This window comes from Thermoanaerobacterium sp. CMT5567-10, assembly GCF_030534315.2.
Lineage (GTDB): Bacteria > Bacillota > Thermoanaerobacteria > Thermoanaerobacterales > Thermoanaerobacteraceae > Thermoanaerobacterium.
The window spans coordinates 230686-346028 of the sequence record NZ_CP130558.2 but is presented as its reverse complement, the minus strand read 5'-3'; the positions used below and the strand labels follow the sequence as shown (position 1 = coordinate 346028).

Here is a 115343-nt window from a genome sequence, read left to right as displayed (position 1 = left end):
CAACTCTTTGTACTGATGCGTTTATAGATGATAAAGGTAAAAGTTTTGGAGATCCGACAGAAGTTGCGATAGTATCTGTTTTTGAAAAGAATCTTTATAAAAAATCGGATTTGGAAAATAAATATCCTAGAGTAGCAGAAATCCCTTTTGATTCCGACAGAAAGATGATGACGACGATTCATAAAGCCCATGACAATAATTACAAAGTCATAACAAAAGGCGCCTTTGACAGTGTTATAGAAAGGTGTAAATACATATTAAAAGATGGGAAGATAGAAAATTTGACTGATGATGATAAATCAGAAATCAAACTAGAAAATGAGAAGATGGGAAATAATGCATTAAGGGTTTTGGCAATATCTTATAAAAATACTGATAATATTCCAGAAAAGCTAAGCAGTGATGATGTGGAGAAGGATTTGATATTTATTGGGTTGCTAGGTATGATAGATCCACCTAGAGAAGAAGTCAAAAAATCTGTTGATATCTGCAAGATGGCAGGAATTAAGCCTGTTATGATAACAGGTGACCACAAAATTACAGCTACGGCTATTGCAAAAGAATTGGGGATTTTAAATAAGGGTGATATGGCTGTAACAGGCCGAGAATTAGAAGCGATGACTGATGATGAGTTGTATAAAAAAGTAAAAGATATATCTGTATATGCCAGAGTTTCACCAGAACATAAGATGAGGATTGTTAAAGCGTGGCAGAGGAATAATGCAGTTGTAGCCATGACTGGTGATGGTGTAAATGATGCACCAGCATTAAAACAGGCAGACATAGGTGCTGCAATGGGAATAACAGGTACTGATGTAGCAAAAGATTCCGCAGATATGGTATTAACTGACGATAATTTTGCGACAATAGTTGCTGCGATAGAAGAAGGTAGGACTATATATGAAAATATAAAAAAGTCTATTCATTACCTTTTATCATGCAATATAGGCGAAATACTTGTTCTTTTAATTGCTACATTAGCAGGTATGCCAATGCCGCTTAAACCAATTCATATCTTATGGGTAAATCTTGTGACAGATAGTCTACCAGCGTTAGCGTTAGGTGTTGAGCCAGCTGATAAAGACATCATGACCAAAAAACCAAGGCCAAAAAATGAAAACATCTTTGCTGATGGACTTATGCTTAGAATACCTGTTGAAGGTATAATGATAGGATTAGTGTCATTTATAGCATTTTTATTTGGGTTAAGAGAAAATATTACTAACGCAAGAACGATGGCATTTGCTGTTTTAACTTTTTCGCAGCTTTCTCAAGCATTGAATGTAAGATCCAACAAGTCAATATTTAAAATTGGCCTATTTAAAAATAAATATATGGTATTGGCTTTAGCTGTTTCAATATTTCTTCAACTTGTGGTTATATTGACTCCGCTTAATGCTATATTTGGCATAAAAAATATAAACATATACGATTGGGATATTATAATTTTATTATCGCTTTTGCCTATTATAATTATGGAGATAGTAAAAGCTTTATTCTTCAAATCAAAATAAAATATTAAAACCACCTTATGTGATATGCCACATATCAGCAAGCAGTTATGTTTTTGCTGCCTACTATATGAGCATATCAGTTAATAAGGTGGTTTTTACGTTACAATATGTGGATATAAAATAGCAGAGATAACTTGTATTATTACTGTTGCTAATATCAGTATTAACCAATCAAAACCAATTTAGTTACGAGATTCATCTTATGGTTGATTTCACGCAACAGATATTCTAATGATTTTATTTCTGTATCCATTTAATCAGCCTCCCAAATAATTCGGAAACCGTACTTTATGATTATAGTATAAAATATCCTAAATGTCAAAAGTTTCATTTTCATTATGAGCAAAAATATTGATTGTTTGTATATTGTATTTATTGAATTATAACAATTGTATGGTATAATAATTTTAATTAAAAATGGGAGGTATGCATGTGAGAGAAAAAGACTTTAAACGACTCGTCTATATAGCTTTAATGACTGCACTTATTACTGTAGGTACTATGGTTATACAGATTCCTACACCTTATACAAAAGGATATATAAATATTGGAGATTCATTTATATTCTTATCAGCTTCAATATTAGGACCTTTTGGTGGATTCATTTCCGGCGGCGTTGGTTCGGCATTAGCTGATCTTTTGTCTGGATATGCTGTATGGGCGCCGTGGACTTTTGTCATAAAAGGGCTAGAAGGACTTATAGTTGCACTTTTACTAAGGAGGAAGAGTACGAAATATTTTATCCGAATTGCAGCTTTTATTTTAGCAGCGATATGGATGGTAGTCGGCTATTACATCGGTGGCGCCGTTATGTATGGTTTTAAAGCAGCTTTAGCTGATGTACCAGGAAATGTTATTCAAGGTATAGGCAGCGTAATTATCGGCTCCATTCTTGTTGAATCATTATCGAGAATAAAATATTTTAAAGACTTAAAGCAAGGTTAATGATAACTTGCTTTTTTCTTTACAAAAATGTATTATTTTATATAAGGATGGCCCAGGGGTGGTATAAATGATAGACACAGTGATGTTTGATTTAGATGGTACTCTATTGCCTGTAGATACTGATAAAATGATCATGGATTATTTTAAAGCTATATCGAAAAAAATATCTGCTCATTTTGAGCCGTTATTTTTTCAAAAAGCTCTTTTTACTGCCAGCATGGATATGATAAACAATTTAGATCCTGAGAAGACAAACGAAGAAGCATTTTTTGATTCATTTTTAAAAATAGTAAAATATCCAAAGGAAAAATTGATGAAAATTTTTAATGATTTTTATGAAAATGACTATAAAAATTTGGGATTAGATGTTTGTAAAAATGAGTATGTAAAGATGTCGGTAGAATTGCTGAAGAAAAAGGGCTATGATATTGTACTTGCTACAAACCCAATTTTCCCAGATACAGCAATAAAAGAAAGATTGAGATGGGCCGGTCTTGACCATACATATTTTAGTTTTATAACATCTTATGAGATAATGCACTATTGCAAGCCTTATATTGAATATTACAAAGAGATTGTTTATAAACTTAATAAAAATCCACAGAATTGTATCATGATAGGAAATGATGTTGATGAAGATATAGTGTCTTCCAGCATCGGATTTAAGACATTTCTAGTAGATGAATTCATGATAAATAGGTCATCAAAAGATATTTCAACTATAGATCGAGGGAATTACAGAGATATGTACGAGTATATTAAGAGATTACCTGTTATTAGATAGGAGATGATTTGTGTGAAACTTACAATTCTTGGTTTTCATGGACCGTATCCTGGAGTCGATGGTGCATGTTCAGGCTATTTACTGGAGGATAATGATTTAAATGTACTTATTGATTGTGGCAGTGGTGTTATAAGCAGATATCAGCGATTTCATGATTTGCAGGATTTAAAGTACATAATACTTACACATCTACATTCGGACCATATGTCAGACATGCTTGTATTAAGGTATGCTGTAGACATTATGATGAGAAAAGGTTATATAAAAGAGCCTATAAATGTGTTCTGCCCTAGTGAGCCTGTTAATGTTTTGGAAGAGTTAAATTTTAATGGGGTTTTTAAAATTAAAAATATAGATGAGGATTTAAAGCTAAATATTGGGAATTTGAATATATCATTTAAAAAAGTTGAGCATCCTGTTAGTACTTTTGCCGTTAAGTTTAATGATGGTCAAAGGACTTTTGTATTTAGCAGTGATACGGTATACTGTGATGACATTGTTTCCTTTGCTGAAAATTCTGATTTATTTTTATGCGATGGCAATTTATTAAATGGTGAGAAGGGACCGCATCTTACGACAAGGCAGGCAGCGGAAATTTCGAAAAAGGCTTTATGTAAAAAACTTATTATTACGCATCTTTGGCCACAACATGCTGTAGAAGACTATGTTAAAGAAGCATCTGAAGTGATACATGATGTAAATATAGCAAAACCTTTTGATGTATATTACATATGATAATTATGGATAAGCCGTTTTTACTTGTAGCTATTTTTTTATCTGTTGGCATTATTATAAGCAAATATCTAGAGATAAATATTGTTTTTTTATTTATCATGCTTTGTGTGAGTTTAATTTTAAGTATTTACACATATCTAGAAAGAAAAGATTCTACAATTTTGTTGCTTTTGGCAGTCGCGATTTTTGGTATGGTTATTGGTGCAAACGCATTGCATTCCAAAGGCATGTACGAGAATCTTAACAACAAATTAGTTTCTTTTAATGGGATTGTATCAGATGTAGTGGTCAAAGATGGGTTTTCAAAGTATGTATTAAAGCCCAAAAATAAAGAAAAAATCTTAATAACACAGTATGGAGGAGTATTTCCGAAAGATGGAGATTTGGTTGAATTACGTGGTATAATACAATTACCACAAGGTAAAAGAAATCCAGGTGGATTTGACTATAAATTGTATTTAAAGAAAAATGGTATAACTGCATTGATGAGTGTAAATGGATATTCAGTAAAGATTATTAAAAAAAATGCAGACAGTATCAACGAAAGAATTTTTAGGGACATAAAGAAACGGATAGTTGAAAATTATAGCGCATCGATGCCAAAAAATGATGCTGATTTTGTGTCGTCTGTTATATTAGGTGAATATAATGTGGAAGACGATATACTCAATTCTTTTAGAATTACAGGTATTTCACATATAATTGCAGTATCGGGTTTCAATTTTGGATTATTGACTGTTTTTATGATGTTTGTTTTAAATATATTTCATATAAGGAGATACTCTGCTCCTATTATAATTCCTTTGCTGATTATTTATACATTGATTACAGGTTCTCCACCATCTGCAGTAAGATCTGTTATAATGGCTTCCATGGCTTTAATTGCATCATCAATAGGCAGGAATAACAATCCAATCAATGCAGTATCATTTGCTGCAGCGATTATACTTTCTTTTAATCCATTGATGCTTTTTGATATAGGGTTTCAGTTATCATTTGTAGCAACATTGTCTATATTGCTTTTGTATAAGCCTGTTAAGGATATACTGAAAATAAAAAATGAAAAATTAAAAGAAGTTGTGTCTGTTACTGTTGCTGCGCAATTGGGTACAATACCGATTACAATATATTCGTTTCACAACATTTCCATTATTTCTCTTCTGCCTAATGTTATAATTGTTCCAATTGTGAGTATAACGATCATTTTAGGATTTTTATCTGCTTTAATTGGACTTATATTTTCGCCTTTGGCTGTTATTTTAAATATGATTAATACGCCTATAGTCGAATTAATATTATTTCTCACAAAAATTTTTGCAGAAATTCCGCATGCTTCGATAAATGTATCTGTGCCGCCATTTTATTTGGTAATATTTTATTATACAGTTTTGTTGATAATGATAAGCAGTTTAAGCAAAATAAATAAGTTAAAAGTCACATCGCTAATTTTGGTTACATCAATGACAATATTGCTTGTTAGCTCATCAATACCTAGAAATCTTGAAATAACTTTTCTTGATGTAGGACAAGGCGATAGTACATTTTTAAGGACTCCAGATGGTGAAAATATATTGATAGATGGTGGTGGAAGGCCTGAATACAATGGATCTTCTTTTGATGTAGGCCAAGATATACTTTTACCTTATTTACTGTATGAGAATGCAACATCATTAGATGCAATATTCATATCACACACAGATTCGGACCATATTGGAGGAATACTTTCAATTTTAGATGATGTAGATGTAAAGAGGATTTTTATCGGTCGTCAAGTACAGGAAGATGAAAATTACAAAAGACTTGTGTATATAGCAAATAAGAAGAAGATACCGATTTTTCAGTTGTCAAAAGGTGATACTATAACTATTGACGGAATAAGATATTACGTTTTGAGTCCTAGTTCTAATATTATTAATGAAAATCCAATAAACAATAATGCCTTAGTCTTTAAAATGGTATATAAGAATGTCAGTATCTTATTTACTGGCGATATAGAGAAAGAAGCTGAAAATGAATTGATAAATGATAATATATCGTCAGATATTTTGAAAGTTGCACATCATGGCTCAAATACGTCTTCACAAAGGAATTTTATTGATAAGGTAAATCCTAAAATTAGTGTTATAATGGTTGGAAAAAATAATTATGGACAACCAGATGGTGAAGTAGTAAAATATTTAAAAAGTAAATCACAACTTTTTAGAACAGACAAGGATGGCGCTGTAATTGTAGATACAAATGGTACATATATTCATATTAAAAAAATGGTCGGGGACTGATGAACTTGAATTATGCTGAATTTTTAGAAATTGTTAATAAAAGATTTTTACCTGCTTATGTGTTTTACGGTGAAGAGAGGTTTCTAATAGATGAAGCGGTTAAAAAGTTAAAGAACAAATTGCTAACTGATGGTACGGACATCATGAATTTGTCCATTATAGAGAATGTAGATGACAAAAATGTTATAGACAGCCTTGAAACGCTTCCGTTTATGTCTGATCATAGGCTTATTTTGATAAAGGATGATGAGTTTTTTAAAAAGTTAAATGATAGTACCGTAAATAACATTATAAAACATATAGAAAATGGTGATACAAATAATTGCATTGCATTTATATTTGGCGATAAAATTGATATGAGGAAAAAATTATTTAAAACAATAAGCAAAGTAGGTGCAATAGTAAATTTTGAACATTTGAAATATGAAGAAGCTGTTAATTATGTAGGGTTTTTTGTAAGAAAGTACGGCAAAGTCATTAAGAAACCTGTGGCTGAATACATTGTCAAAAATATAGGTGTAGATTTGTACAGGTTGTTAAATGAAGTAAAAAAGTTTGTGTCATACAGCAATGATAAAGAGATACTTCTAGATGATGTGAAATTTTTGATATCTTCGAATATAAGTGAAAGTGTGTTTAGATTGGTAAATGCTATTGGTTTAAAACAAGAAAGCACAGCTATATATGTTCTAAATAAGATGATTGCCAATGCTGAAAATCCTATAGGTATTTTAGCAATGATTGGAAGGCAATTCCGAATCTTACTTAAAGCTAAATATTTTGTGAAGCAAAATCTTAACAGAAAGGAATTACAGTCAAGACTTGGGATTCCATACTTTTCAATCAATGATATTATTGAGCAATCAAAAAGATTTGAAGAAAATGATTTGATGGATGCTTATGAATTGTGTTTAAAATGTGATAGAGAGTTAAAATTAAGCTATGATGGCAATGTCGTTCTAGAATCGCTTATAAGAAAATTATGCAATTAAAAAAGCGTACAACGTACGCTTTTTTAAGCATTTAATGCGTTAAACTTTGCATATAATCTTGATTTTTTTCTTGCAACTGTATTTTTATGCAATGTACCTTTTGAGTAAGCTTTGTCAAGCTCTCTAATTGCATTAATTAATGCAGCTTTCGTATTATCTATATTACCTTCTGCTAAATTCTTTTCGAATTTAGAAATAGCCGTTCTTACTTTTGATTTTACTATTTTATTTTCTAATGTTCTTCTTTTTGTTACAAGTATTCTTTTCTTAGCGGACTTTATGTTTGCCAAACCATTCACCTCCTCAAATCAATCAAATGTAATTTTACCACGAAAAAACATTTTTTGCAATATAATTATCAGGTAAGATGTGAATTAGTAGTTTTTTTGTGGCGAATAATATTTTTTAAATTGTCAATTATATTTGTAGGAGGTGATTTTATGTTAAAAGCGATAATAAGGTTTGTTGTGTCAGCAATTGTTTTAATGATAGTAGGTTACCTAGTTCCTGGTTTTAGTGTTGCGGGATTTTGGGGTGCTTTGATATCGGCAATAGTAATAGCGTTACTAGGCTATATAGTAGAAGCGTTGCTAGGTAAAAATATTTCACCCAGAAGTAGGGGTGTAGTTGGATTTGTAGTAGCGGCAATTGTAATATATGTATCGCAGTTTATAATTCCAACGATACATGCTACTATACTAGGATCTATAATAGCCGCATTTGTCATTGGGCTCGTTGACGCTTTTATCCCTACAGAATTGAGGTGAGATTATGTTCAGCATAAGGACAGATCTTGCTGTAGAAGCTCGTGAGCTATATAAAGATGGACATGCTGGAGAGATACCTGGAGTTTCAGTCGATGAAAAAGAAGAAGATGGCATTAAGACAGTCAAAGTAAGCATATTAAATGATGAAGGCGTTAAAGCAATGGGGAAACCAATAGGTGATTATATAACGATAGAGGCACCTGATTTGAGATATAGGGACATTGAGCTTGAAGACAAAGTTGCACAAAAACTTGCAGATGTTGTAAAGGAAATTTCAAATGTTAATGTAAATATTAAAACACTTGTCATTGGCCTTGGAAATTGGAATGTAACGCCAGATGCATTGGGACCTAAGGTTATAGAAAATATTGTTGTGACTCGTCATTTGAAGGAATTAGCTCCTCTGCAATTTGGCGATAATATATGTTCTGTAAGTGCAATGGCTCCAGGTGTATTAGGTATTACTGGTATAGAAACTGCAGAAATTGTAAAAAGCATAATTGATAATATAAAACCTGATTTAGTTATTACTATTGATGCTCTTGCATCTAGGCGGATTGAGAGATTGGCTACAACAATACAAATATCAAATACAGGTATTAGCCCCGGTTCTGGAATCGGAAACAAAAGATCAGCTATTAACATGGAAAGCTTAGGGGTACCTGTTATTGCTATAGGTGTACCTACTGTAGTGGATGCTGCTACTATTGCCAATGATGCTATAGATCATTTAGAAAGTGCATTAATAAAAAATACAAGCAGCAATAGTCCACTTTATAATGTATTAAAAAACATGGATAAGGAGGATAAATACGCTCTTATTAAAGAAGTATTGAGTCCTGATGAAAATCTCATAGTTACGCCTAAAGAAATTGACCTTCTCATAAAAAACATTTCATCCATACTGTCGCGGGTAATTAATTTAGCTTTGCAGCCTAATTTGACAGTAGATGAGATGAATCAACTTGTACATTAAAATTGTAATAAAGCACTTCTCTTGTGAATATTTTATAGTATAAAAACAAAAGAGAGGTGCTTTCATTGTACAGAAGTTCATTAAGGTATTATCGTATTAAAAAGATCTCTTTTCTTATTTTACTGCTTTTTAATATCTTGTTCTATAGATGGCTAATGACTGACGATATAAAAGCATCAAGTATAAATTTTGTTACGGAAGCATTTGCAGAGGAGTACAACAACATAGATGGTGTATTCATAACTGCTTTAAATTATACAATGCCTGCAGTTGATGTAAGCTACAAAACGCAAGGTTTTTATAATAGAGATTTAACTATTGCTTCAATGTTTAATCTCAGTCAAAACGATCCACTTAAAATTTTAAAATATCAAATTCCCATCATATCTCAAATAGATATTGATACAAATAAAAAGGCTTCTACAACACAACTTACAAGTAATCAAAAAGACACTGCTAATAAAAACACAGATAATAAAGTTACAGATATAGCCTCAAAAAATAACGTTAATACACCTGACAAACCAATTGTTAACGGTACTACGCCTGATAAACCCTTAATACTGCTTTATCATACACATACAATGGAATCGTATGTTGCAACTGAAAAAAACAAGTATGTAGCAAAATATGGCTATGATAGGACAAATGACCTTAATTACAATGTGGTCAGGGTTGGAGATAGTTTAGCAAATTACTTGATGAATGATTACGGGATAGCTGTACTGCACGATCGTGCCATACACGATTACAATTATGATCAGTCATATTATAATTCTTCTCTTTCTGTTAAAAAATACCTAGATGAATATCCATCGATAAAAGTCACGATAGATTTACATAGAGATGGATATGGAAGTGTTATGCAGCCTGGAGTTGATAGTATACCGGTTTTAAGCAATTTATCGAATCAAGCGTATAGAAAAAAATATATTATGGATATAAATGGGCAAACCGTAGCAAAAATCTTATTTATTATTGGTTCTAGGAGAACTGCTGAAATGAAAGAAGATTGGAAGAAAAATTATGAGTTTGCTAAACAAATTAGCGACAAGTTAAATGAATTATATCCTGGCATATCCTTAGGAATAGAAGTTCATCAATATGCTGAATATAACCAGCATTTTTCAGAAAAAGGTATATTGATTGAGTTGGGTAGCAATTACAATACTCTTGAAGAGGCTTTAAATACAACGCCATTTCTTGCAAAGGCTATACATGAAGTATCAAAGAATGATGGGCTTGTCAAATAATGAGGTCTTTACCTCATTATTTGCTCTTAAAGTATTTTTCTAGGCCATCTATTATGGCATCTGATAATTTTGATAAATATTCTTTGCTTTGTAGTAGGTTTTTGTCGTTAATATTTGTAATAAAGCCAAGTTCTACTAAAATACCCGTCTTTTTTGCATTTGTTAATAGAAAATAGTTTGCAATGTTTGGATTTCTATTTACGCCTGCAGCAACATTTAGAGACACTTGTATATATTCGGCTAATGATTTGCTATTTTCATTTGTATTTGAATAAAAGACCATAGGGCCCTTTACATATGGGGCATTTGAAACTGCATTAACATGAATGCTTAAATAAATATCTATTTTATTATCATTAATCATGTTTACTCTTGCTTTTAAATCTCGTCTATGCCTGTAGTCATTATCGTTACAAAGGTTCTCTAACGATACATCTTTATCTCTAGTCATAATTACTTTAGCACCATGACTTATTAGTTTTGATTTCAAAATCATTGATGCTTCTAAATTGATGTTTTTTTCTAATAGATTGCCTGAACTGGTACCTCCATCAATACCACCATGTCCTGGGTCTATGAGTATTGTTTTTCCTTTTAATTCATTTGTAGTTGAAAATGCAATCAAAGTATTGCTAATAAATAGCAGTATTGTGGATAAAAGTACCACAGATATGGTACAATATATATAATTAAATTTTTTAAATCTGTCAGAAGTAAATATTTTTTTCAATTTTAATGCCTCCAATCTAGTTTTATGTTAAGACGAAATGAGGCTTATTATACTGTATATAATTAAAATAATTGGATGAATTTACTATATGAGGAGGTTGCAATGAGAAAAAAGTCAGTGCTGTTTTTGATTTTGATACTTTTGTTCTTAAATATCTATTCTATTGGATACGCTAAAACAGATGTTAAAAGTAAAAAAGCAGTAGTATTTATATTGAATAGAGTTACGATTAAAGATTATTTAGAAAATGATTTAAAAAACATTAATAGAATGATTGATAATGGTACATATGGTCTTATGACTGTTAATGCAGATGGAGGCAGATCTGAAGAAAATGTGTTTATGACAATCGGCACAGGTACACGTGCTGTTGGCTCAAGTTTTGCTTCTTTAAATTTTAATTCATGGGAATCTGTTGAGGGCAATAAGGCATCAACTATTTTTCAAAGGAATACTGGTGTATCTCCTAAAGAAGGTCAGATTTTAAATTTAGATATAGCGCAAATTATTAGGAACAATTCTAAAAGAAATCATATTATAAGGCCGGGACTTTTAGGAGATGAACTAATGAAGGCAGGATATAGCATTGCTGTATTTGGCAACGAGGATACAGATACTGATTATAAAAGATATGTTCCTTTAATAGGCATGAATTACAGCGGTATCGTACCTTATGGAGATGTCAGCGAAGGAGTGTTAAAAAAGGATCCTTTAAGACCATACGGTATTTCTACAGATTACGACAGGATGTATGAAGAATATGTTGCTGTTAAAGATAACGTAGATTTGACTATTTTTGATTTAGGTGATACCGCAAGAGCGAATGATTATCAAAAAAATGGACTTGATAAAATAAACGCACAAAATAGAAAGAAAGCATTGCAAGATGCGGATAATTTCATTGGAAGGATACTATCTACTGATGACCAAAATACTTTATACATGATTGTGACACCACTACCTCCGTCGGCAGAAATGGGACAAAACGATTTTTTGGCACCTGTTGTAATGTACGGAAATGGTATTGAGACTAATAAGCTTATAACTTCTGAGACGACAAAAAGGATTGGCATTGTTACAAATACGGATGTATTGCCGACAATATTAAATTATTTTGATTTAGATGTACCAGCTTTTGTAACAGGGCATAAATTGTATTCGTCAGGTGTTGATGGCAGCCTAATACAACTTAATAATCTGGAAAAGCAGTTGACGTACAACTATACATATAGATCTCCTTTTTTAAAAACGTATGTTGTACTGCAGATTGTTATATTGATATTATCTATAGTTGCCTTAATATTTTTCAGAAAATACTCTGTTTATATGAAGCCTTTGCTGCTTTTAATACCTATCATGCCTTTAAGTTTTTTACTGCTGCCTATTTTTAATTATACAAGTGTACCTATTAGCATTTTAGGGATTGCTTCAATGACGCTGTTTTTTGCTTTAATTTTCTATAATATAAGCAGCAAAAGCAGTTTTCGATATTTTTCTATTGCTTTTTTAACAGCGGCTATTTTAATCATTGATATGTTAACTGGTTATAATCTTTTAAAAAATTCTTTCTTAAGCTATGATGCCATTGCGGGAGCAAGGTTTTATGGAATCGGCAACGAGTATATGGGAATCTTGATTGGGGCAACATTGTGCTTTAATCTTTTATCATTTGAGGTGTTTAATAAAGCAAATAAAAAATATTTAATATTTGCCAATGTACTAATATATATAGCTGCACTCTACTTTATAGCATCACCTTCTGTTGGGACAAATGTCGGTGGCAGTATAGCTGCGTTTGCTGCTTTTTCTGTGTCTACTATGTATTTATTTGGGAAAAGGTTGAATTTAAAAAATATTTCAATAGTTGCTATAAGCATAGTTGCTTTGCTGCTTTTAATGTTTTATGCCGATTCTTTGAGACCAGTTTCACAGCAGACCCATATAGGACAAACATTTAATCTGGTTAAAAATGATGGACTTTACCCGCTTTTTCAAATATTTATAAGAAAAATAAGCATGAATTTGAAGCTTTTTAGATATTCGCTTTGGAGTAAGGTATTGATTACTCTGATATTTGTGCTTTTTGTACTTTTTTATAAACCGATGGGATCCATGAAGAAAATATTAAACGAGCACAGATTTATTTATATATGCTTTTTTTCAACGATAGTTGGAAGCATTTTTGCCCTTATTTTCAATGATTCAGGTGTTGTTGCCGCTGCAACTATGATGGTTTATACAGGACCAATGCTTATTGATTTTATTATCGATGAGAATAGAGAGGTTGAATCTAGGAGCTGATATAAATGGGAAAAATAAAAGTCATGCATATAATAAGGGCGGCTGAAGGAGGAATGAAAAAGCATTTATTGTCTATACTGCTTGGCCTTGATAAAGAAAAGTATCAATTGGCAGTAGGATGTTCTTTTGACAAAAACACAAGTGATTATTTGCGTAAAAATGGAGTTTTAGTTTATCATGTTGATATTTGCGATGGATTAAATGTTTCAAAAGATGCAAATGCGATTATTAGAATTCGCAATATGATAAAAGATTTTAAGCCGGAAATAGTTCACTTTCACGGGGCAAAGGCGTCTCTTGTCGGAAGATTAGCATGTCTTGGATGTAACTCAAAGGTTGTTATGACAGTACACAATTTTCCAGAATATAGAAGGATGAATAAGATAAAGAAGAGACTTTATCTCGGTATGAATAAATGTTTAAACAAGAGGACAAATGCAATAATAACTGTATCAGAAGCATTGAAAAAAGCAATTGTAGATGAAGAAAATATAGATCCTGAAAAAGTCAATGTGATTTATAATTGCGTTGATTTATCTACATATCAAGATAATCCATTTCTCGATTTAAGAAAGGAATACAATTTAGAATCTGATACATTATTAATTGGCTGCATCTCAAGGCTGATACCATCGAAAGGTGTGCAAGATTTGATAAAAGCATTGGAAATACTTAAAGGTAGAGTAAAAGTCTTTGCGTTTGTGGCAGGTGATGGACCGTATCTTAATTATCTACAGGATATGGCAAAAGAAGCGAAACTTGAAAATATTCAGTTTTTAGGGTATAGAAATGATATAAAAGATTTTTTAAGGAATATAGATATCTTTGTTTTACCGTCACATAGTGAAGGCTTCGGCGTTTCAGTTGCTGAAGCGATGGCATTAGGTGTGCCAGTTATTGCAACAAATGTAGGTGGAATACCTGAGATAATAAAAAATAATGAAGATGGAATAATTGTGAATCCTGAAAGTCCAAATGATTTAGCGAATGCCATTGAAATTCTTGCAACAAATGCTGATTTGAGAAATAAATTTTCAAAAAAAGGCAGAGAATATATCGTAAATAATTTTTCAAAAGAAAAGATGTTAAATAAAATAGATACTTTGTATGAAAATCTTAGGAGGAAATGAAAAGTTTGAGCAGAGTTAAAGAAAGAAAGGAAAGATTAAGAAAAATAAGGCGTATATACTTTCTTTTATCAATTTATATAATCTTTATTGTGCTTTGCCTATTTCGAGTTGATTATACATTTAATACACTTACAACAGGGGAAGCTAAACAAAACTTATTTAAGATTAATATTGAAAGAAATTTCATTGATATAACACTTTTTGGTGAAAATAAGCAATTTTCACTAAAAGGTGTACTTGATATTTTCAAATCTCTTTATAACTAATTTTTTATGCTATAATATTAATATGTGTGAAGGAGGTTTGAAATGTCAAAGGTTAACAAGGAAAACATAAGAAATTTTTGCATTATTGCGCATATAGACCATGGGAAATCGACGCTGGCAGATAGATTGATTGAAAGAACGGGTGTATTGACGGAAAGAGAGATGGAAGAGCAGGTTTTAGACAGCATGGATCTTGAAAGAGAAAGGGGTATAACGATAAAACTACAGCCTGTCCGCCTTATATACAAAGCAAAAGACGGGGAGGAATACGAGTTAAATCTTATAGATACTCCTGGTCATGTTGATTTTACATATGAGGTATCCAGAAGTATTGCGGCTTGTGAAGGTGCTTTGCTTGTTGTAGATGCTACACAAGGAATTGAAGCACAAACACTGGCAAACTTGTATTTAGCATTAGAACATGATCTTGAGATTGTACCTGTTATAAATAAGATAGATCTTCCATCGGCAGATCCTGATTTTGTAAAGAAAGAGATAGAGGACGTGATAGGAATAGACGCAGAAGATTCACTTCTTATTTCGGCAAAAGAAGGGATAGGCATTGAAGAAGTGCTGGAAGCCATTGTAAAACGAATCCCAGCTCCATCTGGAGATCCGGATAAGCCTTTGAAGGCCTTAATATTTGATTCATTTTACGATAATTATAAAGGAGCTATTAGTTTTATAAGGATCTTTGATGGCACGTTAAAACAAGGTGATAAGATAAAGATGATGTCGACGGGGAAAGAATTTGAGGTGACAGAAGTAGGAATTTTCAGACCTAATTTAAGTCCTGTTGATTTCCTGTCTGCCGGTGATGTAGGGTATGTTGCAGCAAGTATAAAAAATGTAAGAGACACTCGAGTTGGCGATACTATAACAAATGCTGAATTTCCAGCATCAGAGCCATTGCCGGGATATAAAAAAGTCACACCGATGGTTTACTGTGGAATATATCCGGCAGAAGGGGAAGATTATGAGAATTTAAAAGATGCACTCTTAAAACTGCAATTAAATGATGCATCTCTAACATTTGAACCTGATACATCGGCGGCTCTTGGATTTGGCTTTAGGTGTGGGTTTTTAGGACTTTTGCATATGGACATAGTACAAGAAAGACTGGAAAGAGAATATAATCTGAATTTAGTGACCACAGCTCCAGGCGTAATTTACAAGGTATACAAGACAAACGGTGAAATAATTGAGCTTGACAATCCAGCAAATTTACCTGAGCCAACAGAAATAGACCATATAGAAGAGCCTATTATCACTGCGACGATAATGTCGCCGACAGATTACGTTGGCCCTATAATGGAACTGTGTCAAGATAGAAGGGGCATATATCAAGGTATGGATTATCTCGAGCCAACAAGAGTATTGATAAAATATGACATACCTTTAAACGAAATAATATATGATTTCTTTGATGCACTTAAGTCAAGGACAAAAGGTTATGCTTCTTTAGACTATGAGTTAAAAGGTTATAAGACGTCAGATCTTGTAAAGTTGGATATACTTATTAACGGTGAAATTGTAGATGCTTTGTCTATGATAGTTCACAAAGATAAGGCTTACGAAAGAGCCAGGAAGATGACTGAAAGGCTGAAAGAGAATATACCAAGGCATCTTTTTGAAATACCTATACAGGCAGCTATAGGATCAAAGATAATAGCTAGGGAAACTGTAAAAGCGCTAAGAAAAAATGTGCTGGCAAAATGCTATGGCGGGGATGTAACGAGGAAGAAAAAGTTACTAGAGAAACAAAAAGAAGGCAAAAAGAGAATGAGGCAAATAGGAAAAGTAGAAATTCCTCAAGAGGCTTTTATGTCAATTCTGAAGCTTGATGATGACAATGATTAGATCAGGTATTTATATTCATATTCCTTTCTGCAAAAGGAAATGCTATTATTGTGACTTTAACTCGTATGCCAATATGGAAGATAGTTTTAAGCCTTTTAAAGAAGCTATAATAAAGGAGATTAGAAACAGAAAAGATGAACTAAAAGATATATTTACATCTATATATATAGGTGGAGGTACGCCTAATGTCTTGCCTCCCTTTTATATAGAAAATATATTAGATGAAATTTACAAATATTATGATATTAGCAATGACGCAGAAATATCTATAGAATTAAATCCTGGATTGATTGACGATGAGAAACTTAAGACATATAAAAGAATAGGCATAAATAGAATAAGCATAGGTTTGCAGGCTTGGCAGGATAGGTTGCTAAAGAAAATAGGCAGAATTCATACGATACATGACTTCATAGAAAATTATGATATGATAACTAAATATTTTGATAATATAAATATTGATATTATGTACTCACTGCCAGATCAGACATTTGATGACTTTAAAGAAACATTGTCAAATGTAGTATCATTAAAGCCCACTCATGTTTCATGCTATGGATTGATTTTAGAAGAGGGAACAGTATTTTATAAATTGTATGAAGAAAATAAGTTCATACCGACAGATGATGAATTTGAAATGATGATGTATCATTATAGCATTGAATTTTTACAGAAAAGTGGTTTTAAACATTATGAAATATCAAATTATGCGATACCAGGTTATGAATGTCGTCACAATACACTCTATTGGAAGGATTTACAATATATAGGTTTTGGCCCTGGGGCTTATTCTTTTGTAGACAATAGACGATGTGGAAATGCAAAAGACATAAAAAAGTACATAGAAATGATAAACCGTACAGGATATGCGATTGAAGATATTGATGTGCTGGATGAGAAAGATAAAATGTCTGAATACATGTTTTTAGGACTTAGAATGATGGATGGTGTTTATGATAAAGATTTTAAGACTAGATTTGGAAAAAGCATGTTTTCGATATTTAAAAATGCTATTGATAAAAATATTGAATTAAATCTTTTAATCAGAGAAGGTGACAATATTAGGCTTACTCGGAGAGGAGTTGATGTATCAAATAATGTGTTTGAGGATTTTTTAATTTAGAGTATTGACAAATATCCACAATAGTGGTATTTTTAAATCGTGATTAGCACTCTCTAGCTAAGAGTGCTAATAAAAGAATTTGGGGTGGTGAATATGCCGTTAGATGATAGGAAGAAGAGGATATTAGAAGCAGTAATTAATGACTATATTTTGACGGCAGAGCCAATTGGATCTCGTACAATAGCAAAACGCTATGACCTTGGTGTAAGTTCTGCAACAATTAGAAATGAGATGGCTGACTTGGAAGAAATGGGTTATCTCGAACAGCCACATACATCGGCAGGTAGAATCCCATCAGATAAAGGATACAGGTTTTATGTTAATAATATATTAGAGCACTATTTAAATGAAACATATGATTATGAAAGTGACTCTGTTAATGAAGTGTTTGCAGAAATTGACGAGATTGTAAAAAAGTATGCAAAATTGTTATCAAGCATTACTAATCACACTATTGTAGTAAAAATGCCACGAATTGATGAAAACACGATTAAAAGAATACAGATATTACCTGTTGATTCCAACAAATTAATACTTCTTGTAATGACAGAATCAGGCATTATGAAAAATTATTTAATAAGCCTGAAAGACAATATTGATAGCAATTTATTTGAGTTTTTAAATAACCTCATTAATAATAAAATGATTGGAAAAAGAAAAAGAGAAGTTGATAAAACGTTAAGGGATGAAATTAAAAAAGAGTCTGGCAGCGCTATAGGTTTTATAGATAAAATTACAGATACAATTTTAAATGGTTTAAAGCAGATGGATGAAACAGATTTGTATTCGGAAGGAATTTCTAATATTCTTAATTTTCCTGAATACAAAGATCTTTTTAAAGCCAAGACGTTTTTTGATTTGATTGATAACAGGGATATCATGAATTCGGTATTGGAACCTGAGGATGACTCAATAGAAGTCACTATAGGTAGCGAAAGCAAATTTGAAGAAATGTGGGATTTAAGTATTATAAAATCTACCTACAAAATAAATGGTGAAATTGTTGGTACCTTTGGCATAATAGGGCCTACAAGAATGAATTACAAAAGGCTTATAAATGAGATAAATATGATGTCTAACGAACTATCAAAAGTTTTATCATATATATATCAAGGAAATAAGAGGTGAAACAATTGGATAAAGAAAAAGAAACGATAGAATATCAAACAAATGAAAAAGAAAATAATAATGGAAAAGAAGTTGCATATGATAATGAAAATTTAAACAGCGAAGATAGTGCTGACATTGATTCTTCTCATAATACCAGTAAAGATGAGAAAAATGTAGAAAGTGATAATTCAAATGAAGAAAAGAACAATGACGAAGGAGAAATTGAAGAATTGAAAAATAAGTTAAAACAAAAAGAGGAAGAAGCTAACGAGTATCTAGAAATGGCTCAAAGATTAAAAGCTGAATTTGAGAACTATAGAAGGCGAACAGAAAAAGAAAAAGCAGATCTCGTTGAATATGGTAAAGAACAGGTGATACTAGACATATTGCCTGTTATAGATAATTTTGAAAGAGCCCTTGAAACTCAATATGATGATAATGGCGAAAATGGGTCCTTCAAAGAAGGTATTAACTTAATTTATAAACAATTTAAAGGTATTTTAGAAAAAATGGGTGTGAAAGAAATAGAGTCTTTAGGAATGATGTTTGATCCATACAAACATCACGCTGTAATGCAGGAAGAGGCAGATGGCAAAAAAGAAAATGAAATAATTGAAGTATTTCAAAAGGGATATATGTTTAATAATAAAGTAATAAGACCAAGTATGGTCAAAGTAGCAAAATAAATATTTAAATAGGAGGAAAAGACGATGGGAAAAATTATAGGAATTGATCTTGGTACAACTTTTTCGTGTGTAGCTGTGATGGAAGGAGGACAACCAGTAGTTATACCAAATTCTGAAGGTGCTAGGACTACACCGTCAGTTGTTGCTTTTACAAAAGAAGGTGAAAGATTAGTAGGTCAGGTAGCAAAAAGGCAGGCTATAACAAATCCAGAGAGGACAGTAATGTCAATAAAAAGACATATGGGTTCAGATTATCGTGTTACGATTGATGGAAAAAGCTATACACCACAAGAAATATCAGCTATGATTTTACAGAAGTTAAAAGCAGATGCTGAAGCATATCTTGGCGAGAAAGTAACCGAAGCAGTAATAACTGTACCAGCATACTTTAATGATAGCCAAAGGCAGGCTACTAAAGATGCTGGTAGAATAGCAGGATTGGATGTAAAGAGAATTATCAACGAGCCAACGGCTGCATCATTGGCATATGGATTAGATAAACAAGGAAATCAAAAAATTATGGTGTATGACTTAGGTGGCGGTACATTTGATGTTTCCATTCTCGAGATAGGAGATGGAGTATTTGAGGTTCTAGCAACTAGTGGTAATAACCACTTAGGTGGTGACGATTTTGACCAGAGAATAATGGATTGGCTCGCAGACAACTTTAAGAAAGAATATGGAATTGATTTAAGAAATGATAAGATGGCAATGCAGAGATTAAAAGATGCTGCTGAAAAAGCAAAGATAGAGCTTTCTTCTGCTACGACAGCTAATATAAATTTACCATTTATAACAGCTGATGCTACAGGACCAAAACATATAGATGTTAACTTGACAAGAGCGAAATTTGAGGAACTTATAAATGATTTAGTACAATCTACAGTTGAACCAGTAAATCGTGCATTAAGCGATGCGAAGCTTAGTCCATCTGATATAGATAAAGTTATTTTAGTTGGTGGTTCAACAAGAATACCATTTGTTCAAGAGACAGTAAAAAGAATAATGGGGAAAGAGCCTCATAAAGGCATAAACCCAGATGAATGTGTTGCAATTGGAGCTGCAATTCAAGCTGGTGTATTAGGTGGCGAAGTAAAAGACGTCCTTTTGCTTGATGTTACTCCGCTTTCGCTTGGTATCGAAACACTTGGCGGTGTATTTACAAAGTTAATTGAGAGAAATACAACAATACCTACAAAGAAGAGCCAAATATTCTCTACCGCAGCAGATGGACAGACATCAGTTGAAATTCACGTGCTGCAAGGTGAGAGACCGATGGCCCGTGATAATAAAACACTTGGTAGATTTACGCTGACAGGGATTCCGCCAGCACCAAGAGGTGTGCCACAAATAGAAGTGACATTTGATATTGATGCTAATGGTATTGTCCATGTATCTGCAAAAGATTTAGGTACAGGGAAATCTCAGAATATAACAATTACATCCTCTTCCAATTTAAGTGAAGAAGAAATTAACAGAATGATGAATGAAGCAAAACAGCACGAAGAAGAAGATAGAAAGAGAAAAGAAGAGATTGAAGTCAGAAATAATGCAGATTCTCTGATTTATCAAGCTGAAAAAACCATGAAAGATTTAGCAGATAAGATGACACAACAGGAGAAAGATGATATAAATAAAGAGATAGAAAATGTTAGAAAAGCTCTTGAAGGCAGCGACATTGATGCCATAAAAAATGCATCAGAGAAATTGTCACAAGCATTTTATAATGTGTCATCTCGCATATATCAGCAAGCCGGTGGTGCTGGTCAGACAAATAATTATACTGGTAATAATGGAACATCTAATAAAGATAACGTATATGAAGCAGACTACAAGATGGAAGATGACAACAAAGATAATAAATAAGAACCAGGGCAATCCTGGTTCTCATTCGTGTTAAGAAGGGCAGGTGATAAAGATGGCGAAAGATTATTATGCTATATTAGGTCTTGACCGAAATGCCAGTGATGATGACATAAAAAAAGCCTACAGAACTCTTGCAAAAAAATATCATCCTGACTTAAATCCTGGCAATAAAGAGGCAGAGCAAAAGTTTAAGGAAATAAATGAAGCATATCAAATCTTATCTGACCCACAGAAAAAAGCACAATATGATCAGTTTGGAGATGCTGCATTTAACCAAGGTGGGTTCAATCAAGGAGATTTTAGTGGATTTGGTGGCTTCGACCACGGTGGATTTGACTTCGGTGGATTTGGTGATATTTTTGGCGATATTTTCGGTGATATGTTTGGAGGAAGTACTAGAAGGAGGACTGGACCGCAAAAGGGGAAAGACATCAGATTAAATTTAACATTGACGTTTGAAGAAGCTGCATTTGGAGTAGAAAAAGAGATTGAAGTAGAAAGATATGAAAAATGTGATAGATGCAATGGTACAGGTGCAAATCCTGGCACGAATCCGGAAGTATGTCCGGATTGCCATGGTACCGGCGAAGTTAGAATTATACAGAATACGCCGTTTGGAAGGATAGTAAATGTTAGAACATGTTCCAGATGTCATGGAGAAGGTAAAATAATTAAAAATCCATGTTCCAAGTGTCATGGCACAGGAAAGGTAAGAAAGACTAGAAAACTGAAAGTCAATATTCCTGCTGGAATTGATGAAGGACAAATGGTATCATTAAGAGGAGAAGGTGAGCCTGGGGAAAGAGGTGGAGCAAATGGCGATCTCTTTATAGTCATAAATATAAAACCTCATAAAATATTTAAACGTGACGGATTTAATGTATTGGTTAAGATGCCAATTAGTTTTGTAGATGCAGCACTTGGTGCAGAGATAGAGGTTCCAACTCTGGATGGCAAGGCTATATACAATATTCCACCTGGTACTCAGACAGGAACTGTATTCAGATTGAGAAATAAAGGTATACCTCATATTAATGGTAGAGGTCGTGGTGATGAATTCGTAGAAGTTTATATTGACGTTCCAAAAAAGCTGACAGAAAAGCAAAAAGAGCTATTGAGAGAATTTGATAAACTTAGCAATGATGGCGGTAGAAAATCTTTTTTTGAAAAAGTAAAAGATGCTTTTGGAGCATAAAAAAGGGTGATATGATTGAAATGGCTTGAGGTAAAAGTTACAACTTCAGTTGAAGCAGAAGAGGCTATAACGAATATTATGCATGAGGTTGGTGCTGGTGGTGTCGTTATTGAAGATCCTAATGATTTAAAAATGCTAAATGACAGTGAGTGGGATTATGTTGATCCTGATATGATTGTAAACAGTGATAAGGTTGTTATTTCAGCTTATTTTCCATTAATGCCAAATACAATAGACAAAGTTAGCATTATAAAAGACAGGATAATGGGGCTAAAGGAATATAATTTAGACATAGGTGATTTTACATTTGAAACATCGGAAGTCGATGACGATGATTGGGCTAACAGTTGGAAAAAGTATTATAAACCTTTTAAAATAGGGAAACGCGTTGTCATAAAACCAACATGGGAAGATTATAAGCCAGAAGAAAATGAAATAGTTGTTGAACTAGATCCAGGCATGGCATTTGGTACAGGTAGCCACGAAACGACAAAGATGTGTATAGAATTTCTCGAAGATAATGTAAAACCTAACGATGTAGTATTTGATGTTGGATGTGGCACAGGTATTTTGTCGATTGTAAGTTCAAAACTAGGCGCAAAAAAAGTTTATGCAGTAGATCTTGATGATGTAGCTATAAAAGTGGCAACTTTAAATGTCAAATTGAACGATTTAAATAATGTTGAGGTCCTTAAAAGTGATCTTTTACATGAATTAACTGGGAAAGCTGATTTAATAGTGGCAAATATAATAGCTGATATAATTATCAAAGCTACTTACGATATTTATGAAAAACTTGATGAAAATGGAATATTCATATCTAGCGGTATAATAAAAGACAGGAAAGACGATGTTTTAGATGCTATTTCAAAATATTTTGATATAATTGATATAAAAGAAGATGGTGAATGGATTGCTATATTATCTAAGAAAAAGTGATTTGCTGTGAGGAAATTTTTTGTAAAAAATGAAGATATAAAAGATGGGATTGCAAGAATAAATGGTGACGATGCACATCATATAATAAATGTTTTAAGATTTAAGATTGGAACGAAATTGATAATTTCCGATGGAAAGAATCAATACGTTGTTTCCGTTATTGATATTGAGAATTCCTCTGTTATATTAAAAATAATTGAAGAGTATAATCAAGTTGTAGAAAGCCCAATTAACATTACATTGTACCAAGGCCTTCCAAAATCTGATAAGATGGATTTGATTATTCAGAAATGTACTGAGATTGGCATCAAAAAGATTGTACCTGTTGAGACTGAATTTTCTACAATAAAAATAAAAGAAAAAAATATATACAACAAAATCAACAGGTGGAAGAAAATTTCTCTGGAAGCATCAAAGCAATCGGGCAGATCTATAGTGCCCGATGTTTTAATGCCTGTGGTTTTTAAAGATGCATTAGAAAGTCTGAACGAATTTGACTTATGTTTAATACCTTACGAAAAAGAGACTAATATGAGATTAAAAGATGTTTTAAAGAATAATTTTGACGCAAAAAATATTTGTGTATTTATAGGACCTGAAGGAGGATTTTCTGAAAATGAAATAATGGCAGCCATAGAATATGGTGCAATACCTGTTACATTAGGCCCGAGAATCTTGAGGACAGAAACTGCAGGTATTGTTACTAGTTCTATTATCTTATATGAACTTGGAGATTTGGGATAGAGCTGTATTATTTTTGGTAGGAGGAATATTTGAAAGTGGCAAAAGCAAATTTAGCTTTCAATAATGAAGAGTTTTATAATATATATGGCCGCAAAAAAATCGTATCCTTTTTTACTTTAGGGTGTAAGGTCAATCAGTATGAGACAGAAGCTATGGTTGAGATTTTTAAAAATTCAGGTTATGATGTAGTAAACTTTAATGAATATGCAGATGTTTATATAATAAATACATGTACTGTAACTGGCAGAGGAGATATGAAATCAAGACAGGAGATAAGAAAGGCAAAAAAAATAAATCCGGATTCTATAATTGCTGTAGTAGGGTGTTATTCTCAAGTAGCATCAAACGAGGTTCTTGATTTACCGGAAGTTAATGTCGTTTTGGGTACAAAAAATAAAGGCGAAGTCGTCAAATTAGTGGAAAAAGTTAGCGGTGATAGAGAAAAGATAAACGCTGTAGAAAATATATTTGACAATAAAAAATTTGAAGAGCTAAAAATATCAGCACAAGAAGGACATACAAGGGCATATTTGAAAATTCAAGATGGTTGTAATCAATTCTGTACCTATTGTATTATACCATATGCAAGAGGACCTGTAAGAAGTAGAAAGCCTGATAATATTTTGGATGAAGTAAAAAGATTACGTGACAATGGATATAAAGAAGTGATATTGACGGGAATACATGTAGCATCTTACGGAAAAGACTTGGAAAATATAAATTTGCTTGATATAATAAAAATGATTCATGAAGTCGATGGAATTGAAAGGATAAGAATGAGTTCCATAGAACCGACGTTTTTAACGGAAGATTTTATTAAAGAGGTGGCACATTTACCAAAATTTTGTAGACATTATCACGTATCGCTTCAAAGTGGCTCAGATAGTACGCTGAAGAGAATGGGGCGAAAATATACGACAAGAGAATACAGTGAAATAATAGACAGAATAAGGAAACATATTAAAGATGTTGCAATAACTACAGATGTCATGGTAGGATTTCCTGGTGAAACTGACGAAGAATTTAACGAGACCTTTAATTTTGTAAAAGCTATAGAATTCAGTAAAATGCATGTTTTTAAATATTCGAGACGGGCAGGGACAAAAGCGGCAAACTATCCTGATCAAGTTAAAAATTCGGTTAAGGAAGAAAGAAGCAAATTACTAATAAAACTCTCTGAAGAAAATGAAATAAAATTTTACAAAAAGTTTATTGGTACTACTTTAAATGTATTATTTGAGCAAAATGTCAAAGATTTTGAAGGATATGTTGAAGGACTTACCGACAATTATATAAGAGTTGCAGTTAAGTCAGATTTAAAAATCAAAAACAATATATTACCGGTTAAATTAATTGAAACAAAAAGAGATTTTGTAATTGGTAAAATGGTTGAAGGAGGTGAAAATAATGAGTGATTGCATATTTTGCAAAATCATAAAAAAAGAGATAGATTCAAAAATAGTTTATGAAGATGAATATGTAGTCGCCTTTCCTGACATTAATCCACAAGCGCCGGTTCACTTGCTTATAGTGCCGAAAGAGCACATAGAATCGCCGCTAGAGATTAATGAAGATAACAAAGATTTGGTAGGACATGTTTATTTAGTTGCTAAAAAGCTTGCCAGTCAATATGGCATTGATAAAAAAGGATACAGGATAGTGTCAAATTGTGGCGATGATGGTGGACAAACAGTTCATCATATACATTTTCATCTTCTAGGTGGAAGATTTATGACATGGCCTCCAGGGTAAACATTGACACAAATTGGTTTTAGGATTATAACCTGACTTTTGCAGCAAAAAAGGATAAAAAAAGCCCATAAGCCCTTTAAAATGAAGGCTTTCGGGCTTTCTGTTTTTGTCAATAAGTTGTAGTGGAAATGTCATTTTTTTACTTCTCCTAAAATTTTTTTAATCTCTCCTAATGTCATAATCTTTTTCCCAAAATCAATACCTAATTCTTTACCTATATCTTCAAGAACATCATTATTAAAATCAAACAGGTAATAATTTTCTTGTATGTAACTGCAGGATGCTTTTGCTAGACTCTCAAGTATAGCTGAAACAGAATATTTTCCATTTAATCTATATTCAAGTATCCTCACAATTACAAGTGATATAAAGCATATCAGAAAATGAGCATCAATATGCTCTTTTAGTGATAAATACACCGGTCTGCTTTCGATATCACTTTTAGTTATTTTAAAAGATTCTTCTATTTTCCAAAGGCCACGGTACATTTCAATAATTTTATCATCAGATTCTTTGTATTCGCTAGTAACTATTGCATAGTATCCATCAAATCTTTCTTCTTCTTTTAGTTTTTCCTCATCAAATGCTAAGTGTTGATGAGCACTTTCTAATATTTCGCCAGTTTCTTCATCAAAAATGAGATTCTTTACATATTTGGAAGCACCGTAAGATGTAGCTTTATTGTATTTTGCTGGATTTTTAATTAGGTCTTTTGCTTTCTCTATTGTAGCAGCTCGTTCATATTTTGCTTTTAAGGCATACTCTTCACTATAGAAAATAACCTGTTTTTCATCAACTACCTTTTTCATTTTTTTGCCTTTAGTGGTGGTTACTAATATTTCTCTTGGATAAAGTCTGGATTTTATCTTGAAGCTATCTCCTCTGTATGTATATCCATTTTCGTCAAGGACATATTTCTTAAATTCCTTATCCGCACAACGAACAGAATAGCTAAATACATAACCATTACCAGCAGATAAAGTATACCAAATGTTATCGCCAGTAATGATGCCTTTATCAGCAACTACAATAATTCTTCCCAAAGAATAATCATGTTGTATTTTCCTTAACATAGGCATAAGTGTAGTTTTATCTAGAGCATTACCAGGAAAAAGTTTATATGTAATAGGTATACCATTGGTGTCCATAAATAATCCCATCTGCACAATTGGATCTGGTCTATGTTCTTTAGAAACGCCTTTTTTACGCAATTCATCTTGTTCATCAATTTCAAAATAATAATTGGTAACATCGTAATAAACTAGATTAGTATTTCGTTCATATAAAGACTTAATATGCTCATGAACCCAAAGTTGCAAAGCATCACTATGCTTATTGAAAAAAGATAAACATCTGTAGATATCATCCAAAGAAAAATCAGACCTCTCAAAGAATATATCTCTATTCTCATAAGTCTTTTTCTTTGAAGCAGGATACAATAAGCGTGAAAATACGAGAAGTTTCATAATAGCATTAGCATCATACTCTTCTTTTGAATGACGCTGCCTGTTTTTCAAAAATTTATCCAATTCAAGCTCATGATAAATCTTACTAAATGCAGCATAGCCAAAGTTTTTACGGTTATCCGTATTAACCAAAAGTCTTTCATTAGGAGAAAAATTAAGAGCAATTGGAGCCTTTTTCATGGCTTTTTGTTCATTCAATTCTTTAACCTTTTGTTCAAAAAAAGCGATAGGATCATCGTATTGTTTTTGAAGTTCATCGAGGTATCCAAGGGATTTAATAGTAACAGTCCTTGTATGCCCTCTTTCTTTATCGCGATATCCATCTGCAATAGATAAGTATATTCTTCCGGAACTACGTTTGCTTTTCTTTAAATACACATTAAACTCCCCCAATAAAATTCAATATAACTATATTATACCACAATCCATAATAATCCGCAACCAAAATATGACAAAAATTTAAAAAAATTTTACCCGGAATCGTTAGTAAAATTGCTGGTTCCGGGTTACGCTACATAAAATTTTGCTGCAAAACTAGGGTGACATGGCCTCCAGGGTAAACATTGACACAAATTGGTTTTAGGATTATAATATATTAAGATATCCCAATAATAATCGTAGCAATATACGCAGTCTACATTCGGCAATTTATCCGGAGGGAGGGAGATTATAGTGTCAGAAGTTCGAGTTGGAGAAAATGAGTCCCTTGATAATGCATTGAGAAGATTTAAACGTCAATGCTCGAGAAGTGGCGTGCTTTCTGAGTTAAGAAAAAGGGAACATTATGAGAGCCCAAGTGTAAAACGCAAAAAGAAATCAGAAGCAGCTAGAAAAAGAAAGTACAAATTTGGCAAGTAAGGAAGTGTATTTATGGCTCTTAAAGAGCAGATATACAAAGATATGGTTGATGCAATGAAAGCAAAAGACACATTCAGAAAAAATATATTAAGTATGGTTAGATCTTCAATATTGCAAGTTGAAAAGGATACTGGGAAAGTACTTGATGATGATGGGGTCATTAATGTAATTTCAAGGGAAAGAAGTTCTGCCCGAATATGAAAAAGGTGGAAGGCAGGATTTGGTTGATAAAGCTAACCGTGAAATTGAAATAATGCTTGAATATATGCCTCAACAGTTGTCTGACGATGAGATTGATGAAATTGTTAGAGGCGTTATAGATGAGATTGGTGCTTCAAATAAAAACGACATAGGAAGAGTTATGAGCAAAGTAATGCCTCTTGTAAAAGGCAAAGCTGATGGCAATAAAGTTAAAACTATAGTTTCACAGCATTTGCAGTGAGAAAAAAACTTGGTACATTAAAGTATCAAGTTTTTTGTTTTTAATCTAAATGTATAATGTAAAGCATGGGACACAAAGATCCATGCTTTTTTTATTTTTATATTAAAATCCTGAGGAGAATGTTTTTACTTGATAATTCATAAAATTTAACGGGAGGGGGGCTTTACCATGAAGTCAAACACAATAAAAGAAGGAATTTTAAATTTAGTTGACTTTCCGAAAGATGTGTTACTGAACCTTCCTAAGATAACCGTAATAGGTAATACGCAAATAACAGTTGAAAATCATAGAGGCATAATAGAGTATATACCAGAAAGAATAAGAATTAATTCAACAATAGGAATGATTAGAATATCTGGCAAGAACATGATTATAAACTCAGTTATGACAGAAATCCTAGTAATCACTGGGAAGATAATCAACATAGAAATAATTATATAAAGATGCAAAGTTTTGTACAAAAATGTTAAAAAATCATGCAGTGTTTTTAGCCATTCTAGTGAATATTACGAGTTATCTCAATTTCCCAGAAGGAGGTATTTATTTGCTAGCGATAAAATTGTGGAATTTTTTATACGGGTATGCTATTATAAGAATTGAAGGTTTATCAATTGAAAGATTTTTAAATATTGTTATATCGAAAAACATATATGTGTGGGATGTAAAAAGGACAGACCATACTACTATAGTTGCAAAGATTAGCTTAAAAGGTTTTAAGTTGCTATTGCCATATACAAAAGTAACTAATTGCAGAGTATATATTGTCGAAAAAAGGGGTCTTCCGTTTATTATTTTATATTTGCGAAGACGAAAAATGCTTGTAATAGGTGCATTGTCATGTATTATACTGGCATATATTTTTTCAACGTTTATTTGGTCTGTAGAGATTGTAAATCCGAAAAATGTAGATGAAAGTTCCATAATATCAGAACTCGATAAGTTAGGTCTTAAGCCTGGTGTTTCTAAGTCAGCTATTGATATACTAAAGATACAGCAAGAATTTTTAATCGATGAAAAAGATATAGCTTGGATAGGGATCGATATAAAGGGAACAAAAGCTATTGTGAAAGTTGTAGAAAAAACTACACCACCAGCGATTTTACAGGAGAATGTACCGTGTAATATAATAGCTAAAAAAGATGGTATAATATATAAGATGACAGTATTAGAAGGAGATGCTGTTAAAAAAGTTGGAGATACTGTAAAAACAGGAGATGTATTAGTATCCGGCATAGTTGAAAGACCAAATACTGATACACGATTTGTACATTCAATGGGTACAGTATTGGCAAGGACTTGGTATGAAGGTTATGCAGATGTAAGTTTAATACAACAAAAATACGAAAGAACCGGGAAAAAAATCACTGTAACAAAAATATCAATGGGGAATAGTAATTTAACTTTATCGCCTAGTAAGATTGATTTTAAAAATTATGATAAAAAAGTAAAATTAATAACATCAAGCTATTCGCCTATAAAGATAACAAGTGAGACGTATTATGAGACTGTGCTGGTTGAAAAGAGACTGACGAAAGATGAAGCAAAAAAATTAGCAATTGATAAAGCGTTGGAAAATATAAAACCGGCTTTTGGGAAAGATGCTAAAATAGTAAGCAAACAAGAAAAGATTACTATGGTAAATGCTAATGTATTACGGGCTGACGTTGTAGTAGAAGTGATAGAGGATATAGGGACTCAAGAGAATATCAATTATAATACGGAGGTAAAAATTGAAAGAAGTAACAATTGATATTAATAATATAGAGCAAGCAGCAAATCTTTTTGGAAAATTTGACGAAAATATAAAATTGATAGAAGAAGGAATGGATGTAAAAATTGTAGTTCGCGACGATATGATTAAAATTAGTGGTGAAGATAGTAACGTTGATGGTGCAGAAAAAGTGTTTAGTGAACTCATTGACATTATTAATAGCGGTGAGATAATAACGGCTCAAAATGTATTATACGCTATGAGATTAGTTAACATGGGAGAGGAAGAAAAGCTAAAATCCATCTTATCTGACATTGTTTGCATAACATCTAGAGGGAAACAGATTAGATGTAAGACGTATGGTCAAAAGAGATATGTGAATGCCATAAGGGATAATGAGATAGTTTTCGGAATTGGTCCAGCAGGTACAGGTAAAACATATCTGGCTATGGCTATGGCTGTTACCTCTTTAAAGAACAAAGAAATAGGGCGTATAATTTTAACTAGACCTGCTGTAGAAGCAGGAGAACGGCTTGGATTTTTGCCTGGTGATTTGCAAGAAAAAGTTGATCCATACTTAAGACCGCTGTACGATGCCCTGTATGATATATTGGGAGCTGAAACATTTCAAAAGTATATGGAGAAGGGCTTAATAGAGGTAGCGCCACTTGCTTACATGAGGGGACGGACTTTAGATGATTCATTTATTATACTTGATGAAGCACAAAATACTACTCCAGAGCAAATGAAAATGTTTCTTACAAGAATTGGCTTTGGTTCTAAGGCTGTTATAACTGGCGATATAACTCAGGTAGATCTGCCTAAGGGAAAAAGATCGGGACTAAAGGATGTTATAGAGATATTGAATGGAATAGAAGGCATAGAATTTGTTTTATTAAAAGAACAAGATGTCATAAGACATCCTCTTGTTGCGAAAATAGTAAAGGCATATGAATCTTATGAAAAGTCTAAAGAAAGCGATGGAAGTACAGAAGAAAAAAGCTCGTGGGAGGATTAATTTAGATGTTAATTAAGGACATGCCGATAAAAAAAATACTGTTAAGTCAAAAGGCATATTTAATATACATTACATTGATATACCTAGTTATAACAATTTTTTTATTTTACACAGCCATAGCTCCACCAAAGTTTGATATTAAAGCAGGAGATGTTGCCCAGATAGATATTAAAGCACCTAAGGATATAGTTGATAATTTGGCAACACAGAAAAAGATTCAAGAAGCAATCAATAGTGTTAATCCAAAATATGATTATGATGAAAATGTTGCACAAGAGTCGTATGTGAAACTAACCGACTTTTTTAACAAATTAAGGAATATAAGAAAATCTAATGCACAACCTGATGAAAAACTAAATACATTAAAAGAAACGCTTCCAATTAAACTAGATGAACAATCACTTAAAGTTTTGCTATCTGCGGAAGATAATACTATAATTACTGCTGAATCATTGGCGATTTCTACTGAAAAGGCTACAATGTCGAGACAGATAACTGATGATGCTTTATCTGGAGCACTAAGTAGTGTAAAGAGTGTTGTTGACAATTCGGATTTAAGTCAGGATTTGAAACCGATAGTTTACACTATAATATCATCGGTGATTTCTCCTAACATGATATATAATGCAAGCGAGACAGAACTTGCTAGGAAAGAAGCTGCTGAAAAAGTAGAGCCAGTTGTTTACAAAAAAGGACAAAACATCATTGTAAGTGGGGAAGTCGTTACAAGCGACCAAATTCGGGTTTTAAAGGCTTTGGGGCTGTTAAAGAATAACAGCAGGATAGATATAGCTATGCTTTCTGGGATTATTATGCTATTATTGTTGTCTCTGTTTATCACTATATACTATATAAATAGGCTCAATAAAAAAGTGAAAGAAAAGAACGCATATATTCAAATACTTTATTTGTTGGGAATTATATATTATTTTATTGTTATTGCATTAAAAAATATAAATCCATTATTGATACCTTCTGAAATGTTAGCATTATCTGTATCTGTAATATTAGATCCATTTATTGGTATAATGCTAAATACCTTTTTTTCAATTATTGGTGGAATGATGTTGAATTTTAATCAAGCATTTTTTATCATGTCCATATTTGGGGGTACCATTGGAGCTATAAAAATGGTAAATTCTAAACAAAGAATTGATTTTGTCAAAGCAGGTATCTACGTAAGTGCTGTTAATACATTATCTATATTAGGTGTAGGTTTGATAAATAGTAATAATATTATATCTGTTCTAGAAAGCAGTTTGTGGGGAATTATTAGTGGTGCTTTTAGCGTGATTCTTGCTATTGGATTGCTTCCATTTTGGGAAGCAGGATTTGATATAATAACACCTCTAAAATTACTTGAACTTTCAAATCCCAACAATCCTTTATTGAAAAAATTGATGATGGACGCTCCTGGTACGTATCATCATAGTATAATTGTTGCTAATTTAGCAGAGGCTGGTTCTGATGCGATTGGTGCTAACAGTCTTTTAACAAGAGTAGGTGCATATTATCATGATATAGGGAAAGTAAAAAGACCTTATTTTTTCAAAGAAAATCAATTTACTGATGAAAATCTTCATGATAAAATATCTCCAGATTTAAGTACATTGGTGATTACGTCACATGTGAAAGATGGTGTAGAACTGGCTAAAAAGTATAAATTACCTGAGGATATTATTAACTTAATACGAGAACATCATGGGACATCCCTTGTAAAGTATTTTTACAGCAAAGCATTAAAAGCTGATGACTTGTGTGAAGAAGACTCTTTTAGGTATCCTGGTCCTAAGCCGCAAACGAAAGAATCTGCAATTTTAATGCTGGCAGATTCTATTGAAGCATCAGTAAGATCCCTTCGTGAACCGACAGATGACGAAATTGAAACTATGATTAATAAAATAATTGATGACAGGTTAAAAGATGGACAGCTGGACAAAAGCAATTTAACATTAAAAGATATTAAAGTTTTAGCTAAGTCTTTTTTGACTTCTTTGAATGGGATATATCATCATAGGATAGAGTATCCTGAAATAGAAAATAATAAAGCAGAGGTGTTACAATGAATATTTTGATTGATAATAGGCAGGATAAAGTTGATATTGATGGATTAGATAAAATTGTAGAAGATGTTGTTAAAACAGCTTTAGAAGTTGAAGGCATTGTAGATGATGTGGAGGTAAGCGTATCATTTGTCGACAACGAAGAGATTCACAAATTAAATAAATATTATAGAAATGTTGATAGAGAAACAGATGTATTGTCGTTTCCTCTGGTTGAATTTGAAGAAATATACTCCGATATTGACGAAGAAAATAATGATGAAGATGATGCAATAGGCCCTGAGCCAATTGGAGACATAGTGATTTCACTTGAGAGGGCAAAACAACAAGCGGAAGAGTATGGGCATTCTTTCATTAGGGAGGTAGCATATCTTACAGCTCACAGCATGTTCCATCTAATGGGGTATGATCATGAGACAGATGAAGATAGAAAGATAATGAGAGAAAAAGAAGATGAAGTTATGAGACGTTTAAAAATAGAAAGGTGATATATTTTTGAAGATTAAAAAGTTAATAGATAGCTTTAATTATGCCATAGAAGGAATAATATATACATTTAAAACTGAAAAAAACATGAAGATACATTTTACTGCAGCAATATTAGTTTTAATTTTGAGCCTCTTTTATAATTTTAGCAAACTTGAGATGATTGCAATAATTGTTACAATATCGCTTGTTTTGATGGCTGAAATGATTAATACAGCAGTCGAAACTATTGTGGATTTAATAACTGATGAATACCATGTTTTGGCCAAAATTGCTAAAGATATTGCTGCAGGTGCAGTATTAATATCTGCTTTAAATGCAATATTTGTTGCGTATTTGCTTTTTTTTAATAGATTAAACCCATGGACGAATATTTTGCTTACAAAGCTTAGAAATTCTCCTGCTCATGTGACATTTATAACACTTATAGTAGTAATGATAGTAACAATAATTTTAAAAGCCTATTTTGGAAAGGGAACACCATTACGAGGTGGTTTACCTAGCGGACATAGTGCAATTGCTTTTTGCCTTGCTACTGTGTCAACGTTTATATCTAAAAATATACTTTTATCGACTATAAGTTTTATAATGGCATTTATGGTAGCACAGAGTAGAGTAGAGGGAAATATACATTCTACATTTCAAGTAATCGTGGGATCAATTATTGGTATACTTATAACAGTATTATTTTTTCAGATAGTCAAATAAAAATATTTGAGGTGATGATATGGTATTTAAATCAGGATTTGCTGCATTAATAGGTAGAACGAATGTTGGTAAATCTACTTTATTAAACGCTTTATTGGAGGAAAAAGTAGCTATAACTTCTGACAAACCACAAACTACTAGGAATACAATTCAAGGTATATTGACAGGTGAAGATTATCAAGTAGTCTTCATTGATACACCAGGTATACATAAGCCGAAACATAAATTAAGCGAAATCATGATTGAATCTGTGAAAAAGACGTTATCAGAGGTTGATTTAATAATTTATATGATAGAACCGGATGTTGAGGTTGGACCTGGTGATAAATATATAATTGAGCACTTAATATCAGTTGATACACCAGTTATTCTTGTAATCAATAAGATTGATACGGTTCCGCATGAAACTGTTGATAAAACTATCGAAATTTTTAAGGCAGAGTATAATTTTAAAGATATCTTGCCAATATCTGCTTTAAAAAATAAAAATATAGATTTATTGAAACACACAATAGTATCATATATGCCCGAGGGGCCTCAATATTTTCCTGGTGACTATATAACAGATAGGCCAGAAAAGTTTTTAATATCCGAAATAATTAGGGAGAAAATACTGAATTATTTGGAAGATGAAGTGCCACATGGAGTATATGTAGAAGTTAATTCAATGAAAGTTCGTGAAGATAAAGATATTCTGGACATTGAAGCTTTTATATTTTGCGAAAAAGAGTCTCATAAAGCTATCATTATAGGTAAAAACGGGCAGATGTTAAGGAAGATTGGAAGCAGTGCCAGAACTGAGCTGGAAAGTCTATTTGGACAAAAAATATATTTAGATTTGTGGGTGAAAGTTAAAAAAGGTTGGAGAGATAATATTAGTATATTGAGAAGTTTCGGCTATGTGATTGACAAAAGATGATGATAAATGTTAGTATAGGTATGAAAGGTGGAATTATGATGGACATTGCAAAAATGATTGATCATACACTCTTGAAAGCGGATGCAACAGATATACAAATTAAAAAATTAGCAGAAGAAGCTATTGAACATGGTTTTGCGTCTGTTTGTGTAAATCCGTGTCATGTAAAATATGTTGCTGATATATTGAAAAACAGTAATGTAAAGGTATGTACGGTAATTGGTTTTCCTTTAGGGGCTAATACTGTCGAAACAAAAGTTTTTGAAACAAAAGGAGCTATTTCGAATGGTGCGCATGAGATAGACATGGTTTTGAATATCGGCAAACTTAAAGTTGGAGACTATGATTATGTAAAGAATGAAATAGAAGCTGTAACGCATGCTGCTAAATCATTTGGAGATATAATCGTAAAAGTCATATTAGAAACGTGTTATCTTTCTGATGAAGAAAAAATAAAGGCTTGTAAAATTACAGTGGATGCAGGAGCTGATTTTGTAAAAACATCAACTGGGTTTGGCAGCGGCGGTGCTACCGTACATGATGTAGAACTTATGAGAAAAACCGTAGGTGAAAATTTTGGTGTTAAGGCATCAGGAGGTATAAGGACTGCAGAATTTGCAAGAGAAATTGTCAAGGCAGGTGCTAATAGGATAGGTACAAGTTCAGGTATACAAATTGTAAAGGGATGGTAAGAGTATGATCTTACATCTGATTTGGAACCTTTTTAAAAGAACAGGTAATATTGAATATTTTATGATTTACAAAGATTATGAACGTATTTCCATAGAGAATAATAAGTTTAAAAAGGATAAATTAGTATGAAGTTTATAAAGACTGAATCTATTGTTTTGAAAAGCAGACTTATTGGCGAGTCAGATAAAGTTGTTACACTTTTTACAAAAACAAATGGAAAGATACAGGCGATAGCCAAAGGTGCAAGGAATTCTAAAAGTAGATTTTTAGGGTCTTCTCACCCGTTTTCTATTGGATATTATGTTTTATTTCAAGGTCGAAATTATTATTATATTGATCAATGGGAATTAATTCATTCTTTTTTAAAGATAGATGATGACATTTTGAAGTTCTCTTATGCATCATATTTTGCTGATGTTGTTTATAAATTGCTTGAAGAAGAGGAAAGAAATATAAATGTCTATAATCTTTTGAAATATTCTTTGTTGTTGCTTGAGAAAGGTTCCGTCAATGACGATTTACTTGCAATTTTATTTAACTTGAAATTTGTGACATTTATGGGTTATATGCCTGAAGTTGATCATTGCGTATCTTGTGGAAAAAAAGAGAAGCTTATGTATTTTTCACCGGCTAAAGGCGGTATTTTATGCAATAATTGCAAAAGCACGGCAGATGATATATTCTATTTGAAAAGTGATACACTAAATATATTAAGATTTTTGCTTAAATATGGTTTCAACGATATAGGGAAAATGGTGGTACAAAAAGCGACTGTAGATGAACTAGACAGACTGATGACTAAATATATGGATATCCATTTTGACAAAATATTTCAGTCAAAGAATTTTTTGGATAAGATAAAAAACATGTAGGAGGTGATAAAGGTGGAAAATGATCTTGAGAAGATTGATCAGATTGTTGCAAGGACAGGAGTTAGTTATAAAGAGGCGAAGAAAGCGTTAGAGAAAAGCAATGGTGATGTTGTCGATGCTCTTATTTATCTAGAGGAAAATAAGAAAAATTGGACAGAAAGCATATCTGTTGCTGGTTTCGAAGTCGTTGATAAAGTAAAGGAAATAGTTAAAAAGGGAAATGTGACAAAAATCAGGATCAAAAAAGATGACAATGTTATACTAGAAATTCCGGTTACAGCAGGTGCTATATCAGCTATTATAGTTCCTCAGCTTACAATAGTAGGAGCAGCACTGGCATTTTTTACTAATTGCACTATTGAGATAGAGAGACCAAATAAAGAGATTACAGTTTTAAAAGAAGAAAAGGAATGAAATGAGATTAAATTTGTTGTTTATTATATTGACATAATTTAAACTATTTGATATTCTAAAATATATTGAGCATTGACCCTTTTTGCCGTGTAGGAAAAAGGGTCTTGTTTATACATAAGAAGGAGTGTTTGTGTATGGCTTTTGAAGTAACTATGGATAAAATAGTATCTCTTGCAAAAAATCGAGGTTTTATATTTCCAGGATCTGAAATTTATGGAGGATTAGCAAATACATGGGATTATGGGCCACTAGGAGTTGAATTTAAAAATAATGTGAAAAAAGTTTGGTGGTCAAAATTTATACAGGAAAGTCAATACAATGTAGGTATTGATTGTGCTATATTGATGAATCCTGAAACATGGGTAGCATCAGGGCACGTAGGTGGATTTAGTGATCCATTGATGGACTGCAAAGAGTGTAAATCTAGATTTCGTGCTGATAAACTTGTTGAAGATTATTTGAAAAAACAAGGACAAGAAGCTATTGTTGATGGTTGGTCTGATGAAAAATTAAAAAAATTCATTGATGATAATAATGTACCTTGTCCTGTTTGTGGTGTACATAATTTTACCGATATAAGAAAATTTAATTTGATGTTTAAAACATTTCAGGGTGTCACAGAAGATTCTAAATCAGAGATATATTTAAGACCAGAAACGGCGCAAGGAATATTTGTAAATTTTAAAAATGTGTTAAGAACAACAAGAAAGAAAATCCCTTTTGGGATTGGGCAAATTGGCAAGTCTTTTAGAAATGAAATCACTCCTGGAAATTTTACATTTAGGACGAGAGAATTTGAACAGATGGAATTGGAATTTTTCTGCAAGCCTGGTGAAGACATGGAGTGGTTTAAATACTGGAAAGAATTTTGCATGAATTGGCTCTTAAATTTAGGATTAAGGAAAGAAAATTTAAGATTCAGAGATCACAGTAAGGAAGAGCTTTCCCATTACAGTAATGCTACTACAGACATAGAATACAGATTTCCATTTGGGTGGGGAGAATTGTGGGGAATAGCTGACAGGACTGATTTTGATCTTAGACGTCACATGGAACATTCAGGAGCAGATTTAACATATTTTGATCCTGTAACAAATGAAAAGTACATACCGTATTGTATTGAACCGTCTGTAGGTGCTGACAGAGTAGCTTTGGCATTTTTGATAGATGCATACAATGAAGAAGAAGTTGAGGAAAATGATATAAGAGTTGTTTTGAAATTGCATCCTATGCTTGCACCAATAAAAGCAGCAGTTTTGCCTCTTTCTAAAAAGTTAGGAGAAAATGCGTATAAATTGTATGATGAACTGAGGAAAGATTTTGTGGTTGACTATGATGAGACAGGAAGTATAGGGAAAAGATACAGGCGGCAAGATGAAATAGGCACACCTTATTGCATAACGTATGATTTTGATTCCTTAAATGATGAGTCGGTAACAATAAGAGATAGAGATACAATGCAGCAAATAAGGATTAAGATAAATGAAGTTAAGCCATATTTAGAATCAAAATTAAAATTATAAAAAAATCGGGCTATTGCCTGTTTTTTTTTATAATTTATGCTATAATATTATTGAACATAATTGTAATTAATTCTAATTTAAAATGGTAGTGTAAGTGTTTAGAAAACGTTAAGCTGAAAATTGTTGCTTATATGGGAGTGAAATTGTCCCACGTGACTGATATAGTATCACCTAATGTTTAGGAGGCTAAAATATTGTGGATGAGAGTGTTGCTATTTATCTTGTTTCAGACTCCAGCATAGATACGGCAGAACATGTTGCTGCAATAGCTGCTTCTAGATTTGGCACCAATATAAATCAGATGAAAAAGTTTCCTTATGTTGGTGATAAAAATCAAATCGATGAAATAGCTATTGATGCATCAAATAACAAAAATAGTCTTATAATACATACGATGGTAGTTGATGAGTTAAAAAGACATTTGCTCAATAAAGCTAGACAATATAATTTACGCATAGTAGATGTGATGGGACCGATTATGGATGCTATAGAAGGCACTACTGGCATACCGCCTTCAGAGTTGTTTTTTCCTAAAAGGAAATTGGATGAAGATTACTTTAGAAAGATGGATGCAATTGAATTTGCGGTAAAACATGATGATGGGAAAGATATAAATGGTATATTACTGGCTGATGTTGTGATATTAGGTGTATCCAGGACTTCAAAGACACCGTTATGTATGTATCTTGCACATAAATACATTAAGGCTGCTAATTTTCCACTTGTACCTGAAGTAGATCCACCGAGGGAGTTATTTGAGATAGATCACAATAAAATATTTGGACTTATGATAAACATCGATAATTTGGTAGAAATACGAAAAGAAAGGCTTAAATCATTAGGGCTAGATTCTACAGCAGTTTATGCTGCTAAAGATAGAATAATTAAAGAGCTCAATTATGCTAAGGAGGTGATGGAGAAGTTAGATTGTACAGTTATAGATGTAACAAATAAGGCTGTTGAAGAAACGGCAAGTATAATATTAAATAAAATTAATAAAGGAGGACTATAAATGGCAAAGAAGTATGTCTATTTATTCAGCGAAGGTAATGCATCAATGAGAAATCTACTTGGTGGAAAAGGAGCAAACCTTGCAGAAATGACAAACCTAGGTTTGCCTGTGCCACAAGGATTTACGGTAACAACAGAAGCTTGTACTAAATATTATGAAGATGGCAAAAAAATATCAGATGAAATAGTAGAAGAAATATACAAAAACATGGCTATTCTAGAGCAAATAAATAACAAAAAGTTTGGTGATAAGAAAAATCCGCTATTGGTTTCAGTGCGTTCAGGTGCAAGAGTTTCTATGCCTGGAATGATGGATACGATCTTAAATCTTGGATTAAATGATGATACAGTTATAGGACTCGCTGAAGCTACAAATAACGAGAGATTTGCTTATGATAGCTATAGAAGATTTATTCAAATGTTCTCTGACGTTGTTATGGGCATTGATAAAAATAAATTTGAAGCAATCCTTGATGCTGTAAAAGAAGAAAACGGAGCAAAATACGATACAGATCTAACTGCAGAAAACTTAAAAGAAGTTGTAAAGAGGTATAAAGAACTGTATAAGCAAGAGATGGGCGTTGAATTCCCGCAAGATCCAAAGGTTCAGCTACTCGAAGCTGTTAAAGCCGTATTTAGATCATGGGATAATCCAAGAGCTATTGTATACAGAAGGTTAAATGACATACCTGGCGATTGGGGCACTGCTGTAAATGTCCAGACAATGGTATTCGGCAATATGGGAAATGACTCAGGTACAGGTGTTGCATTTACAAGAAATCCTGCTACTGGTGAAAAAGCCTTGTTTGGTGAGTTCTTAATGAATGCTCAAGGCGAAGATGTTGTTGCAGGTATAAGAACGCCACAGCCAATTTCTACTTTAAAAGACATAATGCCTGAAGTGTACAATCAGTTTACAGAAATTGCAAACAAGTTAGAAAATCACTACAGAGATATGCAAGATATTGAGTTTACTATAGAAAGATCAAAGCTTTACATGCTTCAAACTAGGAATGGAAAGAGAACTGCTCAAGCAGCATTGAAAGTCGCAATAGATTTGGTAAATGAAGGATTAATTGATGAAAAAGAAGCAGTATTGAGGGTCGATCCAAAACAGCTTGATCAGTTATTGCATCCAATGTTTGACGCAGAAGCACTAAAAGCAGCAAAACCAATTGCAAAAGGCTTACCAGCATCACCAGGTGCAGCTGCAGGAAAGGTATATTTTACAGCAGATGATGCAGTTGAAGCTGCAAAAGGTAGAGGAGAGAAAGTAGTTCTTGTTAGAATGGAGACATCACCTGAGGATATTGAAGGTATGGCTGCCGCACAAGGTATTTTAACAGGCCGCGGTGGTATGACATCCCATGCTGCTGTTGTTGCTAGAGGAATGGGAACATGCTGTGTAGCTGGTTGTAGTGCAGCTTTGATAGATGAAAATCAAAAGATAATGAAGATCGGTGATATTATAGTTAAAGAGGGAGATTACATATCAATTGATGGAAGCACCGGCAATGTATATTTAGGAGAAATAAAGACTGTTCCGCCTTCTTTGACAGGTAACTTTGCAACTCTGATGAGTTGGGCAGATAAATATAGAAAATTAAAAGTTAAAGCAAATGCCGATATTCCAAGAGATGCAAAAGTTGCAGTAAACTTTGGCGCCGAAGGAATAGGCCTTTGCAGAACAGAGCATATGTTCTTTGCTGAAGATAGAATACCTGCTATGAGGGAAATGATAGTATCAAAGACCGAGGAGCAAAGAAGAAATGCCTTGAATAAACTTCTTCCTATGCAAAGGTCTGACTTTGAAGGATTGTTTGAGGCTATGGGAGAACATCCTGTTACAATACGTCTTCTTGATCCACCACTACATGAATTCTTACCACATGAAGATGATGACATAAAAGCATTGGCTGATGAAATGGGAATGACATTTGAGGACCTTAAAGCGACTGTAGAAAGCCTGAAAGAATTTAACCCAATGCTTGGTTTTAGAGGATGTAGACTTGCTGTTAAGTACCCTGAAATAGCTGAGATGCAGACAAGGGCTATAATTGAAGCAGCAATAAACGTATCAAATAAACTTGGCATTAGTATTGAGCCACAGATAATGATACCTCTTATAGGCGATGTAAAAGAAATGAAATATGTAAAAGAGTTTATAGTAAAAACTGCCGATGAAGTATTGAAAGAGAAGAATGCTAATCTTAAGTACCAAGTTGGAACAATGATTGAAGTTCCAAGAGCTGCTCTTACAGCAGATGAAATTGCAAAAGAAGCTGAATTCTTCTCATTTGGTACAAATGACTTGACACAGCTTACATTTGCATTCTCAAGAGATGATGCTGGTAAATTCTTAGAATCATACTATGACAAAAAGATATACGAGTTTGATCCTTTTGCAAAGCTTGATCAAAATGGTGTAGGCAAGCTTGTTGAAATGGGTACAAAATTAGGTAGACAAACGAGACCTGATTTAAGTGTAGGTATATGCGGAGAACATGGTGGAGATCCATCGTCAATTGAATTCTGCCATAAAGCAGGTCTTGACTATGTATCATGCTCACCTTTCAGAGTGCCTATTGCAAGACTTGCTGCTGCACAAGCTGCAATAAAGGATGAAAAATAAATAACTTAGAAAAGTGTAACTTTTTAGGCTGCTGGCATATTTTGTCAAGCAGCCTTTTACATATTGCTTTTAATTATTTTGCCATTTTTATCTATAACTTTATATTTCCCTGTGTAAAAATCAATAAAAATCATTGGATATGAGCTGTATTTATTTGTTAATATCCCCCAATAAACTAAATCCTTTCTAGGATTTTCTGTTGTCTCGTGTTTCAACTCTATTTTCCAAATATCGGCGCATAACTTATTATTATTTACAATTGATATTGCATCTTCTCTTGAAATACCATCTTTTGAGTTGACAATATATTCTAAATGTGGATTAAAAAAATGAATTTGATTTATAAAATAAATATTTTTATTACCGTTACTGTCAATAGCATTTACTACAGTTAATGGTCTACCAATATTATTGAAATGTAAAGAGGTAATTTTAACTGTATGCCCTTCATAAATAACTATAGAAATTGCTTGTATTTGTCTTAAAAAAAGCAATATAAAAAAACAGGTTATTAAAATAAATAATAACAGTATTTTGTGTTTCTTTTTTATAATAATACCCTCCTTAGAATTTTAGCAAGCCTAATAATAAGCTGCTACTGATCCTTACTTAATTTTACACTATTATCATATGTAAAATCAAATATTTCCTTGGATTTTGATTTTTATCTATTTTATTACAATTTATTGATTTATTCCTTTAATTTTTTGAAGGATTTTTTGTATTTTAATAGAATATATATGTTAAGTAAATAACAATAAGTTTATGGAGTGAGGTATTTATGGACAATGAAACTATAATAAAAAGAGGATGTAATGAATTAATTTTCTCATATGGGGAATCATTGCTTATGAATATCAAACCAGATAAAAAATCGTTCGATATGAAGATTGATGAAGAAAAATTGATAAGATATAAAAAGGAAAATAGTTATTTAATATCTTTACTTGATAATTTCATTAGAAAAAGTACTAGATATAAATTTCTTATTGCAAATGGGTATTTCTTTATTTTGTGCGATAAAAATGGTTATATAATTAAGCTTATATATGATGATCAATTAATTGATTACTTTAATGAATTGCATTTTTCAGAAGGTAACAGTTTAAGAATTGAAGACTGTGGTGTAAATGCAGTTAATCTTGCTATGAAACACAAAAGACAAGCTGAATTATGTGGTAAGGATCATTATTGCGATTTATTCAGGAACTGGTATTGTACAGCCATACCAATATTTGATAGTTTAAATGGAGAAATAATTGCATATCTTGATATTTCATGTATTAATATTTCAAGTATTAAGGAGCAAGGTATTATGCTTAAGAATATTGCAATGTACATAGAAGAAATGATTATGTATAGATATGGAAAATGTAATGTTATAGATAAGAGACTAAGTTTAACAGAAAAATCAATATTGTCATTTTTAGCATGTGGTATGGATAGAAAAGAAATAATGTATGAAATGAATATTTCAGAAACAACGTTAAGACGGCATATTAATAAATTAAAATTTAAATTTAAGGCAAAAAATGATATTACATTAGTCTTAAATGCTATAGATGCTGATATAATAGATACTAGAGGTAGGTTGTTATAAAAATATTTTAAATACTGAAATATTTTATGAAAATAACCACTCATGCTTTCGACCATGTTCGACAAATATTGACTAAAAAATCGACGAATTTGGTAACTTTTCAAGCTTGTACAAATGTTTATAATAGTAAATGAACAGAAAACGGCCGTTGGATGTTTAATAATAAACACAGGAGGTAATGATGAATGTTAAAATTATACAGAAGAGTTTTTGCAAAAAAGACTGTAGCGCTACTTCTTGCTATGCTAGTACTGTTAGTATTTCGGTAATATGTCAAGGGATGATTGAAAAAAATTAAAAAAATTTTTTAAAAAAACAGCTAAAAAAGAGCATAGCAAAGCTAACCATTACTAAAAACAGCAATGGGAATATATGTTAATTATGGAAATAGTATATTATGTTAGTATTTACAATCATCTCCTTTCATTGCTGGTGGTTTATAAAGTTTTTCTTCGCGCAGCAGAGCAAAGACTAACCTTACAGCTTTGCGTGCCGTTAAAACTAAAGCACGTTTGTGTTTATGAGTTTTACTTTCATTAAATTTGCGAGCATAGTATTGTGAAAACTCAGGACAATATTTCCTAAGTTGGTCGGCTGCTTGAATAAAGTAATATCTGAGATATTCATTACCAGTGCGTTTTAAATAAGTGTCCTCCGCTTTAAAATCCGCAGACTGGTATTCTGACCAATATATGCCGGAAAACTTTGCAAGGGCATTATCATTATCAAACCTTGATATTCCGCCTATCTCAGATATTAGGCCAGCTGCTATAGTTGGACCAATGCCATTTACTGAAGTAAGACAAAGAAATTGATTCTTAAATCCTTTGACTTCATTGGCAATGGTCTTTTCAGAAGCTTTCTTCTGCTTTTCAAGATACTGTATATTATCAAGACAAGACTTGATAACAAAATTCAAAGAATCATTTACATTAGCGTTGATTCTATAAGATTTGCGTACAGCATCTTGGAGTAATTTAGCCGTAGCATTAGGGTCATTAAAATGGTCTCTGCCTTTATCAACTAAAAAGGCAATAAGATCTTCAAGCGGTCGAGCCGCAATATCATCAAGAGTTAAAAACTCATTAAATATTTCAGTAGCAGCCGCACCAAAATTATTACTAAAAACTTTAATCTGACATAAGCCACTAAATTTAAGAAACAGATTACTTAGGAAATAATTTTTCTCCCTGACAATACTATCAACAATGTGAAAGCGATGGCGGGTAAGCCTTTGGAGAGCAAGATATCTAAAATCTACAGGACAAGATTTAGGAAGCCTTCCAAACCTTAATTTTTCAGCAATAACAAAAGCATCAACCCAGTCATTCTTAGGCAAATCGCCAAGAGACTTTTTAAAAGCCTTGACAGTATTAGCATTAAAAGTAGTTACAGAAGGATTAAAAGGCTTCAAGGAAGCATGGTCAGCTAAATAATACTGAATATGCCAACCATAGACTGAAGTAGATTCTAGACCAATAAAAACCTTCTGAACGTTGTATTTATTACAACAATCCAAGATATGAGACACTAAAATATTGCAACCAGAAGGATTATTATCTACAGAAAAACGAGAGCAAGCATCATTACCGTCTTGGTCTAGAATATGAACCTTGACATCATCCAAGCTTATATCCATGCCTACGAAAAGTTTATTCAAGGCTATAGCACCTCCTTTCAAAGGTAATGGTGTAGATTGAAAGTTAATTTGAGATAACCTAGCGACCAGATTATGTAGCAACCTCGCAATTAGCTATTAGTATATAAACCTGAATCCTCTGCTGCCAGGGGTTTATATACGACAAAGCAGATTTCGCGTGAGAAAAGGCAAATCTGGTGTAGGGACCATACTTTAAAGAGCGGAAAAACCGCATGGAGGACAAAAGCCTGTCCCATATTAACTTTACAGTATAATAATGCTACAAGTTATCTCAAAAGTAAACATAAAGGCCGTAAAATAAAAGATGTGGCGGCCTGTGCCATGTACTTAATTTGATATTTTAGATACATGGCAATAGATGTGATTTCAAAATAATGTTTTAAAGAAAAAGAGGTAATTTCCAATTATCAATGTGCTTTATTAAATTTTAAGATGTGAGACAAATTTATTGTCTACAAAAATAATTATACGAGGAGGTATAATATCAGCAAGCGCACAAACGTTAAATGTTCAAGGAAAAGATAAAATTTCAATGTCTGTTTCAAATGATACAAAGACATTGAATATCACTAGAAATGGACATAATGTATTGACTGTGACAAGGAAGAGTTCTTTCGACGGTGTGGTTAACTTTAAAGATTCAAAAGGCAAAACATCTACTGTGGCTATTAAAGTAACTCCAATTTCGAATAATCAATATGACATAACAATAACAGATGAGGAAAGTTTGAAGACATTTCATGTGACAAGCAAAATTAATCCACTTGCGGATTACTTGTTTAATAAGAATTCTTTAAAAATAGAAAATAATCAACAAGAACCGGATGCGTTAGCGTATTATCTTCTTACAGGTAAAACACCAGATCTTAATTCTATTGCGTCGTCAATTTTTAGTGGAGAGACATTAAGAGAGGTACTTAACTATATAAGAAATAACTGGAAATACTTATGTGATCTTTATAATTCTGCAGGCTTTTGGGCTGTTGTTTATACTATAGTTTATGCTCCTGAAATAGCTGCAGGTATTGGCATAGCAGCGGCTACAGCTTTAGTGTCTTAGTTTACTAATAATTATTTACACACATATAGAGATGAGAGGATGATTGTAATTGATTCTTTTGGCAGAATTAGCGGCGTGGATAGTCCGCGCCGCTCTTATATCTTGGTGTTTTTCTGGAGTAGAAGTTTTTGCATTATTAACACCACTTGAACAAGGATTCTTACATACTAATTTTTCAAGGTATCTTTTATTTTTTATATCTAGTTTATTTATAAATATTTTAGCATCGGGATTACCTGAATTAAAATCGATTAAAATGCGTCCAATCTGCAAGAAAGAAGAGTATTATTTTACGAATACATGGACAACACTTAATTTTCTTCTTCAAGGTTCAAAGAATCAGAAGATTAAAAAAAATATAATTGTATTATCAGGCTTAAAGAAAATTTGCATACCAATAGACATGAGTCACTTATTTATTGAAAATATAGAACCTATAAGAAAAGTCGAATATATAAAAACAATAATTATCATGATAATAGGTTTAGTATTAATGATTATTGCACCAATTGGAATAATAAAACTTTATGATTATATTGCAACTGTTTTGATACTGTTAGGTATGCCTGAAAAATTTTCAGGACATATAATATTTGATACCAGTATAATATTATTTTATTTTTATTTTATTGGGCCATATGTATTTTCTACATCAAATTATAAAAACTCATCTGCTGTTATATTTAGTAAACAGATTTTAAATAATGGTAATTATGCTGTCTATGAAAGTCCTATAATGCCTTTTTTGCAAGGTTGTCCGCTGGGGATGGCGCATAAGGGAAAAATTTTTGTTAATTCCCTTATATCTAAAAATCAAAATATTTTACGTTATGTAATTGCCCATGAAGAAGGCCATATTAAGGATCGTTATAATAATATGATGAGGAATTTTTTTTCACCTGTAATTTTTCCATGGGGTGTTTATATTTCTGTGTTAATTATTGATTATTTACATTTTATGAAAAAATTACATTATGATTATTGGGAATTGATTATTGTAGCAGTATCTGTGATTTGTTTAATATTAATAATTTTTATACAAATCGAACAAAAGTGTCAGCAACGAGCAGACGAGTTTGCTATCAGAAAAATAGGCATTGATAATGCGATAAAAGCCTTGCAAGAGTTAGCATATGGAGATATTATGTTACCGGAAAAATATAAATATAGATATAGGACCCAAGCTATTAAATTAATAGAGAGGTTAAAGCAAAAATGAAAGTGATAAAAATTATTAAAAAAAGTAGATATTTTAATATGATCCCATTAATTATTACTTTAATACCAATTTTAATGGGAATAATTAGCGGATTAAGAGTTAGACCAAATGATGAAATTAGTAGTGGCATTTTAGATATATTAAATCGAATGGGTATTTTTGAAAAACCTGAATTGAGAAATTTATGGATAAAAATAATAATTCATAATCTTTCTTTATCTTTACTGGTTGGGATACTAGGGCTTATTAGTGGCGGTCTTTTCACTATCCTGTATCTCTTTAGTTGGTGGTCTTTATGGATAGAAACAATTAAAATTAATTCAGTTGCTAAATGTTTTTTTGTTATACCAGAGTCAATTGGTATTACATTTGTTGTACTTTTTTCAATGTATATTGGGTTGAATTACCTTGTTTATAGAAAATACAGTAAATATCAAATTGCTTCATTTTTAATAGGCATAGCATTAATTGTAATGGGGGGAGTGATAGAACAATATGAAGTCATGGCTTTTATCAAGTAAAAAGATATATCATGCTTCATTTAAACAAATTTTTTTACTATTAATTTTTATCTTTATATCAATAGCTGTAACAGTGTTAGGTCAGTTTAAATCTTTTACAGGTAATAGCAAAGTGTTTTTCGAAAGTGGATTCATTATGCTTAGTATAGTATACTTTTTTAAATTCGTTTACTTATATCCAATATTAGTAATAATAAGATTAATTAGAGTAAAAGAAAAACATAATAATTTATTGGTTTCTAGTGTTGCAATTATTTTATTAGCATTTGTGCCACTAACGTTGGTATGGGCTATAATGTCATTATTTAATTTAATTGTGTTAAATATCCCATGGAGTATATACTCTAACACATATATTTGGATGAATGCAATACTGCTTCCAATTACACTTTTCTACAGTTATTGGAAGTATACAGATTCTAATATTATTGATTCGTTATTAGATTCAATGATATTGTCTGGATTAGCATTAATAATACCTTTAATTCATATTTAAAAAATGAAAATTATTTTATAGTTTTTCTTCAATATTTCACATTTTAAATGTTATAATTATAATAGATAAATGGAAAATTAACTATGTAAGAAATTTGGCTAATATTAATATGTTAGACTTAATTTAATAGATTGAGAGGAATCGGTATGAATTTTAAGGATAAATTGTTAGAGCTTTTTAATGACGAAAATTACAAACCCTCAAGGATTGAAAATATTTTAAAAATGCTTGATGTGGATTACAGTCAAAAAGGAATTGTTGAAGATCTATTGAAGGATTTAGAGAAAGATGGGACAATATATAAAACAAAAAATGAAAAGTATGCTTTATCAGAAAGACTTGATATAATAAAAGGCAAAATAGATGCCACATCTAGAGGTTTTGCTTTTCTGATACCTGAAAATGAAAACATTAAGGATATATTTATTTCTAAAGACAATTTAAACAGTGCAATGCAGAATGATATTGTATTGGTTCGTATAATAAAAAAAGTAGAAGGAAAGAAGTGGGAAGGAGAAGTTGTAAAAATACTCAAGAGGGTTAATTCTACCATTGTCGGCACTTTTGAGAAAAACCGCAACTTTGGTTTTGTAGTTCCCGATGATAGAAGCATCACACAAGATGTATTTATTTCAAAATCTGACACCATGAATGCCGAAGATGGCATGAAGGTGGTAGTTAAGATAACTAAGTGGCCGGAAAAGCGGAGAAGTCCTGAAGGAAAAATAATTGAAATTTTAGGTAGGAAAAATGATCCTGGAGTAGATGTACTGTCAGTGATTCGCTCATACAACATACCTGAAGAATTTCCAAAGAAAGTCATGAAAGAAGCAGAAAATATAGAAGAGAAAATATCAGGTGAGGAGATATCAGGAAGGATAGATTTGCGCCATTTAAATATTGTAACGATAGATGGAGAAGATGCAAAAGACCTTGATGATGCTGTGGCAGTAGAGAAGCTTGATAGCGGCGATTATGTACTTTATGTCAGCATTGCAGACGTCAGTCATTACGTCAAAGAAGGTTCTGAGCTTGATAAGGAAGCTTTAAATAGAGGCTGCAGCGTGTACTTTATAGATAGAGTCATACCGATGTTGCCACACAGATTGTCAAACGGTATATGCAGTCTCAATCCGTCTGAGGACAGATTGACACTTACGGTAAAGATGAAGATAGACAAAAACGGTAATGTTGTAGATCACGATATATTTGAAAGCATAATACGCAGCAAAGAAAGAATGACATATACTAATGTGTACAAAATCTTAGAAGAAAATGATGATGAGTTAAAAGAGCGATATAAAGATTTAATAGAAGATTTTAATAATATGAGAGATTTAGCAGAAATACTTTTAGAAAGAAGGAAAAGGCGCGGTAGTGTAGACTTTGATTTTGAAGAAGCAAAAATAATTGTTGACGAAAATGGGAAGCCTGTTGATATTGTAAAAGTTGAAAGGAATATAGCACATAGAATAATAGAAGAATTTATGCTTGTTGCAAATGAGACAGTTGCCGAACACATGCATTGGATTAACGTGCCATTTGTGTATAGAGTTCATGAGCATCCGGATATGGAAAAGTTGATGGCATTTAATAAATTCATACACAATTTAGGTTATCATATAAAAGGCATCGGAGGAGATGAGATACATCCAAAAGCATTGCAAGAGCTTATAAAGCAAGTGAGAGGCAAGAATGAACAAAGAGTCGTTGAGACGCTTTTATTAAGGTCATTGAAGAGGGCTAGATACAGTCCAGAGGATTTAGGTCATTATGCACTTGCAACGCAGTATTATACACACTTTACATCACCTATAAGAAGGTATCCTGATCTGATAATTCATAGGATTATTAAAGAGAATATTCATGGAAAATTGAATGAGAAGCGGCAGGAACATTATAACAAAATATTAAATGACATTTCATTAAAAGCTTCTGAAAGGGAAAGAGCAGCGGATTCTGCAGAGAAAGAAATAGAAGATTTGAAGAAAGTAGAGTACATGAAAGAAAGAGTTGGAAATGTTTATAAGGCCATAATTGCAAATGTGACAAATTACGGATTTTTTGTAGAGCTAGACAACACAGTAGAAGGATTAGTCGATATTGATACCCTTGATGATGATTATTACCATTATGATGATGAAACATATACGTTGATAGGAGAAAGAACGAAAAGAAAGTTTTCTATAGGTGACGTTGTGTATGTAAAAGTAGTAGGTGCTAACGTAGATAGGAGAGAAATAGATTTTGTCTTGGCGTCTCCTGATGAAGCCAATAAAGATAAAGACGCTTGACAGGAGATTTTAATATGTTATAATAGATAAGCAAAGACCCTATTTGTTTGACACAAGTAGGGTGATTTTGTGAAAAAGGTGTTTATCTTATGACAAGCGAAAATATTAAAGTATTAGCACAGAATAAGAAAGCCAGTCATGATTATTTTATTGATGAAGTTTATGAAGCGGGTATTGTGCTTTTTGGTACAGAAGTCAAATCTGTCCGCATGGGCAAAGTTAATTTAAAGGACAGCTTTGCACGTATTGAAAACAACGAAGTTTTCTTATACAATATGCATATAAGCCCATATGAAAAAGGCAATATATTTAATAAAGATCCTCTTAGAACAAGGAAATTGCTTCTAAACAGGAGAGAAATAAATAAATTGACTGGTTATGTTACTCAAAAAGGCTATACATTAGTACCACTAAGAGTTTATTTAAAACATGGACTCGTAAAAATTGAGTTGGCTGTAGCTAGAGGTAAGAAATTATATGATAAAAGAGAAGATATGGCAAGAAGAGATGCTAAAAGGGAAATAGAAAGGCATTTTAAAGAAAGCCAACATATATAAATATGGGGGTGTACTGGTTTCGACGGGGGCAGTCGAGGTAAAAGTAGCGAGTCGAGGTTCCATCTGCTCGTTAAACGGTGGACTTAAAAATAAACGCAAACAACGATAATTTAGCTTACGCTGCTTAATTAATAAGCAGCCGTTCAACCTTTGATTCCCACATCAAAGGATTGGGCGTCGATTTAGTGGGGAACTGATTTATCAAAGCTTTGAGATAAATCGGATTTTATGAAGCTACTGAAGCAGTTATCCTGTCACTGGGAGAACTGCGGAGGGAATGTAAAAACAGTGACTGCGCTCGGAGAAGCTTTTACTGTGACGCCTTCGGACCGGGGTTCGACTCCCCGCACCTCCACCATACATATAAACTTTTCGTCTGGGGACGTAGCTCAGTTGGGAGAGCACCACAATGGCATTGTGGGGGTCGAGAGTTCAAGTCTCTTCGTCTCCATTGTGAAATTTCAAGGATTTCGTTCAAATATAGAAGTATCGAAATCCTTTTTAATTTTTTATAAAACCAATTAAAATAAAAAAACTATTGGGATTGCACCCAATAGTTTTTTTAGTATATAGAATATTTTACACATAGAATAGCATATCTGCGTATGTTGGAAGTGGCCAAATTTCAGCATCAACTAAAGTTTCTAATTTATCGCCTATTTCTCTCAGTTCTCCCATTTTAGTAAATACTTCGTCTCTATAATATTTTGCAATAGCAAAAGAATCATTTTCAATGTTGCTTGCGCTGTTTACTGCATTTTCAAGGTTATCAATTCTTTTCTTGAATTCTGCTGCCAGCGAGGAAACCTCAGCCAACAAATCTGATTGTGCATCAATTTTAACGTCTAATCCAGTACTTTTTGCTGCATTTACGGAATCAGCAACTTCTTTTATAAATTTAATAACTGCTGGCAATAATTGTCTCTTAGCAATATCAAGCGTTGTTAATGCTTCTATGTTTATCGTCTTTGCATAGTTTTCTAGCATTATTTCATAGCGAGACTCTAATTCGACTTTGTTTAATACACCGTGTTTCTCCATGACTTTTACATTTTTGTCTTTCAAAAGAGCAGGTATAGCATCAACTGTTGAAGAGATATTTGGAAGACCTCTCTTTTCAGCCTCTTTAACCCATTCTTCTGAATATCCATTTCCATTAAATATAATGCGTTTGTGGTTTGTGACAATCTCTTTCAGTATTTTTTGAACTTCTTCATTAAAGTTATTAGCATTTTCTAGCCTATCGGCAACTTCTGATAGAACTTCTGCAACAATAGTATTTAAGATGTAATTTGCAGTTGCTATAGATGATGATGAACCTACCATTCTAAATTCAAACTTGTTTCCTGTAAATGCAAATGGAGATGTTCTATTTCTATCTGTTGAATCTTTATGGAGTGTAGGCAGTGTTGTTACTCCTATTTTTAATTCTCCACATTGTTTAGAGTTTGTAGCACTGCCACTTTCACTTATTTGCTCTAAGATATCTGTTAGTTGTTCACCTAGGAATATTGAAATTATTGCTGGTGGAGCTTCGTTTGCACCAAGCCTATGGTCATTTCCAGGTGTTGCACATGACACTCTGAGTAGGTCTGCGTATTCGTCAATTGCTTTAATTACAGAGCACAAAAATACTAAAAATTGTGCATTTTCATGTGGTGTTGTACCAGGATCTAAAAGATTTAAACCGTCATCTGTGCTCATAGACCAGTTATTATGTTTTCCAGAGCCATTTACACCTGCAAATGGTTTCTCATGTAACAAACATACCAGATCATTTCTCAAAGCGACTTTTTTCATTGTGTCCATTGTTAATTGATTGTGGTCTGTTGCTATGTTTGTTGTGTTGAAAATTGGTGCTAATTCGTGCTGAGCCGGGGCAACTTCATTATGTTCCGTTTTAGCGGATATACCAAGTTTCCAAAGTTCTTCATTAAGCTCCTTCATAAATGTGGAAACTCTTTCTCTTATTGTTCCAAAATAATGATCTTCCATTTCTTGCCCTTTAGGTGATTTGGAACCAAATAATGTCCTTCCTGTTAAGATGAGGTCTTTGCGTTTTTCGTATAATTTTTTGTCTATCAAGAAATATTCTTGTTCTGGTCCAACTGTAGTAATTACTTTTTTTGATGTTGTATTGCCAAATAATCTTAATACACGTAAAGCTTGCTTTGACAAAGCTTCCATCGAACGCAATAACGGCGTCTTTAAATCTAATGCTTCACCTGTATATGAACAAAATGCTGTTGGGATGTAAAGAACATTATCTTTAACAAATGCTGGAGATGTACAGTCCCATGCAGTATAACCTCTTGCTTCAAATGTAGCTCTCAATCCGCCTGAAGGGAACGATGATGCGTCAGGCTCGCCTTTAATAAGTTCTTTGCCTGAAAATTCTGTTATAACTTTTCCATCTGGTGTAGGTGAAATAAAAGATTCGTGCTTTTCTGCAGTAATACCTGTCAATGGCTGAAACCAGTGTGTAAAATGTGTTGCTCCTTTTTCAATAGCCCAATCTTTCATTGCATTTGCGACTACGTCAGCAACTTTTGGGTCAAGAGGAAGCCCTTCATCGATTGTTTTTCTTAAAGCATTGTAAGTTTGTTTTGGCAGGCGTTCTCTCATGACTGCGTCATTAAATACATTTTCGCCAAAAATAGTTTTTAATGAGTTCTCTTGCATAAAGATCCCCTTTCATTTAAATAATAGTAAATATGGTAAATATAAGTAAAACAAAACAAGGGTAACATTAATACACATCTTAAATATTAATGAAACACCCTTGTCTCATTTATTAACTATTAAATTTTTATACAAAATAATTAATTAAATATTAGCATAAAATTCTTACGAATGCAAGTATCTTTAAAAACTCATTGTACAAATTTTTCTTGGATACATTGTAAAGATATAATTAATATGCAACTCTTTTAAATTTAGCTAACCATATGTTTTAAATTTATGATAAAATAAATTTAAAAGCCAAAATTAAAAGAAGGAAAAATTGATTTTTTATAGAATATTATCATAGGTGGTTATATGAAAAAGATACTTAATGTTTTTATAGTATTGATTGTTCTACTATACATAGGAAAAGTTTCTATAAACACCATAAGCGGCAGAGATAAAACTGTTCCACTTAGATATGGTACTTTGTCTGAGTCAATAAAGACAGATGGTTACATAGTACTGGATGAGATGATAATAGATTCACCGATTGATGGTAAGTTAAATATGATTGTTGAAGATGGGACAAGAGTCCCAAAAGGGAAAGAAATAGCAGAAGTTGTATCTCAGTCTTTTGATAAGGAAAAATTGGCCGAGCTAAATTCAGTCAACAAGAAAATACAAGATATAAAAAGCGATAAGGCTTTAAATCCATATGTGAATGACATAGAAAGCTTAAACAGTCAAATAGACGAATTAAATAAGGAATACAAAGAATCAAAAGATAGTAAAGTTACAAATAATATAAAGAAGAAAATTGAAGATTTGATGAGTAAAAAAGAGCAGATTTTAAAAAATGGTCCTGCGTCGGTCCGAAATCTGGACGAGCTTTATAGCCAAAAAAAGGAATTGGAATATATTATTTCTCAAAATTTATACAAAATTTATTCGCCTGAAGCGGGTATTGTAAGCAATTTTTTTGATGGTTATGAAGATATATTGGATGTTAATAAACTATTTAACGTAAATAACAATGATATTAATTTGATAAAAAAAGAACCAATAGAACGGACAGGTTCTGTAAAACAAGGTGAGCCAATAGTTAAGTTGATAAATAATTATAATTGGTATATATTGGTTGTTTTAAACAATGATGAAAGGAAAAAGTTAAAAGAAGGAAAAGATGTAAAAATAGACATTATTGAAGAAAATGGGCAATTATTGGATGGAAATATTGTAAAAATTTATTCGATATCTGAAAATTCTCATATAGCCGTTATAAGCATGAAAGATGCTTACAGCGATTTTTATAAAAAACGAAAAGTTAGTGTTAATTTGATAATAAATGATTATGATGGTTTTATAGTGCCAAACTCATCTATCGTATATGAAAATGGCAAATATGGGATTTACAAATTAGGTGATAATGATTTACCTGTTTTTAAAGAAATAAGCATTAAAGCACAAAACAATGAAAATGCGATAATAGAAAGCAAAGATGACAGCTTAAAAATGTATGATCAGATTCTAGTAAATGGAAAAGATTATTTAAAGAAGTAAGAGGGGTATTTATGGATATACGTTTGAATATCGAAGAAATAAAAAATAATATTAAAGTAAATGCACAAAAGGCAAATAGAAATCCAGACGATATTTTAATTATGGCTGTTACAAAAACGGTAGATGTAAAGAGAATACAAGAAGCAATAGACAATGGAATAACAGATATTGGTGAGAATAAGGTCCAAGAGCTAATTGATAAGTATCCTGCTTTAAAGGATAAAGTTCAGTTTCACTTTATAGGTCATCTTCAAACTAATAAGGTAAAATACATAATAGATAAAGTTAAGATGATACATTCACTTGATAGTGTACATCTTGCACAAGAAGTAAATAAAAGAGCGTATAACAATAATATTGTGATGGATTGCCTTGTTGAAGTAAACATAGGCTCAGAGGAATCTAAATACGGTATCGATCCTTTGAACGTAATAGATTTTATTAAAAGCCTTGAATCTTTTGATAATATTAGAATAAGGGGACTGATGACGGTAGCTCCTTTTCTGGAACCAGAGCAAGTTAGACCTTATTTTAAAAAGATGAAGGAGTTATTTGATTGTGCTAAAAGAATTAGTCAAAAAAATGTAGACTTTAAATATTTATCTATGGGTATGACAAATGATTATACAGTTGCTGTTGAAGAAGGTTCAAATATAGTACGTATAGGCACAGGAATTTTTGGTAAAAGATTATATAATATGGAGGTAAAATAAATGGCTGCCAAAGTAATCGAGAGATTGATGAATTTTTTTGGCTTTGACGAACAAGAAGATGAAAGCATAGAGGAAAAGGTTGAAAATGAGATACCGTTTAATAAAAAACCTAAGATAGTAAATATACATACGCAATCACAGATAAAAGTCATCATTTTAAAGCCAGAGAATTTTGAACAAGCACAAACTATACTAGACAATATAAAGAATAAAAAGCCTATGATAATTGATCTTCAAAATATGGAAAGAAATGACGCACAAAGGCTTATTGATTTTTTGAGTGGTGCTATTTTTGCTTTAAATGGTGAAATCAAGAAAATCGCTAATAGTATATTTTTAATCGTGCCAGATAATTTCGATATAGCAGGTGATATACAAGATGAAGTAGATTCTATGTTTAATCTAAAATAAATAAGGAGGGTATGATTTGACAACAAATTATGCATTGGTGTTAACACTAAATTACTTTTTTGAAATTGTAAATTGGCTCATCTTAATAAGGGTGATACTATCTTTGTTAAGAATGGAAAATATGAGTAATCCTATATCACGATTTGTGATTACAGTCACAGAGCCTATATTGGATCCGTTTAGAAGATTACAATTTAAATCATCGATTGGACGAAGCATGATGATAGATTTTTCACCAATATTAGCGATGTTGGTTATACAGTATATTATAAGGCCAATTATAATTAATATAGTTTCATTAATATGAATTAATAAGTTTTAAAAGGTGAAGATATGGATTACAGTATAGCAAGGCTAGAAGATATAGCAAAATGGGTTCAGAAAAATAAACGAGATAGGTATACCGATTTTTTAAGCTTGAGGGATCAAAAAATACTGCTAAAGTTGATGACACAATTTGACGATATAAATTGTGGGTTTATTGGCGGATTTGATGCAGCCGAAAGAAAGATAGCACATATATATCCCAAATTTAGAAACGCAGTAGATGCATACAAAGCACCGATAAGTGCCATTAGAATAAACGGTGATTTATCGAAATTATCCCATAGAGATGTGTTAGGCTCCATCCTTGGGTTAGGTATAAAAAGAGATAAAGTTGGCGATATAATAAAAAGACAAGAGAGTTGTGATATTGTTGTTCATAATGATATAGCCAGTTATATCTTGATAAATTTACATAAGATAGGCAAAGAGAGGGTTAATGTATACTCAATAAATTTGGATGAAATCATGGAGCCGGAAGTAAAATACGATGATATAAATACAACTGTTGCATCTATAAGATTAGACAGCATTATTGCTTCAGGATTTAAATTATCCAGGACGAAAGCATCTGAATTGATAAAAGCTGGTTTGGCCGAAGTTAATTGGGAAACGAAGTTAGAGCCTTCTTTTGAAGTTAAAGAAGGTGATATCATATCTTTAAGAGGTCATGGTAGAATTAAGTTTGAAGCTGTTGGTGGTACAACTAAAAAAGGTAGAATATATGTTAATATTTTGAAATATAAGTAACAAAAGAATATAAGGAGTGAGAATCATGTTAACACCTATGGATATACATAACAAGGAATTTAAGCGGTCATTCAGGGGATATAATGAAAATGAAGTCGATGAATTTTTAGATAAAGTGATGGAAGATTATGAGCTACTGTATAAGGAGAATTCGGATCTGAAAGATAGGGTTAACATCTTAAACGATAAGTTGCAAAATTATACAGATATAGAAAAGACGCTAAATAATACTTTAGTCGTTGCACAAAAATCTGCAGAAGATTTAAAACAAAATGCAAAAAAAGAAGCTGACTTAATTATACAGCAGGCACATCAGGAAGCAGAAAAGATTATGCAAAAAGCAAATCAAGAAGTTGTGAGAATAAGGACGGAACTTGAAAATCAGAAAAGAAAGCTTAATATTTTTAAGGCTAAATTTAAGGCTCTTCTTGAAGGAGAACTAGAGGCTGTATTATCGATTGATGATAGAGAATTTTTTGACGAGGAGCAGGATGAGAAAAACGATGAGGAATAGGCTTGCTGTAATCGGTATATTAGTTCTAAATAGAGAATTAACATCTGAGAAAGTAAATCGTATTTTAAGCGAGTATGCCAATATAATTGTTGGAAGAATGGGTATTCCGTATAAAGAAAGAAATGTGTCAATAATATCTATTATTGTTGACGGAACGACAGATGATATTGGAGCTTTAACTGGGAAGCTTGGAAGCATTGAAGGTGTCAAAGTGAAATCAGCTATTACTATTTAATATGTTGACGTACTTTTCTAATTATTGTATAATTATTTAAAATGTGAAAAGCGATGATGAGGACAATTTATGCAAATTAAACTTTTAAGAGAGTTGGCGGTTGGTGTAAGCCAATAAGTTTATTTGACATATATCACCTCGAAGCTGCTGGCTGAAATTTTAGTAAGCTAAGCCGGGATATACCCGTTATTCGATGAGTGATTAAGGCTTGACCTTAATAATTAGGGTGGTACCGCGACTTCTCGTCCCTGTGGGTGAGAGGTTTTTGTTTTTTAATGTTTTTTATTTAATTATAGGAGGTATACTGATGGATTATAACAAAACATTAAATTTGCCTAAGACAGATTTTCCAATGAAGGCGAATCTGCCTTTGAGAGAGCCGGAGATATTAAAAAAATGGGATGATATGGATATATATCATAAATCATTAAATAAAAATAAGGGGAAGGAAAAATTTATTCTTCATGATGGACCGCCATATGCCAACGGGGATATACATCTTGGTACAGCCATGAATAAAGTTTTAAAAGATATGATTGTAAAATATAAAACAATGAGAGGCTTTGATGCACCATATGTGCCAGGTTGGGATACCCACGGTTTGCCAATTGAACAGCAGGCAATAAAAACACTGGGCATAAAAAGAAATGAAGTAGGTCCTGTTGAGTTTAGAAAGGTCTGTCGCGATTTTGCCTTTTCACAAATTGAAAAGCAAAAGTCGCAGTTTATAAGGTTAGGAGTCAGAGGTGACTGGCAAAACCCTTATTTGACATTAAAACCAGAATATGAAGCAAAGCAGATAGAAGTATTTGGTGAAATGGCTAAAAAAGGGTACATCTACAAGGGATTAAAACCTGTGTATTGGTGTACTGACTGCGAAACAGCTTTAGCAGAAGCTGAAATAGAATACTCAGATGAGACCTCAGATTCAATCTATGTTAAATTTAGAGTAATTGATGATCTTGGAAAGTTCAAAGGAATTGTTGATGACCTAAATAATTTGTATTTTGTAATCTGGACTACGACAACTTGGACTATACCTGCCAACCTTGCTATATGTTTAAATCCGGAATTTGATTATGTGCTAGCCAAATATGGAAAAGAGATCTACATAATGGCGAAAGACATGCTTGATGATATAGAAAGGGAAACAGGCCTTGAGAATCGTGAGGTAATTGCGACATTTAAAGGTAAAGATTTAGAAGGGATGAGAGCTAAACATCCTTTATTTGACAGAAGTTCGCTTATTATATTAGGTGATCATGTAACATTAGAAGCTGGTACAGGATGTGTTCATACTGCACCAGGCCATGGTGAAGAAGACTTTATAGTTGGACAGAAATATGGTCTTGATGTTTTGAATCCTGTTGACGATAAAGGTCGCTTTACAGAAAAAGCCGGGAAATACAAAGGATTATTCTATGCTGATGCCAATAAAGTCATAAAAGAGGATTTGGAAAAAGTCAATGCTTTATTAGCGTCAAAAACATTAACTCACTCGTATCCACATTGCTGGAGATGCAAAAATCCTGTTATATTCCGTGCTACAGAGCAATGGTTTGCTTCTGTTGATGGGTTTAGAGATGAAGCTTTAAATGCAATAAGAGAAGTAAACTGGATTCCTGAATGGGGCGAAGACAGGATTACAAATATGGTTAGGGATAGACATGACTGGTGTATCTCGAGGCAGAGGATATGGGGTGTCCCGATTCCGATTTTCTATTGTAAACATTGTGGTAAAGAATTGATTAATGATGATACAATAAATGCAGTTAAAAAATTGTTTGGTGAAAAAGGCTCTGATGCTTGGTATGAATACACAGCAGAAGAAATATTGCCGAAGGGTACAAAATGTGAATGTGGTTCTACAGAGTTTAGAAAAGAAACAGATATAATGGATGTTTGGTTTGATTCTGGTTCAAGCCATGTGGCGGTTTTAGAAACTACTGAAGGTCTTAGGTGGCCTGCAGATTTATACCTTGAGGGTTCTGACCAGCATAGAGGATGGTTCCAGTCATCGCTTTTAACGTCTGTTGCTACAAGAGGAATGGCACCATATAAAAACGTGTTGACACATGGATTTGTCGTAGACGGTGAAGGACGCAAGATGTCAAAATCTCTTGGAAACGGCATAGATCCTGCTGATGTAGTAAAAGAGTACGGAGCAGATATATTAAGACTGTGGGCTGTTTCTGCTGATTTTACTTCTGATATGAGAATATCAAAAGAAATTTTAAAGCAGATGACGGAATCATATAGAAAGATAAGGAATACAGCTAAGTTCCTCTTAAGCAATTTGTACGATTTTGATGCTGATAAAGATGCTTTACCGTACGAAGAGCTTCTTGATATAGACAAATGGGCCCTTTACAAGTTCAATGAGCTTATTAAGGATGTAACGTCGTCTTTTGATAGATACGAATTTTACGATTTTTTGCATCTTGTTCACACGTTCTGCATTGTAGATATGAGCAATCTGTATCTTGACATACTAAAGGACAGGCTTTATACATTTCCTGCTGCATCTAAAGAAAGGCGAGCAGCTCAGACGACGTTATATACAATATTAGACGGTTTTGTAAGAATTATAGCGCCAGTATTGACATTTACAGCAGATGAGATATGGAGCTATATGAAACATGATGCAAATAATAATTACGAAAGCGTTCAATTAGCTGATTGGCCACAGCCTAATGATGCATATGATAATAAAGAGATAGTTGAAAAGTGGAACAAATTATTTGACATAAGAAAAGATGTCTCAAAAGCTTTAGAGATATCACGTGCCAATAAAGAAATAGGTCACTCATTAGAAGCACAGGTTGATATATACGCATCAAGCGGTTTGTACGAATTTTTGAAGCAGTTTGAAGAAGATCTTAATACGGTATTTATCGTATCGAATACGGTTCTTCATAATGAGGATGACAATATACCTGATAATTCATATAGAAGTGAAGATTATAAACTAGCAATTAAAATTAGCCATGCGCCAGGTGAAAAATGTGAAAGATGCTGGATGTACAGTGAAACAGTAGGAACGGATAAAGAACATCCAACGATTTGTGCAAGGTGTGCTTCACATATTTAAAAGGGAGATATCTCCCTTTTTCACATTAAAAAGCGAAGGGAGAATTTGTAAGTGAATAAGATCGGGCTTATCGGTGCTATGGAAGAAGAGATTGATATACTTAAACAATTTATCAGCAATATAGAGATTATAAATCGCGCAGACATGGTCTTTTATAAAGGAATTCTAAATAATGGATTAGATACAGTATTAGTCAGATCAGGTATAGGAAAGGTAAATGCAGCTATAGCAGCGCAAATATTGATATCTGAATTTAATGTTGACTGTATAATAAATACTGGTGTTGCTGGAGGGATAAAAAGCGGAATAAACGTAGGGGACATAGTCATATCATCTGATGCGATAGAACATGATTTTGACACGACAGCATTTGGCGATGAATTAGGAGTTATACCCCGTATGAAGACTAGCGTATTTAAAGCAGACAAAAATCTGATTGACATAGCGCTTAAAGCAGCCAATGACAATATAGATGGAAAGACTTATGTCGGAAGGATTGTATCAGGTGATAGATTTGTGTCATCGAAAGAGGAAGCAAGAAGGCTAGGACAGCAATTTAATGCATATGCGGTTGAGATGGAAGGTGCTGCAATTGCTCATACTGCGTATCTTAACGATATACCATTTGTTATAATAAGAAGCATTTCCGACAATGCGGATGGAAATGCTACAAGTGATTTTAATCTATTTGTCAAAAAAGCTTCTATAGTGTCCAGCAATATTGTAAAAGAAATGATAAACATGATTAAGGAGATATGAAGATGAATGTAGTAAATGTAAGTTTGCAAGTATTACCTGTTGTTGAAGAAGAAATGATTTATCCTGTTGTAGATAAAGTTATTGACTACATAAAGTCAACGGGTGTTAAGTATTTTGTAAGTCCCATGGAAACTACTATGGAGGGCGATATTGACATTCTTTTGAATATTGTAAAGAAAGCGCAAGACATATGTGTAAAGGAAGGCGCGAAAAGAGTTGTCTCTATTGTAAAAATAGATTATAAGCCAGATGGAGTAACAATAGATGAGAAGATGAATAAATATATATCAAAGTAAAATGAATTATTCTGAGCGATTGATTATTTGAATTTATTTAAGACAAAATAAAACCTATTGACATACAATTCAACACGTTATATAATTAAATTAATTTAAGTTGGTAAAGTCGATGAGCAGGAATAGTAAATATCGCTTTAAGTCAAAGCGAGCCTGGGATGGTGAGAGCCAGGCACTGACGGCGTTATTGAATGGGCCTGTGAGATGGTGTGTGAACTAAAAGTAGCATTACCCGGTGGTCTACCGTTAAAATGACAGGGTATCGAGAAATCTGTACCTGAAAGAGATATTTTGTACTTAGGTGGCATAGCGAAATTTAAGCATTTCGTCCTTAGTGGATGAGATGCTTTTTTTAAACCACATAAGTATGAAATAATTTGGGTGGCACCGCGGAGTCACTTCGTCCCATTGGATGGAGTGACTTTTTTATTACCAAATTTTATTGAGGAGGTGGGTATATGTTGAATTTAAGCAGAGAAGAATTTGCTGAGCTAAAGGATAAAAAAGTCGTTTTCCCAATTTATGTTGAGATAAATGGCGATGAATTGACACCTGTCAGTATTTTTTACAATTTAAAAGGGAAAAACAAATTTTTGCTTGAAAGTGCAGAGAGTGGAAAAGAGTGGGGAAGATACTCATTTATTGGTTCAGAGCCTTATTTAAAGATAAAAAGTCATGGCAACTTAATCGAAATTGAAAAGGAACAGTCCACAATAAAACATGGGAAGGTCCTTGACTATATAAAAGAAAATATCGAACAAGATTATGACAGAAACAGCCTTAAGCTGCCGTTTACAGGTGGTGCACTTGGTTATGCAGGGTATGATATTATAAGACAATATGAGAATTTGCCTAGTAAAAATATTGACGAAATAGGAATACCAGACGCGTATTTTATGTTTTATAAAGAATTTATTTGCTATGATCACTTTAAACATACGGTATCTGTCATTTACAATGTATTTTCAGATGATGATGAAACTTATGATTCAATAGAAAAAAAGCTAAATCTTATGATTGAAAATATAAAAAACAATGTAAAAAGTCATGAACTTCCTCCTAAATCTGATGTAGTTAGTGTGGAATCTAATTTTACCTTGGAGGAATTCTGCAATATTGTTGAAAAAGCAAAGGAATATATAAGGAATGGTGATATATTTCAGGTTGTTCCATCTCAAAGATTGAAGATTAAAACCAATTCAAATCCTTTTGATATATATAGACGATTAAGATCTACAAATCCGTCACCATATATGTTCTATATAGACTTTGAAGATTTTCAATTAATTGGTTCTTCACCGGAGAGCCTTGTGTCAGTGTTTGGCGATAAAGTCACTACGAATCCAATTGCTGGTACAAGAAGAAGAGGAAAATGTGAGGAAGAGGATTTAAAGCTAAAGGAAGAACTTTTAAATGATGAAAAGGAAAGAGCAGAACACGTTATGCTGGTGGATCTTGGGAGAAATGACATAGGTAAAGTCAGTGAGTTTGGCAGTGTAAAGCTGGATAGATTTATGGAGGTAGACTTTTATTCCCACGTCATGCATATTGTATCAAAAGTTTCAGGTATTTTAAAAAAAGGCCTTACGTCATTTGATGCACTTATTGCATGTTTGCCGGCAGGTACAGTTTCTGGAGCGCCTAAAATAAGGGCGATGGAAATAATCGACGAGCTTGAGAATATAAGCAGATCCTTTTATGCTGGAGCAGTTGGATATTTTTCATTCAATGGTAATATGGATATGTGCATAGCTATAAGGACACTGCTTTTAAAGAATGGTATGGCTTTTATTCAAGCAGGATGCGGCATTGTATATGATTCAAACCCTGAATCAGAATATTATGAAACTTTAAATAAAGCGATGGCACTGAAGGAGGTGCTATAATGCTACTGTTAATTGATAATTACGATTCATTTACCTACAACCTTTACCAATTTATAGGGGAAATTTATCCCGATATTAAAGTTTTGAGAAATGATCAGATAGAAGCATCTGACATAATTCCAATGAAACCTGATGGTATTGTTTTGTCACCTGGGCCTGGAAGACCAGAAAATGCTGGAATTTGCATTGATGTGATTAAAAAATTTGGCGATAAGATACCGATATTGGGAATTTGCCTTGGACATCAAGCGATAGGATATGCATATGGAGCAAAAATAATAAGGTCAAACATTATAATGCATGGAAAAACATCTACAGTAAGCCATTGTGGTCAAGGATTATTTAATGGCATAAAAAATCCTATTATTGCCATGAGATATCACTCGCTTATAATTGATAAAGATTCATTAACGGATGAGCTTGAAATAACTGCTGAGGCTGAAGACGGTACGATAATGGGAATTAAGCATAAGAAATTTCCAGTTTATGGACTGCAATTTCATCCTGAATCAATATTAACAGAAGAAGGTAAATCAATATTAAAAAATTATGTGGAGGGGATTTGCAATGTTAAAGGAAGCCATTGAAAAAATTGTTATGGGGGAGAATTTGACAGAACTAGAAGCAAAAAGTGCTATGGATTCAATCATGAAAGGTGAATCTGGCTCAGCTCTCATAGGAGGCTATCTAATTGGTCTTAGAATGAAAGGTGAAACAATTGATGAAATAACGGGCTCTGCTAAATCCATGATAGGAAATGCAGTAAGGCTACAGCTTGATTCTCCTTATACTATTGATACTTGCGGTACCGGCGGTGATGGTGGAAGGACGTTTAATATATCTACAGCAGTTGCAATAATTACTTCATCTGCAGGTGTAAAAATAGCAAAACATGGCAATAGAGCAGTATCCAGCAAAAGCGGAAGTGCTGATGTATTAAGTGAACTTGGAGTGAAAATTGATTTAGAACCGGAAATTACAAAAAAGTTTATTGATGATGTAGGTTTTGGATTCCTTTATGCTCCTAAATATCATTTAGCAATGAAGAATGTTGCACCAATAAGGAGAGAACTTGGTTTAAGAACGGTATTTAATATATTAGGGCCGTTGACAAATCCTGCTTCTGTTAAAGGGCAAGTCCTTGGAGTCTATGACAAGAAGTTGACACATGTACTTGCAGAAGTCTTATTAAAATTAGGATGTGAAAGAGCATTAGTTGTATATGGAAATGACGGGCTTGATGAGATAACTACTACGACAACTACAGCCGTTTCTGAGGTAAAAAACGGTACGGTTATAGATTATACGATAGATCCCCATGACTATGGCATTAACTTGTCTAAAGATATTGACATAAGCGGTGGCGATTCCAAAGAGAACGCAGAAATCATTTTAGATATTTTAAAAGGGGAAAAAGGACCTAAGAGAGATATTGTAGTATTAAATAGTGCAGCAGCGCTTTATGTCGGTAAAGCCGTTGACAATATAAAAGAAGGCGTATTATTGGCAGAGCATTTGATTGACTCAGGTGCTGCATTAGATAAATTAAATGAAATATTAAGCTATCAGAAGGTGTATTTACAATGATTCTAGATGACATTGTTTCAAAGAAAAGATCTCAATTGGAGTTAGAAAAGATCGAAAAACCATTAGAAGAAATATTAGACAAAATTAACGATGTGAAATTAAGGAATTTTAAAGAAGCTTTATGTAAATATCGCATATCCATTATAGGGGAAATAAAAAATGCTTCTCCATCGCGAGGCGTGATTATAAAAAATTTTGATTATAAGAAAATTGCAAAATTATACGAGGAAGCCGACATCGATGCAATCTCGGTTCTTACAGAGAAAAACTATTTCAAAGGTGATAATAGATTTATAAATGACGTAAAAAATATTACATCAAAACCGATACTCAGAAAAGATTTTATATTTGATGAGTATCAGATATATGAAAGTAAGCTTATAGGTGCAGATGCTGTTTTGTTGATAGTAGCTATTCTAGGTAGTAACCTCAGTAGATTTTACAATATAGCTAAAGAACTTGGTCTAGATGCTATTGTAGAAGTCCATGATGAATATGAACTTGATATCGCATTAAAGGCAGATGTTGAAATTTTAGGCATAAACAATAGAGATTTAAAGGATTTTCATGTTGATTTAAACACAACTGAAAGGTTAATTAAATACGTACCGAATGATATTGTAGTGGTATCAGAAAGTGGTATTAAATCTTCAGAAGATGTGAAGTATCTGCAATCGTTAGGAGTAAATGCTGTTTTAATTGGTGAGACTTTTATGAACATGATTGACAAAAATAAAGAAATTAAAGATTTTATAATGAGTTCAAAGGGTGTTTAATAATGGCACTGATAAAGATATGCGGAATAAGGCGCATGGAAGATGTAAAATACCTAAATATGCTAAAACCCGATTATGCAGGATTTGTATTTGCCGATAGCAAAAGGAAAGTAGATATAAAGACGGCGCATGATTTGATAGAAAATCTTGACAGAGACATAAAAAAGGTTGGAGTATTTGTCAATGAAGAAATTTCTGAAGTAAGATATATAGCAAATTTTCTCAAACTTGATGTTTTGCAATTTCACGGCGATGAAACTCAAGAATATATAGATAATTTTAAGGACTATCTTGTATGGAAGGCTATTCGAATTAGTGAAAAGAAGGATATTTCGAAAATAGAAAGTTATCATGTTGATGGCATACTTTTAGACAGCAAAATAGAAGGCTTTTATGGAGGCTCAGGAAAGAGTTTTGACTGGAATTTAATAAAAGATACAAATATGAATTGTACGTTTATATTAGCTGGTGGTATAAATGCAAATAATGTTTTGATGGCTATAAATATGTTAAAACCGGATATTGTGGATGTATCTAGTGGCGTTGAAATAAATGGTTTTAAAGACTATGATTTGATGAAAGAGATTATTTATAAAGTGAGGAGTGTACTATGATAGGGAGATTTGGTAAATTTGGTGGCCAATATGTACCGGAAACGATAATGAATGCATTAATTGAACTTGAAGACGAATTTTACAAAGCAATGAAAGATGAAAATTTCATTAACGAGTATAAATATTATTTAAAAGAATATTCTGGAAGGCCGACGCCTCTATATTATGCAGAGAATTTGTCAAAAAGACTAGGCGGCGCAAAAATTTATTTAAAAAGAGAAGATTTAAATCACACAGGGGCTCACAAGATAAACAATGTACTAGGGCAGATTCTATTAGCTAAAAGAATGGGTAAAAAGAAAGTTATAGCTGAGACTGGAGCAGGACAGCACGGTGTAGCGACTGCAACAGGTGCTGCAATGTTTGATATGGAATGTGAAATCTTTATGGGTGAAGAAGATATAAAGAGGCAATCATTAAATGTTTTTAGAATGAAATTGCTTGGCGCAAAAGTCACGCCGGTCAAAACCGGAACTGGGACTTTGAAAGATGCCGTAAACGAGGCAATACGCAATTGGGTTACAAACATTGATGATACATTTTACGTAATGGGATCTGTCGTGGGACCACATCCATATCCAACGATGGTAAGAGATTTTCAGAGAGTTATAGGCGATGAGGCAAGAGAACAAATCATTAGTAAAGAAAATAGGTTGCCTGATTATATTGTTGCATGTGTTGGCGGTGGCAGCAATTCTATGGGAATATTTTACCCTTTTATAAATGACTCATCAGTAAAACTTATAGGTGTTGAGGCAGCAGGTCTTGGGATAGAAACTGATAAACATGCTGCCACTATGGCAAAAGGAAGCATTGGTGTACTTCACGGAATGATGACGTATCTGCTGCAGGATGATGAGGGGCAGATAATGCCGGTTTATTCGATATCCGCAGGACTTGATTATCCTGGAGTTGGACCGGAGCACTCGTATTTAAAAGATAGCGGTAGAGCCCAATATGTTTATGCAACTGATGAAGAAGCATTATCAGCTTTTATGGATCTTTCACAAATAGAGGGAATTATACCGGCCCTTGAGAGTGCTCATGCTGTTGCTTATGCCATGAAACTAGCATCAAAATTAAGTAAAGATAATATTATTATTGTAAACTTGTCCGGAAGAGGCGACAAGGATGTAAATACAGTTGCCAATGTTTTGGGGGTGGAATTATGAGCGCATTAAATAATGAAATTAACGCAGTTGTCAGTATGAATAGAATAGACAAGAAATTTTACGAGTTAAAACAAAAAGGCCTTAAGGCTATGATTCCTTTTATTACTGCAGGTGATCCTAGTTTAGATGTAACCGTCGAATTAGTGTTTAAAATGGAAGAAGGAGGAGCTGATATCATTGAAATAGGGATTCCGTACTCTGATCCGCTGGCAGATGGACCAATAATACAAGCTTCATCTACAAGAGCATTAAAAAATGGTACAAAAATTGATAATATAATGAATGCTGTCAAAAAGATAAGACAAAAAAGTGAAATACCGCTTGTCTACCTTGTGTATTATAATTCAATCTTCAAATATGGCATTGAAAGATTTGTAAATGAAGCCAAAGAATCCGGAATAGACGGACTTATAATACCTGATTTGCCATTAGAAGAAAGAAAAGATATTAAAGAAATATCTGAAAAATATGGTATTTATCTAATACCATTAGTTGCACCAACTTCAAAAGAGAGGATTAAAAGTATTTGTGAAAGTGGAAAGGGTTTTGTGTATTGTGTCTCTACAAAAGGCGTTACAGGAATAAGAAATTCTATTGAAACAGATATTAAAGAATATATGAGAACTGTATCGGAATATACAAATATGCCTAAAGCCATAGGTTTTGGTATCTCTGGTCCTGATATGGCAAAAAGATTTGCACCGTACTGTGATGGAATAATAGTTGGTAGTGCAATTGTAAAAATGATAAATGATTCAAGAAGTAAAGAAGATATATATGATAATGTGAAAAAATTTATATTTTCCATCAAAGAAGCTATATGAAATGAGGCATTATGCCTCTTTCTTTTTTGCCATGTTAAAAAAGCATTGATTAAAATAATAAATGAGTTATAATAAAGATAAGAAATATTAAAAGAAAATAATTATCGAAGGAGGAAATTAAATGATAGAATTGGAAAAAGAGGCTCCTGACTTTACACTCAAATCAAGTGACGGCTATGATGTATCATTAAGTGATTTTAAAGGCAAAAAAGTAGTTTTATATTTTTATCCGAAAGATAACACACTTGGTTGTACAAAAGAAGCTTGTCAATTTAGAGATAATATAAATACAGTTAAAAATAAAGACGCAGTTATTTTAGGTGTAAGCTTGGATGATATAATATCTCATAAAAAATTTATTGAAAAATTTAACTTGCCATTTATACTTTTAAGCGATCCTGATGCTAAAGTTTCAACAGAATATGGTGTTTATAAAGAGAAGAATATGTATGGGAAGAAAAAAATGGGAATAGAAAGATCCACGTTTATAATAGACAAAAAAGGAATTGTAAAAAAGATATTTCGAAAAGTAAAAGTAGATGGTCATGTAGATGAAATATTAGAAGTACTTGACAATATTGATTAAAGTGCGTTTAAAACGCACTTTAAAAATTTAACATTGGTAAGCTAAATGCTGCTATCAATGCCACTATCATAACGATAACGATTGTGAGTGCAATATATCTATGCCAAGTTCTATTATAAAAAGGATTAAAAAAGTCTTTATTTCTTTTCTTTTTCATATAATTCGCCTCATTTTTATAAATACTAAACTTCATAACTTATATAATTATATTGATTAATACATCTTTCTATTACATAATTTAATCATATTCCATCAGAAAAAACAATAAATTATTAATAAACTTTGTATAAAAAAGAGAAAATAGATTATAGGAGGAATTGGGCTTGGATAATAAATTATTGGTTGAGATAAAAAAACAAATTGACAAAATGTCAGAGATGATGGAAAAAATGAAGATAGCTGACTATGTTGAATTGATGCAGAGCCCTTATAGACTCCTATGGCTTAATTTTGTAGGCGGACTTGCGCGGGGCTTTGGTATGGCGATTGGCTTTACACTTCTCGGAGCTATAGTGATTTATATATTGCAGAGAGCTGTTTTATTAAATTTGCCTGTCATTGGGAACATTATTGCCCATATAATAAAAATTGTTCAGCAAAATTTGTGATAGAAGGGTATGTGATACAATGGATGATGAAAAATTAGAGCATTTCAGGAAAAAGCTTATTGAAGAAAAAAACAATATATTGCATACGTTAAATGAAATGGATGATAACGATGGTACGGGCAGGATGGCAGAAAGGGAATATTATCAAGAATTATCATTGGCAGACAATCATCCAGCAGACATTGGATCGGAAGTTTATGAAATAGAGAAAAACTATGCATTAAAAGACAATGAACAGCATGTGTTAAGGCAAATTGATGATGCACTTTTAAGAATGGTAAAAGGACAATACGGCATATGCAATCATTGCCATAAAGAAATAGAATTAGATAGACTGGAAGCATTACCATATACACCCTTATGTGCAGATTGTGCAAAAAACAATGATTTAAAATTAAGTGATCTTAGATTTTCAAGACCAAACGAAGAAAGAACAAAAAAGTATCCTTTTGGATGGGGCTACATGGATTCAAAAGATGAAAATCAATTCGATGCGGAGGATTCATATCAAGCCGTGGCGAGATATAATAAAACTAAAGCAGGTCTTGATAATTATGATGACGACTACGATGATTATAATTCTGGATATGTTGAAGAAGTAGAAAAAATAAGCAATGAAGATTATAAAAAGACTATAGAATAGGAGTTATTATTGTTGTGGATGTATGTCACAAAATAAAACCATGAGATTTCGAAAAAAAAGTCATATATCAAATGCATCAGTAAAAAATAATTTAAAAATTGAAACCATAGTTTCAGACCAAGTATGATATTAGGTGAAAAACAAAATCCATATAGTAGGTTTGAAACTATGGCTACAATATTTGGTGTAAATCCATACAGACTAAGAAGAAGAACTGAGACAGAACTTAATTGAAATACAAAGGCAAAAGGATGAGTTGAAGAAAAGTGGGGAACGCTACAAACTGGTAGTTGAAGGAGCAAGCGATGGACTATGGGATTGGGATATGGTAACAGATACGGCATACATATCCGAGAGATGGAAGGATATCATTGGTTTTGATAAGGAAGTAGTGAATAACTATTGTAAAACATGGACTAAATTTATTCATCCAAGAGATGTCAAAACAGTTATCAATAATTTACATAGGCATTTCGAGAAAAAGTCACCATTTTATTCATGCGAATATAGGGTAAAAACAAAGGATGGTAAGTATATATGGATTTTAAGTAGAGGAAAGGCATTATGGGATGAAAACGGTAGAGCTATAAGAATGGCAGGGTCGCACACGGATATTACTGAACGGAAGCGAATGGAGAGCAAGTTAAAGTACATGGCATTTTATGACACTTTAACCAACCTGCCACGTCGTGATGTTTTTATGGACAAACTCAAAGTTGCCATGGCAGAGTGACGAAATTCAAGGTTATTATTTCAGCAAGCCTTTGCCTCCAGACGAGGCTATTCGAATTATTAAGAGGAGCCAATAAGAAAAAGGTTTAAAGGGGAAGGGTAAAAGAACAATTAGTGAAAGAGCTGTTGTCTTATGGTGATGATTTAAGTCCTGCATTTATGATTTCAGAGCAGATAAATAAGATTTGAACAAATTAAGTCGGATTTATTCTGGCTTAATTTTTTTTGTTATACAACTATTTGATTTTGAATTGACAAAATAAATAAATTTATTTAGAATATTTTTGTCAAACTGATTTTCAGCATTTGCCTGCAATTCAATAAGGGCATCTTCAAAACTTAGCTTTTTTCTATAAGATCGGGTACTTGTCATTGCGTCAAAGGCATCGCATATCGAAAGTAATTTACTCAAATCATTAATTTTATTACCTTTCAAGCCATCAGGATATCCTTTGCCATCAACTCTTTCATGGTGTTGTTTAATGATTTCAGCTTCGACATTTTTTCCAACAATGTATTTAGTAATAATGTATCCATAATACGAGTGCATTTTAATAATGGCGTACTCTTCGTGTGTCAGTTTTTTGTTTTTGGCCAGAATTTTTTTGGGAATCAAAAGTTTTCCAATATCATGGAGCAAAGCGGAATATTTCAAAATCTTTATTTGAGTAAAGGCATAGTTATTGTACTCTGCGAAACTAACGGCAAGCCTCATAACACGTATACAGTGGGCTGCAGTATATGTGTCTTTGAGATTTAGCAATAAATGTAGCAATAAAATAATACTTAATTGAACTATGTGTAAAATATTGTAAAATATTTTTACTATGCAGCTTGAAAGTAGAAATTTTTTGTATTTGGAGTTAAAGCATTTGCTTTTTTTATGTTTGTATTTTTTCATCAATTTAACTCCCTTGCATTATGTTTTCTATGTAATCTGGCGATGTGGAACCATGCTCGACTTTTTTTATGTTATCATTTATGTTAAGCGTCGTATTATCATAATAATGCACAGCGCTAATTTTGCCATTTTTATCTAATACCTTACAATATGTGGCAATACCAGATGGAGAACCGACAATTCCCATTTTTATGTTTTTGCCTGCAATCAATATTCCACCTCTAACTAGACTCGACGGTTGCTGGAATACAATAGCGTTTCTGGCAATCAACCTGGTTTGATAACATCCTTGACCTTTTACGAGAATATTGCCATTAGCTTGAATTAAAGAGTTTTGGGAATAGTGAAAAATAATATTTGCCTGTTTATCATATATGTTTTTCATTTCAGCGATAAAGTTGTTTACATCTTCTTCGACTGTATGTATTTGATCAATATTATTAATAAGATCTGTATTTATATGTAAGAGAAGTGTTTGAATCTTATTTAAAATTAAAGTTACTTTTTTGACATCCTCATCTGCCAAGATTGCAGATAAATTCTTAATATCGTCAATGTGTCTCTTTAATTTTTCACTTCTACTATTTATAATTTGTATTAATTGGTTGCTTATTTGCGAATACTTGGCTGGCTTTACAGCACTAAATTTATCATATAATTCTTTTAATATAGCATGTATCTGTTCCATTTTAGGCAAAATACCTAAGTAATTGATTACACTTATTCCTGCTCGTACTGTACTTCCAATTATATTACCGTAAACTTCAATATTGTAGTTGGCAGTAATATTTGCATGATTTACATTACCGTAGATAATAATATTTCCTTTTGATTCAACTTGCATATTGTTCATAATATTTCCTTTAATAACTATATCTCCGTCAAAATAGACATTCCCTGTTTTTACATCAACGTCATGCGGTATGGTTAAGACAGGCACAACACTTACAATTCCATTTCTCAATATAGGTCTTCCAGAAGCAATGGCGACAATTTTTGTATTGTTTTCCAGTAAAACAGTTCCGCTACCGGCTTTAAGTGGTAAATCTTTGCCTTGATGTGCCTTAATGATTTCGCCTGTTACTGATTCGCCATCAGTGCCTGGCATAGCAGGCATAGTTTTTATAGCCAATACTTCACCAATGTTTACAGTAGGTATTATGGTATGGTTTAATAAATCAACTTTTTCGTTTGTTTCAAAAGCTGGATTATGGTAATTACTGTTGTGGAATAAGTATTTTATTTTGCTGTTTAACCCATGCACAGGTGCTATTCCTTCTGCTACAACGGAACTACCGCCGACAGGGGAATTTACAAGGTCATAGATAGCCTGAATATTAATAAATTTCATTTTTACATTTGCTTTTATAAGCTCTGATATACACTGTTCAACTGTAACATTAGGAGCAGGAATTTCTTCATATTCTGAGCGGATATATATCGAGTTTTCAGATTGAGTATCTTTGATAAAATACTTTCTACCTGCTTTTTTTTCTACAGTTAAGATTGCCTTGAGCTTGTCACTTGATATATCAACCTTGATCACGGTAGAAGGAGCGATGCTTTTAGCTTTTAAATCTATGCGGTCTTTTTCTGTAACAATAGCAATGCCAGATGTTCTTTTACCGTTAATGTATACTTCAATGTTCGGATCATCGGCTATAATTGAAGCATATTTTCCTTCAGGTGAAGGATCTGTTACTTGTATTTTGCCTGATAATATCTGTACTTTGCCATCTTCTTTTTTTTCAATTTCTTCTTCTTGAATTTCAGGCTCTATATATTCAATGCGAAATTCTCCCGGTTTATTTATCAACCCCCAAAACCTGCGATATGGTTTTTTTATGGTTTGTATTTTTAAATTTTTTTCATCACATTTATAAAAGTTTTTTGCCTTTGTTATAGCTTCTTCAATATCAAAAGCAGTAAACAACATTATATAGCCCCCCAAAAAAATTTAATGTACATAATATAAAATTCCTCTTTAAAGCATTTTACTTGTCTGAATAAATGTAACAATATACATGAATTGTTACTTTTTAAGATATAGTAAAATTTATTTCCCCTCTATTGATATAATACGACAAAAAAACAAAAATTCCTTCAAAACCATAAGTCTTTTAAATCTAATTTCAAAATGCTTTTAATAAAAAAACTCCCCTAACAACAATATTATAAGTTAGGGGTAGTTCAATTTCATAACTGAACAGTTGAATACAATTCGTCTTTTTGGTCTTGATTTATACCAATATAGCGAAGCGTTATGCTTTGGGAACTGTGGTTAAAAGTATCCATTATTAAACCAATATTGTATTTTGACATTTGATATGTCCAATATCCCCATGTTTTTCTTAAACTATGTGTACCAAAATTTTCTATGCCAATGATATTTGCTGCTTCTTTTAAAACACGATACACCTGGACACGGCTAAGATGCCCGCCTTTCTGGCTAAAGAAAAGATAGCTGTCATCTGAAAGATTCTGACTGCTAACATATGAAATAATAGCCTTACGCAATGTCGTATTTAATTTAATCTTTTTTTCCTTACTTGTTTTCTTTTCTTTTAAAACAAGATATTCACGAAATTGCCCATTACTATTAAAAATATCTTTCACTCTTAAAGAGATAATGTCACTAATTCTTAAACCTGTATTTATACCAAATTTAAAAAGTAGAGCATACTTAGGGTTATATCCATTAAGATACTGGTACATCTGTTTAATTTTATTTTTGTCTCTAATAGGTTCAACTGTCATTATAGCACTCCCTTATGTAGCATTTTCATTAATATTTTAAAAAATGATACATAGAAATTCAAGTGTATTTTTATCCAATGGAGTATATTTTTATCTTTGAAAGCCAGAAATTAGACGTCTTTTAATCTAATAGAAGTAACAATTCATGTATATTGTTACATCAAATTTAAATTATTCTTTTCAATGTGTTTTTATGGATGCTTAATTCCAATCTGTATTTTTCAGGACTAACATTATACGCAAATTGAATGAAGAATGATATATCACCCAAAATTAGTGTATCGGGCTTTATGTGATATTTATAGGATAAAAGTGCTCTCAAGGTATGTGATAAGCATACAAATCTAAGTAGTAGTTTGAAAATAGACATTTTTGGATAGATGAATATTATATAAACACTGCCAGATTCAGTATTGCAACAATAAAAAAATAATAGAGTATTTTTTTATGCGTTGGCCGGTAACACAGGTTTATGCATCAGATCAAACTACACTCATTACGGATGGTAATGATTTAAAGGGGATATTTAATGTCTAATATTATCACAAGAATTATTGACTTTACATATTATGTATAGGATCTTAAAGATCTGACTTTATATCTAACTCGAAAGGGGGAGCCAGAATGCCTAAGGATACAGGTAGATCTTGCTTTGGTGGAAGCTGGATATGGATAATATTTATAATAATCATAATATTTTTATTCATACCAGGATTTATAGTTGAAGAGCCCGAAGCCTGAAAATTGAATTGATTTAGTATTTTAAAAGGAGGATTATTATGGCTGGTACAAGTTCGGTATTTGGCCAAAGCAATTTGCTGTTCTTTTTCTTAATACTCGTTGTTTTGATGGGCGGCGGATGGTTTGGTGGAGGATCATGGTCAATGGAAACATTGCTGTTCTTCTTCGTATTACTCGTAATTGTTATGGACGGTGGAATGGGATTATTCTTAAATCAAGTCAAATAACAAAAATGGTCCTATCTTATGATAGGACTATTTATATTATTTACATAGCTTTTTTTCTTTGTCATTTTAAAGGTAATAATGGATGTCAAATTTGACTTTGAGGATTTACTATTCTTTTTCGTTTTTCTAATTGTTTTACAGCAAGATAAACCGCGTAAAGAAGCAAGGCGCTTTTTATGGTCATTAGCGACGATGAAATTTGAGTAACACTATTAAGCATATTACGTATAATGTATTAGGCCAATAAGGCCAGGAGTAAAAGGAGGATTTTTGAATGGGTACTGATTTAAAAGCTGAGGGTTTTGGAGGTTTTGGCGGATGGTGGATTTGGATAATAATAATAATAATTATATTTTGCTTTTGCCGTAGACCTTGCGATCCTTAATGATTAATAGCAAAGTAGATGTGGTAGTCTATGATATTAAAGACTACCACTTTTTTTGGTAGACATATATAATTATAATACATATTTAGAATAATCGATAGTTTGAAATATAATTTTAGCCCGGCAGTAGAACCGGGCTTTCAGTATGCTAATTTGGATTTGACATTGAAATTAATAATGTTTCTTTTGCTCAGAAATAGGATCCTCGATTAAGGTAGCAAAAATGAATTTATGGTAGTGTTCATCATCAACAGTAGTCTTTCCTTCCACAAAGTGCACGTGTCTTTTATCATCGACTTCAATAGCAGGGCCAGTTATAACGCCTATCTCATGATGATGATCCTCATAGAAGTCAGTGCTGACTAATATTGCATGAACATGACTATCACCATGTGGTATAACTTGACTGGTGACACCTGCAAAGCGGTGATTGTGTTCTTCTTTTTTTTCTTTGTCTCTATATTTTTCTTTTTTGTCTTCTTCAGCTAATTTTGTGCTACCTAAAAATTCATGGTTATGAGTTTGACATTCGTCTTTTTTATTATTGTAATCAAAATAACTTTTAATTTCCTCGATTGATAATTCCATATAAATCAACCTCCAATAATAAATTTTTTGGCCAATAATATTATATGTTTAAGCAGAAAATAAGTGCAAAAAATCAAATGTTATCCTGATGAGTATAGTTATAAACTGATGTCCAGAAGGGCTTTTTATGTGGCAATAATGCGATGAGGTAATGTGACGAGAAAAAATTATGGTCTGTAATAATACATCTTAAACTTTAGGATTCGTTTTCGCAGGTTCTTAAAAAGGCTCTTAAAGAGAAATTAGGAACTAGAGAATATAAACCATAAGAGCTTTAAAATGAGTGCATATTGTTTTATCATGGGAAAATTTTCACGACATAAATAAAAATCAAGTATTCTTTTGTGAGTACTTGATTTTTTTAAGTATTATAATCGATTTCTTGCTTAATTTTGTCCCTAAAGTGTCATCAATTATATATTCAATGCCTATTTACTATATTTATCCAGCTATGAAATACGTTATTTTAGGCATAAAAATGGCAGGGGAGACAAGAATCGAACTCGCAACCTACGGTTTTGGAGACCGCCGCTCTACCAATTGAGCTACTCCCCTGCGACGAAAATTATTATAGCATACTATTTTTTTGTAGTCAATAATATATTTTGACTTATGTAGTTATTTCTGTATAAAAGTTGATTCAAAAAAGTGTGCAAAATATAAAAATAATTCACAACATGCACGAATTTTAAGTTAAATTCTTTTATTACGATTTGTCCAATGATATAATATTAATGGTAATTAAAATGCAAAGGAGAGTTAAAGTATGAACACAATTGATGAATTAACAATTAATACTATACGTATACTTTCAATTGAACAAGTACAAAAAGCAAACTCTGGCCATCCAGGTATGCCTATGGGATCTGCACCAATGGCGTATACGTTGTGGGCAAAGTATCTAAAGCATAGCCCTAAAAATCCAAAATGGGCGGGAAGAGATAGATTTATATTGTCTGCTGGACATGGATCTGCACTTTTATATTCTTTATTGCATCTATTTGGGTATGGACTTACTATAGAAGACCTTAAAAATTTTAGGCAATGGCAAAGCATGACACCTGGGCACCCGGAATATGGACATACTCCAGGTGTTGAAATAACTACAGGGCCTTTGGGACAAGGTATTTCTAATGCTGTAGGTATGGCAATAGCTGAAACGTATATGGCAAACAAATTCAATCGTCCAGGCTATAGCATTGTAGATAATTATACATATGCCATTGTAGGTGATGGATGTCTTATGGAGGGCATCTCATCTGAAGCTTGCTCATTAGCCGGGACATTAAAGCTTGGCAAGTTAATTGCTTTATATGATTCCAATAATATATCTATTGAAGGTGGCACAGACATAGCATTTACAGAAAATGTTGGCAAAAGGTTTGAGGCTTATGGCTGGCAGGTACTAAAAGTAGAAGACGGCAATAATGTGGATGAAATAGGAAAAGCTATAGAAGAAGCTAAAGCTGATAAAGAAAGACCATCTCTTATTATAGTAAAGACTACGATTGGATATGGATGTCCAGAAAAACAAGGGAAAGCTTCTGCACATGGAGAACCTCTTGGAGAGAAAAATGTAGAAGAAACAAAGAAGTTTTTAGGATGGAATTACGATAAGGAGTTCTACGTTCCTGACGAAGTCCGTAAATACATGGACGAAGTTATAAGTAAATTAAATGAAGAAGAAGACAAATGGAATGCGATGTTTGAAAATTATAGAAAAGAGTATCCAGAATTGGCTGATGAGTGGGACAGGTGGCATAGTGAGAAATTACCTGTTGATTTGATAAATGACGAAGGGCTTTGGAGTTTCAAATTAAAGACTGCAACAAGATCATCATCCGGAGAAATTTTAAACTATTTAGTAAAATTGGTTCCAAATCTCATTGGGGGTTCGGCCGATCTTGCGCCATCCACTAAAACATATACAAAAGATAGAGGTGACTATAGCAGCGAAAACAGAGGTGGCTCAAACTTCCATTTTGGAGTTAGAGAACATGCTATGGGAGCAATTGCAAACGGCATAGCCGCTTATGGTGGACTAATACCTTATGTATCAACGTTCCTTGTTTTCAGCGATTATATGAAAGGTGCTGTAAGGTTATCAGCATTGATGAAGCTTCCTGTAATTTACGTATATACACACGACAGCATAGGAGTTGGGGAAGACGGTCCTACACATGAACCGATTGAGCATTTGCCAATGCTAAGAAGCATTCCGAATCTAACTGTAATAAGGCCTGCAGATTCGAAGGAAGTATCTGCCGCATGGTGTTATGCTTTAAACAAAAAAGATGGTCCGACTGCATTAATACTAACAAGACAAAATTTACCAGTCTATGAAGAAACATCAAAAGAAGCATTAAAGGGCGGATACATTTTATGTGATGCTGATGGCGGCAATCCAGACATAATTTTAATGGCAAGCGGCTCTGAAGTTAATTTGGTTTATGAAGCTTGCAAACAATTAAAAGAAAAAGGTATAAAAGCAAGAGTAGTTAGCATGCCTTCAATGGAAATATTTGATCAACAACCAGAAGAATACAAAAAGATGGTGCTTCCAGATAACGTAAGAGCCAGAATTGCAGTTGAAGCTGCAAGTACCATGAGCTGGTATAAATATGTAGGGCTTGATGGATGTGTGATTGGACTTGATCACTTTGGCGCATCAGCACCTGGCGATATACTTTTCAAAGAATTTGGATTTACTGTTGAAAATGTTGTTAATAAGGCATTAGAGTTATTGAAGAAAAAGTAGAATAAGAGTGCCGATAAGGCACTCTTATTTAGAAGGAATCTCTAGAATAATGTCGAATATGTATTAACTAAATGGATTTATAATAACGTTTTTAATATTAGGAAAGGGATGATATTAATGAGTGTGAGTTTAAAAAAGGTTTCATACTCAGGTTGGAATGACTGTATTGAAGTTTCTAATGGTTTAGTAAATTTTATAGCCACAACAGAGATAGGGCCTAGAATAATAAGATTTGGTTTTGTGGGGCAAGCCAATGAGTTTAGCATCAACGATGAAGATGCTGGCAAAAAGGGTGAAAATATCTGGAGAAATTATGGAGGACATAGGCTGTGGCACAGTCCAGAAGCTATGCCTAGAACTTATACGCTTGACAACTTTCCGATAAAATACGAAGAAATAGAAAATGGTATTAAACTTATTCAAGAACCTAAAGATTATGCAAATATACAAAAAGAGATAGAGATTACTTTAGATCTAAATAATCCTATTGCAAGAGTTAAACATACATTGATAAACAAGGGTGCATGGGCGGTAGAGCTTTCGCCATGGGCTATATCCGTCATGGCAACAGGTGGCCTTCAAGTTGTGGAACAGCCTGATAAAGATACAGGTCTTTTGCCAAATAGAGCTTTGGTATTGTGGCCGTATTCGCATATGAAAGATCACAGAATACACTTTGGTGACAAATACATAATTTTTGAACAGGATCCAAATACAAAAGAGCCATTTAAGTTTGGCATACAGAATGAGAAGGGATGGGCAGCATATTTCAATCATGAGCACCTATTTATAAAGAAATTCAAACATGATGAAAACGCAGTATATCCGGATTACAATGCTTCTTACGAGACATATACTACAGATTGGATGATGGAAATGGAGTCATTAGGTCCTATGGTTAAATTAAACCCAGGTGATTCTACAATCCATATAGAAGAATGGTTATTATACGACAATGTAAAAAGACCTTCCATAGATGAAAACGAAATAGAAGAATTGCTATCTAAGTATGTAAAATAATTTATTGATAAGATTATATATAAATTAGGGCTTAATTTTCAAAGCCCTAATTTTAAGCTTTTACTTAGGAGGATAAAATTTGGAAATTATTATTGTATTTATTTCTATTATAATTGATCAAATGTCAAAATATTATGTTGTAAAGTATTTAAAACCTATTGGCAGTTTTCCTGTAATAAATAATATATTTCATTTTACGTATGTTGAAAATAGAGGTGCTGCTTTTGGAATTTTGCAAAATAGGACTTTGTTTTTTATTATAATAACTGTTATTGTAGGAACAATATTAATGTATTCAATTGTGAAAATACCTGGAAGTACTTTTTACAAATTTACGCTTTCAATGATACTTGGCGGAGCTATAGGAAATCTGATTGATCGTGTTAGGCTTGGATATGTTGTTGATTTTATTGATTTTAAATTTTTTCCTGCAGTATTTAATTTGGCCGATTCTATGATAGTTGTCGGGGCATTTTTACTATGTTATGTATTGATATTTAAAAATGAAAATTAAAAATTTATGGACAGATATGGGCGAAAGGATTGTTATGGATGAATATTGCTGATAAAATAAATATAATCGCAGAAAAAGATGATGTAGACATGAGAATAGATTCTTTCTTGGCTTCTGAATTGGATTATACGAGATCATATTTAAAGAAATTAATACTGAATGGGCTTGTAAAAGTCAATGGTTCATCCATAAAACCAAATTATAAACTAAAAGAAGGAGATTCAGTTGATGTAAATATACCTGAAGCGGAGAAAATAGATTTAATGCCTGAAAATATTCCTCTTGACATTATTTACGAGGATGATGATATTATTGTGATAAATAAGCCTCAGGGAATGGTTGTACATCCTGCTCCTGGTAATTACAGCGGCACACTTGTAAATGCGCTTCTTTACCATTGCAAAAACTTATCAGGCATCAATGGTGAGCTAAGACCGGGAATTGTTCACAGACTTGATAAAGACACTTCAGGCGTAATGGTTGTTGCTAAAAATGACAAGGCTCATTTAGATCTCTCAAATCAAATAAAAGAAAGGACTATTTTAAAAAAATACATTGCAATCGTTGAAGGTGTCATAAAGGATGATGAAGGAAGCATAGAGGTACCTATTGGAAGAGATCACGCTGAAAGAAAGAAAATGGCTGTGACAGAAGATGGCAGGTATGCCCTTACGTTATATAAGGTTCTTGAGAGGTATAAAAATAATTCGCTTATTGAAGCTACAATAAAAACAGGCAGGACACATCAAATTAGAGTTCATATGTCTTATATTGGACACCCTATTGTAGGTGATGAAGTGTATGGCTACAAAAAACAAAGATTTAATCTTTTAGGACAAGCGCTTCATTCTAAGCTTTTAGGCTTAGTGCATCCATCTAAAAAAATTTATATGGAATTTGAAGCTCCAATACCAGAGTATTTTGAGAGATTAATAAATATTTTGAAAAGCAAGCAATAGTTTATTTTAGTAGTGTGATCTTAACCAATTTATAATGTTGATATTATCTTGACACGTCAGCATATTAAAGTTATAATATCAAATAAACAGTTTGATACGATGATGCGATGAGTAGGAGAGTAGTAAAAGCACATATATAAGGGAGAAGATACCGCGACTGAGAGTATCTTTATATCACTGCTTTTATGAAAGACACCTATTAGCATATTGGTCGATATGTAGGCCATATACGTAAACCTGCGTTAAAGGAAAGAGTTGTAATCAGGGTGGCACCACGGGAAGGTCTCTCGTCCCTGCAATTTATTTGCGGGATTGAGAGATTTTATTTTTCTATAAATAAAATCAATCTATTCACGAAGGAATTTTATAAGGAGTTGGTTTAATGCTTACAAAAGCACCAAGAGGAACAAAAGATGTATTGCCTTCAGAAGTCTATAAATGGCATTATGTAGAGAATATCATTAGAGAAATATGTGACAATTTTGGATTTAGGGAAATTAGAACGCCTGGATTTGAGCATACAGAATTGTTTTTAAGAGGCGTTGGTGAATCAACTGACATTGTCAGAAAAGAAATGTACACTTTTAATGATAAGGGCGGAAGAAGTATTACTTTGAAGCCTGAAGGGACATCTCCTGCTGTCAGAGCATTTGTAGAGCACAATCTCTATGCAGAAGCGATGCCAGTTAAACTTTACTACATAACACCAGTCTATAGATATGAAAGACCTCAGTCAGGTAGGCTTAGAGAACACCATCAATTTGGGATTGAGATGTTTGGTGCACACGATGCATCTGCTGATGCTGAAGTAATCAGTGTTGCTATGACACTTTTTAAAAGATTGGGGCTTAAAAATTTAGAACTCAACATCAATAGCATTGGATGTCCTAATTGCAGAAAAGAATATAACAAAGCATTGAAAGAATTTTTAGGTGAGAATATTGAAAATTTATGCGATGATTGCAAAGAAAGATATAAGATAAATCCGATGAGAGTTCTTGATTGTAAAGTTGAGAGCTGCAAGAGAATATTGAAAGATGCGCCTTTAATGCTTAACTATCTTTGTGATGATTGTAAAGAGCACTTTGAAAATCTTCAATCTTATTTAAAAGAGGCCGGGTTTAAATTTGTTATTAATCCTAAGATAGTTAGAGGTCTTGACTATTATACAAAGACAGCCTTTGAAATAATTTCAAATGATATAGGTGCACAAGGTACCGTTTGTGGTGGAGGAAGATATGATGGCCTAGTGGAAGAATGCGGTGGTCCATCTATACCAGGTGTAGGATTTGGCATGGGCATCGAAAGGTTATTGCTGACATTGGAAAATAGCGGCATTGAGATACCATTGCCAAAGAGAACTGATCTTTTCATTTGTACTGTAAGCAATGATGCAAAGAAGTATGCTTTCTCTATGGCCCTTAAACTTAGAAATTTGGGAATTTCTGTAGAAATTGATAATATAGGTAGGAGTCTTAAAGCACAGATGAAATACGCTAACAAATTAAATGTCAGATATACAATAATTTTAGGTGAAGATGAACTTAAAAATAAGGTGGTAAGACTAAAAAATATGGACAATGGTGAGGAAATTGAAATTGGTATAGATGATGTCTATGAAAAAATAATATTATAATTGGAGGTATATTTGATGGGAGAGCAATTATCTGGCATGAAAAGAACACACATGTGTGGTGAATTGACTTTAGAGGATGTAGGCAAGAGTGTTATAGTTATGGGATGGGTTCAAAGAAGAAGAGATTTAGGCGGATTGATATTTTTAGAATTGCGTGACAGAACAGGCCTAATACAAATAGTCTGCAGTGAACAGCTTTCAAAAGAAGCTTTTGATAAAGCTCAACATGTAAGAAATGAGTATGTCTTGGCTGCTGCTGGTGAAGTAGTAAGAAGATCTGATGAAAACATAAATCCAAATTTAGAGACAGGAAACATAGAAATTTATGTTAGCGAGTTAAAGATATTAAGTAAAGCTGAGACACCACCATTTATGGTAGAAGATAGAAATAATGTTTCTGAATCAGTAAGGTTAAAGTACAGGTATTTGGATTTAAGAAGACCTTCAATGCAGAAAATTTTGATGACTAGATATAGGATCACGAGAATTGTGAGAGATTTCTTAGATAAAAATGGTTTTATCGATATAGAAACACCTCTGCTTATTAAAAGCACACCGGAAGGGGCAAGAGATTATCTAGTTCCCAGCAGAGTTCAGCCTGGCAAGTTTTTTGCTCTGCCACAGTCACCGCAAATATTTAAACAGCTTTTGATGATATCAGGTTTTGATAGATATTATCAAATTGCAAAATGCTTGAGGGATGAAGATTTAAGGGCAGACAGGCAGCCGGAGTTTACTCAAATTGATATGGAGATGTCGTTTGTTGAAGAAGATGATGTTATTGCTCTTAATGAAAAGATGATAGCACGTATATTTAAAGAGATATTGGATATAGATTTGGAAGTGCCATTTAAGAGAATTTCATGGCAAGAAGCTATGAATAGATTTGGGTCTGATAAACCTGATATGAGGTTTGGCATGGAATTAAAAGATCTGTCTTCTGTATTTGCTGATTCTGATTTTAAAGTGTTTAAAGATGCCGTACAAAATGGCGGGTCAGTAAGAGGTATAAATGTAAAAGGTGCGTCATCTATGCCTAGAAGGCAATTAGATGAACTGGTAGAATATGTAAAAACATACAAAGCAAAAGGGCTTGTATGGATACAAATGCTAGATGACGGTCCTAGGTCACAGATATCTAAATTTTTAAAAGACGATGAAATGACACAAGTTGTAAATGTTATGGAAGCCGAAAAAGGCGATTTAATACTAATAGTTGCTGACAAAAACAATATGGTAGTTTATGATGCTTTAGGGCATTTAAGGCTGGAAATGGGAAAAAGATATAACCTCATTGACGAAAGCAAATATGAGTTTTTATGGGTTGTAGATTTCCCATTGTTGGAATACAGCGAAGAAGAAAAAAGATTTGTTGCTATGCATCATCCTTTTACTGCTCCAAAAGACGAGGACATAGAAATGCTTGACAAGGACCCGGGACGCGTAAGAGCAAAGGCATACGATATTGTTTTAAATGGAATGGAAATCGGCGGCGGCAGCATAAGAATACATGATACAGAATTACAAAAGAAGATGTTTAAGGTACTTGGTTTTACTGATGAGGATGCCGAAGCGAGATTTGGATTTTTATTAAATGCTTTTAAATATGGTGCTCCTCCACACGGTGGCATCGCATATGGCCTTGACAGATTGACTATGATTATTACTGGAACAGACAATATTAGAGATGTAATCGCATTTCCGAAAACTCAAAATGCATGCGATCTGATGTCTGATGCACCATCAGAAGTATCTAAAGAGCAGTTAGATGAATTGCATATAAAGGTTGACCTATAAACGTTTAACCTTGAAAAATCCAATAAAATGTGCTAATATATTTATAGAAACCCTATGGTGTGCGTGAAATGCGGTTAATGTTTTGAGCCAACACACATAGAAAAGGGAGCCTGGGCTCTGGTAATGGAATATAAGCCATCTTTGAATGGACATATGAAGTTATCAGGAGGGCACCCACCTGCGAGAGCAGGTTCAAAACCACCGACTAAACGGCACTATGGGGATTTTTTTATTGGAGGAATTTACATTGCTGCACGCTTTTTCAAGAACGGAATTAATATTAGGCAAAGAAAATTTGGAAAAATTAAAAACAAGTACTGTTGCAGTCTTTGGTATGGGTGGTGTAGGTTCATATACAGCCGAAGCTTTAGCAAGAAGTGGTGTGGGCAAATTAATAATTGTAGACGATGATACAGTTTGCTTAACTAACATAAATAGACAAATACATGCAACAAGAAAAACGGTTGGCAAGCCCAAAGTTGAAGTGATGAAAGAAAGACTTTTAGAGATAAATCCTAATCTTAAAGTTACTGCTTATCAAACATTTTATAGCAGCGAAAACAGCAATATGTTATTATTTCCTGATTACGATTATGTTGTTGATGCAATTGACACAGTTTCGTCAAAAATAGACCTTGTTGTTAAGTGCAATGAGATGGGCATACCGATTATTAGCTGCATGGGTGCAGCAAATAAACTAGATCCTACAAAATTTGAGGTTGCTGATTTATACGAGACTAGTATTTGTCCCCTTGCAAAAGTTATGAGATACGAACTTAGAAAACGCGGTATAAAATCATTAAAAGTTGTTTATTCTAAGGAAAAGCCTATTAAACCTCTTTTAGATGTTGAAACATGCAAACAACAATGTATATGTACAAACAAGGAGAGGACGTGTGTTAAGAGACGGCAAATACCGGGAAGTGTGTCTTTTGTACCACCTGTTGCTGGTTTTATATTAGCAGGTGAAGTTATAAAGGACTTAATAGGATATAAAAATTAAAAACTATGTTGACAAATTTTAATAGTAGACTTATACTAAATTTGTACCTGATAGGGGTATAGGAGGTAAATTATGAATTCTTACCATGATGACAAAGAGGATTTACTTAGAAGGCTAAAAAAAATTGAAGGCCAGATAAAGGGAATTCAGAAAATGATTGAAAAGGACACATATTGTGTTGATGTTCTTATACAGGTTGCTGCTGTAAGATCAGCAATAAATAGCGTAGGAAAGATATTGCTGAAAAGTCATACTTTGGGATGTGTGAAGGATGCTATTAATACAGAGAAGCAAGATGATATGATTGATGAGCTTGTGGATACATTTATGAAATTTATGAAATAAAACAGAAATTACTTTTTCTATACGTTTTATGGTTTATCTAAATTTTCTTAAGAAGGATAATATTTTTTTAAATAATAGATGTAGTATCTCATTGCTATTGACATCTATTTCATTTAAAGGTATAAAATATTATAGCAATAGGATAATAATTACCAATAAAAACCTGTTGTTAAAAAAATATAAATATTAGGAGGTAGAAAAAATGGCAGAGGTAACAATAACAAAAAATAATTTTCAGGAAGAAGTTGTTAATTCTAATATACCTGTTTTAGTAGATTTTTGGGCAGAATGGTGTGGTCCATGCAGAATGGTATCACCTATAATTGAAGAGCTTGCGAATGATTATGAAGGAAAAGTCAAAGTTGGTAAAATCAATGTAGACGAAGAAAATGAGCTTGCAATGCAATTTAAGATAATGAGCATTCCTACTATTGCACTTTTTAAAGATGGAAAAATGGTTGACAAAATTGTAGGTGCAAGACCAAAATCTGATTTTGAAGATTTTATAAACAGAAACATGTAATTTAACCAAAGGTAGAATTTAGACTGTTATTGCAAATTTGCATAACAGTTTTTTTATTTGCAAAAAAGATGAATTAATTTTGTATTATGATAATTTAGTATAATTAATCAGCAAATGGAAAAAATGTATTTATAATAACAATGAAAGGGAGGACAAAATTGTATCGCATACCAAATCACATCGGAATTATTCCTGACGGAAATAGACGATGGGCACAAAATAAAAATATGCCAAAAGAAGCGGGCTATTCATATGGACTGGAACCAGGGATCGCGCTTTACAGGCTATGCCGTGAGCTTGGTGTTAATGAATTGACGTTTTATGGTTTTACACAGGATAATACAAAACGACCTTCTGTTCAGACAGAAGCATTTAAAAAAGCTTGTGTCGATGCTGTTAAAATGCTAGAAAAAGAAGATGCAGATCTTTTAGTCATAGGAAACTATAATTCTCCTATGTTTCCAAAAGAATTGCTGCCATATTTAAGCCGTAAGAGAATTGGTGAGGGGAAAATGAAAGTCAATTTTCTTGTTAATTATGGTTGGCAGTGGGATTTGAATAATGTATTGAAAGCTTTAAGCAATGGAGAAAAAAGAGATATACTAGATTTAATTTCATCAAAAGATATTTCACGAATAGATTTGATTATAAGATGGGGCGGTAGGAGAAGATTAAGCGGATTTTTGCCTGTCCAGTCAATATATTCTGACTTTTATGTTATTGATGATTACTGGCCGGATTTTAAGCCTCAACATCTTTATGAAGCGCTTGAATGGTATTCTAAACAAGATATAACATTGGGAGGGTAAATGTCATCATTTTTGATGGCATTTTTTATTACTTAATAGGAAATAAATTGCTTTTGTGAATCTTCACTTATATAGTATAATAGTGCTGAAATGTATAAAGGATAGTTTAAAATCTTCTATAAGATGTATGAAAAAGGTGAAAATTATGGATATGTTTCAGTTTGCTCATAATAATTTTATACATAGTAATGCGCCGTTGGCAGATCGGATGAGGCCAACCACTCTTGAAGATTTTGTTGGTCAAAAGCATATATTGGGGCGTGATAAGCTTCTATATAGAGCTATAAAAGCTGACAAAGTCAGATCGCTTATATTTTATGGGCCACCTGGTACAGGTAAGACAACACTTGCAAATATAATAGCTAATACTACGAAATCTAGTTTTGAAAAATTAAATGCTGTAACATCAGGAGTTACAGATATAAAGAAAATAGTAAATGAGTCAAAAGATAGATTGTCTATGTATGGAAAAAGAACCATATTATTTATTGATGAGATACACCGCTTTAATAAATCGCAGCAGGATGCACTGCTTCCGTATGTTGAAGATGGAACAATAATTTTGATTGGTGCTACAACTGAAAATCCATATTTTGAGGTTATCCGTCCTTTAGTATCTAGATCAATGATATTTGAACTTTATCCACTTAGCAATGAAGATATAAAAGAAATAGTTTTACGAGCTTTAAATGATGAAGAGCGAGGACTCGGAAATGAAAAGATTAAGATAACGGATGACGCGTTAAATCATATAATTACATATTCTGATGGCGATGCGAGAACTGCACTTAACGCAATAGAGCTAGCATTTTTAACTACGGAGAGGGCTGAAAATGGAGTAATTAACATAGACATAGAAGTAGCTCAAGAGTGCATTCAAAAAAAGGCTTTAAAGTACGACAAAGATGGTGACAATCATTATGATTCTATTTCTGCTTTTATCAAAAGCATGAGGGGGTCTGATCCAGATGCTGCTTTGTACTGGCTTGCGAAGATGATTTATGCTGGAGAAGATCCCATGTTTATCGCAAGGAGAATAGTTATTTGTGCAGCAGAGGATGTTGGAAATGCAGACCCAAATGCGCTTAATATAGCGGTATCTGCCATGCAAGCAGTAAATCAAATTGGCATGCCTGAAGGCAGAATAATACTTGCACAGGCTGCAATATATGTTGCCTGTGCACCTAAAAGCAATTCATCTATAATGGGCATAGATAGTGCCCTTGATGACATTAAAAATCTTAAAACTGGCGCTGTTCCAAAGCACCTTCAGGATGCTCATTATAAAGGTGCTGAAAATTTAAAACGTGGTGTTGGATATAAGTATGCACATGATTTTAAAAATCATTATGTGAAACAACAATACCTACCGGACGAATTAATAGGAAAAAAATATTACAATCCATCTACAATGGGGTATGAAAAGAAAATATCTGAATGGCTTAGATTCCTAAGAGAGAGCAATGATGCAGAAGGATAATTATTATTTTTAGGGATATAATAAAATTTGACTTTTATATGTTATATAAGTTGTTGACAAAACTATATTATAATGTTATCTTATTTTATAGAAATCCGAGCAAAATAGTCGGTATTAAGGAGGGTCTATATGAAATTATCAACAAAAGGGAGATATGGAGTTCAAGCTATGTTTGAGCTTGCTTTGTATTATGGTGAGGGACCGATATCATTAAAGGTTATAGCAGAAAATGAAGGCTTATCAGAACATTATTTAGAACAGCTTATTGCTGTTTTGAGAAAAGCTGATTTGGTAAAAAGTATACGTGGAGCACAAGGCGGATATATGCTATCGGCTCCGCCTGATAAGATTACTGTAGGTGACGTTATTAGAACTTTGGAAGGATCACTTGCTCCTTCAGATTGTGTTGTAGAAGACTTACCGTTTGAGTGTAGCAGATCAGGGGGATGTCCAACAAAAGTAGTATTAGAAAAAATCAGAGATGCTATAAATAAAGTAATTGATTCAATAACGCTACAAGATATGGTTGATGACTACAAAAAAATGATACAGAAAAATTCGTATATGTACTATATATAGGAGGTTTTTTATGAATAGGATTTATCTTGACAATGCAGCTACTACTCCATTGAAACCAGAAGTATTAGATTCCATGATGCCATTTTTAGACAATCGTTTTGGCAATCCTTCTTCGCTTTACTCTTATGGACAAGAAGCCAAGAAGGCAATAGAAGAAGCTAGAGATAGAGTAGCCGCTGCAATCGGTGCTAATGCAGATGAAATTTTTTTTACAAGTGGAGGAACCGAATCAGACAACTGGGCTTTAAAAGGCGCTGCGTATGCCTTAAAAGACAAAGGCAATCACATAATAACATCCAGCGTAGAACACCATGCAATACTGCATACATGCCAATACCTTGAAAATCAAGGATTTGAAATAACTTATTTGCCTGTAGATGAGTATGGATTAGTCGATCCAAATGAATTAAAAAGAGCAATAAAAGATAATACAATACTTGTATCGATAATGTGTGCAAACAATGAAATAGGTACAATAGAACCAATAGAAGAACTTGCCAATGTGTCACACGAAAAAGGCGTATTGTTTCATACAGATGCAGTACAAGCAGTTGGAAATGTACCTATCGATGTAAAAGAATTGGATGTGGATATGTTGTCAATGTCAGCACATAAGATATACGGACCTAAAGGAGTTGGAGCACTTTATATTAGGAAAGGCTTAAGAATTGATACACTTTTACAAGGTGGAGCCCAAGAAAGAAATAGAAGGGCAGGGACAGAAAATGTGGCTGGAATTGTTGGATTTGGCACAGCTATAGAACTTGTCACTAAAAACATCGATGAACATATAAAGAAACTGATAATGCTTAGAGATAAGCTTATAGATGGGATACTTAAAATACCATATACCCGTCTAAATGGACATCCAGTGAAGAGACTTCCTGGAAATGTCAATGTTTCTTTCGAATTTGTTGATGGCGAATCGCTTATACTAAGTCTTGACATGGAGGGAATTTGTGCATCCAGCGGTTCTGCATGTACCGCAGGAAGCATTGATCCATCTCACGTGCTATTAGCGATTGGACTGCCAGAAGAAATAGCCCATGGTTCATTGAGACTTACCATAGGAGAAGAAAATACGGAAGAAGAAATCGACACGGTAATAAATAAACTGCCTAAAATAGTAGATAGATTGAGGCAGATGTCGCCACTTTTTGAAAGGATTAAAGAGGAGAAAAAACTTGTATAGTTATGTGTGATGGTTCAGCAATGAATCCATCACTATATTTTTTCTCCCATTCTTATTCATAATCTCATTTTGCTTTGCTTTATAAGAAATGTCTTTTGTCATATTATATAAATCATCATAAAGCAGCAATAAATCGCGATAATAGTATTGTTTTAAAAAATACTTCTCACATTTTTTAAATAAACCATAAGCACCATTAAAGTCATTATGCAAATATTTTATATGGCCCATCATAAATTCATAATTGTGATTACTCATCTCAGAGAGTTGATGGACTTCTATTTCACTTGAAATCTCCATTACTTTGTCGTAATTGCCGATGTTAAAATATAATATCATTTCCTGAATGAAAAAGCTTAAGTATAGCTTATTATATTTTTTGTATTCATTTTTACATCTATTGACTGTTTCAAAAGCCCTGTCTAAATTACCGCTATATCGTAGGGAATTTATATAATTTAGATGACATCTTCCAGCATCATATTCGTCTTCAAAATACTTAAACAACAATATTGCCTTTTCAATATATTTAATAGATTTCTCATAATCAGCCATATTATAACAAGCTATGTTTAAAGACATATAAATGTGTGGCATTGCTCTTACATATATAAAATTGTCATGTGTATTAATAAAACCTTCCAGCAAATTTATAACCTTTTGAAATTGATTAGTATTAAGATATAGATAAGCTAAATTATTATGTATAATAAAGCAGATAGAATGATTTAAAGAATCAAGCTCGTATAAATATTTTTTAGCGAGTTCTAAATAGCATATTCCTTTTTCATAATTATGATTTTTAAGCATTATTTTAAATAGTATATTTAAAGCCTGGCAAAAATTATCTATATTCTGCTTTTGAATATCTTCCTTTGATTTAAGAAATAAATTAACATACCTTTTTAGACATTTTAAAGCATCATTATATAAACCTATATTAAAAAAAGACGCGCCACCATAATAATATTTGTTAAAATCTTGTGTTTTTAAAAATTCATCATGATTGTACTCAATTAATTTTACTATTTCATAATAATTCTGGCTATTAAATAAATCGCTGATGATAGAAGATGAGTTATCAATATAATTGTATTTAACGTCGTTAATAAAATAACTTAAAGGCACTTCAAGTTTCTCAGATATGTGAATAAGTTGTTCTAAAGAAGGTAAAGCTTTATTATTCTCAATCCTGCTTAAAACAACCCTATTCATAATATTATCGCACAATACGCTTTGAGAAATTTTCTTTTGAAGTCTCAAAGCCTTTATTTTACTTCCAATATAAAGATCCAACAATAACACCACCTTGTAACAATTAGTTACAATTTTGTATTTTTTAATTGATGGCATATAAAAGCATAAGGAAAAACGCAAATTAGGGAAGTATATTACATTGGTGAAATATTACAATTATTTTTAAATATTATACTACTTTTACAAAAAAATATAAAGATACTATAATAAAATTCAGGAATTTGTTATATTGAATAATAGTTTTTGAAAATAAAATTGAACAATGAGGTGAAATATATGATAAAAAAATTAAGTGCTTTAATTTTAATATTTTTTATTTTTGTCATGGCTTTATATTTTTATCAATTTATAATGATATATTTGTTTGAAGGTATATATCATTTTTTTAATATAAGAAATAATGATCCATTAGTTATGACAAGTAGTAATTTAGTTTACAATTTTATTACGGAAATTTTGTTGTTAATTTTAGCTTTATTTCTACTAAAAAATTTAATTATACAAAATATATTAAGACGTCTTTTAAATCTATAATCAAAACATTCCTATTTATGACATTATCTCTAATTTTTACCAAGTATATACTAGATATATTTAAAATATATAATATTTTTTATTGACCGATTTTAAGAATATTATTGCAAGCTGGAACAAGGTAGACTATATTGTTGCAATATCACAAATGATTTTATTTATTTTAGTTGCGTTAACAGAAGAATATTTATATAGAATTACTCTTTATTTTAAAATATCTGAAATATTAAATTTAAAAAGCAACATCTTAAAAATAGTATTTAGTATAATATTAACAAATATTTTATTCTCGATTGCCCATTATCCTATACGTCATTATAATATTTCTACACTTTTTGAAATATTTATAACAGGTATCTATTTCAGTTATCTTTTTTTACGAACTGGCAATATATACTTAGCTTGCATGATGCATTTTTATTATGATTTACCAATTTTATCAACAATTGATATAAGATATCATCATTATCGAGAAATCATTTCTTTAATAATTTCGATTATGTTAATAGAAAGTTATTATATGGTTAAACACTATTATCTTAGACTATTTAGCAGATACGAGCAAAGTTAGACCATATTATTTTTATGAAGATATTGGAGGATTTGATATGATAAAAGGAAAAGAATTAACAAAAATAATTTTAACAGTTTATGCTTTTATCGCAATAGTATTTTCAATTATATACATAATAAAAATTTTCATCTTAAAATACAATAACTTATATTTAACAACTATGACGAATTATGGAATACAGCTTTTGATGTTAGTTCTTGCATTATATTTGTTAAATAAATTTAACTACATAAAATATGTAAAGTTTACCTTAAAATCTTTTTTTGAATTAGTTGCCTATACAATGTTGCTTATAATTCTTATAATAGTATTATCAAATGCATTTCATATTGGACATTATTTTGTGTGGAATACTGGAAGCTCCATGACGATACTATTTCAAAATTTTTATTTTGTTCTTGTAGCATTAGAAGAGGAGTATTTATTTAGGGTGGTTCTTTATTACAAAGTTTTAGAAACGATTGTTTTGAAGAATAAAGCTTTAAAAGTAATAATTGCTATACTTCTGACAAATGCAATATTTTCGATGTCACATTTTCCTATAACGTATTTAGTACATCATGGAAATATGAATATAACATACTTTTTAAATGTATTTATTTCAGGTATTATTGCAAGTTATTTATATTTGCGAACAGGGAATATATATATCGCATCTGCCATGCATTTCATAGGAGATGCTAGAATTATTGAACTATATCCTTATAACAGATTGCCTATTTATGTATATTTTATAGACAATATGATGGTGATTTCTGTTATAATAATTGAAATATACAATATTTGTAAGTATTTTTACAATAAAAATCTACGGAAAAGAAAATTTCAATTTAAAATCATAAAGACATAGACGACAATAGAATAATTTCACTGGCAAATAAATTAGGATTTAATGACATTATTAATGATGAAAAAGTAAATCTAAACCTTATGCTTGCAAATAATGGAGAAAACTTATCGGGTGGTCAGAGAAGAAAAATAACTATATTAAGAGGATTAATACATGATCCTCAAATAATAATACTTGATGAAGCAATGACATTTTTAGATGAAGAGTCAAAAAGGAATTTATGCAAATACATAGAAGAGATAAAAGAAAATAAGATAATTATATTAGTATCTCATGAAGACGTACAATATATTGATATTGATTTTGAGTTAGAGATTGAGAATGAGGTAATAATCAATTTGGCAGCGGCTCCCTAATTTTAACAAAAACAGAAACAATGCAGTTACAGTCCAATAAGAAAAAGGCAGGCTTTAAAGGCATGTTTGACTTTTAAGATGCATTAATTGATATAAATACTTACTGGAGGTAAATAGATGAATCTCTCTATCTTTAGAAAAAAGAATTTTTTATTTCTTATTACCGGGAAATTTGTATCTCTCCTTGGAAGTGAAATGCAAAATTTTGCATTGTCGTTGTACGTTTTAAAAATTACGGGATCTGCAACAAAATTTGCATCAGTATTGGCTATTACTTTAGTACCTCAAATAATATTTGGCAATATTGCAGGTGTCATTGCCGACTGGTTTGATAGAAAGAAATTACTTATGATGTTAGATTTACTAAGCGCAGCAATTGTTGCAATTTATGCTATCATTTTCAAAATGAATGGCGTTTTAACATTAACTCAAATTTATATTTTATCAGTTTTACTTTCTACTATTTCCTCAATGTTTAATCCTACAATAGCAGCAGTTATACCTTCCATTGCAGAAAATTATGAATTAGCGGATGCTAATGGTATTAACACGATGTTTATGAATATAGCAAATTTGATTTCGCCTGTTATAGCTGGTATTTTATTAGAAGTTTTTAATATATTCATAATATTGACAATTAATGCTATAAGTTTTCTTCTTTCATTTATGTGTGAGTCTATGTTAGAAATACAGAAAACAAATGATAAACCAGAAAAAATAAACCTAAATTCGTTTTTAAATGACTTCTTAACGGGTATTGATTTTATTAAAAGTAAAAGGCTAATTTTGAATATATTAATTATAGGTATAATTATTAACTTCACATCAAATCCTATATTATCTGTAGGGTTGACATATATATCGAAACAAATATTAAAAATTACGGATTATCAATATGGAATTTTGCAATCTACATTTGCAATTTCTATGATCGCATCACCATTCATATCTAGTATAATTACAAAAAAATATAAATTAGGTAAAATATTATTCTTAGATATATTTTCGGTTTCTATATTATATTTTTTATTGTCATTTACAATTTCTCCTATCTATTTGCAGGGCTTTTCTTACATTCTTAAACCATACATAAGCTTAATGATAATAATATTTTTTGTCGGATTAATTACATCCATAGGGAATATAGCTTTGACTACTATGTTGCAAATAGAAATACCTTTAAAATTGATGGGGAGAGTAATAGCGACGATAAGTACTTGCTTAATGATAGTGACTCCATTAGGACAAATGATATTTGGAATTTTATTTGACAAAATTCCCAGTTGGATAAATATCATTATATGTGCTTCTGTAAACTTTGTTGTAATATTGTTTTTTAAAAATTATTTATTATATGGTGAGCAGAAATACTTTGTAACTACAAAGGATGGAATAGAGTAATAAATTTTGTTTTTTTGATTTACATAAATTATAAAAGCGATAAAAGTGAAATTAAAATCTTAGTATTTATCTTATTCAGATTGTTCACAGGTGTCTATGAACCAATCATGGATTATTATCTAAATGGATTACTAAATGATCAATATAGGGCAACTATGTTATCGGTGTATAGTATGGCTGGTTCTATAGGGGAAATATTAAGTGGCATTTCAATCGGTGCTATTGCAGAAAATAGTGGTATTAGTATAGCTTTTTATGCGGGAGCCGTAAGCCTGTTATTTGAATTAATTTTGTTTTTTGCAATAAATAAGATACGCAAATACGAATATTCTGGTTAAATTTGTGGCGGATGTATTGTTTATCAAATAAGTACCCAAAAATACACTTTATAAAGTGTATTTTTTTATCTTTATAGGGCAAAATTAATACAAGAAAGAAATTTGAAGGGGGGTATTATTGTGATTTTTGTAAAAGATATTATAGGTATGCCAATAATATCCTCAGAAGATAATAAGATAATAGGTTCTGTCAAAAATGTGCTATATGGTGACTTAAAGGGAAAAATAAAAGGTGTACTTATAGAAGAAGGTGGAATACTAAAATCACCAAAGATAGTCGAAAATAAGAATATAATAAGTATAAATAAACAGGTGTGTATAAATAATAAAGATGCTATAAAAGATTTAGATGTGAAATCTATAAATGATGTAGAAAATGGCAGCAACGATATAATTAATAAAGATGTTTATGATAATAGGGGCAACTATTGGGGAAAGATATATGATTTGATATTAGATGAAAAAGAGCGAATAATACTTTATGCAGAGATTAGTAGAGGATTTTCATCTGACCTATTTAAAGGGCTAAGAATTGTCAACATAGAATGTATTGAAAAATTTGATGGCAAAATAATCATCAAAGATGGGACAATGTTTTTTACGAGAGGTGGACTTAATAATCTGATTAAAGTTTAGAAATAGGAGGGTTAAAATGGAAGACAAGGGCAAATATATAAAAGGCTTTTTAGCTGGTGCAGCGTTGACAGCATTTATTATGCCGAAAATCAGTTCGAAAAAAGCAATGCAAATGATTCAGATTGGTTTATCAAAGATTGCTCGTAGAGCAAATAAAATGTAAAGGGCTTTTAGCCCTTTTATTTAAAAGGTGTTTTGCATGAAAATAAGCAAAAAATATATTACATATATCATAACAATAATTATTGTACTTTTTATTTTGTATTTTGCATTTAAAAATATAGATAAAATCAAGGAAATATTGTTACCCATTTTTATTTCTATTTTGATTGCTTACCTTATTAATCCTTTTGTGTTGTTTTTTGAAGGTAAAGGCATAAAAAGGGTGCAATCGATATTAATTGTATATTTTTTGTTGTTATGTATTATAGTATTAACTGTATTATTTATATTTCCAATAATAACTAATGAAATGTCAAGTCTTTTAAAATGCTTCCCGGATATATTGATGATCTAACATATAAAATTAATGATATCAAAAATAATTATTTAGCATATCTGCCAAAAGAATTTAGCACTGTATTTGTAAAACATACTAATATGCTCAATAGAGAAATTGCATCTATGATAGATGCAGCAATACAAAGCATTATTTCACTGACTGGTCATATATTAAATTTGATATTGACACCTATCATTACATTTTACTTATTAAAAGATAAAGATATATTAAAAAGTGAGATAAAAGAGATAATTCCTGAGAAGATGAGAGGCAGATTTGCAAAGATATTAAAAGATTTAGACGGTGTTATGAGTAAATACATAAGAGGTCAAATATACATTTCTGCTGTTGTAACTATCCTAACATCGATAGGACTTATGATAATAAAAGTAAAATATTCAGTGTTGATAGGTATTTTAGCTGGAATTTTAAATATAATACCATATTTTGGACCAATACTGGGATCTATTCCTGCCATTATGATGGGACTTATTGATTCTCTTTACAAAGGTATTTGGGCATTTATCATATTTTTCTTAGTACAGCAAATTGAAAGCGCATTTTTTGCGCCAAAAATCATGAGCGATAGTGTAGATCTGCATCCTATAACTGTAATAGTTGCACTTTTAGTTGGAGAAGAATTTTTTGGAATATGGGGGCTGCTTTTGTCTGTTCCTGTTGTGGCTATGATTAAAGTTATATTAAAAGACGTTTTTATTGAGGTATAATAGCAATTGTTGACTTTAATTAGGCTTTCTTGTAAAATATACATAAAAAGAGAAGGTATTTGCCGTCCCTTGCAGGACGTTTTTTTGTAAACTTAAGGAGGATATATATGGAAAAACTCGGAATGAATGAGATAAGGGAGAAGTATCTAAGTTTTTTTGAAAGTAAAGGGCATTTAAGATTGCCAAGTTTTTCACTTGTGCCTAAAAATGATAAAAGTTTATTGCTTATTAACGCGGGAATGGCTCCTTTGAAACCGTATTTTACAGGGAAGGAAATTCCACCAAGAAAAAGAGTTACTACATGCCAAAAGTGTATTAGAACTCCTGATATAGATAGAGTTGGAAAAACGGCAAGGCATGGGACTTTTTTTGAAATGCTGGGCAATTTTTCTTTTGGCGATTATTTTAAAAAAGAGGCAATACCATGGGCGTGGGAGTTTGTGACGAAGGTTTTGGAATTGCCGGAAGACAGACTATGGGTAACTGTATATGAAAACGATGATGAGGCTTACGATATATGGAACAAAGTTGTAGGACTTCCGCCTGAGAGAATCGTCAGAATGGGTAAAGAAGATAATTTTTGGGAGATTGGCACAGGTCCGTGTGGGCCGTGTTCTGAAATATATTTTGACAGAGGTGAAGAAAAAAGTTGCGGGAAGCCAACTTGCGGAGTTGGCTGTGATTGTGACAGATTTATAGAATTTTGGAACCTTGTATTTACGCAATTTGACAAAGATGCAGAAGGTAATTATAACCCATTGCCAAAGCCAAATATAGATACAGGTATGGGGCTTGAGAGAATGGCTACAATTATGCAGGGCGTTGATAGCATTTTTGACGTTGACGTTATACGTGGGATTACTGATTATGTTGGCGAGATGGCAGGTGTGAAATATGGAGACGACAAGAAAAACGATGTATCTTTAAGGGTTATAACTGACCATATTAGAGGGGTTACCTTCATGATATCTGATGGTATATTGCCATCAAATGAAGGTAGAGGATATGTCTTAAGAAGGATTTTAAGGAGAGCTGCAAGATATGGAAAATTATTAGGGCTTGATAAACCATTCTTACATACCGTTGTGGATGTTGTTGTAGAACATTATTCTGGAGCATATCCTGAACTTATAGAAAGAAAAGATTATATAAAGAAAGTAATAAAAAAAGAAGAAGAAAGATTTAAAGAAACAATTGATCAGGGGTTAAGTATACTTGATGAGTATATAAACGATCTAAAATCCGAAGGAAAAACCGTCCTTGAAGGAAATAAGGCATTTAAATTATACGATACTTATGGTTTTCCTATAGAACTTACAAAAGAAATACTTAATGAGTCAGGTATGACGGTAGATGAAGATGAATACCAAAAAGAGTTGGAAAAACAGAGATTAAGGGCTAGAAGTAGCAGGAAAGAAGATAATGCTCTTTGGGAAAAAGATATTTATTCAACACTGAAAGATATAGAAACAAAATTTGTAGGCTATGACTCAGTAAAGTCAGATGCTAAAGTTTTGGCTATTATAAAGGATAATGAAATTGTTGATTCTGCTGAAGCTGGAGAAGAAGTAAACGTGGTTTTGGATGTGACGCCGTTTTATGCAGAAAGTGGTGGGCAAGTTGGTGATAAAGGTGTTATAAAAAATGAAGATGTTCTTGTCAATATAAAAGATTGTAAAAAGGCTGGTGGAAACAAGTTTGTTCATATAGGTACTGTTGAAAGAGGTATTTTAAGCGTAGGTGACACAGTTGAAGCTTTGATAGACAATAAGAATAGGCTTAGTACAGCCAGAAATCACACTGCAACACATTTGCTTCATAGCGCATTGAGAAAGTTTATAGGTGATCATGTACATCAGGCGGGATCTTTGGTTACGCCGGAAAGGCTCAGATTTGATTTTACTCATTATCAAGCACTTACTGATGAAGAAATTAAGGCTATAGAAAATGAGGTTAACGAGAAAATATACGAAAACATAGATGTTTCGGTTGAAATTATGTCACAAGATGAGGCATTAAAAAAAGGTGCTATGGCATTATTTCAAGAAAAATACGGTGATGTTGTCAGAGTCGTAAATGTATCAGATTACAGCAAAGAGCTATGCGGAGGAACGCATGTAAATAATACAGGAAATATAGGAGTATTTAAAATTATTTCAGAAAGTGGTGTTGCTGCAGGTATCAGGAGGATAGAAGCTGTAACTGGGATAAATGCAATAAAGTATTTAAATGAAAAAGAGGAAATAATAGCTAATGTTGGTCAAATCCTTAAAGTTAATGAGAAAGACATTGTGAATAGGATTATTGGGTTGAGTCAAACTATAAAGGACTATGAAAAACAGATGGAGCAGTTGAAATCAAAAATTGTTTTGTCTACATCTGAGAGATTAGCTAATTCAGCAGTAGACTTTAATGGGGTGAAATTTATTAGCGCTGTACTAAATGATTTAGATGTAGATGAACTGAAAATGTTGGGCGATATACTCAAAGACAAATTAAAGAGTGCTGTCTTAGTATTTGCCACAATAAGAAATGGAAAAATTAATTTTGTAGGAATGGCTACAAAAGACGCAGTTAAATTTGGTATAAATGTTGGAACTATTATAAAAGAAGTGTGCCAAGTTGCAGAAGGAAAGGGCGGCGGAAGACCTGATATGGCACAAGGCGTTGGTAATAACCAGGATAAAGTTGACGAAGCTTTGAACGTATCAAAGATGTTGGTTAAGGAAAAATTTCAAATAATATAAACTTAAACTTGACTTGTATTCATCATTTAATATATTATAAACGTATAATATATTAAATGAAAATCCCATAGAGGTGATAAAAATGGCTGACCGCAATGATGAAACCGTAAGATTTCATTTTGAAAATGAAGACAACAAAGCTGAAGATATATTAAAGTCAGTTTATGATGCTTTATTGGAGAAGGGATATAATCCTATAAATCAGATAGTAGGTTATATTCTATCAGGTGATCCTACATATATAACTAGTCATAAAAATGCTAGAAATCTCATAAGAAAGATCGAAAGAGATGAATTAGTAGAAGAACTTGTTAAAAATTATCTTGAAAAATAGAATTTAGCCTCACACTGTGGTGTGGGGCATATTGCATTTGATTGGGGAGAATAAAATTGCGTACTATAGGTTTAGATGTTGGTGATAAGACGATTGGAGTTGCTATAAGTGATCCATCAGGTTTAATAGCACAGGGAATAAAAACTATTAAAAGGTCAAATCTAGATGATGATATACAAGAAATTAATAAAATTATAAATAGTTTTAAAGCTGAAGAAATTGTTGTAGGCTTTCCTAAGAATATGAATGGAACTATAGGGCCTCAAGGGCAGAAGGTCATTAATTTTGTGGAAATTCTAAAAAAAGAAATAGATTTGCCTATATTGTTGTGGGATGAAAGATTAACGACGGTTGAGGCAAACAGAATGCTTATTGAAGATGCAGATATGAGAAGGGACAAGAGAAAGAAAGTCATAGATAAACTGGCAGCGACGATAATTCTACAAGGGTATCTTGATCATAAAAGGAAATTAATTTAACTTGACAGGAAATTTTTTGTATAATACAATGAGATTATCCTGATATAAGAAATGAGGTGATTTTTTTGGATAACGAACTTAATAATGACATTATTGAGCTTATTGACGAGGACGGAAATGAAGTAGACTTTGAACTTATTTCATCTTTTGAGCTTGATGATACGAGATATGCTGTTGTTGCACCTGTAGATAGCGATAGTGATGACGCATATATTTTGAGAGTTGAACAAGATGAAAACGGCGAAGACATATTCGTTGGGATAGAAGACGAAGATGAATTTAATGATGTAGTAGAAGCATATAATGAATTGATGGAAGAGTATGATTGTGATTGTTGCGATGATGACTGTGATCATGACCACGACAACGAATAGATATACCTATTTAGGTATATCTTTTTTAGTATTATCGAAAAATTAAAACCTCTAATTATTACAAATATTACCTGGGAAATAACACCATTTTAAATTGCTAATTTCTCACATCTAACCGTTATATTATCACTATAAATATGTTAATTTTCAAAAAGAATAGTATTAAGCCAATAAATGCCTGCATTTTTCAAATAATTAAGTGCTTATGAAATTTTTGTTTAGTTTCAATTGAAAATATATCTGTTTTTGTGCTAATATAGGATTATATTCGACTAAAAATTGATTTTATTTTTATAAAAATAGTTGACAATTGAGAATGTTAAGCATAAACTTTTATAAATAAATAAAATGTAAGGTGGTGAAAAAATGAACGAAATTGATGATATAAAAGAAAGCTTAAAGCAAAAAGGATTTAAGTTAACGACTCAAAGACGTGCTATACTTGATGTTATTATAGAAAATCGTGAAAAACATTTGTCATCTGAGGAAATATATGATCTAGTTAAAGAAAAATATCCTGAAATAGGTCTTGCAACAGTTTACAGGACATTGCAACTGTTTGATGAACTCGGAGTAATTTATAAATTAAATTTTGACGATGGAAGAAGTAGATATGAGCTTTATCATAATGAAGACCATCAACACCACCATTTAATTTGTTTAAAATGTGGAAGTGTGATAGAAATGGAAGAAGACCTATTAGAAAATTTAGAAGATGCTATAGAGAATACAAAAAATTTTCAAATTGTCGATCATAATGTAAAATTTTTTGGATATTGCAGTAAATGTAAGCAAAATAAAAATTAGGCCTGTCGGATTGACAGGCTCAATTTTTTTATATCTACTTGAAGATGATCACCAAATAAAGTATAATACAATTAATTAGTGTGTGTACGGGTAATGTTTTATTGTCGTTGGTTAAAATATTATTAGCAATATATAAAAAAGAAGGGAGATATGTATTTGACAAATAAAACGAAATTAAAAATCATACCTTTGGGCGGATTGAACGAAATAGGGAAAAACATGACTGTTATTGAATACGGAAATGACATTATAGTCATTGACTGTGGTCTTGCTTTTCCTGATGATGAGATGCTGGGGATAGACCTTGTTATTCCGGATATTTCATATTTGTTAAAAAACAAAGAAAAAGTTAGAGCTATTGTTTTAACACACGGACATGAAGACCATATTGGTGCATTACCATACGTTTTAAGGCAGCTTAATGTGCCTGTATACGGAACACGTTTAACGCTTGGTCTGGTTGAATATAAATTAAAAGAAAATGGGCTTTTAAGAGATAGTAAGTTGGTAACGGTGAAGCCTCGTGAAACAGTAACATTTGGACAGCTTAAAGTAGAGTTTATAAGAACATCTCATAGCATAGCTGATTCGGCAGCACTTGCTATTCATACGCCTATTGGTACGGTATTTCATTCTGGCGATTTTAAAATAGATTTTACGCCGATAGGAGGAGAAGTAGCGGATTTTCACAGATTTGCTGAACTTGGAGAACAAGGCGTGCTTGTAATGATGTGCGATAGCACGAATATTGAAAGACCTGGTTATACAATGTCTGAGAAAACTGTCGGTGATACCTTTGACAATATTTTTAGAAGAGCGGAACAGCGCATAATCGTTGCAACATTTGCATCAAATATTCACCGTGTTCAGCAAATAATTGATTCAGCGTATAAATATGGAAGGAAAGTTTCGATATCAGGACGAAGTATGATTAATGTCATCAATGTTGCTAATGAATTAGGGTATTTAAGCATACCGGAAGGTACTTTTATAGATATTGATGAAGCAAATAAACTTCCGTACAGTGAGGTAGTTATTATTACTACAGGCAGCCAAGGTGAACCTATGTCAGCACTGACAAGAATGGCATCGTCTGAACATAAAAAAGTTGAGATAGTACCAGGTGATACAGTTGTAATATCTGCATCTGCGATACCGGGTAATGAAAAGTTAATATCAAGGGTGATTAATCAGCTTTTTAAGAAAGGAGCTGAAGTAATATACGATGCATTAGCGGACGTACACGTTTCTGGCCATGCATGTCAAGAAGAGATTAAATTACTCCACACACTAATAAAGCCACAATTTTTTATTCCCGTACACGGAGAATATAGACATTTGAAACAGCATGCTAGATTGGCAGAAGATCTTGGTATGGACCCTAAAAATATATTTGTAGCCGATAATGGCACGGTTATAGAGTTTACGAAAAATTCTGGAAGGATTGCCGGTTCTGTGACTGCTGGCAAAGTGTTAGTAGATGGATTAGGTGTTGGTGATGTAGGTAATATCGTATTGAGGGATAGAAAACACCTTTCTCAAGATGGATTGTTGGTAGTTGTTGTAACAATCTCTAAGGAAAAAGGTTCCGTAATTGCTGGACCTGATATAATATCAAGAGGATTTGTATATGTCAGGGAGTCAGAAGATTTGATGGAACAAGCTAAAAATTTAGTTAGAGAAACTCTTTTACAATGTGAAAAGGATGATATAACAGAATGGTCGTCAATAAAGACGATGATAAAAGAATGTTTAAGTAGCTTTTTGTATGAAAAAACTAAGAGAAATCCAATGATATTGCCAATAATAATGGAAATATAGGAGGATTGAAAAATGAATGTATATGATAAAGCATATGAATTAAAGAAAGCTATTGAAGAGCTGCCTGAATATAAAGCATTTAAAGAAGCATTTAAAAAAATTGAATCTAATGAACAAAATAAAAAAATGCTGGAGGATTTTAGAAAGAAACAATTAGAAATTCAAACTAAAGAATTAACTGGAGAAGAAGTTACAAAAGAAGATGAAGAAAAGTTAAAGAAGCTTTATGAGATATTAAGTCTCAATCCAGAATTAAATGCTTACCTTTCCGCTGAGTACAGTTTTTCTCGTATAATGGATGATATTACAAAGATTATAATGGATGTTGTTAATTTGAAATAATAAGTAGAAACAAGTAAGAATAAAACCTTACTTGTTTTTATTTGTATATAATTATATAATCTTTGTATAAAGTGTCGATTTTTGTTTTTAAGGGGAGCAAAACATGATTAAAGTAGAGGACAAAAGAAAAAAAAGGCGAATAGCAATCATAGTAATTTTTGTTTTCTTTGTGTTATCATCTGTAATCTATTATGAAAGTCTTTTTAAGCCTGTTGACAATAATTCAACACAAAAAGAGGTTGTTATTCCATCAGGTTCTTCGACTGTTGAAATAGCAAAAATTTTGCGCAGCAACAATCTTATAAAAAGTGAATGGTTTTTTATAATGCGGGCACGTCTTTATGACGATAGTGTACAAATGAAAGCTGGAAAATATCTTTTAAGTTCAAATATGACTACTGATGAAATAATAGAAAAGTTAAAAAGTGGAAAATCAATAGTGGATACTGTGAAATTTACCATACCTGAAGGGTTTACAGTAAATGAAATCGCAGATCGATTACAGCAAATGGGTATAGTTAATAAAAATGATTTTATTAATGAGGCTGAAAATGGAGTATTCAACTATGATTTTTTAAAAGATTTACCTAAAGACAGGCCTGACCGCTTAGAGGGATATCTTTTTCCGGATACCTATATTATAAAAAAAGGGACAAATGCACATGATATTATAAATCTTATGCTATCTAGATTTGATGAAGTGTATAAAACCTATATAAAAGGAAATGAAACAAATGTTGGTATGTCAACTGACAAGATAATTATAATAGCGTCGATGATTGAAAAAGAGGCCAAAATTGATAAAGATAGACCTTTAATTGCAGGAGTGATCTATAATAGATTAAACAAAAATATGAAATTGCAGATTGATGCAACTGTTGAATACGCTTTAGGAAAGCATAAGGAAAAACTGTCACTTGATGATTTAAAAATTGACTCTCCGTACAATACTTATAAAAACTATGGACTTCCTATAGGTCCTATTAGCAATCCGGGATTAAAATCTATAGAAGCAGCATTAAATCCTGTAAAACATGATTATTACTACTATGTAGCTCAAAGTGATGGTTCTCACATTTTTAGCAAGACGTATTTAGATCAGTTGAATGCAGAAAAAAGTGTTAATAAAAATTAGAGGTGCTGATTTAGATGATAGATAGTGACGTAAAATTTATAAGACAATTATTTGATACAAGACAGGGGATACTAAAAGATATTGAAGATTACGCAAATAAAAACTTTATTCCTATTGTAAAACCTGAAGTTGCTAAATTTTTGGAGACAATTATTAAAATCAAACAGCCAGAAAATATTTTGGAGATAGGTACAGCCATTGGTTATTCTTCTATCGTAATGCTATCAGCATATGAGAATTCCAAAGTTTTTACTATTGAAAAAGACATGGATATGGCTGAGATAGCAAAAGAAAATTTCATTAAAGCCTCCTTGTTAAATAGAGTGGAGTTAATAAAAGGTGATGCATTGGATGTCTTACCTTGTCTTAATAGAAAATATGATTTAATATTTATCGATGCGTCAAAAGGACATTACAAGGAATTTTTTGATGAGTCTTTAAAAGTATTGAAACATAATGGTGTTTTGATTTGTGATAATATTTTGTATAAAGGATATGTAGTTAATGAAGTACATGTTAAACATAAACGCAGGACAATAGTTTACAGGATGAGGGATTTTATTTCATATATTTTGAACAAAACAGGAATATCTACGTCGATTATTCCTATAGGCGATGGATTGTCTATAAGTGTAAAGGAGTGAAAAAATGGTTGAATTGTTATCACCTGCAGGTGATATAGAGAGAGTAAAAATTGCAATAAATTATGGAGCTGATGCTGTTTATTTTGGTGGAAGCAATTATGGACTCAGAGCTACAGTTGGTTTTAATATGGATGAGATTAAATATGCGGTTGAATATGTTAAAAAGCATGGGAAAAAGGCATATTTAACTGTGAATATTTTCCCCCACAATGAAGATCTTGTGGGATTGCCTGAATACATCTATGAAGTAAGCAAAACTGGTATAGATGCTGTAATAGTTTCGGATCCTGGAGTTTTTTCAGTAATAAGGGATGTTGCACCAAAACTTGAGATTCATATAAGTACACAAGCAAATAACGTTAATTACAGAAGCGCAATTTTTTGGCATAATCTTGGCGCAAAGCGTATAGTTCTGGCAAGAGAGTTGTCATTAGAAGAGATAAAAGAAATCAGAGAAAAAACTCCTAATGATTTAGAATTGGAAGTTTTTGTTCATGGAGCAATGTGTATTTCATATTCTGGCAGATGTCTTCTTAGCAATTATTTAACAGGTAGAGATGCAAATAAAGGTGAATGCACACACCCTTGTAGGTGGAAATATTATATTGTTGAAGAGAAAAGACCAGGTCAATATATGAGCATTGAAGAAGATGACAGAGGAACATATATAATGAATTCTAAAGACTTATGTATGATAAAATATATTCCGGATATTATTAAAGCTGGTGTTACTAGTTTAAAGATAGAAGGTAGAAATAAAAGCTCATATTACGTTGCTGTTGTGACAAAAGCTTATAGAAAGGCTATAGATGATTTTCTTAAATTTGGTGATAAATACGTTTTTGACGAAGAACTTTTAGAAGAATTGGGCAAAGTTAGCAATAGAGATTTTACGACTGGATTTTATTTTGGAAAGCCGGGAGCTGAATCACAAAATTATAATTCATCGTCATATATAAGAAATTACAATATTGTAGGAATGGTCCTCGATTATGACGAAGAAAATGGAATTGCAATAGTTGAGCAGAGAAATAGATTCTTTTTAGGTGATGAGGTTGAAATTATTGGCCCGCATGATATGTTTACTGAGGTTATCAATAGGATGTATGATGCAGATGGGAATGAAATAGAAGTTGCACCACATCCACAAATGATAGTTAAAATACCATTTGAGAGGAAAGTTGGGAAATACTACATGCTGAGGAAAAAAGCTTAATTTATGTATGTGAAACTCCTTTAAGGGAATAATAATCCTAGAAAGGAGTTTTTTTATGTATAAAAAAAGTACTAGAATTATTGCTTTAAATATTGTTATAACATTATTAATATTAGGTTTACTAATGAGATTATTCTATATTCAATATATAAAAGGAGAAACATACGCTAAAATTGCTGTCCAACAGAAGATGGAGAGTCTAAATTTGGAAAAGAGAAGAGGTGAAATCTATGATAGAAATTTAATACCTTTTACTGATAGAACTTATACAGAATATATTTATGCTATACCAGGTATGATTGTAAACAAAAAAACGGCGTCAATAATTTTAAATAAAATAACGGGAATTTCAGACATGGAAATATATAAAGATCTAAATTCTGAAAAGGATATTATTAAATATAAATGTAAATATACATACAAAGGAAATTTACCAATTGGACTCTTTAAGATGGATACACCTCAGAGATATGATTCTAATTCTTTAGCAAGGCATGTAATAGGTTATTATGGAACAATAAGTTATGGATTGGAAAACACATTTAATAAAACGTTAAGCTCTGGCGGAAATGAATCTGTTGCCGTTTTTAAAGATAATTACAACGATTATTTAAAAGGCTTGGGTGTAAAGATTATAAACTCTCAAAATAAAGTATTTTCCATTGAGACTACATTGGATTATCATATTCAAAAAGCAGTAGAAGATATTTTAGATAAAAATAAGATAAATGGAGCGGCGGTTGTATTGGATGTGAAAAATGGCGATATTTTAGCTATGGCTTCAAGGCCAAACTACGATCAAAACAAGATAAGCAGTTACCTTGACAGCAAAAATGAAGAATTGTTGAATAAAGCATTGATTGAATATCCGCCGGGTTCCATATTTAAAATTATAGTGGCATCTGCGGCATTGGAAAATAAAAAAGTAAATGTATACGACAATTTTATTGACGAGCCATATATAAATATAGACGGTGTAATTTATCATAATTTCATGGGTGAATCGAATGGCTTAATAAATATTAATAAAGCATTTGAAGTTTCATCAAATACTACTTTTATAAAAATTGGGCAAAAAACAGGAGGCAGCAATATAATTGATATGGCAAAAAAGTTTGGAATTACAAAAGATGATAATTTACCTGTAGAAGAACAAGTAGGTACATTGCCTTTGTTGAATAATACATACGGTGCAGGTATAGGAAATCTTTCAATCGGTCAAGGTGATGTTACTATGACTCCATTGCAAGCAGCGGACATTGCAGCTACAATTGCAAATGACGGTATAAGAAATGTGCCAAATCTTTTGAAAGCCGTTGTGGATGAGAATGGCACAGTGGTGGAAAATCTCCATAAGACGAATTCGTACAGAGTAATCAGTGAAAGTACAGCATTAAGCGTAAAGCAAATGATGAGAGATGCTGTCGCCAATGGAACAGGTAAAAATGCAGAGACAGAATATAAATCTGCAGGGAAAACCGGTTCGGCTGAAGTTAGCAGAGAAAAGAACATATATCACGCGTGGTTTACAGGCTTTGTGCCGTATGACAAACCAGTCTATGCCATATCTGTGTTTGTGAAAAATGGTGATATTGGAGGAATTAAAGCAGCTCCAATATTTAAAGAAATTGCTGAAGAAATAATGAAATATTATAAATAAGACTTGCACCTAAACATTTTAGCGCGCATATATTTTTTTATGTGACTTAAAATATGGAGGTGTCAATAATGTGGGCAACACTTATTGCACTAATTACGTCAATTGTAAAAGATATAATTAATTTTGGCTATTTAACAAATGCTAGTTCATTTCCCCAGCCTCTTACAGCAGAAGAAGAAAAAAAATATTTTGAAGCTTATAAAAACGGCGACGAAGAGGCGAAGAACATTTTGATTGAAAGGAACTTGAGACTTGTAGCACACATTGTTAAGAAATACAGCAATACAGGAAAAGATGTCGATGATCTGATATCAATAGGAACAATCGGGCTTATAAAAGCTATTACAACTTATGATGCTTCAAAAGGAACACATTTGGCAACATATGCAGCTAGATGCATTGAAAACGAAATATTGATGTCGTTGAGAGCTGAAAAAAAGATAAAATCAGAGATTTCATTGCAGGATCCCATAGGTATTGATAAAGAAGGTAATGCAATTTCGCTAATTGACATATTAGGCACTGAAACAGATGAAATCAGTGAACAGGTAGAGTTAAAGATGCAGATAAAAAAACTATATAGCAAGATAAATAGTGCCCTTAAAAGCAGGGAAAAGTTGATAATAGAATTGAGATATGGACTCGTAAATGGCGGTGCCAAGACGCAAAGGGAAATAGCAAAAATGCTTGGCATTTCAAGGTCATATGTATCAAGAATAGAAAAGAAAGCATTAAACAAATTATTTAAAGAAATGACGATGTAATAAAGAATTTATATGTTTAAAAACTTAAAAGTTTAGACTAAGTATAATTTTCAAATTTATTGTCATAAATCTGACGCTGTCTATATTGACAGTTTATTTTTTTATAAAGTATAATTAAAAAGTAAGTTTGGGGTGAATTTATTGTATAAAAAATTGATTCCTGATATGTATGTAAATTCAATATACGATATAAATTTTGAGGAATTAAAAGAAAGAGGTATAACTTCATTAGTTTTTGATATTGATAATACACTTGTACCTCAAAAAATATTAAATCCTGATCGAAAAGTTATTAATTTATTTAAGTTTTTGAAATCAAAAGGGTTTAAAATTTGTTTGATATCAAATAATACGACGAAAAGGGTCAATAATTTTACAAAAAATATAGGTATACAAGGAGTTTCTTGGGCAATCAAGCCAAGAAAAGCTGCTTTTTATAAGGCTTTAAAAATGCTTGATTCCAAGCCTGAAGAAACTGCCATCATTGGTGACCAAATTTTTACAGACATACTTGGAGGACACAGAGTTGGACTCTTCACAATACTTGTAAGGCCTTTATCAAGTGAAGAGTTTGGCTGGACTAAATTGATGAGAAAACTTGAAAGAAGAGTATTAAAAAAGGTGTGAGAAGATATGCGCATAGACACAAAAACTGATATTTACGGGATAATAGGACATCCTATTGGACATAGCTTGTCACCATTAATACATAATGCGGCATTTGAAAGTAATAATTTAAACTCGGTTTACGTGTCTTTTGATGTATATGAAGAAAATTTAAAAGATGCGATTTTAGGTATAAAAGCATTAGGCATAAAAGGTATAAATGTTACGGTGCCTCATAAAGAAAATGTCATAAAATATCTAGATTATGTATCTGATGAAGCGAAGCTAATAGGTGCAGTTAACACGATAAAAAATAATAATGGAATATTAGAAGGATACAATACTGATGTTACAGGGTTTACCGAATCACTTAAAGAGCATGGTATAGAAGTTGAAGGGAAAAATGCGGTAATACTTGGAGCTGGTGGTGCCGCAAGAGCTGTTGCAGTAGGACTTTCGCTTGCAGGTGTCAGAACAATAATTGTCGCAAATAGATCGAAAGAAAAGGCAAGAAATCTTAGCACCTACATAAAAAATAATCTCGGCATAAATTGTATTGATGTTACGTATGATGATTTGAATCAGCTTGAAGAAATAGATATTCTAGTAAATGCTACAAGCGTCGGTATGTCTCCAAATATTAATTTATCTCCAGTAGATGAAAATGTCGTAGTAAAAGCAAAATTTGTTTATGATATTATCTATAATCCTGAAAAGACACTATTGCTAAGTTATGCAGAAAAATGCGGTATTAGAAATCTTAATGGATTTGATATGCTTATTAACCAAGCAAATCATTCTTTTAAAATATGGACTGGTGTGAATTTCAACAGGAGTATTATTTTAAATATTCTTAAAAAGAAGGATTTTGTTAAATAATGTAGAATATAATTTATAGGTAATTTCAGTTTTTGAATAATTTTAGAATTGGTAGATGTAGATGATGTGAGTCTATATTTGGGCGCTTTACGACTCATTGATATGGTGGCGCAACCGGCATCATTGTCGGCTTTATTTATTTTGGAGGGGCCTTAATGATAAAGAAGAAATTAGGAGACCTTCTCGTAGAAGTCGGTCTGATAGATGAAAATCAGCTTAATAATGCCATAAAGATTCAAAAGATGACAGGTGAAAAACTTGGTAAAATACTTGTTAAAGAGGGGTATTTGACGGAAGAGCAAATCATTGAGGCTTTAGAGTTTCAGCTTGGTATACCACATATCGATATAAAAAAAGTTTTTATTGACCCAAATGTTGCCAAACTGATTCCGGAATCATTAGCTAAAAGGCATGTTGCAATACCCATAAAAAAGGATAATGATGGTCTATTTGTTGCAATGGCAGATCCTCTTAACATATTTGCTATAGATGATATAAAGCTTATAACGAAGCAAGAAATAAAACCGTTGATTGCTTCTGAAGATGGTATATTAAAAGCGATTGATAGAGTTTTTGGCAAAGAAGAAGCGGAAAAGGCAGTACAAGATTTTAAGAAAGAGTTAAGCAAAGATGGCATAGAAATTGATAGCAATTTATTAAAAGGTATTTCGGAAGATGAGATAAACAATGCACCTGCAGTAAGGCTTGTTAATTCGATTATTGAACAAGCAGTTAAAAATCGTGCATCTGATGTACATATAGAGCCTACAGAAAATGATTTAAGGATAAGATTTAGGGTTGACGGTGAACTGCATGAAGCGATGAGAGTTTTTAAAAGCACTCAAGGACCTGTCATAACAAGGATAAAAATAATGGCAAATATGAATATTGCAGAAAGAAGATTGCCGCAAGACGGAAAGATTGAAACAATTGTGGATGGTAAAAATATCGATATAAGAGCGTCTTCATTGCCTACAATTTATGGAGAAAAACTTGTACTTAGGATATTGGATAAAAGCGGTTATATAATTACTAAAGATAAATTAGGTTTGAATGACAAGGACATGAAGTTGTTTGATGATTTACTGCGCCATCCCAATGGCATAATTCTTCTTACAGGTCCTACTGGAAGCGGTAAGACTACAACACTTTATGCTATGCTAAACGAACTTAATAAGCCTGATATAAATATAATAACCGTTGAAGATCCGGTTGAATATACACTTG

General features: G+C 32.3%; 111 protein-coding genes, 2 tRNA genes, 2 other RNA genes, 3 pseudogenes and 3 other annotated features (2 of these 121 only partly in view). Of the genes and pseudogenes, 105 read left to right on the top strand and 13 right to left on the bottom strand.

The features are described from left to right. The 6 genes from Q2T46_RS01865 to holA form a co-directional block, all read left to right on the top strand. Positions 1-1514: the 3' portion of a calcium-transporting P-type ATPase, PMR1-type gene (locus Q2T46_RS01865; RefSeq protein ID WP_303264505.1), read on the top strand. It extends 1096 nt beyond the left edge of the window; 1514 of the gene's 2610 nt are visible here — the last part of the coding sequence; its start codon lies beyond the left edge, outside the window; the stop codon is at positions 1512-1514. 432 nt (positions 1515-1946) lie between these two features. After that, positions 1947-2459: an ECF transporter S component gene (locus Q2T46_RS01860; RefSeq protein ID WP_311062299.1), complete on the top strand. Its 513-nt coding sequence runs from the start codon at positions 1947-1949 to the stop codon at positions 2457-2459. Positions 2460-2526: 67 nt separating this feature from the next. After that, positions 2527-3243: an HAD family hydrolase gene (locus Q2T46_RS01855; protein WP_303264507.1), complete on the top strand. Its 717-nt coding sequence runs from the start codon at positions 2527-2529 to the stop codon at positions 3241-3243. A 12-nt stretch (positions 3244-3255) separates the two neighbouring features. Next, complete coding sequence (locus Q2T46_RS01850) at positions 3256-3978, top strand: MBL fold metallo-hydrolase (RefSeq protein WP_311062298.1); 723 nt, start codon at positions 3256-3258, stop codon at positions 3976-3978. A 5-nt stretch (positions 3979-3983) separates the two neighbouring features. Beyond that, on the top strand, positions 3984-6257 hold the full coding sequence (locus Q2T46_RS01845; RefSeq protein WP_311062297.1) for a DNA internalization-related competence protein ComEC/Rec2: 2274 nt from the start codon (positions 3984-3986) through the stop codon (positions 6255-6257). After that, a complete protein-coding gene (holA, locus tag Q2T46_RS01840) occupies positions 6257-7249 on the top strand; it encodes a DNA polymerase III subunit delta (RefSeq protein WP_303264510.1) in 993 nt (330 codons plus the stop codon). The genes Q2T46_RS01845 and holA overlap by 1 nt, the downstream gene beginning before the upstream one ends. 23 nt (positions 7250-7272) lie before the next feature. Here the strand turns inward: holA and rpsT are convergent, their stop codons facing one another. After that, a complete protein-coding gene (gene rpsT, locus Q2T46_RS01835; protein ID WP_303264511.1) occupies positions 7273-7539 on the bottom strand; it encodes a 30S ribosomal protein S20 in 267 nt (88 codons plus the stop codon). A gap of 150 nt (positions 7540-7689) precedes the next feature. Here rpsT and Q2T46_RS01830 point away from each other — a divergent pair, with 150 nt between their 5' ends. From Q2T46_RS01830 to spoIIP, 3 genes are all read left to right on the top strand, one after another. Next, positions 7690-8016, top strand: a complete 327-nt coding sequence (locus tag Q2T46_RS01830) for a phage holin family protein (protein ID WP_303264512.1) — start codon at positions 7690-7692, stop codon at positions 8014-8016. A gap of 4 nt (positions 8017-8020) precedes the next feature. Then, positions 8021-8992, top strand: a complete 972-nt coding sequence (gpr, locus tag Q2T46_RS01825; protein ID WP_311062296.1) for a GPR endopeptidase — start codon at positions 8021-8023, stop codon at positions 8990-8992. A gap of 65 nt (positions 8993-9057) precedes the next feature. Next, entirely contained in the window at positions 9058-10245 is a 1188-nt protein-coding gene (gene spoIIP / locus Q2T46_RS01820) for a stage II sporulation protein P (protein ID WP_303264514.1), read from the top strand. 16 nt (positions 10246-10261) lie between these two features. On the opposite strand, the gene Q2T46_RS01815 is transcribed toward spoIIP, so the two are convergent. After that, a complete protein-coding gene (locus tag Q2T46_RS01815; RefSeq protein WP_303264515.1) occupies positions 10262-10975 on the bottom strand; it encodes an N-acetylmuramoyl-L-alanine amidase in 714 nt (237 codons plus the stop codon). A 102-nt stretch (positions 10976-11077) separates the two neighbouring features. On the opposite strand from Q2T46_RS01815, the gene Q2T46_RS01810 reads away from it, so the two are divergent. The 13 genes from Q2T46_RS01810 to Q2T46_RS01750 all read left to right on the top strand — a co-directional run bounded on the left by Q2T46_RS01810 (position 11078) and on the right by Q2T46_RS01750 (position 25947). Then, entirely contained in the window at positions 11078-13276 is a 2199-nt protein-coding gene (locus Q2T46_RS01810) for a hypothetical protein (protein ID WP_303264516.1), read from the top strand. Positions 13277-13281: 5 nt separating this feature from the next. Next, entirely contained in the window at positions 13282-14406 is a 1125-nt protein-coding gene (locus Q2T46_RS01805; RefSeq protein WP_303264517.1) for a glycosyltransferase family 4 protein, read from the top strand. 5 nt (positions 14407-14411) lie between these two features. Beyond that, positions 14412-14672 (top strand): hypothetical protein, encoded by a 261-nt coding sequence (locus Q2T46_RS01800; protein WP_311062295.1) that lies wholly within the window; start codon positions 14412-14414, stop codon positions 14670-14672. 42 nt (positions 14673-14714) lie between these two features. Then, positions 14715-16532: a translation elongation factor 4 gene (gene lepA / locus Q2T46_RS01795; protein ID WP_303264519.1), complete on the top strand. Its 1818-nt coding sequence runs from the start codon at positions 14715-14717 to the stop codon at positions 16530-16532. After that, positions 16525-17655: a radical SAM family heme chaperone HemW gene (gene hemW / locus Q2T46_RS01790; protein WP_303264520.1), complete on the top strand. Its 1131-nt coding sequence runs from the start codon at positions 16525-16527 to the stop codon at positions 17653-17655. The genes lepA and hemW overlap by 8 nt, the downstream gene beginning before the upstream one ends. A 93-nt stretch (positions 17656-17748) precedes the next feature. Then, the gene (gene hrcA / locus Q2T46_RS01785) at positions 17749-18783 is read left to right on the top strand and encodes a heat-inducible transcriptional repressor HrcA (protein ID WP_303264521.1); all 1035 of its coding nucleotides are present in this window, start codon (positions 17749-17751) and stop codon (positions 18781-18783) included. A gap of 5 nt (positions 18784-18788) precedes the next feature. Further along, the gene (gene grpE / locus Q2T46_RS01780) at positions 18789-19451 is read left to right on the top strand and encodes a nucleotide exchange factor GrpE (protein WP_303264522.1); all 663 of its coding nucleotides are present in this window, start codon (positions 18789-18791) and stop codon (positions 19449-19451) included. A 24-nt stretch (positions 19452-19475) separates the two neighbouring features. Further along, positions 19476-21317, top strand: coding sequence for a molecular chaperone DnaK (dnaK, locus tag Q2T46_RS01775; protein ID WP_303264523.1), 1842 nt, complete (start codon positions 19476-19478; stop codon positions 21315-21317). A 52-nt stretch (positions 21318-21369) separates the two neighbouring features. Then, on the top strand, positions 21370-22512 hold the full coding sequence (gene dnaJ / locus Q2T46_RS01770) for a molecular chaperone DnaJ (protein ID WP_303264524.1): 1143 nt from the start codon (positions 21370-21372) through the stop codon (positions 22510-22512). A 15-nt stretch (positions 22513-22527) separates the two neighbouring features. Further along, positions 22528-23451, top strand: coding sequence for a 50S ribosomal protein L11 methyltransferase (prmA, locus tag Q2T46_RS01765; protein ID WP_303264525.1), 924 nt, complete (start codon positions 22528-22530; stop codon positions 23449-23451). 6 nt (positions 23452-23457) lie between these two features. After that, positions 23458-24195, top strand: coding sequence for a 16S rRNA (uracil(1498)-N(3))-methyltransferase (locus Q2T46_RS01760; RefSeq protein WP_303264526.1), 738 nt, complete (start codon positions 23458-23460; stop codon positions 24193-24195). Positions 24196-24230: 35 nt separating this feature from the next. After that, a complete protein-coding gene (mtaB, locus tag Q2T46_RS01755) occupies positions 24231-25610 on the top strand; it encodes a tRNA (N(6)-L-threonylcarbamoyladenosine(37)-C(2))-methylthiotransferase MtaB (RefSeq protein ID WP_303264527.1) in 1380 nt (459 codons plus the stop codon). Beyond that, positions 25603-25947, top strand: coding sequence for a histidine triad nucleotide-binding protein (locus Q2T46_RS01750; RefSeq protein ID WP_209454435.1), 345 nt, complete (start codon positions 25603-25605; stop codon positions 25945-25947). The genes mtaB and Q2T46_RS01750 overlap by 8 nt, the downstream gene beginning before the upstream one ends. Positions 25948-26078: 131 nt before the next feature. Here Q2T46_RS01750 and Q2T46_RS01745 read toward each other — a convergent pair whose 3' ends face one another. After that, on the bottom strand, positions 26079-27791 hold the full coding sequence (locus Q2T46_RS01745) for an IS1634 family transposase (RefSeq protein WP_303263384.1): 1713 nt from the start codon (positions 27789-27791) through the stop codon (positions 26079-26081). Between the two features lie 294 nt (positions 27792-28085). Between Q2T46_RS01745 and rpsU the strand changes: the two genes are divergently transcribed. The 15 genes and pseudogenes from rpsU (at position 28086) to ppdK (ending at position 42763) form a co-directional block, all read left to right on the top strand. Beyond that, on the top strand, positions 28086-28271 hold the full coding sequence (gene rpsU / locus Q2T46_RS01740) for a 30S ribosomal protein S21 (protein ID WP_013297679.1): 186 nt from the start codon (positions 28086-28088) through the stop codon (positions 28269-28271). A gap of 12 nt (positions 28272-28283) precedes the next feature. After that, positions 28284-28713, top strand: a pseudogene (locus tag Q2T46_RS01735) (GatB/YqeY domain-containing protein). 168 nt (positions 28714-28881) lie between these two features. Beyond that, positions 28882-29154, top strand: a complete 273-nt coding sequence (gene yqfC, locus Q2T46_RS01730; protein WP_303264528.1) for a sporulation protein YqfC — start codon at positions 28882-28884, stop codon at positions 29152-29154. A gap of 103 nt (positions 29155-29257) precedes the next feature. Beyond that, on the top strand, positions 29258-30463 hold the full coding sequence (gene yqfD, locus Q2T46_RS01725; RefSeq protein ID WP_303264529.1) for a sporulation protein YqfD: 1206 nt from the start codon (positions 29258-29260) through the stop codon (positions 30461-30463). Then, complete coding sequence (locus tag Q2T46_RS01720) at positions 30444-31442, top strand: PhoH family protein (protein ID WP_303264530.1); 999 nt, start codon at positions 30444-30446, stop codon at positions 31440-31442. Before yqfD ends, Q2T46_RS01720 begins: the two co-directional genes overlap by 20 nt. A gap of 5 nt (positions 31443-31447) precedes the next feature. Next, positions 31448-33508 carry an HD family phosphohydrolase gene (locus Q2T46_RS01715; protein WP_303264531.1) on the top strand — a complete coding sequence of 687 codons (2061 nt, stop codon included), beginning with the start codon at positions 31448-31450 and terminating at the stop codon, positions 33506-33508. Then, a complete protein-coding gene (gene ybeY / locus Q2T46_RS01710) occupies positions 33505-33993 on the top strand; it encodes an rRNA maturation RNase YbeY (protein WP_303264532.1) in 489 nt (162 codons plus the stop codon). Before Q2T46_RS01715 ends, ybeY begins: the two co-directional genes overlap by 4 nt. A 7-nt stretch (positions 33994-34000) precedes the next feature. Continuing rightward, positions 34001-34699, top strand: a complete 699-nt coding sequence (locus tag Q2T46_RS01705) for a diacylglycerol kinase (RefSeq protein WP_303264533.1) — start codon at positions 34001-34003, stop codon at positions 34697-34699. Between the two features lie 19 nt (positions 34700-34718). Beyond that, positions 34719-35618 (top strand): GTPase Era, encoded by a 900-nt coding sequence (era, locus tag Q2T46_RS01700; protein WP_303264534.1) that lies wholly within the window; start codon positions 34719-34721, stop codon positions 35616-35618. Between the two features lie 38 nt (positions 35619-35656). Then, complete coding sequence (deoC, locus tag Q2T46_RS01695) at positions 35657-36310, top strand: deoxyribose-phosphate aldolase (RefSeq protein ID WP_303265831.1); 654 nt, start codon at positions 35657-35659, stop codon at positions 36308-36310. Positions 36311-36436: 126 nt separating this feature from the next. Continuing rightward, the gene (recO, locus tag Q2T46_RS01690; protein WP_303264535.1) at positions 36437-37183 is read left to right on the top strand and encodes a DNA repair protein RecO; all 747 of its coding nucleotides are present in this window, start codon (positions 36437-36439) and stop codon (positions 37181-37183) included. A gap of 12 nt (positions 37184-37195) precedes the next feature. Beyond that, positions 37196-37597 (top strand): DUF4342 domain-containing protein, encoded by a 402-nt coding sequence (locus Q2T46_RS01685; RefSeq protein WP_303264536.1) that lies wholly within the window; start codon positions 37196-37198, stop codon positions 37595-37597. Positions 37598-37731: 134 nt separating this feature from the next. Continuing rightward, positions 37732-39120 (top strand): glycine--tRNA ligase, encoded by a 1389-nt coding sequence (locus Q2T46_RS01680; protein WP_303264537.1) that lies wholly within the window; start codon positions 37732-37734, stop codon positions 39118-39120. 196 nt (positions 39121-39316) lie between these two features. Further along, positions 39317-40132, top strand: a complete 816-nt coding sequence (locus Q2T46_RS01675) for a pyruvate, water dikinase regulatory protein (protein WP_303264538.1) — start codon at positions 39317-39319, stop codon at positions 40130-40132. Continuing rightward, positions 40133-42763 (top strand): pyruvate, phosphate dikinase, encoded by a 2631-nt coding sequence (gene ppdK, locus Q2T46_RS01670; RefSeq protein ID WP_303264539.1) that lies wholly within the window; start codon positions 40133-40135, stop codon positions 42761-42763. It abuts the gene before it with no gap. Between the two features lie 56 nt (positions 42764-42819). Here the strand turns inward: ppdK and Q2T46_RS01665 are convergent, their stop codons facing one another. Beyond that, positions 42820-43257, bottom strand: coding sequence for a hypothetical protein (locus Q2T46_RS01665; protein WP_303264540.1), 438 nt, complete (start codon positions 43255-43257; stop codon positions 42820-42822). 287 nt (positions 43258-43544) lie between these two features. On the opposite strand from Q2T46_RS01665, the gene Q2T46_RS01660 reads away from it, so the two are divergent. After that, on the top strand, positions 43545-44363 hold the full coding sequence (locus tag Q2T46_RS01660) for a helix-turn-helix transcriptional regulator (protein ID WP_303264541.1): 819 nt from the start codon (positions 43545-43547) through the stop codon (positions 44361-44363). A 400-nt stretch (positions 44364-44763) separates the two neighbouring features. Here the strand turns inward: Q2T46_RS01660 and Q2T46_RS01655 are convergent, their stop codons facing one another. Then, positions 44764-46002: an IS110 family transposase gene (locus tag Q2T46_RS01655; RefSeq protein ID WP_174664688.1), complete on the bottom strand. Its 1239-nt coding sequence runs from the start codon at positions 46000-46002 to the stop codon at positions 44764-44766. 469 nt (positions 46003-46471) lie between these two features. On the opposite strand from Q2T46_RS01655, the gene Q2T46_RS01650 reads away from it, so the two are divergent. The 8 genes from Q2T46_RS01650 (at position 46472) to Q2T46_RS01615 (ending at position 52621) form a co-directional block, all read left to right on the top strand. Next, positions 46472-47083, top strand: a complete 612-nt coding sequence (locus Q2T46_RS01650) for a hypothetical protein (RefSeq protein WP_303264542.1) — start codon at positions 46472-46474, stop codon at positions 47081-47083. Positions 47084-47132: 49 nt separating this feature from the next. Continuing rightward, the gene (locus tag Q2T46_RS01645; protein WP_303264543.1) at positions 47133-48302 is read left to right on the top strand and encodes a hypothetical protein; all 1170 of its coding nucleotides are present in this window, start codon (positions 47133-47135) and stop codon (positions 48300-48302) included. Next, entirely contained in the window at positions 48299-48823 is a 525-nt protein-coding gene (locus Q2T46_RS01640; protein WP_303264544.1) for a hypothetical protein, read from the top strand. Before Q2T46_RS01645 ends, Q2T46_RS01640 begins: the two co-directional genes overlap by 4 nt. Further along, positions 48798-49319: a hypothetical protein gene (locus tag Q2T46_RS01635; RefSeq protein ID WP_303264545.1), complete on the top strand. Its 522-nt coding sequence runs from the start codon at positions 48798-48800 to the stop codon at positions 49317-49319. The genes Q2T46_RS01640 and Q2T46_RS01635 overlap by 26 nt, the downstream gene beginning before the upstream one ends. Positions 49320-49465: 146 nt before the next feature. Beyond that, on the top strand, positions 49466-51613 hold the full coding sequence (rnr, locus tag Q2T46_RS01630) for a ribonuclease R (protein WP_303264546.1): 2148 nt from the start codon (positions 49466-49468) through the stop codon (positions 51611-51613). Between the two features lie 89 nt (positions 51614-51702). Next, positions 51703-52170, top strand: coding sequence for an SsrA-binding protein SmpB (gene smpB, locus Q2T46_RS01625; protein ID WP_303264547.1), 468 nt, complete (start codon positions 51703-51705; stop codon positions 52168-52170). Positions 52171-52174: 4 nt separating this feature from the next. Next, positions 52175-52528, top strand: a transfer-messenger RNA (tmRNA) gene (gene ssrA, locus Q2T46_RS01620). A gap of 20 nt (positions 52529-52548) precedes the next feature. Next, positions 52549-52621 (top strand) — tRNA-Ala (locus Q2T46_RS01615). A 128-nt stretch (positions 52622-52749) separates the two neighbouring features. On the opposite strand, the gene Q2T46_RS01610 is transcribed toward Q2T46_RS01615, so the two are convergent. Continuing rightward, complete coding sequence (locus Q2T46_RS01610; RefSeq protein ID WP_303264548.1) at positions 52750-54852, bottom strand: glutamine synthetase III; 2103 nt, start codon at positions 54850-54852, stop codon at positions 52750-52752. 357 nt (positions 54853-55209) lie between these two features. Between Q2T46_RS01610 and Q2T46_RS01605 the strand changes: the two genes are divergently transcribed. The 18 genes from Q2T46_RS01605 (at position 55210) to bcp (ending at position 70935) form a co-directional block, all read left to right on the top strand. Beyond that, positions 55210-56397, top strand: coding sequence for an HlyD family efflux transporter periplasmic adaptor subunit (locus Q2T46_RS01605; protein ID WP_303264549.1), 1188 nt, complete (start codon positions 55210-55212; stop codon positions 56395-56397). A gap of 11 nt (positions 56398-56408) precedes the next feature. After that, complete coding sequence (locus tag Q2T46_RS01600) at positions 56409-57110, top strand: YggS family pyridoxal phosphate-dependent enzyme (protein WP_303264550.1); 702 nt, start codon at positions 56409-56411, stop codon at positions 57108-57110. Continuing rightward, a complete protein-coding gene (locus Q2T46_RS01595) occupies positions 57111-57521 on the top strand; it encodes a cell division protein SepF (RefSeq protein ID WP_303264551.1) in 411 nt (136 codons plus the stop codon). It abuts the gene before it with no gap. Between the two features lie 16 nt (positions 57522-57537). Then, on the top strand, positions 57538-57828 hold the full coding sequence (locus Q2T46_RS01590; protein ID WP_013297704.1) for a YggT family protein: 291 nt from the start codon (positions 57538-57540) through the stop codon (positions 57826-57828). A gap of 26 nt (positions 57829-57854) precedes the next feature. Next, positions 57855-58595, top strand: a complete 741-nt coding sequence (locus Q2T46_RS01585; protein ID WP_132775316.1) for an RNA-binding protein — start codon at positions 57855-57857, stop codon at positions 58593-58595. A gap of 25 nt (positions 58596-58620) precedes the next feature. After that, the gene (locus Q2T46_RS01580) at positions 58621-59109 is read left to right on the top strand and encodes a DivIVA domain-containing protein (RefSeq protein WP_013297706.1); all 489 of its coding nucleotides are present in this window, start codon (positions 58621-58623) and stop codon (positions 59107-59109) included. Next, positions 59099-59344, top strand: coding sequence for a TM1266 family iron-only hydrogenase system putative regulator (locus Q2T46_RS01575; protein ID WP_303264552.1), 246 nt, complete (start codon positions 59099-59101; stop codon positions 59342-59344). The genes Q2T46_RS01580 and Q2T46_RS01575 overlap by 11 nt, the downstream gene beginning before the upstream one ends. A gap of 44 nt (positions 59345-59388) precedes the next feature. Continuing rightward, positions 59389-59597: a binding site (T-box leader), on the top strand. A 54-nt stretch (positions 59598-59651) separates the two neighbouring features. Next, complete coding sequence (gene ileS, locus Q2T46_RS01570; protein ID WP_303264553.1) at positions 59652-62435, top strand: isoleucine--tRNA ligase; 2784 nt, start codon at positions 59652-59654, stop codon at positions 62433-62435. Between the two features lie 51 nt (positions 62436-62486). After that, positions 62487-63194, top strand: a complete 708-nt coding sequence (locus Q2T46_RS01565; RefSeq protein ID WP_303264554.1) for a 5'-methylthioadenosine/adenosylhomocysteine nucleosidase — start codon at positions 62487-62489, stop codon at positions 63192-63194. A 2-nt stretch (positions 63195-63196) separates the two neighbouring features. Further along, positions 63197-63490, top strand: a complete 294-nt coding sequence (locus tag Q2T46_RS01560; protein ID WP_253667002.1) for a thiamine-binding protein — start codon at positions 63197-63199, stop codon at positions 63488-63490. Between the two features lie 103 nt (positions 63491-63593). Further along, positions 63594-63901: a binding site (T-box leader), on the top strand. A 47-nt stretch (positions 63902-63948) separates the two neighbouring features. Continuing rightward, complete coding sequence (gene trpE / locus Q2T46_RS01555; protein WP_303264555.1) at positions 63949-65376, top strand: anthranilate synthase component I; 1428 nt, start codon at positions 63949-63951, stop codon at positions 65374-65376. Further along, positions 65376-65963 (top strand): aminodeoxychorismate/anthranilate synthase component II, encoded by a 588-nt coding sequence (locus tag Q2T46_RS01550; RefSeq protein ID WP_303264556.1) that lies wholly within the window; start codon positions 65376-65378, stop codon positions 65961-65963. The genes trpE and Q2T46_RS01550 overlap by 1 nt, the downstream gene beginning before the upstream one ends. Further along, positions 65944-66963, top strand: coding sequence for an anthranilate phosphoribosyltransferase (gene trpD / locus Q2T46_RS01545; RefSeq protein ID WP_303264557.1), 1020 nt, complete (start codon positions 65944-65946; stop codon positions 66961-66963). Before Q2T46_RS01550 ends, trpD begins: the two co-directional genes overlap by 20 nt. Beyond that, entirely contained in the window at positions 66960-67739 is a 780-nt protein-coding gene (trpC, locus tag Q2T46_RS01540) for an indole-3-glycerol phosphate synthase TrpC (protein WP_303264558.1), read from the top strand. Before trpD ends, trpC begins: the two co-directional genes overlap by 4 nt. Before the next feature lie 2 nt (positions 67740-67741). Further along, on the top strand, positions 67742-68353 hold the full coding sequence (locus Q2T46_RS01535; RefSeq protein ID WP_303264559.1) for a phosphoribosylanthranilate isomerase: 612 nt from the start codon (positions 67742-67744) through the stop codon (positions 68351-68353). After that, a complete protein-coding gene (gene trpB, locus Q2T46_RS01530) occupies positions 68350-69525 on the top strand; it encodes a tryptophan synthase subunit beta (RefSeq protein WP_303264560.1) in 1176 nt (391 codons plus the stop codon). The genes Q2T46_RS01535 and trpB overlap by 4 nt, the downstream gene beginning before the upstream one ends. A gap of 35 nt (positions 69526-69560) precedes the next feature. After that, a complete protein-coding gene (gene trpA, locus Q2T46_RS01525; RefSeq protein WP_303265720.1) occupies positions 69561-70349 on the top strand; it encodes a tryptophan synthase subunit alpha in 789 nt (262 codons plus the stop codon). Positions 70350-70470: 121 nt separating this feature from the next. After that, on the top strand, positions 70471-70935 hold the full coding sequence (bcp, locus tag Q2T46_RS01520; protein WP_303264561.1) for a thioredoxin-dependent thiol peroxidase: 465 nt from the start codon (positions 70471-70473) through the stop codon (positions 70933-70935). A gap of 19 nt (positions 70936-70954) precedes the next feature. Here the strand turns inward: bcp and Q2T46_RS01515 are convergent, their stop codons facing one another. After that, positions 70955-71092, bottom strand: a complete 138-nt coding sequence (locus tag Q2T46_RS01515) for a hypothetical protein (protein ID WP_164906145.1) — start codon at positions 71090-71092, stop codon at positions 70955-70957. Positions 71093-71303: 211 nt separating this feature from the next. Between Q2T46_RS01515 and Q2T46_RS01510 the strand changes: the two genes are divergently transcribed. The 3 genes and pseudogenes from Q2T46_RS01510 to Q2T46_RS01500 all read left to right on the top strand — a co-directional run. After that, the gene (locus tag Q2T46_RS01510; protein ID WP_311062396.1) at positions 71304-71543 is read left to right on the top strand and encodes a DUF5665 domain-containing protein; all 240 of its coding nucleotides are present in this window, start codon (positions 71304-71306) and stop codon (positions 71541-71543) included. A 19-nt stretch (positions 71544-71562) separates the two neighbouring features. Next, entirely contained in the window at positions 71563-72186 is a 624-nt protein-coding gene (locus tag Q2T46_RS01505) for a TraR/DksA C4-type zinc finger protein (RefSeq protein WP_303264562.1), read from the top strand. Between the two features lie 205 nt (positions 72187-72391). Further along, positions 72392-72916 (top strand): annotated as a pseudogene (locus Q2T46_RS01500) (PAS domain-containing protein); the annotation flags it as partial. Positions 72917-73123: 207 nt separating this feature from the next. Here the strand turns inward: Q2T46_RS01500 and Q2T46_RS01495 are convergent. The 3 genes from Q2T46_RS01495 to Q2T46_RS01485 form a co-directional block, all read right to left on the bottom strand. Further along, entirely contained in the window at positions 73124-73819 is a 696-nt protein-coding gene (locus Q2T46_RS01495; protein ID WP_303264563.1) for an HD-GYP domain-containing protein, read from the bottom strand. A gap of 4 nt (positions 73820-73823) precedes the next feature. After that, a complete protein-coding gene (locus Q2T46_RS01490; RefSeq protein WP_303264564.1) occupies positions 73824-75755 on the bottom strand; it encodes a DUF342 domain-containing protein in 1932 nt (643 codons plus the stop codon). Between the two features lie 260 nt (positions 75756-76015). Next, entirely contained in the window at positions 76016-76576 is a 561-nt protein-coding gene (locus tag Q2T46_RS01485) for a tyrosine-type recombinase/integrase (RefSeq protein WP_015311486.1), read from the bottom strand. Between the two features lie 779 nt (positions 76577-77355). On the opposite strand from Q2T46_RS01485, the gene Q2T46_RS01480 reads away from it, so the two are divergent. Continuing rightward, a complete protein-coding gene (locus Q2T46_RS01480) occupies positions 77356-77544 on the top strand; it encodes a hypothetical protein (RefSeq protein WP_013297723.1) in 189 nt (62 codons plus the stop codon). Between the two features lie 556 nt (positions 77545-78100). Here the strand turns inward: Q2T46_RS01480 and Q2T46_RS01475 are convergent. Then, the gene (locus Q2T46_RS01475; protein WP_094046365.1) at positions 78101-78517 is read right to left on the bottom strand and encodes a YmaF family protein; all 417 of its coding nucleotides are present in this window, start codon (positions 78515-78517) and stop codon (positions 78101-78103) included. A 479-nt stretch (positions 78518-78996) separates the two neighbouring features. After that, positions 78997-79072, bottom strand: a tRNA-Trp gene (locus tag Q2T46_RS01470). A 211-nt stretch (positions 79073-79283) separates the two neighbouring features. On the opposite strand from Q2T46_RS01470, the gene tkt reads away from it, so the two are divergent. From tkt to nifS, 14 genes are all read left to right on the top strand, one after another. Further along, the gene (gene tkt / locus Q2T46_RS01465; RefSeq protein WP_303264565.1) at positions 79284-81275 is read left to right on the top strand and encodes a transketolase; all 1992 of its coding nucleotides are present in this window, start codon (positions 79284-79286) and stop codon (positions 81273-81275) included. Between the two features lie 117 nt (positions 81276-81392). Further along, positions 81393-82295: a hypothetical protein gene (locus Q2T46_RS01460; RefSeq protein WP_303264566.1), complete on the top strand. Its 903-nt coding sequence runs from the start codon at positions 81393-81395 to the stop codon at positions 82293-82295. A 79-nt stretch (positions 82296-82374) separates the two neighbouring features. Further along, the gene (gene lspA / locus Q2T46_RS01455) at positions 82375-82809 is read left to right on the top strand and encodes a signal peptidase II (RefSeq protein ID WP_303264567.1); all 435 of its coding nucleotides are present in this window, start codon (positions 82375-82377) and stop codon (positions 82807-82809) included. Between the two features lie 38 nt (positions 82810-82847). Further along, positions 82848-83768: an RluA family pseudouridine synthase gene (locus Q2T46_RS01450; RefSeq protein WP_303264568.1), complete on the top strand. Its 921-nt coding sequence runs from the start codon at positions 82848-82850 to the stop codon at positions 83766-83768. A gap of 98 nt (positions 83769-83866) precedes the next feature. After that, positions 83867-84066, top strand: a binding site (T-box leader). A gap of 84 nt (positions 84067-84150) precedes the next feature. Further along, on the top strand, positions 84151-85404 hold the full coding sequence (hisS, locus tag Q2T46_RS01445) for a histidine--tRNA ligase (RefSeq protein WP_303264569.1): 1254 nt from the start codon (positions 84151-84153) through the stop codon (positions 85402-85404). Between the two features lie 15 nt (positions 85405-85419). Continuing rightward, the gene (aspS, locus tag Q2T46_RS01440) at positions 85420-87201 is read left to right on the top strand and encodes an aspartate--tRNA ligase (RefSeq protein WP_303264570.1); all 1782 of its coding nucleotides are present in this window, start codon (positions 85420-85422) and stop codon (positions 87199-87201) included. A 46-nt stretch (positions 87202-87247) separates the two neighbouring features. After that, positions 87248-87429: non-coding RNA, 6S RNA (ssrS, locus tag Q2T46_RS01435), on the top strand. A 19-nt stretch (positions 87430-87448) separates the two neighbouring features. Continuing rightward, the gene (locus Q2T46_RS01430; RefSeq protein WP_303265721.1) at positions 87449-88204 is read left to right on the top strand and encodes a tRNA threonylcarbamoyladenosine dehydratase; all 756 of its coding nucleotides are present in this window, start codon (positions 87449-87451) and stop codon (positions 88202-88204) included. A gap of 72 nt (positions 88205-88276) precedes the next feature. Next, entirely contained in the window at positions 88277-88549 is a 273-nt protein-coding gene (locus Q2T46_RS01425) for a metal-sensitive transcriptional regulator (protein WP_013297732.1), read from the top strand. Between the two features lie 202 nt (positions 88550-88751). After that, positions 88752-89072 carry a thioredoxin gene (gene trxA / locus Q2T46_RS01420; RefSeq protein WP_303264571.1) on the top strand — a complete coding sequence of 107 codons (321 nt, stop codon included), beginning with the start codon at positions 88752-88754 and terminating at the stop codon, positions 89070-89072. A 158-nt stretch (positions 89073-89230) separates the two neighbouring features. Then, a complete protein-coding gene (uppS, locus tag Q2T46_RS01415; protein WP_303264572.1) occupies positions 89231-89881 on the top strand; it encodes a polyprenyl diphosphate synthase in 651 nt (216 codons plus the stop codon). A 145-nt stretch (positions 89882-90026) separates the two neighbouring features. Then, complete coding sequence (locus tag Q2T46_RS01410) at positions 90027-91361, top strand: replication-associated recombination protein A (protein WP_303264575.1); 1335 nt, start codon at positions 90027-90029, stop codon at positions 91359-91361. 129 nt (positions 91362-91490) lie between these two features. Further along, positions 91491-91940, top strand: coding sequence for an Rrf2 family transcriptional regulator (locus Q2T46_RS01405; protein WP_303264576.1), 450 nt, complete (start codon positions 91491-91493; stop codon positions 91938-91940). Between the two features lie 10 nt (positions 91941-91950). Further along, the gene (gene nifS, locus Q2T46_RS01400) at positions 91951-93132 is read left to right on the top strand and encodes a cysteine desulfurase NifS (protein WP_303264577.1); all 1182 of its coding nucleotides are present in this window, start codon (positions 91951-91953) and stop codon (positions 93130-93132) included. On the opposite strand, the gene Q2T46_RS01395 is transcribed toward nifS, so the two are convergent. Further along, a complete protein-coding gene (locus tag Q2T46_RS01395; RefSeq protein WP_303264578.1) occupies positions 93133-94437 on the bottom strand; it encodes a helix-turn-helix transcriptional regulator in 1305 nt (434 codons plus the stop codon). Positions 94438-95071: 634 nt separating this feature from the next. Between Q2T46_RS01395 and Q2T46_RS01390 the strand changes: the two genes are divergently transcribed. The 23 genes and pseudogenes from Q2T46_RS01390 to Q2T46_RS01280 form a co-directional block, all read left to right on the top strand. Next, entirely contained in the window at positions 95072-95494 is a 423-nt protein-coding gene (locus Q2T46_RS01390) for a CPBP family intramembrane glutamic endopeptidase (RefSeq protein ID WP_303265722.1), read from the top strand. A 37-nt stretch (positions 95495-95531) separates the two neighbouring features. Continuing rightward, entirely contained in the window at positions 95532-96347 is an 816-nt protein-coding gene (locus Q2T46_RS01385) for a CPBP family intramembrane glutamic endopeptidase (RefSeq protein WP_303264579.1), read from the top strand. After that, complete coding sequence (locus tag Q2T46_RS01380) at positions 96344-96703, top strand: ATP-binding cassette domain-containing protein (protein WP_311062444.1); 360 nt, start codon at positions 96344-96346, stop codon at positions 96701-96703. Before Q2T46_RS01385 ends, Q2T46_RS01380 begins: the two co-directional genes overlap by 4 nt. Before the next feature lie 117 nt (positions 96704-96820). Continuing rightward, positions 96821-98104, top strand: a complete 1284-nt coding sequence (locus Q2T46_RS01375) for an MFS transporter (RefSeq protein ID WP_303264580.1) — start codon at positions 96821-96823, stop codon at positions 98102-98104. Between the two features lie 14 nt (positions 98105-98118). Next, positions 98119-98442 (top strand): MFS transporter, encoded by a 324-nt coding sequence (locus tag Q2T46_RS01370; RefSeq protein WP_303264581.1) that lies wholly within the window; start codon positions 98119-98121, stop codon positions 98440-98442. A gap of 120 nt (positions 98443-98562) precedes the next feature. Beyond that, entirely contained in the window at positions 98563-99078 is a 516-nt protein-coding gene (locus Q2T46_RS01365; protein ID WP_303264582.1) for a PRC-barrel domain-containing protein, read from the top strand. 16 nt (positions 99079-99094) lie between these two features. Further along, positions 99095-99241, top strand: coding sequence for a hypothetical protein (locus Q2T46_RS01360; RefSeq protein WP_303264583.1), 147 nt, complete (start codon positions 99095-99097; stop codon positions 99239-99241). A 126-nt stretch (positions 99242-99367) separates the two neighbouring features. Beyond that, positions 99368-100308, top strand: a pseudogene (locus Q2T46_RS01355) (AI-2E family transporter). Between the two features lie 107 nt (positions 100309-100415). After that, entirely contained in the window at positions 100416-103055 is a 2640-nt protein-coding gene (alaS, locus tag Q2T46_RS01350) for an alanine--tRNA ligase (protein ID WP_303264585.1), read from the top strand. An 82-nt stretch (positions 103056-103137) separates the two neighbouring features. Further along, entirely contained in the window at positions 103138-103389 is a 252-nt protein-coding gene (locus Q2T46_RS01345) for an IreB family regulatory phosphoprotein (RefSeq protein WP_303264586.1), read from the top strand. 56 nt (positions 103390-103445) lie between these two features. Continuing rightward, a complete protein-coding gene (gene ruvX / locus Q2T46_RS01340; RefSeq protein WP_303264587.1) occupies positions 103446-103868 on the top strand; it encodes a Holliday junction resolvase RuvX in 423 nt (140 codons plus the stop codon). Between the two features lie 65 nt (positions 103869-103933). Continuing rightward, the gene (locus tag Q2T46_RS01335; RefSeq protein WP_209454742.1) at positions 103934-104242 is read left to right on the top strand and encodes a DUF1292 domain-containing protein; all 309 of its coding nucleotides are present in this window, start codon (positions 103934-103936) and stop codon (positions 104240-104242) included. Positions 104243-104608: 366 nt separating this feature from the next. After that, complete coding sequence (locus Q2T46_RS01330) at positions 104609-105049, top strand: Fur family transcriptional regulator (protein ID WP_303264588.1); 441 nt, start codon at positions 104609-104611, stop codon at positions 105047-105049. A gap of 150 nt (positions 105050-105199) precedes the next feature. After that, positions 105200-106870 (top strand): ribonuclease J, encoded by a 1671-nt coding sequence (locus Q2T46_RS01325; protein WP_303264589.1) that lies wholly within the window; start codon positions 105200-105202, stop codon positions 106868-106870. A 12-nt stretch (positions 106871-106882) separates the two neighbouring features. Beyond that, positions 106883-107212, top strand: coding sequence for a YlbF family regulator (locus Q2T46_RS01320; RefSeq protein WP_303264590.1), 330 nt, complete (start codon positions 106883-106885; stop codon positions 107210-107212). Positions 107213-107315: 103 nt separating this feature from the next. Then, on the top strand, positions 107316-108347 hold the full coding sequence (gene mltG / locus Q2T46_RS01315; RefSeq protein ID WP_303264591.1) for an endolytic transglycosylase MltG: 1032 nt from the start codon (positions 107316-107318) through the stop codon (positions 108345-108347). Positions 108348-108361: 14 nt separating this feature from the next. Continuing rightward, entirely contained in the window at positions 108362-108991 is a 630-nt protein-coding gene (locus tag Q2T46_RS01310; protein ID WP_303264592.1) for an O-methyltransferase, read from the top strand. A gap of 4 nt (positions 108992-108995) precedes the next feature. Then, positions 108996-110207 carry a U32 family peptidase gene (locus Q2T46_RS01305; protein ID WP_303264593.1) on the top strand — a complete coding sequence of 404 codons (1212 nt, stop codon included), beginning with the start codon at positions 108996-108998 and terminating at the stop codon, positions 110205-110207. Positions 110208-110262: 55 nt separating this feature from the next. After that, positions 110263-111867 (top strand): penicillin-binding protein 2, encoded by a 1605-nt coding sequence (locus Q2T46_RS01300; RefSeq protein WP_303264594.1) that lies wholly within the window; start codon positions 110263-110265, stop codon positions 111865-111867. 68 nt (positions 111868-111935) lie between these two features. Next, on the top strand, positions 111936-112631 hold the full coding sequence (gene sigK, locus Q2T46_RS01295; protein ID WP_303264595.1) for an RNA polymerase sporulation sigma factor SigK: 696 nt from the start codon (positions 111936-111938) through the stop codon (positions 112629-112631). A 141-nt stretch (positions 112632-112772) separates the two neighbouring features. Then, the gene (locus Q2T46_RS01290) at positions 112773-113258 is read left to right on the top strand and encodes a YqeG family HAD IIIA-type phosphatase (RefSeq protein WP_209454749.1); all 486 of its coding nucleotides are present in this window, start codon (positions 112773-112775) and stop codon (positions 113256-113258) included. 6 nt (positions 113259-113264) lie between these two features. Then, complete coding sequence (gene aroE, locus Q2T46_RS01285; protein ID WP_303264596.1) at positions 113265-114116, top strand: shikimate dehydrogenase; 852 nt, start codon at positions 113265-113267, stop codon at positions 114114-114116. Between the two features lie 155 nt (positions 114117-114271). Continuing rightward, on the top strand, positions 114272-115343 hold the 5' portion of the coding sequence (locus Q2T46_RS01280) for a GspE/PulE family protein (protein ID WP_303264597.1). 623 nt of this gene lie beyond the right edge of the window; 1072 of the gene's 1695 nt are visible here — the first part of the coding sequence; the start codon lies at positions 114272-114274; its stop codon lies beyond the right edge, outside the window.

Coding starts and splice junctions, on each gene's coding strand:
- Q2T46_RS01855 (WP_303264507.1), top strand. CDS start 2,527: ATGATAGACACAGTGATGTTTGATTTAGATGGTACTCTATTGCCTGTA.
- Q2T46_RS01845 (WP_311062297.1), top strand. CDS start 3,984: ATGGATAAGCCGTTTTTACTTGTAGCTATTTTTTTATCTGTTGGCATT.
- holA (WP_303264510.1), top strand. CDS start 6,257: ATGAACTTGAATTATGCTGAATTTTTAGAAATTGTTAATAAAAGATTT.
- Q2T46_RS01830 (WP_303264512.1), top strand. CDS start 7,690: ATGTTAAAAGCGATAATAAGGTTTGTTGTGTCAGCAATTGTTTTAATG.
- gpr (WP_311062296.1), top strand. CDS start 8,021: ATGTTCAGCATAAGGACAGATCTTGCTGTAGAAGCTCGTGAGCTATAT.
- Q2T46_RS01810 (WP_303264516.1), top strand. CDS start 11,078: ATGAGAAAAAAGTCAGTGCTGTTTTTGATTTTGATACTTTTGTTCTTA.
- Q2T46_RS01805 (WP_303264517.1), top strand. CDS start 13,282: ATGGGAAAAATAAAAGTCATGCATATAATAAGGGCGGCTGAAGGAGGA.
- lepA (WP_303264519.1), top strand. CDS start 14,715: ATGTCAAAGGTTAACAAGGAAAACATAAGAAATTTTTGCATTATTGCG.
- hemW (WP_303264520.1), top strand. CDS start 16,525: ATGATTAGATCAGGTATTTATATTCATATTCCTTTCTGCAAAAGGAAA.
- hrcA (WP_303264521.1), top strand. CDS start 17,749: ATGCCGTTAGATGATAGGAAGAAGAGGATATTAGAAGCAGTAATTAAT.
- dnaK (WP_303264523.1), top strand. CDS start 19,476: ATGGGAAAAATTATAGGAATTGATCTTGGTACAACTTTTTCGTGTGTA.
- dnaJ (WP_303264524.1), top strand. CDS start 21,370: ATGGCGAAAGATTATTATGCTATATTAGGTCTTGACCGAAATGCCAGT.
- Q2T46_RS01750 (WP_209454435.1), top strand. CDS start 25,603: ATGAGTGATTGCATATTTTGCAAAATCATAAAAAAAGAGATAGATTCA.
- yqfC (WP_303264528.1), top strand. CDS start 28,882: ATGAAGTCAAACACAATAAAAGAAGGAATTTTAAATTTAGTTGACTTT.
- Q2T46_RS01715 (WP_303264531.1), top strand. CDS start 31,448: ATGTTAATTAAGGACATGCCGATAAAAAAAATACTGTTAAGTCAAAAG.
- ybeY (WP_303264532.1), top strand. CDS start 33,505: ATGAATATTTTGATTGATAATAGGCAGGATAAAGTTGATATTGATGGA.
- era (WP_303264534.1), top strand. CDS start 34,719: ATGGTATTTAAATCAGGATTTGCTGCATTAATAGGTAGAACGAATGTT.
- deoC (WP_303265831.1), top strand. CDS start 35,657: ATGGACATTGCAAAAATGATTGATCATACACTCTTGAAAGCGGATGCA.
- recO (WP_303264535.1), top strand. CDS start 36,437: ATGAAGTTTATAAAGACTGAATCTATTGTTTTGAAAAGCAGACTTATT.
- Q2T46_RS01680 (WP_303264537.1), top strand. CDS start 37,732: ATGGCTTTTGAAGTAACTATGGATAAAATAGTATCTCTTGCAAAAAAT.
- ppdK (WP_303264539.1), top strand. CDS start 40,133: ATGGCAAAGAAGTATGTCTATTTATTCAGCGAAGGTAATGCATCAATG.
- Q2T46_RS01660 (WP_303264541.1), top strand. CDS start 43,545: ATGGACAATGAAACTATAATAAAAAGAGGATGTAATGAATTAATTTTC.
- Q2T46_RS01655 (WP_174664688.1), bottom strand. CDS start 46,002: ATGGATATAAGCTTGGATGATGTCAAGGTTCATATTCTAGACCAAGAC.
- Q2T46_RS01640 (WP_303264544.1), top strand. CDS start 48,299: ATGAAAGTGATAAAAATTATTAAAAAAAGTAGATATTTTAATATGATC.
- Q2T46_RS01635 (WP_303264545.1), top strand. CDS start 48,798: ATGAAGTCATGGCTTTTATCAAGTAAAAAGATATATCATGCTTCATTT.
- rnr (WP_303264546.1), top strand. CDS start 49,466: ATGAATTTTAAGGATAAATTGTTAGAGCTTTTTAATGACGAAAATTAC.
- smpB (WP_303264547.1), top strand. CDS start 51,703: ATGACAAGCGAAAATATTAAAGTATTAGCACAGAATAAGAAAGCCAGT.
- Q2T46_RS01610 (WP_303264548.1), bottom strand. CDS start 54,852: ATGCAAGAGAACTCATTAAAAACTATTTTTGGCGAAAATGTATTTAAT.
- Q2T46_RS01605 (WP_303264549.1), top strand. CDS start 55,210: ATGAAAAAGATACTTAATGTTTTTATAGTATTGATTGTTCTACTATAC.
- Q2T46_RS01600 (WP_303264550.1), top strand. CDS start 56,409: ATGGATATACGTTTGAATATCGAAGAAATAAAAAATAATATTAAAGTA.
- Q2T46_RS01595 (WP_303264551.1), top strand. CDS start 57,111: ATGGCTGCCAAAGTAATCGAGAGATTGATGAATTTTTTTGGCTTTGAC.
- Q2T46_RS01585 (WP_132775316.1), top strand. CDS start 57,855: ATGGATTACAGTATAGCAAGGCTAGAAGATATAGCAAAATGGGTTCAG.
- Q2T46_RS01580 (WP_013297706.1), top strand. CDS start 58,621: ATGTTAACACCTATGGATATACATAACAAGGAATTTAAGCGGTCATTC.
- Q2T46_RS01575 (WP_303264552.1), top strand. CDS start 59,099: ATGAGGAATAGGCTTGCTGTAATCGGTATATTAGTTCTAAATAGAGAA.
- ileS (WP_303264553.1), top strand. CDS start 59,652: ATGGATTATAACAAAACATTAAATTTGCCTAAGACAGATTTTCCAATG.
- Q2T46_RS01560 (WP_253667002.1), top strand. CDS start 63,197: ATGAATGTAGTAAATGTAAGTTTGCAAGTATTACCTGTTGTTGAAGAA.
- trpE (WP_303264555.1), top strand. CDS start 63,949: ATGTTGAATTTAAGCAGAGAAGAATTTGCTGAGCTAAAGGATAAAAAA.
- Q2T46_RS01550 (WP_303264556.1), top strand. CDS start 65,376: ATGCTACTGTTAATTGATAATTACGATTCATTTACCTACAACCTTTAC.
- trpD (WP_303264557.1), top strand. CDS start 65,944: ATGTTAAAGGAAGCCATTGAAAAAATTGTTATGGGGGAGAATTTGACA.
- trpC (WP_303264558.1), top strand. CDS start 66,960: ATGATTCTAGATGACATTGTTTCAAAGAAAAGATCTCAATTGGAGTTA.
- Q2T46_RS01535 (WP_303264559.1), top strand. CDS start 67,742: ATGGCACTGATAAAGATATGCGGAATAAGGCGCATGGAAGATGTAAAA.
- trpB (WP_303264560.1), top strand. CDS start 68,350: ATGATAGGGAGATTTGGTAAATTTGGTGGCCAATATGTACCGGAAACG.
- trpA (WP_303265720.1), top strand. CDS start 69,561: ATGAATAGAATAGACAAGAAATTTTACGAGTTAAAACAAAAAGGCCTT.
- bcp (WP_303264561.1), top strand. CDS start 70,471: ATGATAGAATTGGAAAAAGAGGCTCCTGACTTTACACTCAAATCAAGT.
- Q2T46_RS01515 (WP_164906145.1), bottom strand. CDS start 71,092: ATGAAAAAGAAAAGAAATAAAGACTTTTTTAATCCTTTTTATAATAGA.
- Q2T46_RS01510 (WP_311062396.1), top strand. CDS start 71,304: ATGTCAGAGATGATGGAAAAAATGAAGATAGCTGACTATGTTGAATTG.
- Q2T46_RS01505 (WP_303264562.1), top strand. CDS start 71,563: ATGGATGATGAAAAATTAGAGCATTTCAGGAAAAAGCTTATTGAAGAA.
- Q2T46_RS01495 (WP_303264563.1), bottom strand. CDS start 73,819: ATGAAAAAATACAAACATAAAAAAAGCAAATGCTTTAACTCCAAATAC.
- Q2T46_RS01490 (WP_303264564.1), bottom strand. CDS start 75,755: ATGTTGTTTACTGCTTTTGATATTGAAGAAGCTATAACAAAGGCAAAA.
- Q2T46_RS01485 (WP_015311486.1), bottom strand. CDS start 76,576: ATGACAGTTGAACCTATTAGAGACAAAAATAAAATTAAACAGATGTAC.
- Q2T46_RS01480 (WP_013297723.1), top strand. CDS start 77,356: ATGGCTGGTACAAGTTCGGTATTTGGCCAAAGCAATTTGCTGTTCTTT.
- Q2T46_RS01475 (WP_094046365.1), bottom strand. CDS start 78,517: ATGGAATTATCAATCGAGGAAATTAAAAGTTATTTTGATTACAATAAT.
- tkt (WP_303264565.1), top strand. CDS start 79,284: ATGAACACAATTGATGAATTAACAATTAATACTATACGTATACTTTCA.
- Q2T46_RS01460 (WP_303264566.1), top strand. CDS start 81,393: ATGAGTGTGAGTTTAAAAAAGGTTTCATACTCAGGTTGGAATGACTGT.
- Q2T46_RS01450 (WP_303264568.1), top strand. CDS start 82,848: ATGAATATTGCTGATAAAATAAATATAATCGCAGAAAAAGATGATGTA.
- hisS (WP_303264569.1), top strand. CDS start 84,151: ATGCTTACAAAAGCACCAAGAGGAACAAAAGATGTATTGCCTTCAGAA.
- aspS (WP_303264570.1), top strand. CDS start 85,420: ATGGGAGAGCAATTATCTGGCATGAAAAGAACACACATGTGTGGTGAA.
- Q2T46_RS01425 (WP_013297732.1), top strand. CDS start 88,277: ATGAATTCTTACCATGATGACAAAGAGGATTTACTTAGAAGGCTAAAA.
- trxA (WP_303264571.1), top strand. CDS start 88,752: ATGGCAGAGGTAACAATAACAAAAAATAATTTTCAGGAAGAAGTTGTT.
- Q2T46_RS01410 (WP_303264575.1), top strand. CDS start 90,027: ATGGATATGTTTCAGTTTGCTCATAATAATTTTATACATAGTAATGCG.
- Q2T46_RS01405 (WP_303264576.1), top strand. CDS start 91,491: ATGAAATTATCAACAAAAGGGAGATATGGAGTTCAAGCTATGTTTGAG.
- nifS (WP_303264577.1), top strand. CDS start 91,951: ATGAATAGGATTTATCTTGACAATGCAGCTACTACTCCATTGAAACCA.
- Q2T46_RS01390 (WP_303265722.1), top strand. CDS start 95,072: ATGATTTTATTTATTTTAGTTGCGTTAACAGAAGAATATTTATATAGA.
- Q2T46_RS01385 (WP_303264579.1), top strand. CDS start 95,532: ATGATAAAAGGAAAAGAATTAACAAAAATAATTTTAACAGTTTATGCT.
- Q2T46_RS01375 (WP_303264580.1), top strand. CDS start 96,821: ATGAATCTCTCTATCTTTAGAAAAAAGAATTTTTTATTTCTTATTACC.
- Q2T46_RS01360 (WP_303264583.1), top strand. CDS start 99,095: ATGGAAGACAAGGGCAAATATATAAAAGGCTTTTTAGCTGGTGCAGCG.
- alaS (WP_303264585.1), top strand. CDS start 100,416: ATGGAAAAACTCGGAATGAATGAGATAAGGGAGAAGTATCTAAGTTTT.
- Q2T46_RS01345 (WP_303264586.1), top strand. CDS start 103,138: ATGGCTGACCGCAATGATGAAACCGTAAGATTTCATTTTGAAAATGAA.
- Q2T46_RS01330 (WP_303264588.1), top strand. CDS start 104,609: ATGAACGAAATTGATGATATAAAAGAAAGCTTAAAGCAAAAAGGATTT.
- Q2T46_RS01325 (WP_303264589.1), top strand. CDS start 105,200: ATGTATTTGACAAATAAAACGAAATTAAAAATCATACCTTTGGGCGGA.
- Q2T46_RS01320 (WP_303264590.1), top strand. CDS start 106,883: ATGAATGTATATGATAAAGCATATGAATTAAAGAAAGCTATTGAAGAG.
- mltG (WP_303264591.1), top strand. CDS start 107,316: ATGATTAAAGTAGAGGACAAAAGAAAAAAAAGGCGAATAGCAATCATA.
- Q2T46_RS01310 (WP_303264592.1), top strand. CDS start 108,362: ATGATAGATAGTGACGTAAAATTTATAAGACAATTATTTGATACAAGA.
- Q2T46_RS01305 (WP_303264593.1), top strand. CDS start 108,996: ATGGTTGAATTGTTATCACCTGCAGGTGATATAGAGAGAGTAAAAATT.
- Q2T46_RS01300 (WP_303264594.1), top strand. CDS start 110,263: ATGTATAAAAAAAGTACTAGAATTATTGCTTTAAATATTGTTATAACA.
- sigK (WP_303264595.1), top strand. CDS start 111,936: ATGTGGGCAACACTTATTGCACTAATTACGTCAATTGTAAAAGATATA.
- aroE (WP_303264596.1), top strand. CDS start 113,265: ATGCGCATAGACACAAAAACTGATATTTACGGGATAATAGGACATCCT.